We start from the raw sequence: 92,701 nt of genomic DNA on the forward strand, positions 1-92,701 counted from the left end.
CCCAATAAAAAAACAGGTAGGCTTGACCCCGAAGGTGGTCAGATGTTTATAGAAGAATTAATTCTAGCCCTTTTCCCGACCCCGAAGGTGGTCGTATGTGAAAATTTCTGACACATGCGACCACCTTCGGGGTCGACTTATCGGAAATATCCATTACTATAAACATGCGACCGCCTTCGGGGTCGAAAAGAAAAATCTTTTTACCGGACACTAGTGATTTTCTCATTCACTAATTAAAGTTTAATTTCTTCGTCTTTTGAGTTAAGGAAGTGAAACTCTGTAAGGTAATAAGAAGGAGATGGTTTAACAGTTATCCATTTATTGTACTTGAAGAACCATTTCCACTGATTTGAAAACAAGCCCTTTTTAATATAAGCCTCAATATAAGGGTGTACGCACAACGTAACGTTTTTCTCGTTCTGTTCGTTAAGTATGTAGTTCAGATTGTTCTCTATATCATCCATTAAAATGATACTTGCTTTGATTTCACCAGTTCCATCACAGGCTGGGCATTTCTCATTTGTAACGATATTCATTTCAGGCCTTACACGCTGGCGGGTGAGTTGAACCAGACCGAACTTACTTGGAGGAAGAATTGTATGCTTGGCGCGATCGCGAAGCATCTGTTCCTTAAGATAATCAAAAAGCTCTTTCCTGTTTTGAGGCTTGTGCATATCGATGAAGTCGATAACCACAATTCCTCCCATATCCCGAAGACGCAGCTGACGTGCAATCTCCTTGGCGGCCTCCATATTGATCATCAGGGCATTTTGATCCTGATTTTCCGTGTTGGCTGTACGGTTGCCGCTATTTACATCTATAACATGAAGTGCTTCTGTGTGCTCAATTACCAGGTATGCTCCTCCTGGAAGGTTAACTGTACGTCCGAAAGCAGCCTTAATCTGTTTCTCTATACCGAAATGTTCAAATATTGGCTCCTTTCCGCGATAATGCTTCACGATCTTGTCCATCTCCGGTGAAATCTCGTGAACGTACGATCTTATCTCTTCATAAAGAGACGGATCCTGAATATGGATGTTTGTAAAATCAGCATTCAGAATATCTCTCAGAATAGTAGACGTACGACCCATCTCGCCCAAAATTTTCTTTGACGGCTCCGTAAGTGGCAAGCGCTTTGAGAATTTTTCCCACTTTTCGATCAAATCGAGAAGATCCTTTTGAAGTTCTGCAACTCCTTTTCCTTCAGATACGGTCCGGATAATTACACCAAAGTTCTTAGGTTTAATACTTTCAACGATCTTCTTAAGGCGATTGCGCTCTGTATTGCTCTTGATCTTTTTCGAAATTGAAATAACATCCGAAAATGGCACAAGGACAGAAAACCGCCCGGCAATTGAAATATCTGAACTAAGACGCGGACCTTTGGTTGAAATCGGCTCTTTAGCAATTTGTACCGGAAGCAACATGTTCCGGCTTAATAATTCTGAAATTTTACCTGACTTATTGATGTCAGCTTCCAGTCTGAAACTATTTAGCAGTTTATCTCTATAACTGCCGTTCTTTACAATCTTGGTTAGCTTTAAAAGCGACTGGACCTGTGGCCCGAGGTCAAGATAATGCAGAAAAGCATCCTTTTCATAGCCTACATCTACAAAAGCAGCATTCAATCCGGGCATGATCTTTTTGATCTTCCCCATATATATATCGCCAACAGCATAATTGTTGTTGACCTGCTCCGTATTAAGTTCTACAAGTTGCTTGTCCTGCAGTAAAGCAATAGTAACCCCACCTGGGGATGAATTGATAATTAATTCCTTTACCAATAGCTACTGTTTAAGATGCCGTTGAACAACGGCATACGTTTATACAAGGACTAAATTAAAAACAAACCGAAAACAGACAACCTCCAGCGCTTGATGCGGGGGAGGTTAGCTGTTACCTTAAGTCGTGAATAATTACTTGAGTCAAAAACTCAACAATTACACCAGACTATTTTTTCTTATGTCTGTTTTTTCTTAAACGCTTTTTACGTTTGTGGGTAGCCATTTTATGTCTTTTTCTTTTCTTACCGCTTGGCATAATGTTGTTTTTTAAAATGTTTTATAATTTAATTACTTAATTCGTTCACTTTTCGATCAACAAATTGACTCATATTAGGGTCAGCAGCGATCTCTTTAGTTTTTAAATAGGCTCCGATGGCTTCAGATTTCATACCCATATTTTCATAGCTTGATGCAAGATAAAACCATGCCTCTGCGCTAGGAGCTTGAGCGATCACCGTTTTAAAGCGGTCGACTGCTTTCTCATACTGTCCTGACTTCATCGAAAATAATCCCAGATTAAGGTTAGCCTTTAAATTCTTAGGATCGTTTTTCACGACCTCTAATAATAACTGGATACCCTGCATGGGATTAGACGTACCTGACACGTATGCAATACCCAAACCGGTTTTAACTTCAGAAGTATTAGGCTGAAGCTTATCTGCCTGCTGATAGGCAAAAATAGCTTTTTGTACAAGCGCAGGCTGCATCAAGGTATCAGTTGTTTGCTGGTACGCATCTGTAAATTTATCCCCAGCTTTTAACCAGGGCGTAAACCCAGGTTCTTTTTGAGCTATTAATTCATAATAAAAAGCTGCTGGCGTAGCCTGATTGAGATCATCCCATTGCTGAGCTAATTTCTTATGCAGATCAACTTTTTCATTCTCAGAAGCGCTTTTTAGGGCTGCTTCAAGATCGGTAACCTGTTTTCTAAGGTTTGCAGTCAAATCCTGCTTTGAAAGCACTGATACCTCTTCCACATTGAAGACTTTAGCCGGGGGCGCGGCCTGAATTGATGTCGGGCCAGCAGCAGATTCTTCTTTAGGTTTAACGAGTCCCTGGATATCCATAGACAGCATAAGCCCCATCAGGACAATTGCTGAACCCACTACCATAACTTGTTTCCTGTTTAACATCCTTAAAAATTGAAGATTATTTATTGCCGCTTTTTACTTTCTCAACAAAAACTTTAGCTGGCTTGAAGCTTGGAACAAAATGTTCCGGGATAATAATTGCAGTATTTTTTGATATATTTCGGGCAGTTTTTTTTGCTCTTTTCTTAACGACGAAGCTTCCAAACCCTCTCACATACACATTCTCTCCACTCACCATGGAATTTTTTACCACTTTGAAAAACGCCTCTACCGCTTCTTGTACATCTACTTTTTCAATTCCTGTTTTATTAGCGATTTCTGTAATAATTTCTGCCTTGGTCATATCTGTATTCTTTATAAATTTATCGTAAAAACTTAACTGTTTTGGGGTTGCAAAAGTATTGGTTTAAATTGAAACTGGGAAATATATCTGCTTTTTTTTAAAACCAAGTAGCTATAAAACAAATAGTAAGATACTTTTGCAGACTTAAATAGACCCATATATGGATTTTGCCCGTGTAATTATTGATTGGTATAGTCACCATAAAAGAGATCTTCCCTGGCGGCATACATCAGATCCGTATGTTATATGGCTTTCAGAAATAATTATGCAGCAAACCCGGGTTGATCAGGGCACTCCCTATTTCAATCGCTTTGCGGAAAAGTATCCGACTGTTGCCGATTTTGCCTCTGCAGAAGAAGATGACATCCTGAAGATGTGGCAGGGCTTAGGGTATTATTCGCGTGGCCGGAATATGCATTATACCGCTCGAATGGTCATGGAAGAATATGGTGGATATTTTCCAAGCGATTACAATTCACTGTTAAAACTCAAAGGGATCGGCGAATACACTGCCGCCGCTATCTCATCCTTTTCCACCAATGAGGCAAGAGCCGTAGTGGATGGGAATGTTTTCAGACTTCTCGCCCGATATTTCGGGATCGACATTCCTATTAACACCGGTAAAGGAAAAAAGGTTTTTACCGACATCGCCAACCAATTAATCGATAAGAAACAGGCTGGTATTTATAATCAGGCAGCTATGGAATTCGGATCGCAGGTATGCAAACCTAAGAACCCCCATTGCCCCTTGTGCCCGCTTCGACCAGGCTGCACAGCCTGCCTTTCAAGCCGCATCAATGTGCTACCTGTTAAAATCAAAACTCAAAAGGTTCGCGAACGGTATTTCAATTATATAATCGCTATTAAAAACGACTGTATTTTGATGAATAAAAGAGGGCCGAACGACATTTGGGAAAACTTATATGAGCTTCCCCTTTTTGAAACTGACAACTCGATAGAAGTCGGGAGTTTAACTGCACAAGAAAACTTTGTTGATGCATTTGGTCCCCGGGTGCACATTAAATCAGTTGTAGGTCCGGTTAAACATATTCTAAGCCACCAAAGGCTTTACGCTACTTTTATTGAACTAGAAGAGTACCAGGAGCAATTAACACTACCAAATTACTGGAAATATGTGAGAATTCAAGATCTTGAAAGGTTAGCACAACCAAAACTAATTTTCCACTTTTTCAAAAATTTCGTTAAATTAATAAAATGATTAAAACCTAATAAGAATATGTCGGGTATTAACAAAGTAATTTTAGTCGGACATCTGGGCAAAGATCCTGAGGTCCGTCACCTGGAAGGGAATGTAACTGTTGCCAGCTTCCCTTTAGCGACTTCCGAAACCTACAACAAGGATGGACGAAAAATTGAGCAAACCGAATGGCATAACATCGTTATGTGGAGAGGGTTAGCTGATGTTGCATCTAAATACCTTCAAAAAGGGAAACTTGTTTATATTGAGGGGAAATTAAGGACCCGCTCTTTCGAAGATAAGGAGGGTCATAAAAAATATACAACTGAAATTGTTGCTGAGAACTTTACTATGCTTGGCAGAAAAAGTGATTTTGACAATGGGAATGGCGATCACGCTCAGACTGAAACTACTACACAATCTAAATCAGCAGACAGTCAGCCTATGGATTACACAAGCCAGACTGAAGTTGAAGGAGACCTGCCATTCTAATCAATCTAAATTGCAAATACCGAAGGATAATTCGCTCTTCGGTATTTGAATTCGCCAGAGCAGGGGTGAAAGGTGTGGCTTTTTTTCATTAATTTTCGCACTAATTTCAAGAAGCCTCAATATCATGAAGAAAAATTTTATGTTGTCGTGTCTGGCCTGTTTTTTTGTCCTAATGACTTACGGCCAGGATGATTTGTTGCTTCGTCATCCGTCCGTTAATAATGACGGAACGATCATAGCTTTCTCTTATCAGGGTGATATATGGACTGTTCCGGCGATGGGAGGACGACCGTCGAGACTTACTATACATGAAGCGTACGAAAGCAATCCTCTTTTTAGTCAAGATGGTAAGTTGATAGCATTTTCGGGTAATCGGTATGATAACAATGATATTTTTATCGTACCTGTTGAAGGAGGATCGTCAAAGCGTCTCACTTATCATTCCGCAGCAGATAATATTGCGAGTTGGACAAATGATGGTTCGGTCATTTTTACAACAAGTAGAGAATTTCGGCAGATTGAACGAGACCCGGAAATGTATTCTATTTCCTTAACCGGCGGTACTGAACAAAGAATTACTGATATCCTCGGATTTGAGCCGGTAACTTCGCCAGACGGAAGGTTCATTGCATTTTCCCGCGGGGGAAGTAACCCAGTTGCAAGAGAAGATTACACAGGTTCTTCAGACAGGGAAATCTGGACAATGGATACCAAAACGAAAGTTTACAATAAGCTTCCGCTCTTTTCTACGAATGACATACAGCCTCAATGGAGCAGTAACAATACATTGTATTTCCTCAGCTCTAATTCCGGGACTTATAATTTATACAAAATTGGTATCGACGGTAATGGAAGAGCATCGGGAAAACCGGAACAGTTAACAAGCTATAAAGATGAAGCCATCCGGCATTACGGAATTTCCAAAGATGCGTCAACAATAGTTTTTGAAAAGGATATAAATCTCTATCTCTTAAAGACAAACAATGGAACTGCGGCGAAGATTGATATTCGACTGAATGCAGATGACCGTTTCGATGCTTTTGAAAGTAAAACTTTGAGTACAGGTGCAACCGAGTATGCACTTAGCCCGAACGCGAAGCTGCAGGCATACACTATCAGGGGTGAAATATTTATCAAAGAAACGGATAAAGAAAAAATGACTAGTGTCAATGTATCTAATCACGCGTATAGAGATATGAATCCTGTGTGGCTGAACGATTCTGCGCTGGTATTTGCTTCAGATCGCACCGGCAGCAACTTCAACCTTTTCATGGCCCGTTCAATCGATACCAGTGAAGTAAATCTGTTCAGAACAATGAAACCAGGCATCGTTGAGTTAACAAATACGTCCGAAGATGAAACATCCCCTGTTGTATCTAATGATGGAAAAAAAATCGCTTATATAAGGGGGCGGGGTAAATTGATCGTAGCTGATATTTCTGGAAACGGGCAATTGACAAATGCAAAAGTTTTGAGTGATAGCTGGGCACCTCCCTCAAGAATAGCGTGGAGCCCCGACAACAAATGGCTGGCCTACGCCCAGAATGATTTATATGCAAACAATGAAATATTTGTGCAGCCTGTTGATAATTCGGCAAAGCCTGTAAATGTAACCATGCATCCCAGAACGGAAACCAGACCGATTTGGAGCCCTGATGGTTCAAAGCTAGGCTTCCTCTCTTCAAGAAATAATTTAAGCAACGACGTTTGGTTTGTTTGGCTAAAGAAAGAAGACTGGGAAAAGGTAAATGAAGACTGGCAGGATGCGACTTCGGCAGAGACCACTACCGCACCAAAATCTTCGAAGACTCCAATTAAACCGATACAAATTGACTTTGAAGGCATTAGCGAAAGAACCGTTCAGGTAACCAGTTTTCCCGGCGATGAGGGTGATTTGGCTATTTCCAAGGATGGTCAGACATTTTTTTATACCGCGACGACAAGCACGGCGAAAGGCCGGGACCTGTATAGCATTAAATGGGACGGAAAAGAATTAAAGGAACTTACTAAAGGCGGATCTAACCCGTCATCTCTCGAATTTGATAGGGAAGGAAAATCCATTTATTTTTTCAGACAGGGTGGTTCGCTGGCTAGAATAGATGCAAAAACTTCTGCGCTGGAATCATTACCCTATTCTGCCAGATTAAAAATTGATTACCCCAAAGAGAAAGAACAAGTTTTTGAAGAAGCATGGAGAACAATTAGGGATCAATATTATGATCCTAAAATGCACGGCTATAATTGGGACGCGCTTCATAATAAGTATAAAGCGAGAGCGCTAGCCGCATCGACCAGTTCTGACTTCAGGGATATGTTTAACCTGATGCTGGGCGAACTTAATAGCAGTCACATGGGTTTTACCGTCGCTGATCGTACAGAAACACAAAGAGAAATAACTGGTCTGCTAGGCGCTGAATTAGTTTCCACTGTAGGCGGAATGAGAGTTGCGCGTGTTATTCCGGGTGCACCTGGAAGCAGAACAGGAAGCCGTTTGATCGCTGGTGATATTATTCTTGCGGTGAATGGGGAGCAGATTACAAAGGATGCAAACTTCTATAGCTACTTGACGGGCACAGTAAATCAAAGAGTATTGCTGTCAGTAAAAGGTACTAACAATATTACCAGGGAAGTAATCATAAGACCTGCCGCAAGTGAATCAGATGCTCTATACGAAGAATGGGTGGCCGAACGCCGAAAACTAGTTGATAAGTATTCGAACGGAAGATTGGGATATATCCACATTCAAGCAATGAATATTGAGAGTTTTGAAGAAACTGAAAGAGCATTCACCGCTGCAGGTTATGGCAAAGATGGTTTGATTGTTGACGTTCGTTACAATGGCGGTGGAAACACTACTGACTATCTTATGTCAGTTCTAAATTATAAGCAGCATGCCTATGCTATCCCAAGAGGTGCCAGTGAAGATCTTGAAAGAGATAAATTGAAGTTCAGGGAATACTATCCTGTTGGCGAACGCCTGGTGTATGCTGCATGGATGAAACCATCAATTGCATTATGTAATGAGAGCAGCTATTCGAACGCTGAAATTTTTGCGCATGCATACAAACATTTAGGCATTGGGAAACTTGTTGGAACACCAACTAACGGCTCTGTGATCTCTACAGGTGCAAAGTCATTGCTAGATGGCTCTTCAGTACGTTTACCGCTCAGAGGATGGTTTGTAAAAGCCACAGATAAAAACCAGGAGCTTGGCGCCGCTGTGCCAGATATACTCATAGAAAATTCTATAGATTATCGTACTAAGGGCGTAGATGAGCAGTTGAAAGCTGCAGCAGATGAGTTGATGAAACAATTACCTAATAAGTAAGGTTTCACTAACCGTAAAACATCTGATTAAAGATCTCTGGTTTATGTGAAACTATTTATGTGATCAAAAATAAAATTTACTTCTTCCCAAATTCCATGTAATCGATAGTTAGCCCCGCCAAAGCTTTAACACCGAGTTTAAAAGCACTTTCGTCAATGTAAAAATCCGGGGTATGGTGCGAGGCCGCGGTTTTAGGATCCTGACCATTCGGCATCCCCCCAAGGAAAAAAAATAAACCCGGAACTTTCTCCTGGAAGAATGAAAAATCTTCAGCTCCTGTTACTGGAGGGATAACCTTTACATTGCCCGCTCCAGCTATTCGATGGAGAGAGGGAATCATTTTTTCCGTTAAGGAGAGGTCGTTAAACGTGACGGGATAGCGTGAGCTATATGGCAATTTTATTTCTGCTACAGCTCCATTCGCTTCAGCCGTATTTGTTACGATCTGTCTGATCCTTTCCTCGATCAATTTACCATCCGAAGCACTTAAGTATCTCATCGTACCAAGCATTTCAGCCTGTTCCGGGATAATATTTGATCGAACACCTGCGTGTATAGATCCGATAGTGACTACCCCCGCGTTTTCTGTAACATTCAGGTTTCGGCTTACAATCGTCTGAAGGTTATTTACAATCTGCGCTGATGCAACTATGGGATCAATAGACGCCCAGGGAGATGCACCATGTGCCTGGCGACCCTTTATGATAATTTTCATATCATTCACCCCGGCCATCATGCCGCCGGGTCTATAAGTAATCTGGCCAGCTTCTGTTTGAGCCCAAATATGTAACCCAAAAACTACATCTACTTTGGGGTTTTCCAAAACTCCCTCTTTAATCATCAGCTCAGCCCCGCCTTCTTCACCAACCGGTGCCCCTTCTTCGGCAGGCTGGAAAAAAAACTTCACCGTACCTTTAAGGTCAGCCTTCATTCCTGCCAGTACCTCGGCTACACCCATAAGTATGGCGGTGTGCGAATCGTGACCGCATGCGTGCATTACTCCCACTTCCTGACCATTATATTGTGCTTTTACTGTCGACTTAAACGGCAGATCGCCACGTTCAGTTACGGGAAGAGCATCCATATCTGCGCGAAGCGCTACAACCGGTCCTGGCTTGCCGCCTTTTAAAATTCCTACTACACCAGTTTTGGCTACTCCGGTTTTTACTTCAATGCCAAGGCTTTCCAAATGTTTTGCAACAATGCCGGCCGTCCTTTTCTCACTATTGCCAAGTTCAGGGTGCTCATGAAAATCTCGTCGCCATGCGATTACTTTAGATTCGACCTTATCTGCAGCAAGACTAACCCTGTCTTTGGAATTAACTGTTTGTGAAAAAACTGGAAGTGAGCTTATAATTAATGCGACGAGAATGATGTTTTTCATTTGAATAGATTTGGTTTGGAATACGCACAAGTGAAATGAACACTTTTTTTTAAGATTCATGCTCTAGCGGATTTCATTGTAAGATTGGAACTAAAAGTACGAAAAATCTAAAATGAATCGAGTTATAGAAGAATTCATTATCCGCCATAATTAACTGAACTCGAACCGGAGTAGAGTTTATATCCGCCCCGGAGAGAAAATATCCGCTCGGACCTGCTTACAACTGATTGCTCACAGCTTTTCATTATCTTTCCGGCTTCAATTGAAATTCATTACATGAAATCTTGTAAAATAATTATAGCGCTTCTCTTCATAAGTCAGATAACATTTGCGCAAAGCATAATTAGCCTGATTAATCGCGCTGATTCCTTTTTTGATACAATGGACAAAGGGAAATTCGAAGAGGCACATACCTTTTTTGATGAAAGTGTAAAGGGCAAAATCAGCCCCGATGAACTTAAGCTGTTCTGGTTAAGACTTGGAAATAGCCTCGGGACATATGAATCTGTTGAAGGTGCACAAAACAAAACTCAGGGTGAGTTTTATCAGGTCACACTTAATTGCGTCTTTACAAAAGGATCTCAGGGTTTCACATTCATTTTCAATAAATCAGAGAAGCTGGTAGGATTCTTTGTAGCCCAGACAGCTGCGGAGGCTGCTTATGTCGCACCAGCTTATGCGGATACAATTCTTTACACCGAAAAAGAAATCCAGATTAAGTTTGCAGGCGGACAGATGGCTGGTTTGCTGACTACTCCAACAGCCGGGACAAATTTTCCGATTGTCGTACTCGTACATGGTTCAGGTCCTTCCGATATGGATGAAACTGTCGGGCCGAACAGACCATTTAAAGACCTTGCCGCAGGGTTGGCTGCTAAGGGTATCGCCAGCATCCGATATGTTAAACGTTCGATGATATATCCTAATTCTTTCACCAAAACGTTTACAGTTAAAGAAGAGGTTTTAGACGATGCGCTTGCTGCAATAGAAATTGCGAAAAATACACCGGGAATAAACAAATCTCAGATATTTTTAATGGGGCATAGTCTTGGTGGGATGCTTGCGCCTCGAATAGCTGCCCTTGCGCCTGACTTAGCCGGCCTGATACTTGCAGCCGCTCCTGCCCGTAAATTGTCGGATCTGATAGCGGAACAAAATAAATACCTTTATGTCATTTCTGGCGATACCACGGCAGCAATGAGAAAACAATTTGAGGATGCGGCTAATGAGATCGACCGGTCGCGACTGCTAAAATTAGGCGATATTAAGCCGGACTCTGTAATTCTTTCGGCACCAGCATCCTATTGGATAGATATTAATAATTATGATCAACTGGCTTCAGCGAGGAAATTTAGCAAGAAGATCCTGGTACTTCAAGGGGAAAATGACTTTCAAGTTTCCGTACAAGATTTTAATATCTGGAGAGCTGCTTTAGCTACAAATAGGAATTCTTCATTTAAACTTTATCCCGATCTAAATCATCTTTTGTCCTCCCAAAAACAAAAGGGAAATGGGATGCAATACCGGATTCCAGCCAATGTTTCTCCAAAGCTTATTGATGATATTGCGCTTTGGATTAAAGGGAAATAAGAGCAGGGTTATTGTCTGAATTAGGATTCATGGGATGATATGATTCATAGGATGCTGGGTGGAGAGGGAAATTTGATTTAGTGCTTTTTACTTTCCTTTTCTACCAATATCCGGCAGAAATCCCGTAATCAAACCAATCAGGGGAAGAAAGGCGCAAATACTATATACATATTCAATACTTGTCCGGTCAGCTAAGGCTCCAAGTAGAGCAGATCCCACCCCGCCCATTCCAAAAGCAAAGCCGAAGAAAAGCCCGGAAATCATGCCCACTTTACCGGGAATAAGTTCCTGTGCGTAAACCAGGATAGCTGAGAAAGCTGATGCAAGTATTACTCCTATTGGTACAGTTAGAACTGCCGTCCAGAATAAATTAGCATGTGGTAATAAAAGTGTAAAAGGTGCCACACCGAGAATAGAACCCCAAATTACATATTTCCGACCTATCTTATCGCCAAGGGGACCGCCGATGAGGGTGCCAGCTGCTACGGAAAAAAGGAATATGAATAAATAAATCTGCGAGCTTTGAACAGACACACCAAACTTGTGAATCACATAAAAAGTGTAATAGCTGCTCATACTCGTGAGATAGAAATACTTTGAGAAAATGAGGATTAATAATATCATCACCGACAGGATAATCTTATTCCTTGGAAGCGTCTGGACAGTATACGCAGTGACTACCTTATCCGCTCTGGACTTAATTTTAAGTTTGTACCAGCTTCCAACATTCAACAATATTATAATAGCCAATAAAGCGAGGACGGAGAACCATATAATATTTGATTGCCCGTATGGCACAATTATGAGCGCTGCCAAAAGGGGCCCTATGGAGCTTCCAGCATTCCCCCCCACCTGGAAAACTGACTGGGCCATACCCCTTCTCCCGCCGGATGCCATACTTGCCATTCGGGACGCTTCGGGATGAAAAATTGAAGACCCGATCCCTACAAGCGCAACAGAAAAGATCAGCATCCCAAAATTTGAGGCTTGGGATAGCAATACCAGGCCCGCCAGGCTAAATCCCATTCCGATCGCCAGTGAATAGGGCTGTGGTTTTCTGTCGGTATATAGACCCACAAAAGGCTGTAGCAAAGAAGCAGCCATTTGAAAGGTCAATGTGATCAGTCCGATCTGAGTGAAGGTTAAACTGAACGAATCTTTAACTATTGGGTAAATTGCAGGGATCAACGACTGTATGGTGTCATTTAAAAGGTGCGAAAAACTTATCGCAAATAAAATAGGAAATACAGTTTGTCCGGTAACATTCTTGATCCTGTTCACTGGTATTTCCCCGGAATTGTTTAACTGCTCATTCATCAGACACAAATATCTTAGGTAGGGTTTACAAAAGTAAATAAGATTTAGAAAACGTATGAAGTACGATTACTAACGGCAAGAGACATCCCGACCATTAGATCTGCGATTGAAAGGCCTCCCGCAGGTGCCAGACTGCTTTATTTTTATCAGATGAATCACCGATGCGGATGATGTCGCAAAGGGCGAGAAGTTTATAAAGCAGACGGTCTTTTTTTACAGCCTTTATAACCGTAGGGTATAATGGTAGAATTGTCTGCCCTCTTTCTTTACCCAGGTCATCCGCCCAAACTAATTTTTCCTCTGATGAAAAACTGAGGTACAAAGATGATTCAGAATGAGCAGTGTAAATCCCCTTCATAACAGGACCGAGTTGGGCTGGAAAAACATATTGAAGACCGTTTTCAAGGAATTTCAAAAGTGAATCCTTGTTTACCGTCCTGCTATCAGATAAAATTAGCCCGGCTATTGAAGAACGGTTAAGAGATTCACTGATTTCCGAAGCGCTTATAAATAATTTTGAAGCGAGATCCTTTATTCTGTTTCTCACTTCGCCATCAAGGGCTAATTTCAAAAGTACTACGACGTCTTGAGGGCGCATTCCTTTGTGTTCTTTCATAATGAAAGATACAATATTTTGCTAATTCGTATATCGCGAACTGCTATTATTGTGGAAAACTTCTCGAAACAAAATCAAGGTTGAACTCTCAAGCCGAAATTGGGGAGTCGAATCTAATATTTAGGGCTATGTTAAGGGTGCTCCAACCTGAACATCGCACCTATGTCCTGGCAAACCGTGTGCCGGATTAATTTTAACACCGGCTGCAGAGGGAGTTGGACCAGCTGCTGGCAATGTAGGAGCCGACTGAACTGGCATAGGATTCATATTGATAGTTGGAGGATTTTGTACGGGTGCTGCAGCTCCGGATGCTGAGCTAAGAGGAGCTCCCACCGGCAAGTCGCAGCGATGTCCCGCCAATCCATGTGCCGGATTGGTAGCGGGTGTTGCAGATCGAGAAGAAAGAGGTTCAGCAGAACCAACTTGTGAAGGTACTGCCTGTTGAATTTCAGGTGCAGCCTCCCCTTTTTTATCGTTTTGAACTACTGCAATTACAGTCGCTCCTGCCAGGACTATGCCTGCGATTACTAAGATCGTTCTCATATATTCTTAATCCAGATCTGCATTGGTACAGACCTTCCGAAGTTACTGAATTTTTAAATAAAGGCTTTGTAACAAGGTCGTCCGTTCATACGCTGGACTATCTGTAACTAGGTTACGAACTAACTGTTCAAGCTAAAGAACCATTGAATCCTTTACTATATTTTGATAGCTTAGCGGAAATACACTTCCCGTTGAGATATTTTGTCCACATATCCTACAAAGGCACACGTTATTATGGCTGGCAAAACCAGCCCAACAAACTAAGTGTGCAGGAGGTTCTTGAAACAACTTTAAGTAAAATCCTCAAAAAACCCGTCACCATATATGGCTGTGGACGAACTGATGCAGGCGTTCATGCAAGTCAATTCTTTTTTCACATCGATATCGAACAGGATTGGGATTTTGATCTGTTCTTTAGATGGAACCGAATCCTCCCAGCCGATATTGCTATATTTGACATCATACCTGTTGAGGGCCTTCCGCATGCACGATATGATGCTGTCCTTCGCACCTATGATTATTTCCTTCATACGCATAAAGACCCATTCCTAGGCGAAAGCAGTTCATTATATCTTCTACCGGAATTGAACCTGCAGGAAATGAAAAAAGCGGTTATGTTACTGCCAAAATACAATGATTACCGTCCGTATTGTAAGTCACCGGACAAGAATGAACACAACATCTGTAATGTTTCCTCGGCCGTTCTTTATATTAACGACCGCGGCAATCGTCTTCGCTTTCAAATCTCGTCCAATCGCTTTCTGGGACGCATGGTCCGCATACTTACAAGAAAACTGATTGATATTGGCAGCGGTACATTCAGTGTCGATCAATTTGAAAGTCACCTGATTACAAAACAGACCCCGGCTTTGATACTACCAGCACATCCTCAGGGACTTTATTTATCGAAAGTAACTTACCCGTTTCTGGACCTGCCCGTAAAAAATGATTTCAAATGTGAAACTGAGTTAGGAACTTTCTGGATAGAAGTCTAGTAAAAACCGCCCCACTTTATTTGTTTGATAATTATTCATTACTTTTAGTATCTAAAATTCTCAATATGAAAAAGCCACTTGTTTTACTCGCTTTAAGTATTTATTGCCTATTCAATAACCCCGTTCAGGCGCAAATGAAAATGCCGCAGATCAGCAGTTCACAAACTGTTATACAGGAATTTGGACTTGGCAGTGTTACAGTCAAATATTCACGACCAAATATGAAAGGAAGAAATGTATTTGCAGATTTGGCGCCTATAGGTGAAATATGGCGAACTGGTGCAAATACGGTTACCACGATAAGCTTTTCTGACGATATCAGTCTGGAGGGTAAGGCGGTTAAAGCGGGCGAATATGCATTATTAACTATCCCGGGGAAAGATTCGTGGACGATCATCCTGAACAAAGATACCAAACAATGGGGCGCATATTCTTATAAAGAAAGTGACGACGTTTTGCGATTTATGGTAAATCCGTCAAAGATGAAGGATAAGACAGAGACCTTTACCATTTCATTTAGCGACGTTACACCAACATCAGCCAAGCTAAACTTACTATGGGACGATACAAAAGTCGGTATATTAATGATAACCGATGTGGACAGCAAAGTAATGGCGAGCATCGATGAAGCTATGAAAAGCGAAAAAAAACCTTATATGCAAGCTGCAATTTACTATTACGATAATGGAAAAGATCTTTCGAAAGCCTTGGGCTGGATGAATGCGATTGCCCCGGCTGATCAAAAAACTCCCTGGTATAACTACTGGAAAGCCAAAATCCAGTTAAAGTCAGGCGACAAGTCGGGTGCGCTGACTAGTGCAAAGACCGGACTGGAAATTGCAAAAGCTATGAACAATGCAGAGTATGTAAGATTAAACACCGCGGTGATGGCTCAGGCAGGCAAATAATTGTATCGCTTATGGAAATAGGGGCTTCAGAAGGTACAATATTTCGATTAAGTCATCCCCATGAATTTGTTTTTGCTATTCATTGTAAAATCCATGATTCTGGTCATCACTGACAAACGGGTATATTCGTTAGAAAAAATATAGGCTCAATTAATATTTGACGATATAACCTGCTTCTTCAATGGCTCTAATTATATCTGCTTTAAGCAGGGAGTTATGAAAGGTTACTATTGCCCTTCCGCATTCCGTAGTAATGTTCACAACGTTCAACTTCTTAATTGAGTTGCAAACTTCAAGCTGTTTGTGAAGCCTGGTCATAGTAGGAATTTCAAAATGTATTGTTCTCATAAATTCAAACTTTATATAACTAATACGTCTACTCACACGATAATGCTATAGCTAATCAAATTTTTATTTCAAGGTTATCTCAACTTGTTCATCTGATGCTTCACCCCATACAAAGGGAGCAACTGGGACAGTGGCGTACTTCGCTCTTATAAAGCCTAGCTCCTCGGGTGCCTCTTCCTGAGAATCGCCAAAAACAAATGGAGCAAGAGAGACCATCAAAAGTTGTTCAGGCGCTCCCGACGGATCTCCCCAAGTAAAATCTGCAAATGGTACATAAGCATTTTTTGCCTTTAAAAACTTCAAAGACTCCGGGACTTCGATTTGCGAATTTTCCCAAACATTCGGAGCTACGGGGACTTTCGATCTTTTTTCATTACCGTCTGACAGTGCATAACTTGCTGTACTTAGTGCTAATAGTGAAAGGGTTAAAAGTGTAGTTAGAGTCTTCATATCGATTTAGCTTTGATTTTTTGTATTTGTTTGATCAAAAGTATATCGAAGAACAGGGAATAGAAACAGGAATTAGGCCGGTGAGGTAAAGTACTCGGTGAATGAGGGGAAATAAGCGGTGAGCGAATTATTTAGCAATGAACAATTTTTGGTGACACTGGATTTTCAAAAAAAATCCCCCAATTCTGTTGAACGGGGGATATTAAGAATATGAACTTTCCTTATACTTGTGCGTCACGCAATGCCTTAATTTTATCGTGAGAAATTCTTAACGTTGCTTTTTGCTCAGATATTAATGAACGGATATGACCCGGAAGATCATCCTCGCCCAATGCCATTTCATATGCTTTTTGAGCAGCATCTTCTCCAAATTCGCAGTTTTCAAGTACAGCTTTTCTATCATTACCACTGAATGCTACCTTCACATCCATCCATACGCGATAAATTTTTCCGCTGTTAGTTGTTCCCTGTTCTATTTCTTCGCCTGTAGAGGCAACTTCAGTTGCCAAAGCCAATTTCAAAGAATGACTTTCTCCAATCATCTCGGTAAACAAAGCCTTAAGGTCCTCATTTCCTTCTTTTAACTCATCTTTAGCCTTTTGATAACCTTCAATTCTGTCATTGTTTATCAAAATAAGGTCGTTTATAACGCCAGTGCTTTCTTTAGTTTCCATAATTGTCGATATTATTTTCATTTTACAACACCTCGATTTTAGGTTTGGTTTGTAAAAAGTGTAATTAACTCAAACGAGAAAAAAATTGCTGGGCATATATGACTTTTCGACCTGCGTTTGAAGTGATGTTGGCGCAAACAAGGAGTTTGATAAGAAAGGTAAAATGCGTGTAAAAAGGCTTAACATCACGAACTTGATGTCGCAAAATTAGTCTGAGAAACCCCGGAAAATGAATTAGTGTTTACTAGGATAACAACTTTTGCCTAAGCAAAAACTCGAGCTGATCATTGGAAACCGCCAGCTTACTATTCATTTCCTTTATCTCCTTGTTACTCTGGTAAACTTCGAAAGCCTTTTTAATAGTTTCTTCGAGTTCTTGTTCACTCCAGGGTTTGCTTAGATAATGATATATTTTACCCTTGTTAACTGCATCGATAACTGCATTCATATCTGCATAACCAGTTAACAATATACGTATGGGGTCAGGATACTTTTCGATCACTTTCTCGAGAAATTCTATCCCCGTCATATTAGGCATCCTCTGGTCGGTGATTATAATTTCAACTGGTTTTGTGTCCAGAATTCTCATTGCTTCATCAGCACTGATAGCGACTGAGATGTTATATTTAAGTCTGAATGTAGCCTTGAAAGATACCAGGTTATTTTCTTCGTCATCGACATATAGAATATCAATCTTTTTATCAGACATTTGTTGTTGGCATTAATATTTCGTCAAAAATACGGATTATTAACAAAAAGACACTAATTATGAGTTAAATTACTCCTTGAAACTTCGTAGCCAATTCGTAACTGATTTAACGAAAAACGAAATATATTCGCAAGATGATGCCGGGTATAATTTAATAAATGGAAATTCAATTTAATAACGGTAATCCTGTTGTAAGGCTTAGAGCTTTCAGAGCAATTGATGATCCTCGCTCGTGTGAATTATTTGTAGAGGGCCATAAACGCGTACTAACAAGTATCGGAGTTGAAAAAGTGACATCATCCAATAATGAGTGGACTCATAATCCTGCCGCATTTGTGATGATCGTTGAATCACTTGATAAGGAGCATATTTATGGCGGCGCGCGCATACATGTGGCGGGAGGAACTGAACCGCTGCCGATAGAACAAGCCACTGGTGCACTGGATCCATCTATCTACGAAATGGTATTTGATTATGCACAAAAAGGTACTGGAGAGGGCTGCGGTTTATGGAACTCGCGTGAAATAGCTGGTTACGGAATAGGCAGTATTTTTTTAACACGCGTGGGTGTTGCAATTTCCTCACAAATTGGTTTAGATTCTCTTTTTGGCTTGTGTGCACCTTATACTGTAAAAATGGCCCAAAGTGTAGGCTACGAAATTGAGGAGGCCATCGGAAATAATGGTACATTCTACTATCCAAAACTGGACCTCGTTGCCACTGTTCTTATTTTGCGTGACCTCAAAAACTTAAGTGCAGCTGATGAAGAAAATAGGGAAGCTATAAGCGCACTTCGCGAGAATTTACATTCTGTCAGAATTGAAGAGCTTCGGAAAAAAAAGATCGAAATCCACTACGATATCGAAATACCCAATATGGGAAATTGGGATTTGCAGGCTGTTATTAATAATGCAAAAAAGGGGGCATCAGCTGGAATTGTTGATGAAAGCAGTATAAATTTACTGTAATGTGAACCGACAAATCTTAAATAACATTACGCTTTCAAACGACATCTAAATTTTTTAATCAGGTACTATGAAAGCCAGGTTCAGGATACTTATTGAAACATCAAAACAATTACATCAAACGTATCATCCGGTATTTTTCCGAACAAACGATTCCTCAGATATGTCTTCCTTGGAAGTACTATTAGAGTCAGGCGAGGTAATTTTTGTTCATGATGAACTTTTCGGTCAACTTCGCGAACTGATGAAAATGAAAAGTCCTTCTTTTAAAATTAAGGACGAAGAGTATGATGACCTAATCAGCAATCACCTGGCGGGAAAGGATATCGATACCTATGGGGTTTGGGTATATTATCCATGGAGTCGCCGTTTAGTTCATATGCTTGATGAGGAGGAGTTTATTCAGGTGCGAACCAATCGAAATCAATATAAAATAACGCGCGAAGAACAGGATATTCTTAGTACTAAAACAATTGGTATCATTGGACTCTCCGTTGGACAATCAATTGCACTCACACTCGCAATGGAGAGAGGTTTCGGCGAACTCCGTCTCACTGATTTTGATACCCTTGAATTAAGTAATTTGAATCGGATACGGGCTGGCGTGCATAATCTCGGGGCGCCCAAAGTAGTGATCACCGCCAGGGAAATAGCTGAGATCGACCCCTTTTTGAAGGTAACGTGTTTCTTAGAAGGACTTACAGAAGAGAATATGGAATTATTCTTTTCCGAAAATGGAAAGCTTGATCTCCTAGTTGATGAATGTGATGGATTAGATATCAAAATACTGTCGCGCTACAAGGCTAGAGAACTTCGCATTCCAGTGCTAATGGATACAAGTGATCGCGGTATGCTCGACGTCGAGCGTTTCGACCTTGAACCTGAACGGGCATTACTTCACGGAACCATTGACAAACTGGATCCTAAAACTATCAAAGACTTGAGTACTGAAGATAAGATTCCGGTAATGTTACAAATGCTCGGTATTGAGAATGTCTCTCTTAGAGCAAAGGCTTCAATGCTTGAAGTGGAGCAAACAATTAATACCTGGCCTCAACTTGCCAGTTCAGTAACATTGGGCGGTGCAGTCGGTACTGATGTCTGCCGAAGGATCCTGCTAGACCAATTTCATGACTCAGGAAGATATTATATTGATCTCGATGAATTGATAGCAAATAAAAAGTTGCCGAAAGATGAGGCTTATGTCAGGCAGAACCCTTTCGTACCGATTTCTGAAGATGTTATGCTCTCGCTAGTTTCAGACTTGCAGCTTGAAGATAATCCGGACTACGTTCATCCAGACAAAGAAATAATAAACAAATTGGTAATGGCGGCTTCCGCTGCTCCCTCTACCGGAAATGATCAGCCGTGGAAATGGTTATTTATGAAAGGAGTCCTTTACCTCTTCCACGACGAATTCCGCTCTTTTTCTTTCGGTGATTTTCAAAAAACAGCTTCATTTATTAGTTTAGGAGCTGCTTATGAAAATCTATACATACAGGCATTAAGTCTGGGGATTGAAGCATCTTATTCACTATTTCCAAATAAATCTACAGAGAAGCTGGTAGCGGCAATCCGTTTCAAAAAACATGTTAGAAATACGGAATTTGAAGCCTTAAAAACCTTGGATAATGCTATATTTAAACGACATACAAACAGGATTCTTGCACCCAAAAAAGCAATTACAGACGACATCCTGTCACGACTTAAAATTTTTTCGGAATCAATTCCAGGTGCGAATTTCAAATATTTTACTACCGATAATGACTTGCGGGGACTTGCGAGGATCATTGGAGCGTGCGATAAAATTCGCCTATTAAACCCGGAAGGGCATTATGATTTCGTCCACCGCGAAATGAGATGGACAAATGAAGAAGCCGAGCGTACTCGTGATGGAATTGATATTCATACCCTTGGCCTGGGACACTCATTGATGGCTGCTATGAGCGTGATCAGAAGTGAAAAGGTAATAAATGCTGTTAAAGGCTTTGGTGGGGGAAACGCGTTGGGGATGCTTGCTATGCGAACAGTTTCAACCGCCTCGGCACTCTGCATGATTAGTCTACCTGGTTATAGCCTTAATAGTTTCTTTGAGGGAGGGAGGTCAATGGAAAGATTCTGGCTTGAGGCTACTAACTTAAATCTTGCAATTCATCCCCTAATTTCGCCCCTTTATCTTTTTTCACGTATTTTACATGGGAATGGCGAAGGTCTCGAAGGAAAAAATATAGCAGAACTCCAATTTCTACGCGAACAGTTTAATAAAATAACGCAATCGACTAGTGACAATTCAGAGATTTTTCTTGCAAAGATTGCCATTGCTTCGGAGCCTTCTTTAAAGGCTCATCGTTTACCGCTGGAAGATATTTTAGTTATCAAAAGTGCTATTTCAGATTAAATTGAAGAAAATTGTAATATTTATTAAATGACCAAAAGCAATTCGTAATGAAAAGGTGTTGCTTTATACTCTTTTTGCTGTATTTATTTGTGTGTGTGTCTGCCAGCGCACAATCACCCATAATATTTAAGGGGGAAAATGTTGTTATTGGCGACCACGTTTCAATTCTGGAAGACCCTGCCAATACATTGGGGATAGATGATATAAGAAAATCTAAATCCTTCGTCCCATCCGGAGTTTCAATTCCAAACCTTCAACTTAGTAGTTCAGATTTCTGGCTGAAGTTTACCATCAGAAATGAAAGTGATCAGGAACACTTAATTCTTGCTCTTGAATATCCAATGCTTAGCACTTGCGAATTTTATGCAATGACGGATGGTAATGTGCAGAAAATGAGCTATAATAACCCCTTCTCTAATAGAAAATATCAGCATCAGAACTTTCTCTTTGATGTGCGTATCGTTCCGGGAACATCGGAAGATTATTTTCTCAGGGTAAAAAGTTCCGAACAAATGGTATTGCCTCTTATTTTGGGAACTCCAAAATCTATTGCGGAAAATCTGGCTACCAATGATCTGGCGTGGGGCATATTTATGGGCTTGATTCTCGTAATGATACTCTACAACTTTTTTATCTATTTATCTGTAAAGGATACAAGCTACTTGTATTTCGTGCTTTATAGTTTATTTATAGGATTAAGTTCAATAACATTAAGTGGCTATACCTACAGGCTCATTTTATTTGATCACCCGGAACTGAACCATCTTGGAATTGTTATTTTTCCCGGTCTAGCCGGGATTGTTGGAAATCTCTTTATGATGAACTTCCTTCAAACGAAAGACAATTCACCAAGGATGCACCGGTTTGTTTACCTTCCAATTCTGCTATATTCTATTGCTGTGATCTTAAGGGTGTTTGGGTATGATCAGGCAAGTTTCAGAGCTATAGACTTCGCTGCTATATCAACAGTCATCATAACATTTACCATAACTATTTCATTGTCTTTAGAAGGCTACCGTCCGGCAAAGTTGTTTCTTCTGGCCTTCACTCTTTTTATCACCGGACTACTTCTATTTGTATTGAGGAATTTGGGCGTCGTACCTTACAGTAATTTTACAAATTATACTAAAGAAACTGGAACTGCGCTTGATGTGATATTACTTGCTTTTGCTTTGGCTGATAAAATTAATACCTTCAAAAGAGATAAGGAACGTTCCCAGGAACAAACTTTACTGGCTTTAAAAGAAAATGAGCGAATAATTCGCGAGCAAAATGCAATTCTTGAAACTAAAGTCAACGAACGTACGTACGAATTGAGCGAAGCGAACACTGAATTAAATCAGACTCTAATTGATCTTAAAGAAGCGGAAGGACAATTGGTAGAAGCCGAAAAAATGGCTTCTTTGGGTCAGCTAACGGCGGGGATTGCACACGAGATTAATAATCCCATTAATTTTGTAACTTCTAACATAACACCGCTAAACAGAGATGTTGATATTCTTATTGATTTTATCCAGGAGATGGAAAAAATAGGTCTTTCAGATCTGCCGGTTGCTGAAAAACAAAGGCTAATTGATAATCATAAAGAAGAAATGGAATTTGATTATCTCAAAATGGAAATAAATCAGCTGCTCAAAGGAATTCAGGAAGGAGCCTCGCGTACTTCGGAGATTGTGAAGGGTCTGCGCGTTTTCTCCCGTCTGGATGAAGATGATCTTAAGAAAGCGGATATGAACGATGGCCTTGACTCAACTTTAATTATCATCAACAATTTATTGAGTAACAAAATCAAGCTGGAAAAAAATTACGGAGAGATACCGTTTATTGAATGTTATCCCGGGAAACTTAATCAGGTTTTCTTAAATATTCTTTCTAATGCAATATATGCTATAAATAAAAAGTTTGAAGATAAGGAGGGCGGTATACTTAAGATAACAACGACAAATGACGAATCGAGAGTTACTATAAAAATTAAGGATAACGGCACTGGGATGGACGAGGTAACTAAGAAAAAAATCTTTGAACCATTCTTTACAACAAAAGATGTCGGTGAAGGTACCGGACTGGGTATGTCGATCGCTTATAATACCATCCGCAGACATCAGGGAGAAATTCAGATTATTAGTATACCAGGAGAAGGTTCAGAGTTTATTCTTGAATTACCCATAGTATTCGAATACATTGAGGAAGATATATAAGTGGAAAAGCAAGAAAAAATAAAGATCTTGTATGTTGATGATGAGATCAATAACCTAACGGGATTTAAAGCATCTTTCAGAATAGGTTACAACGTTATGATCGCGGTAAACGCAACTGACGCCATGCAACACCTCAATTCACATCCGGATATTCGGGTGATATTCTGTGATCAGAGAATGCCCGGTAAAACGGGTGTACAGTTCTTCGAAGAAATTCGCAGTCGCTACCCTAAACCTATACGCATCTTATTAACTGGTTACTCCGACATTGATTCAGTAATTGATTCCATTAATCTTGGAAATGTTTTTAGGTATGTAAAAAAACCCTGGAAGGATGCTGATATTCTGGCTGCAATTAATGAAGCAAATAAATTTTACGTTTCAAATTCCCTTCTGGCAGTAAAGAATGATGAGCTTCAGAGGGCTTATAACGAACTTGACAAATTCTCTTATAGTGTAACACACGATATGCGGGGACCACTTCTAAGCATCTTGGGTGCTGTAGAAGCTGCCCAGGATATGGACGAAATTACCGAGATAAGGAAGATGCTTCTCATGATGAAAGAATCTGTAAGAAATCTGGACGACTTTATACAAAGTATTCATGACTATTACAATCTGAACCGGGGGGAACTCGAAATTAAGGAAATTAACTTTAACGAGATTGTTGGAGAGCAAACGAAAATTTTTAATTTTACCTACCCTGTCAGTAACATTAATTTTAACACAAGCATAGAACAAAAAGAGACATTCAGAGGTGATGAAGTTTCGATTAAACTTATTTTAAACAATCTTTTATCTAATGCTTTCAAATACCAAAAAAGGGAGAGTAAAGAGAAATTAGTTGATCTGAAAATATTGGTTGAAAATGGAAAGGCTATTTTAGAGGTTCATGATAATGGGGTAGGTATCGATCCGAATCATATCGGAGACATATTTAATATGTTTTTCAGGGCAAGTTCCCAGGAAGTTGGATCAGGATTCGGGTTATATAATGTTAAGGCTGCTGTAACAAAACTGAACGGAACAATAACTGTTGATTCTAAAATTAACAATGGTACCTGTTTCAAGGTAACAATTCATAATAAGTGAGATGTCGACTCCATTCCCACACTTTATCATAATTGATGACAGCCAGTTGGATTGTTTCATTGGAGAAAAGATTATTCAAAATATCGGAACCTTCTCCAGCGTTAAATCATACATCAAGGCGAAAGATGCCTATGAGTTTATAAAGAATTCTGATCTCAAACCTGCCGATGCATTAACCATAATTATCCTTGATATCCAAATGCCTGTCATGAACGGATTTCAATTTGTTGAAGCATTTGAACGCCTTCCTGAAAACATTCAGTCAAACTTCGCAATATTCATGTTCAGTTCTTCAATCAATGAAAATGATTTGAACAGGCTGCAAAATCACCCATGCATCCACAAATTTTATGGCAAACCCATATCGAAAGAAATAGTTGTAAACATAGTGGGGTCACTGTAGTTATTCAAATCACACACTTCTATTCCGTTTTCGAAAATAACCCCAACGTTCGGAAAGCAAAAAATTACTACCCATACTTTGGGTTAGATTTATGTCAGATATGTCTATAAAAAGTTGCCATATGAAGTTTTTAAATCCCTTGAAATATCCTCATCAAAAAGACGTTTTACAAAATTCCACTAAAGGTAAGTACAACTTTGACAAGGTAAATTAATTCGAGTCTGAATGATCGTTCAAACGAGCTAAATTTACAAAAAATCCGTATATCTAACTTAGGTCCTAAATACCGTTCCCTTTGAAATATATTTTTCTGATTTTCCTGTTAATTTTTACGCACCCCGAACACAGCAACGCCCAGGATAACTTTACTATAAACGGTATTGTAACAGATTCTCTTTCCGGAGAAAGTCTTATTGGTGTAACAGTGAAGTTCAGCAGTACAACCGAAATCGGTACCAGCACCAATGCATATGGCTTCTATTCATATAAACTCGTTTCAGGTCAATATACTATGACGGTAAGCTATATCGGATACAGTACTGTTGTTAATACAATAAGAATTGATTCTGACACACGTTTGGATATTACTTTGGTACCGGAAAATAGACTTGGCGAAATAGTGGTGACTGCTGAAAAAAGGAATGACAACGTGGTTAGTGCACAGATGGGAGTTGCAAAAGTTAACTTGAGTGAAATACGTAATGTACCTGTAATATTTGGGGAGCGTGATGTGCTAAAAACTCTCCAATTACTTCCCGGAATTAAGTCAGCCGGTGAGGGAAATAGTGGATTTTACGTGCGAGGCGGCTCAGCTGACCAAAATTTAATTCTTTTAGATGAGGCCCCGGTATATAACGCTTCACACCTGCTTGGGTTTTTTTCAACCTTTAATTCAGATGCCATTAAGGATGTTAGCGTATTTAAAGGCGGTATGCCTGCTCAGTATGGCGGAAGGTTATCGTCGGTATTAGATATCCGTATGAATGACGGAAACAAAAAGGAGTTTACAGCTGAAGGCGGTATCGGCCTTATTTCTTCCAGATTGAAATTGGAAGGCCCGATTGTCAGAGATAAAAGCTCTTTCATGATTAGTGGAAGAAGAACCTATGCTGATGCATTTTTAGCCTTGGCAAAGGATACTTCTATCAGAAAAAATACATTATACTTTTACGACCTCAATGCAAAAGCTAACTATCAGCTAAATGAAAAAAACACCGTTTACCTTTCAGGATATTTCGGTAGAGATGAATTAGGATTAAATCAGACCTTTGGATTTGATTGGGGTAATGCCACAGCAACCCTTCGTTGGAATCACCTTTATAGTAATCGTCTCTTCTCTAACACATCCCTGATCTACAGCAACTATGATTATGTAATTGAGAACTTTATCGAAGAAAACAATTTCCAGGTAAATTCTTCGATCATAGACTTGAATCTAAAGCAAGATTTCCAGCTTGCATTAAACAATAGCCACAACCTGCGTTTTGGTTTAGACCTGGTGAATCATCGCATAGCCCCGGGGAGCATTACTTCAGACTCACGATCCAGTGTGAACGAGGAAACAATCGAACAAAGAAAAGGCAACGAAGTGTCTGCTTACGTTTCTGATGAATGGGAAGTTAATGATAAGTTCAATATCGTATATGGATTAAGGGTCAGCTCCTTTTATTTACGTGGACCCGGTTTATTTAACCTTTACGATACGGAAGGGCAAATTTCTAGCACAAAAGACTATGGGAAGGGAGAACTAGTAAAAACCTATTTTAGGCTTGAACCAAGACTTTCAGCTAGTTATTTACTAACGGAAACATCATCTTTTAAGGTTTCATATACCAGAAATAGCCAGAACCTGCATTTAATGTCTAATTCCACAGCGAGTTCACCAACAGACTTATACATTATGAGCAGCAATAATGTAAAGCCCGAAATAGCTGATCAGATTGCAGGGGGATTTTTCAGGAATTTTAATGAAGATAAATACGAATTTTCGGCAGAAGTTTATTACAAGACTATGTTAAACCAAATCGAATACCGTAGTGGTACAGATCTTCGTGGGAATAGAAACGTTGAAGCTGATTTGCTTTATGGAAAGGGAAGGGCATACGGCATAGAACTTTTCGTTAAGAAAAGATTTGGCAAATTAAATGGCTGGCTAGGCTATACGATTTCTAAAACGGAACGCCGTTTCGATGATATTGACATGGGCTCGTGGTTCAATGCTAAACAAGACCGCACACACGACTTTTCTTTTGTAGGTATTTACAAGGCAGCACCTCGATGGACATTTTCGTCAACCTTTATTTATAACACTGGAAATGCGGTAACCTTTCCTGCAGGAAAATATCAGATTAATAATCAAACATATTTTTATTATCCAGCCCGGAATGCAGACCGTATGCCTGATTACCACAGGCTTGATCTTGGGGCAACTCTGGAAGGTAAACCCGGAAAAAGATTTATATCAAGTTGGTCAATGGGTGTTTACAATGTTTATAGTAGAAAAAATGCGTTTGCCATTAATTTTCAGGATGATCCTGATGACAAAACAAAAACTCAGGCTGTAAAAACAAGTTTATTTGGGATTATTCCTTCAATAACATGGAATTTTAAGTTTTAATTATGGACATAGCACCCATGTCAAACAAAATTTTAGGAATCATTTTTGGTTTTACAGTTCTGCTGTCAACTTCGCTATTTTCATCTTGTGAAGAAGTTATAGAGGTCGATCTCTCAAAAGCCGCGCCTCGGATTGTTATAGAAGGAAGCATTTCCGATCAATCGGAAATCCATACAGTAAAAGTTTCAAATACTACCACTTTTGACCAGCCCAATGCTTTCAATGGAATTAAAGGAGCGAAGGTTACTGTAAATATAAGCAATGGCCAAACTTTTTCGTTTACAGCTACCGGCGATGGGATTTACAGGAGTCAGAGATTTCGGGGTATGCCAGGATTAAATTACACTTTAGAGGTTGTTGTTGGTGGCAAAACATTTAAAGCAAGTTCGGTTATGCCGCGCGCTGTAAAGCCGGATTCGATCACCTTCAAAAGCCTTACGATCTTTGGAAATTCCAGGATCTATCCTTCCATTTACTACAAAGATCCTGCGCGGATCCAAAATCAATATCGTTATATCGTGAAGGTTAATGGTGCTTTAATCGCCGAACAGGTAAATGAGGATAGGTTCAGCGATGGCAACGCAACATCAGATCTGATTACATTTGACGGCGATGGAATACAAATTGGCGATAAGGCGGAAATCGAAATACAATGCATTGACAGGAACGTCTTTAAGTATTACTTCGCAATTAGTCAGATAGGCGGTAACGGGGGTCCGCCTGTAGCCCCTTCAAATCCTGATAGCAATTTCGATAATGGTGCTCTCGGTATTTTTAGTGCCCATACTCGCTCCGTTTACACCGCAACATTAAAATAGTGAATGCTTTTCGGGTGCAAATTTTATTAACTTATCTTGTCAACTTAAAACTGTGGCTTATAATTGGTTTCAATTATAATTGGTAATTTAACTTTTTGAATCTGGCCGTATATTTGCAGTTTAAGACAAATACATGAAGAAGAAAATTGTTGTAATAGAAGATAATCATGATATTCTAGAGCTACTAGGATTTATCCTTGAAAATGAAGATTATGAGGTACTTGCGTCTCTTGATGCAGAACCATTAAAAAGCCTTGAAGAAATCAACCCTCATTTAATCTTGCTGGATGAGAATCTCGGCAAACATAAAGGTCATCAGCTGTGCCTTGAAATAAAAGCTAACCGGGGAACGTCACATCTTCCGGTTATTTTAATTTCTGCGGTGAACAACCTGGCTGAAATCGCAGGTAAGTGCAAAGCTGATAACTATATCGCCAAGCCGTTTCTAATTGAGGATTTGCTGAATTTAGTAAAGCAATATCATCGCCGAAGTCCTTAATATGTAATCTCATACTCCTTAATTTATTACTGCAGATTGAATAATATGATACCCAAAACATTTTTAGTTATAATGACATCTGCGGTTGCGGTGATGGCTTCCTGTTCATCATCACCTTATGCGCCTACAAATAAGATTTACAAAAAACAAGCAAAGGATTTGACCAACATCGTCCGAGAAAGACCGGTAAATCCCGCGGGACAAGATTTTGCAGGAACAGTTAATTTTGGCCTCCGAAAGCCCAATTATGTTATCATTCATCATACAGCTCAAAACTCAACACAGCAAACCCTGAAAACATTTACTACACCTTCCACGCAGGTTAGTGCACATTATGTAATTGGCAGGGATGGTCTGGTTTATCATATGCTAAATGATTATTTACGAGCTTGGCATGGAGGTGCTGCCAAATGGGGTAATGCTACTGATATCAATTCATCGTCCATTGGAATTGAATTAGATAATAATGGTTTTGAGCCCTTCTCCCCATCACAGATAAATAGCCTGCTAACTGTTCTGGATACGCTAAAAAGAAAACATGGTGTTCCATCTGCTAATTTTATTGGCCACTCTGACATCGCGCCCGGAAGAAAAGTGGATCCTAATATTACATTCCCGTGGAAAAGTTTAGCCGAAAAGGGATTTGGCCTCTGGCCAGATGCTGTTCTGACAGATACCGTTCCGACGACATTTAATCCAATTGATGCATTGAGAATTATTGGATACGACGTTAAAAATTCCGTAAATGCAGTTAAATCATTTCAACTTCACTTTGTGCAGAAAGAAATTACGGGCATACTAAATGAGGATGAAAAGAAAACGCTCTTTAATCTTTACAGGAAATATCTCTAATCATCCCTTTTTCACCTCTTTTGCCCATGTATCCTTTAGCGTAACCGTGCGGTTAAAAATTAACTTATCTGGGGCAGAGTCTTTGTCGAGTGAGAAATACCCTTTACGAATGAATTGATACCCTAATTCCGCTTTAGCATTTATCAGATCAGGCTCAATGAATGCGTTTTTTAATATTGCCAAACTATCCGGATTGATATACTCTTTAAAATCTCCATCTTCATTCGAGGGGTCTTCAACCTTGAATAATCGATCGTACAAACGAATCTCCGCCTTACGGGCGTGTTTAACGCTTACCCAGTGTATCGTTCCTTTAACATGGATACCGCTTGTATCTGAACCACTTTTGGATTCCGGGATATACGTGCAGTGGATCTCGGAAACACGTCCCTGACTATCCTTTAAAAAGCCATCGCATTTTACGATGTAAGCATTTTTTAAACGAACCATTAACCCAGGACCTAAACGAAAAAATTTCTTTGGTGCTTCTTCCATGAAATCTTCCCGCTCTACCCATATCTCAGAGCTAAAAGGTACCTCTCTTGTACCACCTCCATCTTCAGCTTCCGGATTATTTTCTCCATGCATCACTTCAGATTGGTCTTTTGGATAGTTAGTAATTACAAGTTTGACCGGGTCCATCACAACCATCCTTCGCAGAGCTGTTTTATTAAGATCTTCTCTGATACAGAACTCCAGTAAACTCAAATCGATCAGGTTTTCGCGCTTAGCTACACCAATACGCTCACAGAAATTTCGAATTGATAGTGGGGTATATCCGCGACGTCGAAGTCCGCTAATGGTAGGCATCCGCGGATCATCCCATCCTGTAACATAGTTTTCATTCACCAGCTGAAGCAGCTTACGCTTACTCATCACTGTAAAATTCAAATTTAAACGCGCAAACTCGTATTGCTTTGACGGAAAAATTTTTAATTTATCAATAAACCATTCGTACAGCGGGCGGTGAGGAATAAACTCGAGAGTGCAAATGGAGTGAGTGATTTCTTCAATTGCATCTGACTGTCCATGGGCAAAATCATACATCGGATAAATACACCATTTATTACCTGTACGATGGTGATTAGCATGCTTAATTCGATACATCAAAGGATCCCGTAAGTGCATGTTAGGAGATTCCAAGTCTATTTTCGCTCTTAACACTCTGGCTTCGTCCGGAAACTTCCCAGCTTTCATTTCTTCAAAAAGTTGTAAATTCTCTTCTACACTTCTGTTGCGGTAAGTTGTGGGTGTTCCAGGTTCAGTAGGTGTTCCTTTCGCAGCCGCTATCTCTTCAGCAGTACTGTCGTCGACGTAGGCAAACCCCTCACGTATTAAAGTTACAGCGAATTGATAAAGTTGATCAAAATAATCTGAGGAATAAAGCTCTTGATCCCATTCGAACCCAAGCCAATGGATATCTTCGCGAATACTGTCAACATACTCAGTTTCTTCCGTACTCGGGTTAGTATCGTCAAACCGGAGATTAGTTTTACCATTATACTTTTTAGCAATCCCAAAGTTCAGGCAGATCGATTTAGCATGTCCGATATGGAGATACCCATTGGGCTCGGGAGGAAAACGAGTGAGCACACGCTTATTATTTTTACCGTGGCTGAGGTCTTCTTCAATGATTTCTTCTAAAAAATTTAACGACCGTTCTTCAATCATATTCTGGTTTGAGGGTATAAAAATAGCAAAATTAACCGTTGAAATCTGCTTTTTTTGCTGCTGACCGCCATATTAACACTTAGGTACCATAAAACACAATCCGAATTTCTTCTTACTTTTACATATGGATAAAACCTTTAATCGCCCCGTGCGTATCCTCGTCGCCAAAGTTGGTCTTGATGGGCATGACCGGGGAGCGAAAATTATTGCCACCTCGCTAAGGGATGCTGGCATGGAGGTGATCTACACCGGACTTCGTCAAACTCCTGAAATGGTCGTCAGTGCAGCTCTCCAGGAGGATGTTGATGCGATCGGGGTTTCCATACTTTCAGGAGCCCATATGACCGTTTTTCCCAAGATTGCCAAACTAATGAAAGAGAGTGGACTTGATGACGTACTGCTTACCGGCGGTGGCATAATTCCTGACGACGACATGACAGCACTTCAAAATATGGGTGTTGGCCAACTATTTCCTCCGGGAACCACTACAAAGACCATCGTTAGCTATATCAATGAGTGGGTAAGTGTGAACCGACAGTTCTAAATCGGTAATTTCAATTGTTATTTTAACCAATTTGCCACAATGAACAACCTGCTACTTGATATCCGAGACCGCATATTAACAATTACTATTAATCGCGAAAGCAGACTAAACGCTTTAAATAAAGAGACGCTTTCTGAACTTAATGTGGCAATTTCGAACGCTCTTCTAGATGATTCAATTGGAGGAATGATCATCACCGGCTCAGGATCTAAAGCATTTATTGCTGGAGCTGATATTACAGAGTTCGCAGCCTACAACGTGGAAGAGGGCAGGCAACTCGCTAAAAAAGGACAAGAGGATGTATTTAATATAATTGAGAATGGGAATAAACCGGTTGTTGCCGCAATAAACGGTTTTGCCCTGGGGGGCGGACTGGAACTTGCAATGGCATGTCATATCCGTGTTGCTTCTTCTAATGCAAAAATGGGGCTTCCTGAAGTTAGCCTGGGCCTAATACCAGGATACGGGGGCACTCAACGGTTAGCGCAGTTCGTAGGAAAAGGGCGTGCCCTTGAAATGATAATGACGGCAGACATGATCACAGCTGAGGATGCTTACCGGTTCGGTTTAGTTAATCATGTTGTTGAAAGGGAACAGCTTTTAGTAAAAGCATCGGAGATTTTAGGAAAAATAATTGAACGGTCGCCATTTGCAATATCAAGCGCTATAAGAGCTGTAAATGCTGGATTTGAAACCGGAAAAAACGGATATACTGTGGAAATTGATGAGTTTTCCCGATGCTTCGGTTCCTGGGATTTTAAAGAAGGAGTAAACGCATTTCTAAGTAAAAGAAAACCCGAGTTCAGGGGCAAATAGTCCGGTCAAAAGTGTAGAAAATATTTCCCAATTGAATTTAGTTTTCCTATATTGCACTGTTCACTGACTCTTAACAGCGGTTTATGGAATTTATGAATTTATGAATAAAATCCTAATTATCGATGATGAAATAAACATCGGCATTATACTATCAAAATTTTTAACCCGAAACGGTTTCGAAGTTGCAACAAGTACCAATGGCACCAATGCTTTGGAACTGATGTCGAAAGAGACTTTTAATTTGGTTCTGTGCGATTTTCGTTTGGAAGATACTGATGGCAGAGAAATGTTGCGTAAAATAAAGAGCTCATACCCGGATACAGGAGTAATTATTATTACTGGCTACTCAGATATAAAACTTGCAGTCGAGCTGATTAAAATGGGTGCTTATGACTATATAACGAAGCCGCTGTACCCTGATGAGATACTGAATACAGTTAATAAAGCTATAGAAGCTCAAAAAATTATTAATCAGCACGTTAATAGTTCAGGCGACTCTGATCAAAAACGTGATCGCAAAACTGATTTAAATCCGGAAGATTTTGTTGTTGGAAAGAGTTCTGCCTCTCTGGAGCTTATCAGACAAATTAAACTAGTTTCTCCTACAAATTACAGCGTCATTTTAAGCGGCGAAAGTGGCACCGGTAAAGAGTCTGTAGCAAAAAGCATTCATTTAAATAGTCCCAGGAAAGACAAGCCGTTCATAGCTATGGATTGCGGATCCTTAACCAAAGACCTGGCTGGAAGTGAATTTTTTGGACATGAAAAAGGGTCTTTCACAGGTGCATTATATACCAAGATTGGCCATTTTGAGATGGCAAACGGGGGTACACTATTTCTTGATGAAGTGGGCAATCTGTCTTACGACATTCAAGCTGCCCTTTTGCGCGTGGTTCAGGAACGCAAGGTAAAGCGTATTGGAAGTACTAAGGAGATTGATCTTGATGTGCGAATCATCGTAGCAACCAACGAGAACTTAATGGATGCCATTCAAAAAAGCAGGTTCAGAGAAGATCTTTTCCACCGATTTAATGAGTTCAGCATCACCATACCTCCATTACGAGACCGGGGCAAAGATATTGTGACATTTGCCGAACACTTTTTGAAGGTAGCAAACAGTGAGTTAAACCGGAATATAACTCATTTATCTCTGGAAGTTATCGATTGTTTTATGACCTACAATTGGCCGGGAAATGTGAGGGAATTAAAGAATGTGATCCGAAGAGCAACATTACTTACAGAAGGCACTGAAATTTTATTAAAGGCCCTTCCACTTGAAATCTCAACATTTGCTAAAGTGACAGCTATCGAAAGCACCTTTGAGGCAAATGTAAGTGTATCTCATAATAGCAACAGGCATGACCTTAAAAATGCTGCTATGGAGGCCGAGTACGAAACAATCCTGAATGTACTTAAAGAGGTAAATTTTAATAAAACGAAAGCAGCTAAAATCCTGAATATTGACAGGAAGACCTTGTATAATAAAATGAAAGCTATAAATCTTGAATAATTGTTATTCAAGCGAAAATAAATTCTTTAAACCCTGTTATGATAACAGGGTTTTTTGATCTTCAAACTTAATATGTCTATCTACAGCTATAAACAACGAAATACAATCGTATTAGCAATCCTGATTATTTTAGGATGTTTTGTTCTTTATTCCTTAAGGACTATAGCAGGTACATTATTAAGTACACTCGTTTTATACACCATCCTACTTCCCGTTTTTACTTTTTTTATTAAAAAATGGAATATGAAAAGGTGGATTGCTGCGATACTGATTATTCTTCTTTCACTGATAATCATTGTCCTTCCTTTCCTCACCCTAAGTGTCATGGTGATTGATAAAATCTCGGAATTCCAGGACGACCCGATCCGCATTAAGAATATGATGCAGAAAATCGAAGATTTTGTTGGTTCTAAGATCGATCAGCCGGACCTTTTCGACAAAGCTATGGGAAAGATGAATCAGCTTGCAGAAGAGTTATTTCCATCCGTCCTTGGCGGAGCAGCAAATATTGTTCTTGGCTTGATTATCATGTATTTTCTATTGTATTTTATGTTTGTTCAGAAGGAAGAGTTTGAAGCCGGTTTGCTTAAATATGCTCCATTCAGGGAGCAAAACGCTTTAAAATTCGCCACCGAGTTGAAAATGACGACTTATTCTAACGTGTTGGGGCAAGGATTTATAGCCATTGTCCAGGGCGCCCTGGTAAGCATCGGATTTTTTATGTTCGATATACGCGATCCCATATTTTGGGGAGTAATTTCAACTTTTTTGTCATTTTTGCCGGTAGTTGGCGCTCCTGTTGTCTTTGTTCCCGCTGCGCTGATTGCCATAGCTAGTGGCAACACAACAGGAGGCTGGGGGCTTTTACTCTGGGGCCTGATCGTAATCATCAATATCGATAATGTGATCAGACTTATTATTGCGAAAAATGTTTCAGATACTCATCCCATTATTACAGTGGTGGGTGTCATTATCGGTATCCCAATATTTGGAATTCTTGGACTAGTATTCGGTCCTTTGCTTTTGTCTTACTTCATTTTGACCATAAGAATTTATGAAACTAGCAAGCTGGCTAGTGAGAGACTTGAAAAACTGAAATCAGGTGAAGATGAATAATTGAAAACAGTTTATACCCTTGAATTGTATATATCAAGACAACTAGATATTAACCTTAAATATTACTGAAATGAATGACAATTCGAAAATTTTGGCCGCAATGCTTGCAGGTTTAGCCGCAGGAGCTGCTATAGGAATTTTGTTTGCTCCTGAAAGAGGATCAGAAACCCGAGATAAATTGAACGACTCGTTGAAAAATTTGGGCGACAGTATAAAAGATCGCGCAGCAGATGAAATTGGCAACCTTAGCGAATTCAAAGACAAAGTGGTAGATTCCATTAAAACAAAACTAAGAGGCGCTGAGGAAGAGTATGTAGCAGCGAAAGCAAGTGTTTCCAATACTGTTTCTGATGCTGTTGATTATGCTGTTGATAATGCTGGTAAGACCGCTTCGAGAGCAACTAATTCTTAACACATTCTATCAAACATGGAAGAAAAAGAACTTGATGCCCGTGAAATTATAGCGAAAATTAAGGAGTATGTTGACGTCCGTAAAGAAATTGCAATTCTTTCGGCTGTCGATAAAGGCTCTCAACTATTTGCCAATTTAGTCACCGATGGTCTTGTTCTGCTATTTGGCGTGCTAGGAGTGCTGTTCGGAAGCCTTGCCGCCGGATTTTATTTATCTGAAGTTTTGGGGAATACCTATGCTGGGTTTCTAATCGTTACTGGTTTTTACTTTTTATTAGCTATATTATTTTATGTTGTGAAGGATAAGTATATTGAGAAGCACATTATAAATGCAGCGATTAAAAGGTTCTTTAGAGTTAAACATGAGAGCTAAAATAGATAATACACACGATTTGCGTGCAGAGCTAAACCGTTTGCGCATACTGCGTATGGAACAGGAAATAGAGCTTACGAAAGTGACTGCCCGAATTAAAGCACGCTTGCATTTCCCGGTAATGGTGTACAAAAAGATCAGCGATTTCTTCATTGAACTATTTGGGGATGACCCAGAAGATCTGACGAAAAAAAATGAACGCAAAGACTGGGTAACCAATATCTTAAGACTAGGGCTTCCATTAGCACTAAATAGATTTCTTTTTCCGCGCTCTGGATTTCTTATGAAATCTGTCGTAGCTATGGTGTCACAGACAGCTGCTAAAAATGTTAACAAGGATAGTATAACCGGCCTGATTGATAAAGTTGCCGACTGGATCAAAGTTCGGAAACCGAAGACTCAAAGAGATCCAATAATAGCGGATTATGGCATTCCTCCTGACAGTGAGACTTATTAATTATCCAAACCCATCTCCCGACAAAAGGGGATGGGTTTTTTTTGTAAACTAGCTTAATTGATTTTAATGAATACGTTCTTTGTAAAATCTTCGTAAGCTAACTTTATCCCCTCCTTAAGGTCGATCTGATGTCTCCAGCCCAGTGCCTGAAGTTTAGAAACATCCAGTAACTTTTTGGGTGTTCCGTCCGGCTTCGAAGAATCGAAAATTATATCCCCTTGATATCCCGTGATTGTTTTAATTAGGCAGGCAAGATCGCTTACTGATAGATCATTTCCAGTGCCGATGTTTATTAGACCTGGCTCATCGTAGTTTTGCATCAGAAAATAACATGCATCAGCAAGATCATCTGAAAATAAAAACTCGCGAAGTGGGGTTCCGGTGCCAAGCACAGTAACCTGCTGCGACGAATTTATTTTAGCTTCATGAAATTTGCGGATCAAGGCGGGAAGAACGTGGGAGTTTTGTGGATGATAATTATCATTATAACCATATAAATTGGTTGGCATTACGGAAATAAAGTTGCAGTTATACTGAGAGCGGTAAGCCTCGCACATCTTGATTCCGGCAATTTTTGCAATTGCATACGGCTCATTACTGTATTCCAGAGGGCCAGTCAACATATATTCTTCTTTAATTGGCTGAGGGGCCATTTTAGGATAAATACAACTAGAACCCAGGAACATCAGCTTCCTTACCTTATTTAAATAAGAATGATGTATCACATTATTCTGAATAGCAAGATTCTGATAAATAAAATCAGCCCTATACGTACTATTAGCTATAATTCCACCCACCCTGGCAGCGGCTAAAAAAACATAGTCTGGTTGTTCTTTTGAGAAAAAATCAGAAACCTGCTCCTGAACTGTAAGATCCAGATCCTTCGAGCCGCGTGTAATTAAATTGCTAAAGCCTTCGCGCTCGAGCTTCCTTAGAATCGCTGAGCCTACCATTCCCTTGTGACCAGCGATATATATTTTAGCTCTCTTTTCCACCTGTTATAGTAATGATGCGAAGATAAAACTATTTTTGCAAGCTTTAATAGTAGAAATGGGTAAGGACAAATTGCGCCGGTTTGCTGAAATCACTGCATTCAAAAATGTGATTGAGCTTGAAGACGGGAAAGAATTAAAAGGCCAGTGGGCTCGACAGCATTTCAGCAACTCAAATCCGGTAGTGTTGGAGTTAGGCTGCGGAAAAGGGGAATATACGGTCAATTTAGGTAAACTTTTTCCTGACATAAATTTCATTGGTCTTGATTATAAGGGAAACCGAATATGGCGCGGGGCAAAAACTGCTCTCGAAGACGGTATTGAAAATGTTGCATTTCTACGTATCCAAATCGAAAATCTCCTTGATTATTTTAATGAAAATGAAATTTCTAACATATGGATAACTTTTCCGGATCCGCAACCACAAATAAGCCGTGAAAAAAAACGGCTGACATCACCTCGCTTTCTTCAAATGTATGAAGCCATCCTTAAAAAAAATGGTGCAGTGCATCTTAAAACAGACAGCGACTCATTATATCTTTATACACTTCAAAAAGTTACCGAACCGGGCTTCGAATTGTATATAAACACGCCCGATCTCTATAATTCCGAGTTTGCAGATGAAGTGCTTTCCATCAAAACCTATTATGAGAAGAAGTATCTTGCAACTAACAAAACCATAAATTACCTAAAATTCAGTTTTGTATAATGGAAGATATGAGCTTTTACGATCAGGTTTACCAGGTTGTCAGGCTCATTCCTGCGGGGAGAGTCAGTTCATATGGTGCAATAGCCTCATACCTCGGCACAAAAGGTTCGGCACGAATGGTGGGATATGCTATGAATGCGGCACACACAGCAGTTCCAGCAGTTCCTGCCCAGCGGGTAGTGAACAGAAATGGTCTTCTTACAGGCAAGTTTCACTTTCTAACTCCCGATAGTATGCAGCAATTGCTGGAAGGAGAAGGCGTTGAAGTTGAAAACGATGGGGTTAAAAACTTTGAAGCTTTATTCTGGGATCCGGCAAACGAACTAAAACTTTAAATCACAACATAACAAATGGGAAAATTAGTAGACGAGTTCAATAATTACCGCAATAAAATGAATGATCGCATCATGGATAGTGCAAACACTAACATGAAGCGCTTCCTTGCTTTAGACACTACCACGTATGCCGAAGGATCATTGGATGTTAAAACCAAGGAAATGCTTGGCCTTGTAGCTTCAATGGTTCTACGATGTGATGACTGTATAAAATACCATTTGGGGAAATGTCATGAAGCAGGCGTGAATTCAACCGAAATGAATGAAATTTTTATGATTGCAAACCTGGTAGGTGGTTCTATTGTAATTCCGCATTACAGGAGAGCTGTTGAGTATTGGGATGAGCTTTGTGTTGAACCATGAAAGAAGAGAGCCTGATTCTGCGTTGTGGCTGGTGTGGAACCGACCCCTTATATGTTAAGTATCATGATGAAGAGTGGGGAAAACCCGTGTATGAAGATAAATTATTATTTGAATTTCTAGTTTTAGAGAGTGCACAGGCGGGCTTAAGCTGGATCACTGTACTTCGAAAACGTGAAAATTATCGAAATGCTTTCGCTGAATTTGATGCGAAAAAAGTAGCGCAATTTACCGCGGCTGATATTGAAAGATTAATGCAGGATAGTGGAATTATAAGAAACCGGCAGAAAATAGAGGCCGCAATTAATAATGCTAAATTATTCCTGGATGTTCAAAAAGAGTTCGGTACTTTCTCAAATTATATATGGGGCTTTCTCTCCGATAAAAAGCCTATCATTAATTCCATTAAAGATCATAAAAATGCTCCTGCCCGAACTGAACTTTCAGACCGCATCAGCACCGAAATGAAAAAAAAAGGCTTTAAATTTTTTGGTACTACTATTTGTTATGCTCACATGCAGGCCACGGGCATGATCAACGATCATATCGATGGATGCCTGGCAAAATAACGTTAGCAATAATGGGTGACTAATTAGATTATTAACTTTGGATTAAGGCCACGAATTTTTCGGCCTTCATATTTAAACTCTTCAATTCAATGAAAAAGCTCTTCCTACTTGACGCATTCGCCCTTATATACAGAGCTCATTTTGCTTTGAGTAAAAGCCCAAGATTTACATCCGGGGGATTGAACACATCCGCAATTATGGGTTTCACTAACACATTGCTAGAGGTCCTTAAGAAAGAGCAGCCTACTCATATGGCTGTAGTTTTTGATACAGATGCGCCCACTGAACGTCATACCGATTTCAGTGAATATAAAGCACATCGTCAGGCTATGCCTGAAGACCTTTCAGTAGCGCTACCCTACATTGTTAGGGTAATTGAAGGTTTCAACATACCATGTATCTTCTCTGACGGATACGAAGCGGATGACATAATCGGAACTCTGGCTAAAAAGGCGGAGAAAGAAGGTTTTACAGTATTTTGCATGACGCCCGATAAGGACTTTGGACAGCTGGTATCAGAAAACATTTTTATTTATAAGCCGGCCCGAATGGGCAATGGCATGGAAATCTTAGGCGTTAAAGAGATCCTTGAAAAATGGGAAATCGAAAATGTTGAACAGGTTATTGATATTTTGGGACTATGGGGTGATGCAGTCGACAATATTCCAGGCATTCCGGGTGTGGGTGAAAAGACAGCTAAGCAACTTATCAAACAGTACGGCTCTGTAGAAAATATTATTGCGAACAGCCATGAACTAAAAGGGAAACTTCGCGAAAACGTTGAAAACTTCGCTGAACAGGGTCTTGTGTCAAAAAAATTGGCCACAATCATGCTGAATGCTCCAGTTGATCTGGACGTGGAGGCCTTGCATGTCGACGAACCCAATCGCGAAGTTCTTGAACCTCTTTTTGCAGAACTGGAATTCCGCACTCTTGGACGTCGTGTTTTCGGAGAAGAATTTAATATTATCGATGGTAAGGGTGCAAAAAGCAGCAGTGGTCAGATGGATATGTTTGCCACCACGACAACAAGTAATAATTCCGTTTCAGCAAAACTCACAGATCCTTACTCCGAAAAAGTTCCAGCTTCCAGGAACATCGGAAATACAGTGCACAATTATATTCTGATTGATACACCTGAAAAAAGAAAGGAATTGGCAGATCTTCTTTCTAGTGAAAAAAGTTTTTGTTTTGATACTGAAACGACTTGTCTGGATGCAAACGACTGCGAACTGGTGGGTCTATCTTTTTGTATTAAACCGGGTGAAGCGTGGTACGTGCCTTTAGATGCTAATCAAACTAAATGTCAAACATGTGTAGACGATTTTAAATCAGTTTTTGAGAATCCGATTATCGCTAAGATAGGCCAGAATCTAAAATATGACATACTCGTCCTCAATTGGTATGGAATAACTGTCAAAGGAGAACTGTTCGATACCATGCTAGCTCATTATCTCATCGATCCAGATTCAAGACATAATATGGATCTTCTTGCAGAAAATTATTTGAATTATACGCCTGTCAGTATAACCTCATTAATTGGCCCTAAAGGCAAGGGTCAGGGAAATATGCGTGATGCTGAGATCGAGAAGATCAAAGAATATGCAGGAGAAGATGCTGATATAACTCTTCAGCTGCGTGATGTTTTTGAGCCCATTCTTGAAGATGTGAATGCCGCGAAATTAGCTCGGGAAGTAGAAAACCCTTTGATCTATGTGCTTGCAGATATTGAAAGAGAAGGGGTAAAAATAGATCAGCAGGCGCTGGAAGAATTTTCTGAGATCTTAAAGACTGATCTTAAACTTCTTGAAACCACTATATACGAAAAGGCTGGTGTTAAATTTAATATTGCATCCCCAAAACAATTGGGGGAGGTGCTTTTTGATAAATTACAATTGGACCCGCAGGCGAAAAAGACCAAGACCGGCCAGTATCAAACAGGCGAGGAAGTGTTAAGCCGGCTTGCCAACAAAAGTGATATAGTAGCTGACATCCTCGATTTCCGTCAGTTGCAAAAGCTAAAATCCACTTATGTGGATGCTCTCCCTCAAATGATTAATCGTAAAACCAGTCGGATTCACACCTCTTACAACCAAGCCGTGGCTGCAACTGGCAGGCTAAGTTCCAACAATCCAAACCTCCAAAATATTCCTATAAGAACTGAAAGAGGGAGGGAGGTCCGGAGAGCGTTTATTCCCCGGGATGAAAATCATGTCCTTCTCTCTGCCGATTATTCCCAGATAGAGCTTAGGCTGATAGCTGAAATTAGCAGAGATGAGAACATGATGGAGGCTTTTGATCAGGGGCTCGACATTCACACCGCAACCGCTGCAAAAGTATACGGAATTGCGATAGATGAGGTAACTTCCACACAGCGCCGTAATGCAAAAGCCGTCAACTTCGGGATTATTTACGGCCAGTCAGCTTTCGGTCTTTCTCAAAGTCTTGGGATCCCAAGAAAGGAGGCAGCAGAGATCATCGAAAATTATTTTAATACCTATCCAAATATCAAAAAGTATATGAACGATACCATAAACTTTGCCCGGGAGCATGGATACGTTGAAACCATTATGGGTCGCCGCCGCTACCTTCGCGATATCAACTCGGCCAATCAAACCGTTCGTGGTTTCGCAGAACGAAACGCGATAAACGCACCAATCCAGGGATCAGCAGCAGACATGATCAAAATTGCTATGATTCGCATACATCAGGATATAAAAGAGCAAAACTTAGCTTCCAAAATGACTATGCAGGTTCATGATGAACTTGTTTTTGATGTGCCAAAAGCAGAAGCGGAAGTCATGAAAAAGATCATTGAGGAACGGATGAAAAATGCTATAAAGACAACTGTTCCGATATTAGTTGAGGTAGGAGAAGGTTCTAATTGGCTGGAAGCACATTAAAACTCCGTCTCTAGACTTAAACTTCCTTTCTTACAAATGAATGATGTTTTTTATTCATTGTATCTGAATAATGTTTACTAAATTGTTTTTCTATGTTTTTTAAGTCTATTGTATGGATGTGATACATCTTAGTGCAGAATGCTACCCTGTTGCCAAAGTTGGCGGACTGGGTGATGTTGTTGGTGCGCTTCCTAAATATCTTACCCAGGCTGGGATTAATGCATCAGTTATTCTCCCTTATTATGATCGAAAGTTTGTTCAGGAAAATAAATTTGATGAAGTCTTCAATTCATCGGCAGCAGCTGCAGGTAAAACATTTAATTACAGTGTGCTAAAAGAAAAAACTGGTAAACTGGGGTTTGATTTATACCTTATCTACATTAAAGGCTTACTCGACCGGAAAGAAATTTATTGTTATCCGGACGAAATAAAGCAATTTATTAGTTATCAAGTCTCCGTGGTAGACTGGATAAGTAAGTCTGAAAAGAAACCCGATATCATTCATTGTCATGATCATCACTCGGGCCTTGTTCCATTTCTTATTTCTCATTCAACTTTATACAAAGAACTGGCGAAGATTCCAACCATTTGTACGATACATAATGGGCAGTATCAGGGATGGCTGGGCTGGGATAAGGTTGGTTATCTCCCGTCCATTGATTTGAATAAAGCGGGGCTGCTCGACTGGAATAATTGTATTAATTCACTTGCTGCGTCGGTAAAATGCTGTTGGAAGTTTACCACAGTTTCACCTAACTATTTAAAAGAATTATCAGTTAATTCAAATGGGCTGGAAAAATTATTTCAACTGGAAGAAAAAAAAGGAATTGGAATAATAAATGGAATTGACACACAGGTTTGGAATCCGGAAAGTGACCCAATGATTTCCCCGAATTATAATGTTGAAACAGTAGATAAAGGGAAAAAATCGAACAAGAAAATCCTTTGTAAGGAATTTGAACTTTCGGATACTAAGCCGTTGGTAGTTTTCATTGGGAGACTTGTTGGTGAAAAAGGCGCTGAACTTTTACCTGCAGCTATTGATTCCTGTCTCAAATTCTATAAGGGAAAAGTTAACTTTATTGTACTTGGTTCGGGCGAACCAGAAATAGAAAAGGAACTTGAAAACCTGAAAATTAAACATAGAAAACAATGCGGAATCTATATTGGTTATGATGAGGAGCTTTCACATCGTATATATGCAGGTGCAGATTTCCTGCTAATGCCCTCAAGGGTGGAGCCCTGTGGATTAAACCAACTATACGCTGTAAGATATGGCACAATGCCTATAGTACACAACACCGGAGGGCTGAGCGATACTGTTATTGATGTGGACGATGTAGCAGGTTATGGAATTACCTTTGACAAGCTTGAAGTGAAGGAAATAGTAGATGCTGTGGGCAGGGCCTTAGATCTCTATCAGAACAGCAGCAGGATGTGTAATCTGAGAAAAAAAATGATGTCATTGGATTTCTCTTGGGACAAGTCGGCAAAAGAATATATCGATTTATATAAAAGTTTAATCAAACCCTATGCAGTCTAAAGTAATCTCTGTTATACTTGGAGGTGGACAAGGTTCACGTCTTTATCCTTTAACTGATACACGATCAAAACCAGCCGTACCTATCGCAGGAAAATACCGGCTTGTTGACATCCCAATTTCCAATTGCCTCAATTCTGGAATTGAACGAATATTCGTATTGACACAGTTCAACTCAGCCTCGCTAAACAAGCACATTAAAAATACGTATCATTTCAGTTTCTTTAGTGAAGCTTTTGTCGACATACTTGCAGCGGAACAAACGCCCAATAATGCAACATGGTACCAGGGCACAGCTGACGCAGTAAGGCAATGCTTATATCATCTTGTTCAGCATGATTGTGAATATGTTCTAATACTTTCCGGCGACCAGCTTTACCAGATGGATTTTGAATTGATGATAAAAAATCACGAAGAAAGCGGTGCAGAGATTTCTATAGCTACAATTCCGGTTACCGCAAAAGATGCAACCGATTTTGGAATTCTTAAAGCTGATGAGAATAACCTTATAACCTCATTTATAGAAAAACCTAAAAAAGAACTTCTGGTAGATTGGAAATCGGAAGTGGGGGACGACATGAAAGCTAGCGGAAAAAACTATTTAGCTTCCATGGGAATCTACCTGTTCAATAAAAAATTGCTTTTTGATCTTCTTGAGAATAACACTCGTACTGATTTTGGTAAGGAAATCATCCCGCAGTCGCTTGAGAGTCACCGGGTAGCTAGTTACCAATATAAAGGTTACTGGACTGATATTGGTAATATACACTCCTTTTTTGACGCCAATCTTGGATTGACAGATGATATCCCGGAATTCAATCTCTTTGACAAGCGGCCTATTTATTCGAGAGCACGGATGCTTCCGCCTTCAAAAATTTCAGGGACAACGCTCGAAAAGACGGTTATAGCTGACGGTTGTATCATTAACGCAAGCAGGATTGAACGATCGGTTATAGGGATCCGAACGCGAATAGGGACGGGAACGACAATTGTAAATACATACGTAATGGGAGGAGACCGCTACCAAACCCTTCATGAATTAACCGATGCAGCCAATACAGGACATCCTATTATGGGAATAGGAGATCGTTGCTATATCAAAAACGCGATTATCGACAAAAACTGCTTCATTGGAAATGACGTTCGAATAAATGGCGGGCCAAACCTTAAGGATGGTGATTTTACAACACACACCATTAAAGATGGCATTGTTGTTATCAAAAAATTAGCTGTAATCCCGAACGGTACAGTTATTTGACCAAACTACTTATTCCCGAATAGATTTCCCAAGCCGCCCATCATATCGCGTGTGGCGGCTTGCATTTCAGTTTGGCTGACACTTTCTGCCTGTTCAAGGGCCTTATTGATAACCGTAGTCAATAATTCTTCTAGTTCTTCCGTATCGGCATTAGCCATAAAGTCGGGATCAATCGAAATGCCGGTAATCCGTTTATTAGCTGTGGAGCTAACCCTTATTTTACCCCCTTCCACCTCGGCCGAAACAGAGATTGTATCTAATCGCTTTTTAATTTCCTCAGCCTTCTGCTGAGCCTCAAATAACTTGTCAAACATATCTCTCAGAAGAAATTTATTCTATTGTGCTTCTAATAACATCCGGTGATAATGGTTTTGAGATAAATCCCTTTACAAACGAGAAAGTTTGTGATCTCAGTCTGTCCTTTTCATCAACCGAAGATGTAACAATAAATATCTTGATATTCTTAATAAGTTCGGATTGGAATTTATCGAAAGCTTCCAGAAAATCCCATCCATCAACTACCGGCATATTCAAATCAAGTAGTATTACATCTGGTAAACCTTCAGCATTTTTAGTATTCTCTTTCAGGTATTCAAGGGCCAACTCAGCTTCGGTATAACTGTTATATTCTGCAAATAATTCATGTTTTCCAATCATTATCTGTGCTATACGCTGATGGATAGGGTCATCGTCAATAATAAATACTCTGCTCATTTTTCTCCAATTAGGCGCTCGGTTAATTTCAGCAATTTAAGTCTTTATCCATAAAATCAGCATTTTATTGATAATGTTTTAAAAAATTCTTTTAAAGAAGAAAAATTAACTTCGAAGGTCTTAATCTTCATCATCCGAATTATTTTTTCCATTCCCAGAATAGGCGCTCTTCCTTACAACAGGCATACCAGCTAAATCGTACAATTCGTCGAGGCGTAACAAACTTCCATTAGTCAGATTGCTCAATAATATGACTGTTATATCATTATCGAGCTGGCGTAAATAAATGTGTCGAAAGCCGTGCCACCATCCCGTGTGATATACGACTTTCTTTTCTTGATCCTCAAAAGTGCGCCATCCAAAGCCATAATTAAAGTGCCCTTTTTGCATTTCATTTTGAGGCTTATACATCGAATCAAGGGATGTTTTCTTTAATAGCCGTCCGCTTCTTAAAGCACGGTCAAAAAGAAAAAGGTCATGAATGGTACTGTAGACGCCCTTGTCGCCCACCGGACCATCAAGGAAATTTTGAGCTACCGATCTTCGCCAGGTACGATCATGCCCTATAACATCAGCAGGTATTTTTTCATATTCTGCTTTTGAATAAACAGCAGTATTTTTCAAACCAGCCGGCTTAAAAACATTTTCTGCCATATATTGTGAATATTTCTGCCCGCTGACTTTCTCTATAATGGCTGCGAGTACCATATAGTTAGAATTATTGTAGTGAAACTTTTTACCCGGTTTCATATATGGGTTAGGTTTATGTTCAGCAATTAATTTCATCACATCCTGGTTTGTTATCCCCGGGCGCTCATCTCTTTTTGCTTTTTTCCAAAGACCATCTACAAAATATACATAGTTCATCATCCCCGAGCGATGCGTAAGGAGCATTTTTACAGTTATACTGTCATATGGAAATTCCGGAAAAAATTCCTTTACATTTTGGTTTAGTCGCAGTTTCCCATCCTCAACAAGCATCATTATACCGACTGATGTAAATGGCTTGGAAACAGAAGCAAGTTCAAAAACAGAATTTATTTTCAAGCTGTCACGATGCAGATAGTCTGCCCACCCAATTGCCTTTTGATAAATGATTTTTCCCTTTTTGGCAACTAACACATTTCCATTGAAGCTTGACCTTTTATGGAGCCTCATGACAAAGTCTTCATATCTCGGATCAGCTTTCTTCGGATCATAAATGAGTGCAATACTGTCTAATTCATCATCCGTAACTGTTCTTTCCTGTTTCCTTTTTTCAGAAGGAGCTGTTGAGCAGGAATAAAGGAAAATTGTCACAAGAATTAAGCTAAGGAACTGACGTAAGTAAGAAATCATTTAGGACGTTATCAATATCAATTAATGGGGAAAATTATAAATTATTACAATCATCGCTGTTAAAGAGTTTTACACATCAGTAATTTTCAAAGGTAATTTTTTAGGGCATCAGCCTTAAATTCTGAATAAATGGGGCCATAACTACCAAAAAAATCTAAATTTACAGCAAAACAAAATTACTATTTCAATGACTTACAGAGTAGAACATGATACCATGGGTGAAGTCCAGGTACCTGCCGATAATTATTGGGGAGCCCAGACCGAACGGTCGAGAAATAATTTTAAAATTGGGCCCGAAGCATCGATGCCCAAAGAGATTATAGAAGCTTTTGCCTTTCTTAAAAAGGCCGCTGCCTATACAAATACAGACAGTAATATTTTGCCCATCGATAAACGCGATCTTATTTCAAAAGTTTGTGAGGAGATACTCGAAGGTAAACTAGCCTCAGAGTTTCCTCTGGTTATTTGGCAAACAGGGTCAGGTACTCAATCAAACATGAATGTAAACGAAGTGATTGCTAATCGTGCTCACGTCCTGCAAGGAAATAAACTTGGAGAAGGCAAAACCTTTGTTCATCCAAACGATGATGTAAATAAATCCCAGTCATCAAATGATACCTTTCCAACAGCAATGCATATCGCGGCTTATCAGCTTGTTTCAGAGGTAACCATTCCGGGTGTGGAAAAATTAAGAGATGCGCTTGACAAAAAGGTTTCCGAATTTAAGGATGTTGTCAAAATTGGGCGTACACATTTAATGGACGCTACTCCGTTGACTCTTGGACAAGAATTCTCCGGGTATGTTTCACAACTTAATCATGGCCTTAAGGCCCTAAAAAACACTTTGGATCACTTATCGGAGCTGGCTCTGGGCGGTACCGCAGTTGGTACAGGTATTAATACTCCTAAAGGATATGATGTTGCCGTTGCAAGCTATATTGCTGAATTCACCGGCTTGCCGTTCCGCACTGCAGAGAATAAGTTCGAAGCACTCGCTGCTCATGATGCTATAGTTGAAACTCATGGTGCATTAAAACAGATAGCCGTTTCCTTAATGAAAATTGGAAATGATATTCGCATGCTTGCTTCCGGGCCACGTTCAGGTATCGGCGAAATACACATTCCCGATAACGAACCCGGCTCTTCAATAATGCCAGGGAAAGTAAATCCCACTCAGAATGAAGCAATAACAATGGTTGCTGCACAGGTGATGGGTAATGATGTAACTATTAGCATAGGGGGGTCAAACGGGCATTATGAATTGAATGTTTTCAAGCCTTTAATAGCGGCAAATTTCTTGCAGTCGGCAAGACTAATTGGTGATGCATGTGTATCATTCACAGATAATTGTGTTGTTGGAATAACTCCAAATTTTGAAGGTATTAAAAAACACCTTGAAAACTCGCTAATGCTTGTTACAGCATTAAACCCCCATATCGGTTATGAGAATGCAGCAAAAATCGCTAAAACTGCACTAAAAGAAAATAAATCTCTGCGTGAAGCCGCACTCAGTTTGGGCCTTTTAACGAATGAACAGTTCGATCAATGGGTTCGTCCTGAAGAAATGATCGGGGGATTAAAATAATCGGGTTGTCACTTACACAGACCGCAGGAATTGAAATGAAATGAAAACCAGGTTTCTCCTTATTAGCACCTTTGCTCCTGGCTTTCTAATCCTATTCACATGTGCGTTGTATTCCTGCAAGTTTAACGCTAACATGCAGGCGAAGGGAAGTGAAGACCTGCAAGGGATTTGGGAAGAAGGGTTAGTTGCATATCAGGATGAAAGGCTACAATATTCGAAACATCAGTTTCAGTTTATCTGCGACTCCGTGTATATAACTGTTAAGACATTCGCTAAAGTGAACACTTATCCCGACAGCTGTTTTAATAATGGAAGTTGGATAGAGTATGCAAAAGGTGTTTATGAAACTCGAGAGGATACTCTGTTGATAACCGCCACATTTACTAAGGCGAATTTCAAGCAAAAAATTTCTGGATGTTATCGTATCGGGCAGTACTTGCCTGCGTTTGTAATCAAAAAAAGTGGTGGCGATTCCCTAAATTTGGAGGGCTTACAAGACCATTTGCCTTTAAGTCTTACTTTAAAAAAGAGAACCCTTTGTGTTCAAAAACCATTAAACTAAATCTTATGGGTATCAATGTAATTAAGAAAGCCTTGTTTATAACTTTGATTTGCTACCTTCCTATGAATACGATGGCCTGGGGCTTGTTAGGCCATCGGGTTGTGGGCGAAATTGCTCAAAGCTACCTTAGTAAGCGCGCCAGCCGTGAAGTAAAAAAGATTCTCGGACATGAATCACTAGCCATGGCGAGCAATTGGGCTGATTTTATTAAATCCGAAACTTCCTACAACTACATCAGCAACTGGCATTATATAAATTTGCCAACAGGCCTCACCTCTGACCAGATACAAGGTAATTTACTTAGAGATACGGCAACAAATGCTTATACCAAAATTCGCTTTCTCAGTTCTGAGCTTGAGAATAAGGCGTTGGATCTGGATAAAAAAGTAATGTACCTGCGTTTACTAATTCATATTGTCGGGGACCTTCATCAGCCTATGCACACGGGCAGATTTGAAGACCTTGGTGGGAATAGAGTCCAATTAACCTGGTTCGGTCAGTCGTCTAATTTGCATCGGGTTTGGGATACTGATTTGATAGAATCACAAGAATTGAGCTACACCGAATATGCACAGTCTGTTAATTTCATAGATAAATCCAGGCTGTTTCAATTGCAGAATGAAGATGTAAACCTTTGGGTAGCCGATTCGTACCGGATTAGTGAAAAGATTTATACAAATGTTAAATCCGGTGATAAGCTAAGCTATCGATACATTTACGATTATCTCGCTATCGCTGACGAGCAGCTTTTGAAAGGCGGTGTACATCTTGCTGCGCTTCTTAATAAAATTTTTTAATAGGAATAAATGAAAATTTTGATGGTTTGCCTGGGAAACATTTGCCGCTCCCCACTTGCTCATGGCATTTTGGAAAGACTTTCAGAAGATGAAGGACTTCAATGGGAAATTGACTCAGCTGGCACGGGAGGATGGCATGTTGGAGCACCGCCGGACCATCGTTCCGTCGCAATAGCTAAAAACTACGGAGTAGATATTTCTGGTCAGTGCTGCCGCAAATTCGAGGTCGATGATTTTGACACTTACGATTACATTTTTGTGATGGATTACAGCAACCTGAATGATGTAAAGGCATTAGCAAGAAGCGATGAAGATCATAAAAAGGTAAGTCTTTTTTTGAAAAATGATATTGTGCCCGATCCATATTATGATGATTCCCAATTCGATCCAGTTTATAAAATGGTCGAAAAAAGGTGCAGGGAAATCATTGTGGAATTCAACTCTCCAGGATAATCTTTTACCTTTATCACATGGCAATTATCAAACCTTCCATCCCGAAAGGAACCCGTGATTTTTCACCTGCAGAAATGGTACGGAGGAATTACATTTTCGAAACTATTAGTTCTGTTTTTAGAAAATTTGGCTACCAGGAAATCCAAACTCCCACCTTGGAAAGTCTGGAAACTCTTACCGGGAAATATGGTGATGAGGGAGACAAGCTTATTTTTAAGATCTTAAATTCGGGTGACTTTTTATCAAAGATTCCAACTGATAAGCTGGGCTCGCAAACATCAACTACAATAACATCTTCCATAAGCGAAAAAGCGCTTCGGTACGATCTGACAGTTCCATTCGCTCGTTATGTGGTAATGCATCAAAATGACATTTCCTTCCCGTTCAAACGCTTCCAGATACAGCCAGTATGGCGTGCAGATCGGCCGCAAAAGGGCAGATATCGTGAATTCTATCAATGCGATGCCGACGTAGTGGGTTCTGAAAGCTTGTTGAATGAAGCTGAATTTATTTTGATATACCATGAAGCACTAAACAAACTTGGTCTAAAAGATTTCACCATCAAACTCAATAACCGCAAAATATTATCAGGAATAGCCGAGATAATTGGTAAGCCGGAACTGATGGTCGATATGACCGTTGCCATCGATAAGCTTGATAAGATCGGCTTCGATGGAGTAAGCAAAGAACTAATTGAGCGGGGTTTCACCATGGCCGACATTGAAGTGCTGAAACCCGTTATAATGCTTAAGGGTACCAACGAATCTAAAATTGAAAACCTTCAATTTGTTCTAAAAAATTCTTCCATTGGTCTGAAAGGCATCGAAGAGATCGAGACTATTTTCAGTTACCTCGCCTCCCTCCGACCTCCGACCTCCGACCTCAAACCTCTACCTCTCGAACTGGATATAACCCTTGCCCGTGGTTTAAACTATTACACAGGAGCCATTTTCGAAGTTAAGACCAACGAGGTTGCTATGGGTAGTATTGGTGGCGGCGGACGCTATGATGACCTAACCGGCATGTTTGGACTAAAGGATCTTACTGGGGTAGGAATTTCATTTGGTGCAGACCGCATCTACGATGTGATGGAGGAGTTAAAGTTGTTTCCAGAAACTTCTTCTGAGAGTACACGGGTAATGATCAGCAATTTTGATGCGGTTGCTGAAAAATATGCATTGCCACTTTTGGGCGAGTTAAGGGATGCGGGAATTAACTCAGAGATCTATCCGACACATGCTAAGCTTAAAAAACAACTTAATTATGCAGACGACAAAAAGATTCCATTCGTAATCCTGATAGGAAGTGAGGAAATGGATAGGGGAACATTAAGTCTGAAGAATATGAAAAGCGGTGATCAACAAAAACTGACGATCGATCAGATCATTAGCGCTCTTAGCGTTTAATGTTCACCGTTAACACTTATATAAGGTTAAAACTCCAGCAAATCTGTTCACCAATCGAAGGTTACAATGTCTTATTTAAAAGGGAGATATAACCCAACAGATACATTCCTCCCCTGGTTGTAATAACCTACAGTTGGCGCTGATTCATCAAGTCTACCGGGTTTAAATCTGCTCAAATGGTCATAATAAGCTTTATCGAACACGTTATTTACAGACAAGTTTAACCTTAAAGGCTGCTTACCCAGTATAAATGTAGTTCCTGTTGCTAAATTTACGAGGCTATAACCGGGAGTTGTTGTTTCGAACAGATCAATCCGGTTCTGTTTAAAAACATTGTCGAGGCCTATGGAAAAGTAACTTGATTTTAGCCCTTTGAAATCAGGCTCCAACCTTAATTCATTTCTTAGCACTGCGGCCGGAATGAATGGTAATGGATTATCCGTAGCACGGTTAATTCCACGAGTGTATGAAAAGCTGTTTTCAAAATGGATTAGATTGGCAGGGTGCAATGTCAGGGTAGCCTCCAGACCAGACAAGTTAGCATTAGCCTGTATAAACCGATAAAGAGGCAATGTCTCACTATTGACAACAGTTGTTTCATTATTGAGCTGACTGCTGAAAATAAAGTTATCAATATAGTTATTGAAGGCTCCAATACTGGCGCTGACGGTATTATTGTTGAATTCGAATGCAAGGTCACCATAGTAACTGTTTTCAGGCTTCAAATTGTTGTTCCCAATCTCATATCTAAACGTGCCTTCATGGACACCATTCGAACTTAATTCAGCAATGTTCGGTGAACGAAACGCGGATCCCAAATTCGCTTTAAAGTTAAAATGCTCGTCAATTTCCTGTGTAAACCCCAGAGCACCGCTAAGGTTTGAAAAGCTGTTGCTGAAATTGTTGAACTTTTGAGCACCATCTTCATCCATTTCAAGGCCGTTAATGTCCCTGTAATCGAACCTTGCGCCAAGGTTAAAAGTGGTAGCCTCCCATGATTTTTTTGCATAAGCAAATAGTCCGAGCTCACGAGAATCATAATCAGGGATCAACAGCTCGTCAGCTTTATTTAAATTGTTTTGCAATGATCCCGACAAACCAATTACTGGTTCCCATCCACTTCTTTCATTAAAAAAATATTTAAAATCAGAACTAAAAGTCTTAAGGTCAAAAAAGAGTGCAGGGTCAGTGCGATTGTCCTCTAACTCCCGCCTTTGGTTATTCTGGTAGGCAATTGTTGTACGTAACCTTCCTGAGTTAAATAATACGTGGCTATTGAACGCGACCTTATAGTGGCGAATATCCTGAAATGGAAGAAAAAGTGTTCGGTTTTGTAGATCACTGTCCGTAAAAGTATTTCCGTTTCCATCTTCGAACTTTCCATCATTGTTTCGGCTGAAATCCGGCAAGCCTATATTATTCCTGAAACTGGAAACGTTCAAATGCGCATATCCCCATTTCTTATTAAATCCAAGCTGACTGCTTAAACTCGTTTCATTGTATCCGGTATTAGCAATGCGGCCTCCAGGGGCCGTGTAACTAAAAGCATTTTTATATGATCCGCGGGCCCGCCATACGAAGCCATTCGCGTTGCCTTGAACCATTGCGGAGCTGCCACTAAGTCCATTGTTAGATTGGTAACTACTTAGCAGCTCTCCCTGTATTTTACCCTCTGGTGATGGAAGAGGCTCAAGTATATTAATTACGCCCCCCAGAGCATCCGATCCATACAACAGACTCGCTGCCCCACGCAGAACCTCAACGCGGCCGGCACTGTATTGGTCCACTTCAAGTCCGTGCTCGTCGCCCCACTGCTGCCCTTCCTGCTTAGCTCCATCAACCAAGGTGACTACTCTATTATAACTCAGGCCGCGAATGACGGGCTTGGAAATTCCTCCACCCGTACTAACCTGAGATACTCCCGGAACTTTTGATATCGCATCGACTAAATTACCTGAGGGCCGATTTACCAGCTGATCTTTGGTAACCGATGAAACTGCAGTGCTGTTCTTCCGATTATCCGTACTAAAAGCTGTTCCGGTGATAACTACTTCTTTTGCTTCAATTGTGCTGGGATATAACGCAAATTCAATTCCGGAACCCGAGGCAAGATCTATCGTCTGAATTAGTGTACTATATCCGATATATCTCACCTCAACAAGGAATCGCCCCCTTAAAGGGATATTAGTAAATGTAAATTGTCCGGCACTGTTAGATACAACAGAGATTTTAAGGTCTGGTATAGTTATAAGCGCACCAGGTAAGGTTTCTTTAGTATTAGCATCTATAACTTTTCCATCAAGCGAAAGGGTTTCGGCAGAAAGATTTGAGCAGATAAGGAATAACAATATATATTGAATAATAAATTTCATTTCTGTGAGATAAAAAGTGAGATAAAAAATAAACGGAACGTCAATACCGAAAAAGGTAAACACGAAAGAAAAAGAAAGAAAGATTATTCTGTTGGGGGACCCCGTAGGCCTGTAAAAAGGCACTCAATAAAATATCCTGCTGTGTCATTATTAATGAACAGGGAGATTCCAGGAGCAAGTTTAAGCTTCTCTATGAAGCTTATTTTTGTGAATGACTTATCGAAATGAACAGCACAAGCCCAGCAGAAATCCGCTTTTTTAGTAATGTGCAGCTTGTGTGTACAGCTTGATTGTGCTTTACCTTTTACGCAGGGAACACTGGTTTCTGAGGTCTGATGATTATGAAAGAAATCTAGCGGGATAAGCGTGACAGAGAAGCTCAGTAGCAATACTACTGACAATGCCACGCCTAAAGATCTCTTAATTCTTTTCATTCCAGATTCAAAAATATATAAAAGGCATATAAAAACCTAAAACTTTTATTCTAATGTTGTAAAATTTTACTATTTGATTTGTGGTAAAATTTCATTGTTCAATCAATTTAATATAAGCCAGCCCAGTCGGTTAGTTTTCCATTACATAATGATTTTCAGAAGAATCCACCTGCATTATTTCTTCAACGAGAGTTTTTGGAATTGAACAAACCACCGTGATTTTCTCCCTAAAAATTGTTACTCTGCTTTACTTTCGAGTATTTCTAGTTGGATAAGAACTTCTTCCTCCTTAACAGGAAATGGATTATTGTTTCTAATATTCTGGTATACAGATTCAAAAAGTTCGATATATTTCCCTCTTATTGAAGGAATCGATTCTGTTATTTTCTCTCCTATTGAACTAACGGTAGTTAATCTGCCCTCTTTCCCAGCCGCTTCTTTTCCAAATTCTGCATCTCCAGGCTTCATACCCGCAATTAGCTGGTCTTCCTGAGAATCACAGAAAGACTTTATAAATGAGCCTTTCGAACCATGGATAACTATCCCAGGCAATGGATCAGCAACCAGGAGGCTTGTAGTAATAAACACGTTCTTTTTGCCCGGGTATACCAAGTGAATATGTCCATAATCGTCCACTTTTGACTTTTCACGGTAAATTCCCGTGATCTTTCGATAGCTTTCCGGTCTACCCATCAGGCAAATCACCTGATCGAGCAAATGTGCCGCCAGATCATACATGATTCCACTAGCTGGGAATGGGTTTTCCTTAAATGCTTTTGGGCCTATTTCTGACCGATATCTATCATATCGAAGATGCATTTCGATAATATGGCCTAATTTCCCGCTATTGATAACATCCCGCGTAACTGCGAAATCACTTGAAAACCGCCTGTTTTGATATATCATTATCTTACGGTCAAGCTTCAGGGCAAGTGCAAATAATTCCTTCGCTTCCTTTACAGATGGTGCAAACGGCTTCTCGACCAAAACGTGCTTGCCAGCAAGCAATGCTTGTTTGGTGTGTTCGACGTGCAAATTGCTGGGAGTATTTACAATTACCAATTCAATCTCCTTGTCATCCAGGATCTGAGGCAGGGACTCATAACTTTTAACGCCGGGATAATCTGCCTGAACACGTTTATTATTGTGTTCGAAAACCCCTTTGAAATCAAATCCCTGGTGGAAATTTATAAATGGAGCATGAAATAACTTCCCGGACATCCCATAGGCAAGTAAGGCGGTAACGATTGGTCTTTGCATACACAAATATACTAATGTGTATTAAGGAACAAACTAGCAATAATCGTTAAAACCAGAAAACAAGGCAAATGAACCCAGGATGTTCACGAAATACATTTCTCCCGGACTATAGCTGCATATATCTAATTTTTGTAGACTTTTACGCTTATGAAACCGTCGGAGATAAACGAAAAATGGGTGCTTCTACAAAAAAGAATAGCCAGGGATTTTGACACCGATATCCCCGATATGAAAATTATGCTTTTTTTAATCGGCGTTCAGGAATTAGGAAAAGGGCCGCAAAAATTCAGCAAGAGACAGAAAGAAGAATTGATGCATATCGCAAATTGCAGGTTGTTTAGCGAGATGGGTTTTTATGAGCTGGAGGGAATTGATCAGGATGGGTGGCCACACTGGACATTAGTAAAACCTATACCCGCATATACTCTGCTAGAGCAGGAAATGATCATGAGATCACTGATTATTACTTATTTTGAAACCTTATTAGAATAGCATGAAATACTCTCTTCTATTTCTTACCCTACTGTTTGGGCTTTCATCTGGTGCAAAACCCAAGCATAGCTATGTCATAATAAAAACCTCTAAGGGCGAATGTATCGTGATGTTGTATAACCAAACGCCAAAACACCGTGACAATTTTATAAAGTTAGCTAAACAAGGATTTTATAATGGCACTCTTTTCCATCGGGTAATAAATGAATTTATGATCCAGGGCGGAGACCCCGACTCGAAAAAAGCTGCACAAGCGCAGGCCCTGGGTTCTGGCGACCTGGGTTATCGGGTAGACGCCGAATTTCGGGATAGCCTGTTTCATAAGAAGGGCGTATTAGCTGCCGCCCGTGACAACAATCCCGAAAAAGCTTCCAGTGCCAGCCAGTTTTATCTGGTTCAAGGTAAAAAATTTACCGACGAGGAACTGGACAAAACCCGGATGAGCCGCATGAACGGGAGGTTCATACCTGATTCCCAACGTGCTGTCTATAAAACCTTGGGCGGAACACCTCACCTTGACGGGAATTATACGGTTTACGGAGAAATTGTTCAAGGCTTGGCTATGGTAGATTCAATTGTATCTGTGGCTACTTCAACAGGAAACCGGCCAGTTGAGGACATCCGAATGGAAGTTAGTGTCCTCAAAAATGGCGAAGCAAGAAAAATTGAAAAACGAAAACTCGGACTGAAAAGAAGCCCTCTTTAAATTTCATGAAAATAATTTCATACAATGTTAACGGCATTCGTTCTGCATTGAGCAAGAATTGGCTTGCCTGGCTTGAGGCTGCTAATCCCGATATCGTATGCCTTCAAGAAATTAAGGCTACGCCGGATCAGTTGGTTGACCTGCTGCTCCTGGAACAATTAGGGTACGAACACTATTGGAATCCGGCTGAGAAAAAAGGGTATAGTGGAACCGCAATATTCACAAAACATTCTCCCAGGCATGTCGAATATGGGTGCGGAATTGAAGAGTACGACAGGGAAGGCCGTATTATTCGTGCAGACTTCGAAAATTTTTCCGTAATGAGCTGCTACTTCCCCTCGGGTTCGAGTGGTAGTGAGCGTCAGCTATTTAAGTACCGGTTTTTGGAGGATTTTCAGGAATACGCTGACAAAATGAAAATAGAGCATCCAAAACTGGTAATCTCCGGCGACTACAACATTTGCCACCGCGCCATTGATATTCATAATCCTAAATCCAATGCTAATTCATCAGGCTTTCTCCCGGCCGAACGGGAATGGATGGAAAACTTTATAAATACTGGGTTTGTCGACAGTTTCAGACACTTGAACTCCGAGCCGCATAACTATACCTGGTGGAGCTACAGGGCGAATGCCAGAATGAAAAATTTGGGCTGGCGTATCGATTATAATATGGTAACAGAGGGTTTGCGGAATCACATCAGGCGCTCTGCAATCTTACCTGAAGCGCGGCACTCAGATCACTGCCCGGTTTTGTTGGAGTTGAAATTTTAGTTTACTGAATTTGCCGTATATTAAAGTTCCATGTCTTCCCTGGGGTGATACACCAATCGAGAGGGATATCAAACTCATTAATATCACTAATTACCTCCACAGGGTCGAATAAGGATAATCCGATTTTTAAAACATCCGACCGGCATTCGGATAAAAAACGATCATAAAACCCTTTGCCGTAACCTACCCGATTTCCACGGATATCAAAAGCCAACAAGGGAATAAATACAACGTCTATCTCCTTTGTCGGGATGGTTTTCCCGTGTATAGGCTCCGGAATATCATATTTGTTTCTCCCTAAAATGGTGAATTCATGATCATAGAGAATATTTATGATCGACAGATTCTCAAAATCAGTTCGCGGAACAACGATTTTCAATTGTGGGTTGTGGAGTTTAAAATAGTTGAGAATTGAAAAGGTATCAACCTCATTGTTCTTTCTGATCGGCAGAAAAATGTGTACAGTGGCTCCTTCCTGCCAGTCGATACGTTTAACCTCTTCCATTATTTCATCCGTCAGCATCCAATACCGGGAATGGGGAAGTTTGAGTCGCTGGTCTAAATATTTTTGGCGTATTGAATCTTTATCCACGACACTAATGTAAAAAACTCTACAAGAAAATGCCCAATAAAAAACGGCCTCTCCACCTCTGGAAAGACCGCGTAATCAACCTAAACTAAAACTAAACTAAAATACTATTTAACTCTTTCAATATAATCTCCGGTACGGGTATCAACTCTGACTTTGTCACCCTGATTCACAAATAGTGGAACTTTTATCTCAATACCAGTCTCCACTGTTGCGCTTTTTAATGCGTTTGTAGAGGTATCGCCCTTTACAGCCGGTTCAGTGTAAGTAATCTCCAGTTCGACAGTAGTAGGAGCCTGAGCCATTATTGGTTCTTCGCTTTCGAATGAAACAATAACATTCATTCCTTCTTTAAGAAATCTCGCAGCCGAACCGAATAAGGTTTTTTCTATGCTGAACTGCTCAAATGAGGTATTATCCATCACTACGAAATAATCGCCTTCTTCATACAGGTATTGGTAATCACTGGTTTCTACACGGCAAATCTCCACTTGCTCGTCAGTTCCTAATCGTGCCTCAACTGTTTTAGCGCTCTTAATGTTCCGGAACTTTCCAATATAAAAAGCACCACCCTTTCCTGGAGTACGATGAACTATCTCATCTACAGTTACCAGCTCGCCGTTATAACGTAAAATGTTACCTGTCTTAATTTCTGACGCTTTTGCCATAATACATTAGTGATTTCGAGGCGCAAAGATACGGTGAAAAAGTTAATTTTCAAAAAAGCTGATCAATAGAGCAAATGGCATCTTAAACAGGAAGATTTTTTAACAATAAAATATAAAAAACGGATCAAATGGAAATAAAACAAGAATGAAAAAGAAATAAAAGATAGTAATTGTTTATGTTTTATCCCTCTTTTATCCCTGTTTGATTCGTCTTTGATTCCTGTTTTATATTGCGTCTTTTTAGATCCTAACAAATAGAAGCCTCTTCGGATTAGGGCGCGAAAAAAGCAAACATCTACACCTTCATTCGAAGAAGTTTTGCAAATCACAACTTAAAATCAAATAAGAGTGTAGAATGTCTACTTGTAGTCTTCAACATTTATTCTTTCTGCACAAAAAGAATATTCATGTTCCTGGTTAGAACATATTATGACGAGCCGGTCTGTCGAGAATATGGTTATGAGAGAACGATACCATTCTATGCCCTGCTGATCCAGATTGGAGGTTGGTTCATCGAGCAAAAGCACTTTAGTGTCCGAACAAAAGGCCAGGGCAAGTTTGACACGCTGTTTCATTCCGGAAGAAAAATTTTTTAACACCTTATGTTCTGAATGCAATAAATTAAGCAGAGCTACAAGTGACGATTTATCATAGCCTTCTCGGTATTTCTTAAATTGGAAATGGAAATCGATATGCTCACTAAGAGAAAACTCTTCAATAAGCTCGAGATAGGGAGCAGCAAGGCTTAATTCAGGAAAGACATTTTCGATATCCACCTGGACGTTATTGCTGGAATAAATTACTTTGCCTTCTGAACTGGTGAGGCTGCCGGATATTACTTGCAGGAGTGTTGACTTTCCACTTCCATTGGCACCGAGGATAGCATAAGAATTCCCGGTCTCGAAAGTATAATTTACATTTTTAAAAATCCAATCCCGGTTAAAACGCCTTCCGATCTGTTCGAGGATGATCTTCATAAATCAGTTGAGTGCCGATAGTCATCGGAATAAAAATTACGAATTACAATTTGCAATGAGGATGCCATATCGGAAAGTTTATATCGTCAGACTCCGCTGCCGAACCCCTTCATTACTCCCCGATTTGAGTTACGAATAAAATCGAGGATTTCGTCCCGAATTTCTGTAGGCTCTCGTTCAGTTTCAATAATATCCAGAGCACGGCTGATGTTGAGTTTCTTCAGGAAAATCGTTCTGTAGATATCCTGGATTTCATAAATCTGCTCGGAGGAGAACCCTCTTCTCCTCAACCCTACCGAGTTAATACCAACATAGGAAAGTGGCTCACGTCCAGCTTTAGTATATGGCGGTACATCTTTACGAACAAGCGATCCGCCGGATATAATTGAATGTGCACCTATAGAAACGAACTGATGCACTGCCGAAGCACCTCCAATAAATGCGAAATCCTGTACTTCAATATGTCCTGCCAGTTGAACCGAATTGGCTATTATCACATTATTTCCTATTACACAATCATGGGCTACGTGAACATAGGCCATCAGGAGGCAATTTGCTCCAATGGTTGTTGTATTCTTATCAAGCGCTGTTCCGCGATTAAGTGTTACGCATTCTCTAATGATCGTATTATCGCCGATGGTAACCGTTGAGGCCTCTCCCATGTATTTGAGATCCTGAGGCTCTGCAGAAATAACTGCCCCTGGGAAGATGCGGCAATTTTTTCCAATTCGCGCACCATCCATAATAGTTACGTTCGACCCTATCCAGGTACCTTCACCGATCGTCACATCTTTGTAAATAGTTACGAACGGCTCTACAACTACATTAACAGCAATCTTCGCCTGAGGATGGATATACGCTAATGGCTGGATCATACGTTTGCTTCGCTTTCTTTTACTCTGACTATTTGTGCCATCATTTCCGCTTCCACAACAATTTTTTCTCCAACCATTCCCACACCTTTCATCTGGCAAATACCTCGTCTGATAGGTTCCATCAAATCGCATCTAAAGATAATGGTATCTCCCGGTAATACTTGTGCACGAAATCTCACTTTGTCTATTTTAAGAAAATAGGTCAGGTAATTCTTCGGATCAGGGACTGTACTGAGTAACAAAATTCCACCTGTTTGAGCCATAGCCTCTATCTGGATTACCCCCGGCATTACAGGTGCACCCGGAAAATGCCCTTTGAAGAACTCTTCATTCATCGTGACATTTTTCACACCGACAACGTGGGTTTTAGATAGTTCTAATATCTTGTCGATAAACAAAAAAGGCTGCCGATGGGGAAGCATGTTCATAATCTGAACTACGTCGTATAAAGGCGTTGCATTAGGATTATAGATTTGAACGTGTTTCTTGCTTTTTTCTTTTTTGATCTGGGCTTTGATCTTTTTTGCAAAAGCAATATTAGCTGCATGTCCGGGGCGGGCAGCCATAATATGGCCCTTTAACGGTACCCCTACCAGTGCCAGATCTCCAATCATGTCTAATAATTTATGGCGCGCTGGTTCGTTCTGATGGCGTAGCTCTATATTGTTTAGGATACCTTCTTTGGCTACATCAATATCATCACGGTTAAAAAGCTTAGCAAGGTTCTTTAGCTCCTCTTTACTAACTTGTTTATCTACCACAACAATTGCGTTATTGAGATCTCCTCCCTTGATAAGATTGTGCTTGAGAAGCATTTCTAATTCATGAAGGAAACAAAAAGTTCTGCATGATGCTATTTCTTTTTTAAACTCAGAAATGGTGGTAATAGCGGCGTGCTGGCTACCCAACACCGGCGAATTATAGTCGATCATACAGGTAAACCTGTAATCGTCAAGCGGCATTGCAACCATTTCAACTTTACGATCAGGTTCTGAATAGTGAATATTGTGCGGGATAGTATAATACTCACGATAAGCTTCTTGCTCTATAATGCCTGCTTTTTCTAAAGCTTCCATGAACATGATCGAACTGCCGTCCATGATTGGCGTTTCAGGTCCGTCAAGTTCGATAATAACGTTATCTACCTCCGCACCAACTAAACTCGCCAGCACATGTTCAACCGTATTTACACTTGCACCGTTTTGGGAAATCGTCGTTCCTCGTGAAGTATCAGTAACATTGTCAACATCTGCGTCAATAACTGGCGATCCTGGCAGATCAATGCGTTTAAACTTATAACCATGATTTTCAGGGGCGGGCTTGAACGTCATGGTAGCCAATTGGCCTGTATGTAACCCAACTCCTGTAACAGAAATCTCAGATTTTATTGTTCTTTGTTTTACATTCATATCATTTTCGTCAACCAGCCAATTGCAGCTGATTACTTTACACTATCCTTAATGATTTTTTCAAGTTCCTGAATCCTTTTTTCAAGTTCCGGCAGCCTTTTCATGACTACCTGAACTTTAAGAGATTCCCTGTATGTTCCCAGGGGTACCCCATTCCAGCTCATGTTTTCTTCTTTTATCGAATTATTAACCCCCGACTTAGCTCCAATATTCGATCCGTTCGCAATAGTAATATGACCTACGATACCTACCTGACCTCCAATAACGCAATTTTCGCCAATTTTCGTGCTTCCGGAAATTCCGGTTTGAGCGGCTATAACAGTATTAGCACCAATTTCAACATTATGGGCGATTTGAATAAGATTATCTAGTTTTACACCTTTTCGTATAATTGTTGAGCCCATTGTCGCCCGGTCGACCGTTGTATTAGAACCAATCTCAACATTTTCTTCAACAATAACGTTCCCTATCTGGCTAACTTTGCGGTAGCTTCCTTCGCCGTCTGGTACAAAGCCAAAGCCGTCAGCCCCGATAATAGCACCCGAATGGACAATGCTTTTATCTCCTATTTCACAATTGAAATAAACCTTCACACCTGCGTATAGTGTCACATTTTTTCCAATTGTTACATTATCTGCCACGTAAGTATTAGGGTAGATCTTACTGCCATCGCCAATCCTCACATCGGAGCCTATGTATGCGAAGGAGCCTATGTACACATCCTTCCCAAGTTTCGCTGTGGGATGAATGAAGCTAAACTGCTCAATTCCGATTTTATTAGACTTTATCATCTCATCGTACTTTTCGAGAAGTATCGAAAAAGCGCTATAGGAATTTTTAACCCGTATCAGCGTAGCGTGTACTGATTGTGTTGGAATAAAATCATCATTTACGATAATTACTGAGGCCTGGGAGGTATAGACGTACTGTTCATACTTTGTATTAGCTAAAAATGAAAGTGAGCCAAGACGTGCTTCTTCGATTTTTGACAGCTGATTTACCGCGACCTCGGGATTACCTTCAACAGTACCTTCCAGTAATACTCCAATCTGATGTGCAGTTAATTGCATGCGGCAAATTTAGATGTTATTAGTTAACCTACAAATTTTGTACTTATAAGTGTATTCTGCATAAGACGTGTTAACCATTAAATAGTTTCACCTCTTTAATATAACAAAGGATATATTTCTGTACAGTTCTAACCAATGCTTCAAGATTTGAATTATCAGATGCTGTAGTAATATCCTGTATTGAACCATCTTTCATCAGTATCTTAATGCTACCACTGCCAACACTGTATGCGTTGTTCCTTATAGTGTCTGTAAATACGAAGTAAGAGGTGTCATCTTCCTCAATTTCGAACTCATCTATTGCGTTTTCTGCAAGATTATTGATTTTTTCAATAGAAGGAGGTTCATTGGTGATCTCAACCTGATAAAGGTTCCGGCTTATCAGGTGCTTACACAAAGTTGATAGGATCAAATCCTCGTCGTCGCACCAAACCTTTATAGATGTAAATATATCGTGGTCATCCAGTTTTGTAAACCGCTCTAAGATCCGGAGATCATTCCTGAAATCATCCCTACTGATTGAATTGGTTAAGAAATAGGCAAAACAGGGACTTGCGAACAAGCGTCTACCCTGACCTGAAATCTCCTTTGCCCGTTCAAGAATCTTTACCAGCATTTGCTCCGCAGCAATTACGGTTTTATGCAAATAAACCTGCCAGTACATCAACCTTCGTGCTATCAGGAATTTCTCAATAGAATAAATACCTTTTTCTTCAACGACAAGCTGATCATCAACTATATCAAGCATTTTAATTATCCTGTCAAAACTTATAACCCCCTCAGAAACTCCAGTAAAAAAACTGTCTCTGTTAAGATAATCCATCCGGTCGATGTCAAGCTGTCCTGATACCAGTTGATGGAGAAATCTTTTATGATACCTGTCATTGAAAATCTCAAGTGCAAGAAAAAGCCTTCCATCAAACTCCTGATTAAGTTTATCCATCAAAAGTTTAGAAACATGTTCGTGTGAAATTCCCTCTACGATGGTATGCTCCAGTGCATGGGAAAAAGGGCCATGCCCAATATCATGCAGGAGTATGGCTATAGTAACAGCCTCTTCTTCCTCATGAGAAACAGCTTGACCCTTGCTTTTGATAGTATCAATTGCCAGGCTCATCAGGTGCATTGCTCCGATCGCATGGTGAAATCTGGTATGCAATGCTCCCGGGTAAACCAGGTGGGTCATTCCGAGCTGCTTAATATAACGCAAGCGCTGTACATACGGATGCTGAATAAGATCAAATACCAATTCTGAAGGAATGGTAATAAATCCATAAACCGGATCATTAATTATTTTCTTCTTATTCAAGATTTAGAACCCTAAGGCACAAAAATTGTTAATTTTAATGACAATTGAGCTGTTTAAAAAGCTCAATGCTTTTAATATTGCTAAATTTACGTTCAAATGCAGGAAACTAACATTTTATGGGCCGATGATGAAATCGATTTGCTGAAACCCCATATACTATTTCTAAACGAAAAGGGATACAAAATAAAAACCGTTACTAATGGGAATGATGCATTAGACTGTTTTAAAAAAGAAAACTTTGACCTGGTTTTTTTGGATGAAAACATGCCCGGACTCACGGGCCTGGAGACTCTTGCTAAAATAAAGACTATAGATCCCGACGTGCCTATTGTGCTCATCACCAAGAATGAGGAGGAGTATATGATGGAGGATGCTATTGGATTTAAAATTGACGATTACCTAATCAAGCCGGTTAATCCAAAACAAATACTTCTTACTATTAAAAAGCTTATCGACAATAAAAGGCTTATTAGTGAGAAAACCTCAATGGCTTATCAACAGGATTTCAGGACATTGGGGATGACACTTAACGACAACTTAAGCCATGCGGAATGGGTAGAGGTTTATAAAAAGTTAGTTTATTGGGAGCTTTCACTTGAAACTTTGGAAGATGAGGGAATGCATGAAATTTTGACAGTCCAGAAGGCAGAAGCAAATGTACAGTTTTCGAAATTCGTGGAGCGGAATTACCTAAGCTGGCTTAAGAACCCTGACGAGGGGCCAATCACCTCGAATCAATTATTTTCAAAAAAAGTGTTCCCTTCACTTGAAGCGAAAAAGCCCACTTTTTTCATCCTAATAGACAACCTTCGATATGATCAATGGAAAATGATTAACTCTATTCTTATGGATTATTACCGGATAGACGAGGAAGACAGTTATTATAGTATTCTGCCGACTGCAACACAGTATGCGAGGAACGCAATCTTTTCAGGAATGATGCCCCTTGAAATGGAAAAGCGTTTTCCCGACATGTGGCAGAATGATGAAGATGAGGGCGGCAAAAACCTATTTGAAGAAAAATTCCTTGCCGATCAAATACAACGTGTTATGCGGAAGGAGTGCAAATATTCTTATAATAAGATCCTTACCTATGAACAAGGAAAAGCTATAAATGAGAATATAAATAACTTAATGGGTAACGACCTGAATGTAATTGTATACAACTTTGTCGACATGCTTTCTCATGCACGCACAGATATGGCAATGATCCGCGAACTTGCTAATGATGAAGCAGCATACCGGTCGCTTACTCTTTCCTGGTTTGTTCATTCACCTTTACTCGACGCCTTGAAAAAGCTTTCGCAAAAAGACATTAAACTAATTATCACTACCGATCATGGAACTATTCGTGTAAAGCACCCAAGTAAGGTTATCGGCGATAGAAATACCAATTCAAATTTGCGTTATAAACAAGGGAAAAATCTGAATTTTAACGCAAAAGAGGTGTTTCACGTTAAGAATCCTCATGAGGCGATGCTTCCTAAATTACATATGAGCTCCGGATTTATTTTTGCTAAAGAAGACAGTTATTTTGTTTACCCTAATAATTACAACCAGTTTGTAAACTACTTTAATGAAACTTTCCAGCATGGCGGAATTTCGTTAGAAGAAATGATCGTACCTTACGTAACGTATAGTCCGAAATAGGCATTGAGAGATTTATATTGCGATGTGGAATTTTTGATCCGTGACATAGACGAACTTCCTGGCGCTGGGAAGCGGCTTTTGGAATTTTTCCCTGATGAAAAGATATTTTTCTTTGAGGGCATCATGGGTGCTGGAAAAACTACTTTAATCAAAGCCTTATGCGCAGAACTTAAAGTTAAGGATACCGCATCTAGTCCAACCTATTCAATCGTAAATGAGTATAATTACCCTGATGGGAAGATATTTCACTTTGATTTCTTCAGGATAAAAAGTGAGATTGAGGCATACGACCTTGGTTTTGAGGAATATCTTTATTCCGGAAATTATTGTTTTATAGAATGGCCTGAGAAAATTCATGGTTTATGGCCTGAAAGCTACATTAAAGTAGTTATTGCAAATGCTGACGATCAGTTAAGGTCGATCACCGTGACGAAAATTTGAAAAGCAATAAAGTGAATTAACCCTTCATCTTTTTTTAAAAATTTTGTACCTTCCAATCCCTATTAAGAACCTATGATGAGTGAATTATCTGACATTGCAAAACAGGCCATGATGCAGCCGCAGGAAGCAATGTTGGAAGTTAAGATCAAGAAAAACAATCTTTATATTGGTATTCCAAAAGAAACCTCGTTTCAGGAAAACAGGATTGCATTAACCCCCTTATCCGTTGGCTTATTAATTCAAAATGGTCATGAAGTAGTCATCGAAGCAGGAGCGGGCATAGCTGCCAATTTCAACGATGATCATTATAGTGAACAAGGTGCCCAAATAGTATATGATAAAAAGGAGGTTTATAAAGCCGATATTATCATTAAGATTGCTCCCCCGACGACAGAAGAGCTTGAAATGATGAAGATGGGACAAGTTTTATTCTCTGCTCTTCAAATGGCGACTATGAAAGCAGAGTTTCTGCAGTCGTTGATGAAGAAAAAGGTCACTGCTTTTTCGTTTGAATATCTTCGCGACGAAGGTAATGTGCTGAGCGTCGTAAGGGCAATGAGCGAGATCGTGGGTGCGACTTCGGTACTCATCGCTGCAGAGTATTTAAGCAATGTTTTTGAAGGAAAGGGTTTAATGCTTGGCGGAATTACCGGCGTGCCGCCTACAGAAATAGTTATTCTGGGCGCGGGTACTGTAGGTGAGTATGCGGCACGAACTGCTATTGCCCTGGGTGCCGAAGTAAAGGTTTTTGACAGTTCTATTTACAGGTTGCGTCGGCTTCAAAACAATATTGGTACCCGTGTATTTACTTCGGTTATCCAACCTGTAGTACTACAGAAAGCCATTCGGAGTTGCGATGTCGCCATCGGTGCGATCCGTGCAAGCCATGGCCGAAGCCCGTGTATCGTGGCCGAAGAGACGGTGAGCAAAATGAAGCCTAATTCGGTAATTATTGATGTAAGTATCGACCAGGGAGGCTGTTTTGAGACCTCAAAGGTTACAAATCATACCGTCCCAACCTTTAGAAAGCATGATGTCATTCACTATTGTGTGCCAAATATCGCCTCACGTGTATCGCGTACTGCAACTTACGCTTTGACAAATATTTTTACCCCGATATTATTGGATATTGGCGAAATGGGCGGTGTTATGAATCTAATCTGGGAACGGCCGGGAATACGCAATGCCACCTATTTATATCAGGGCAAATTAACCAATAAAGATCTTTCCGAGCGTTTTAACATCCCGGTTAAAGATCTTGATCTGCTTATAGTCTCCAACCGATGATAAAAAGGTTTCTTTTTTTCTTTTGTATTCTAGCTTCATCTCATATTTATGCCCAAACAGCAAATCCTCATGGATTGGCTGTTATCGATAATATAATAGACTACAGAAATTCAGTTGCCGGAAATCCTGAAAAAGAACTTCTCGACCTTAAGAAATATATACCAGGGATTAAGCTGGATATCAGATACGCAACCAAAAACAACTTTGCAAAACAGGCAGTATATAAAGAAGCACGGGCATATGCGAGGCTGCCTGTGGCAAAAGCTCTTAAAAACGTTCAGGCTGAACTTAACAAATCCGGCCTGGGTCTTAAAATATTCGACGGATACAGGCCTTACAGCGTTACTGTCAAATTTTTCGAAATTGCATCAGATAAAAGTTTTGTAGCTAGCCCTAAAGATGGATCAAGGCACAATCGTGGCTGTGCTATCGACCTGACAATAATTAACCTTAAAAGCGGTAAGGATTTGAACATGCCTACTCCTTACGATAGTTTTGCCGATGCCGCCAGTCCCGACTACAAAGACTTGCCGGCAAGCGTAATTAAAAATCGCGACCTGTTAATTAACGTCATGGAACGCAACGGTTTCCGGGTTTTGGATAATGAATGGTGGCACTTTGATTTTAAAGACTGGAAGAACTTTGAATTGATGGATATTGCGTTTGAAGAACTGTGAGGGGAACAAAGAATAAAGAGCAAAGAGTAAATACTCTTCCCTGGTTCAATAAAAATTGAAACTTAAAAAATTATTTATCGGTACGCTTGCGGTCTTTGTTCTTTGCTCCTTGTTCCTTACTCCCTAATATCGCTTCCGCCAACCCCTTCAACTCCACTTTATTATGCCCACTATTCAAAACCACTCGATTCAACACTTTGCCTGTGGGGTCGGGATAAGCAAAAGAGGAAATTTGTATTCCTTTAGAAGCGAAATCAGTAACGGCATGAGCATCATCAATTAAGAAAACAGGAAAATTTGTAATATACAATACCTCCGGCCTGTGCTTTATAAGGCTGGTGAAGAACTTTATATTATCCCGAAGTTTTTTCAGTTCTTCCTGGTAAATAGAAAGAGCGTTAACATAGGCGTACAAGACTCCGGGTACTGGTGGAGATGCTCCCGCATAAACGGGGGACGTTCTAAACTTTTTAATACTCTTGTTAGTTCCTAAAATTACTCCTGCGTCTACACCTAAAGCTTTTGCCATTGAAGCGATAACTATAATTTCGGTATGTGGAATCTTAGGGATCCATGAATACACTCCTTCCCCTTTCTCACCGGTTATGCCGATCCCGTGAGAATCATCTACAAGTAGAGTAACCTTTTTACCCGGAATAATTTTTTTCAGCCAGTTAAAATCATAGATCTCGGGAATAAGATTGTTAAGCGAGTTACTTATCAGCAATACAGCCTCGTCTGAGCCGTTAATTTCCTCCACAGCTTGAACGGCCCATTCCCCAAAACTCATTCTTGGAGGATTGGGCTTACCAATCCATAAGGCTGGGTGAGTATCAGGAGCATATATAAATTTACACTTTTGAAAGTGATGCTGGATAACCAGTTGAGCCGCTAAATATCCGCTGGAAAGAATTATAGACGCTTCTGCTCCGCATCTTTTTGCTGCCTCAGCTTCCGCCGTGCAAAATACATCAGGACTTACATTATTATTTCTGGAGGCTCCATAGTTTATTCCATAGCGATCAATTCCTTCAAATACAAGTTGTTTGTATTTTTCATTAAAAGGGATACCAAGGTAAGCGGTGCCCCCGAAAAAAGACTTCTCTTTCAATTTATGAGACAATTTTTATGATTGACATGGAATGAAGATCACAGTGGGGCGGCTTCAAAAATGAAATTCCTAAAAAACTAAGAATTATATTTATTTTCTTCATTTGTTTTATATTGATTTTCGGTTTTAAAGGGCTGCCTTGAGGCCATATATCACGATCTATATTGATTACATCGCGCAGGGCTGACCTCGTGTGATATGATACAGTTAAATGGTCCGTAAATTGTTTGTTATGCTGAAAATGATAAAATGAGTTTTTAAATTTATCAAAACTGTTTCAATCTCAATGATATTCTAGCAATAAACCCTGATGGAAAAAAAAGAAAAATTCAAGTTAAAGAATTCCGGCACCTTGTTATATAAGGCGTCAAATGCTTTTTTAGACGATAACGCATTGAAGATGAGTGCTTCGCTGGCATACTATACCATTTTCGCTATCGCACCACTTTTGTTGATCATCGTGTCACTTGCAGGAATTTTTTACGGGCAAGAAGCCGCTCAGGGCAAAATTTTTGCGGAGCTGAACAAATTTGTAGGGTCTGATGCGGCCGTTCAAATTCAAGAGACCATCAAGAATATTTCCGATAATAACGAATCGACCTTTGCAATAATAATTGGTTCCATCACACTTTTTATTGGTACTACCGGCGTTTTTATTGAGATTCAGGACTCGATTAATTCGATTTGGCGGGTTCGAGCAAAACCTAAGAAGGGCTGGTTGAAAATGATCACAAACAGGGTTCTTTCCTTTTCGATGGTCATTGGATTAGGTTTTTTACTTATTGTTTCGCTTGTAATTAATGGAATTGTATTAGCCTTGAGTTCCAAACTTCAAATTTATTTTCCCGACATTACTATACTGGTTATTAATGGGGTTAATCTCGTTCTGACTTTTATTATAATTTCTGCCCTTTTTGGGATCATATTCAAATTTCTACCTGATGTATTGATAGAATGGAAGGATGTCAAAATGGGTGCATACTTCACTGCTTTACTATTTATGCTTGGCAAATTTCTGATCGGTCTATATATCGAGCAGGTCGGCCCGGGATCTGCTTACGGAGCAGCAGGCTCCTTAATTGTAATTCTTATATGGGTGTATTATACCTCCGCAATATTGTTTTTCGGAGCAGAATTTACGCAAGTGTATTCAGATTGCTATGGGGGCAAGATCAGGCCGGCAGAATATGCGGTGCATGTAGTACAGATTGAAGAAGAAAAAAAAGTCGCGGTTTTACCAGCTCAGGATCATGATAAAACCTATGAAGGCACAACTAAGATTAAAAAGTGATCTTACAGTGTTACTTCCGCTGGTCCTGAAATTTTATTAATATGGCATGCACACTTGCCACCGCTGACTACAAAATCCGCGGATATCTTTTCATTTGTTCTGGGGTGAGAAGCGGTAACTATGATAATGTCACCAGTTTCGGAAAGCTTTTTTAAATCGGCATCACTGGCTACAGTATAAATCCCCTGATTAATTACAGTTACCGGTTCATTATTCTGAACTGTGCTTTCACCCGTTCTTTTGTTAATAGCTGAAAAATCTTTGACAGTGAGCGGCTTTCCTGAGGAATCTTTAAACTTGACCTGTACCATCCTAAACTCCTGGGTACACATCATTGGTTCGCATGGTGATGTATTTAATTTAGGTGCAGTACAAGAAAATATCAGAATTGTCACTGCTAGAAAAATAAAAAATTGGCTTTTCATGGCTAATAATTGTTATGATATAAGTATTAATCCGCTCTATTTCATTTCTCACATCTGCTGTTGGCCTTACAAATTTATTATTCCTAAAGCATTAGTAAGCTTTTTTCCATTTTTTGTATTAGAAACAGCTCTAAACTAAATCTCATTTTTAAAAGTAAAACTAATGACAAAGATTACAAAGATTTGAATTGGATTATGATTTTATGCAGTAACTTGTTTAGCATCATGTATAATTTCGTGGAGAAGCGGGTCAGTTCATGGGTTATGATAAAAATATTTATCGTGGCGCTATGCTTTTGCTTGACCCGGAACGACACATTCGCTCAAAGGTTCGAGTTTTCGGGGAAGCGAAAAAAAGAAGTTGTTCCATTTAAAATGGTCAAGAATTTAATGATCATCAAGCTAATGGTGAACGGTAAAGGGCCATTTAATTTCGTGTTGGATACGGGTGTAGGTCTTCTCCTGATTTCAGATCCGAAACTCATTGATTCCGTTTCAATTAAGAACCTTCGAAGTATTAATATCACAGGTTTTGGTGACGGCGATCCGCTTAGTGCTTTTGTTACGCCTTCGATAGACGTGGGGTTTGGAAGTACCATTGCTAAAGGTTTGTCTGCGGCAATTCTCAAGAAAGATATTTTTGAACTTTCCAACTACGTGGGATTGCCTGTTCACGGCCTCATTGGATATGAGTTTTTTAACAGTTTTATTGTTAAGATAAATTTTACATTAAATAGTCTTACTATTTACAAGCCTGAAACTGCATACATACCACGAAAGGGTTACCGCATTCCGTTGATGATTGAAGATAGAAAGCCCTATCTTATTTCTAACGTAGAATTAGCTTCCGGCGAAAAGATAGCGGCCAAACTGATACTGGACACCGGGGCAGGCCACCCGATATCACTGGAAACAAACGGCGGCGTACCCTTTGAGGTGCCGAAATTAAATATTGCAGGAAATTTAGGGATTGGGCTTACAGGCCCAATAAGCGGATTTATTAGCCGGGTCAAATCATTAAGTTTAGGGAAATACACATTAACCAATGTTATTGCAGCTTTTCCGGATTACGACGACGTGGGTTCAAAGGTTTATTCGGTAAGCAGAAACGGAAATATGGGGATTACTGTGCTAAAGCGGTTTAATGTGATTTTGGACTATAGCGAATCTGCCTTATACTTAAAGCCGGGTGCATTACTGAACGAACCATTCGAGCACGATATGAGTGGGATGGAATTGACATCCGCAGGTGAAAAGTTTGACAGAATATTGGTTAGCCGCGTTGAACCGGGCTCTTCGGCAGACGAAGCTGGATTACGAAAAGATGATGAAATTATAGCTATAAATTTTAAACCTGTTGCTGAAATGAGTTCTTCTGAAGTAGATAACCTTTTCCGTTCGAAAGCTGACCGCAGCTTTATACTAGATGTCCTTCCAAATGGCAGCAAGAGCATGAGAGAAAGAGAACGCGTCATTCTGACGTTAAAAAGAAGGATCTAGCTGCGGAAAATATATTTCAATAAATCATCCATTATAGCCTTCAAATAATACATTTGTAGATTCGATGTTAGCTAAACCATTATAATTCAAGATGAAAATTAATTTTACGCACTTAGGGTGTGCAGCTCTAGCTTTGCTTTTATTTAATCTAAACCCAAATTTGTACGCGCAGAACAGAAGATCGGCACCTCCGGTGACAGCTCCTGCAACCAGCACTACTCCAGCTCCCGCATCGGCCGCACCTAAAACGGGAATCAGGCCTTACAAGGAGATTATTACGGATAAAGCAAAGACTGATAATGGCCTATTCAAAGTCCACCGCCTTGATGGGAAGTATTTCTACGAAATTCCTGATTCACTCTTCGATCGCGAAATGCTCGTGGTGACCCGATATGCAAAAACTCCAACCGTCGACGGAACATATGGTGGTGAAGAACTAAATGAGCAGGTATGGAAATGGCAAAGGCGAGACAAGCAGGTATTCATTCGTATTCCGTCATACAGGAATATTGCAGCAAAAGAAACAGAAATGTTTGAGGCAGTAAAAAACTCAAACCTTGACGCCGTTTTATCATCATTTGAAATAAAAGCGATAAATAACGATTCCAGTTCAGTTGTAATTGACGTTACCGACCTCTATTCAAAGGATGTGCAATCGCTGGGGCTCCCACAAAGCTTGCGCACTCTTTATAAGATTACAACGATGGATGAAACACGCACCTACGTTGATACAATTAAATCCTTTCCAATAAACATCGAAGCTCGATCTTTAAAGACCTACCGCGCCACAGACCCTCCAGGCGACAAATCTATCGGTTCAATGACGGTGGAAATTCATAACTCCATGCTACTGTTACCGAAGGTTCCCTATAAAGCTCGCTTTTCTGATGACAGGGTAGGATTTTTTGGACAAAGTCAGACTGATTATGGATTAGATGCTCAAAAAGCGCAGGTTACACGCTATATACACCGTTGGAAACTTGAACCCAAAGATCCTGCAGCTTATCAACGTGGAGAGCTTGTTGAGCCTAAGAAGCAGATTATTTATTATATTGATCCAGCAACCCCGGCGAAATGGAGACCTTACCTGATAGCAGGTGTAAAGGATTGGAACGTCGCATTCGAAGCTGCTGGATTTAAAAATGCAATAACTGCATTAGAGGCACCATTAAATGATCCCGATTGGTCCCCGGAAGATGCCAGGTATTCAGTTATTCGATACTTTGCATCAAACATAGCTAATGCTTATGGTCCTCATATCTCGGATCCGCGTTCTGGTGAAATTATGGAATCTGATATTGGCTGGTATCATAATGTAATGAACCTGGTTAGAAACTGGTTCTTTGTACAAACGGCGGCAATAAATCCAGATGCACGTAGTGCTAAATTTAAGGACGAGGTAATGGGCCAGCTTGTACGGTTCGTGTCATCACATGAAGTGGGACATACACTTGGCTTGCCGCATAATTTTGGATCCAGTGTTGCGTATCCAGTTGATTCGCTTCGTTCCAGGACCTTTACAAAGAGAATGGCTGGAACCGCGCCATCTATTATGGATTATGCGCGCTTTAACTATATCGCCCAACCTGGTGATGAAGGCGTAGTTCTATATCCAGGAATTGGCGAATACGACAAATGGGCTATTAAATGGGGATATACCTGGTTTGATAACCAAAGCCCTGTAGAGGAAGCTAAAACCCTAAATAAATGGACCATCGAAAAAGCAGGTAATCCGGCTTATTTTTACGGACAACAGACGGGCAACCCTATAGATCCGAGGTCACAGTCAGAAGATTTGGGAGATGATGCGGTAAAAGCATCGACATACGGTATCGCAAATCTGAAAAGGATAATACCCAATATCGAAAAGTGGACATATGAAGAAGGTCAGCCTTATAATAACCTACAAGAACTATTTGGTGAAGTGTTGAGTCAATGGAGCCGCTATATGGGTCATGTTCGTTCCAATATTGGAGGAATATATGAAAACGATAAAACCTACGAGCAGAAAGGTCCCGTTTATACTCATGTTCCTGAAGCAAAGCAAAAAGAGGCGCTTGAGTTTATTAATCAACAGGCATTTGCAACTCCCATTTGGATGCTTGACCAGTCGATGTTAAACAAATTTGATAATGCAGGGATTGTAGAAAGGTTGAGAAGAGCTCAGGTAGGCGTATTGAATGGAATACTTGATTTTTCACGACTTAACAGAGTTATTGATAATTCAGTCAAAAATGGTGCTGCAGCTTATAGTATGGATGAGCTATTTGCTGATCTAAGAAATAGCATTTGGTCTGAATTAAAGTCAGGTGGAAATGTAGATACCTATCGAAGAAACCTGCAAAGAGCTTATATAGAAAGGATGTCGTTTTTGCTAAATGAAAATGAACCTGCACCTCCTTCTGGTCCTGGGCAGTTTACAGCTCAGGGAGCCCCTCAAATGGATGCTTCCCAATCAGATATCCGCCCTATGGCCAGATTTGAGTTGAAGGCTCTAGCGGCTCAGATCAGAACGGCTCAGCCAAAATTTAGTAATTCCGTCATTAAATCACATTTGGATGATGCCCTTGTGCGAATCAACGATGCGCTAGATCCTAAGAAATAATAAAGTGTGGTACGATAAGGCCCTGTCTGTTTTCCAGGCAGGGCTTTATTATTTATTGATAAACCTTAACTTAGCACCAATAAGCTTTATTCAATGAAATTACTCGCGACCCTGTTACTGATTGCTTGCTTCGGCCAAGCTTTTTCACAAACCGACTCTACTAACGTTGTTGAAGCCGAATGGAAAAAGAAAAAGATCACCTCCGGTGTTATGCTAAAAACCCATTGGTTCAATAACAATCTATTTGGTACAAACCAGAACGTCAGCATCCTTGAAATAAAACCGAAAAAAAAACTGATGCTGGATCTGGGTTACGATGCTAAAAAGCTTATAACCACCAGCGAATTTGGTAAGTCCGCAAATTCACTTGCTGCTTTGAATGGTACTTTTTTCGACATTGCAAATGGCGGATCTGTTGATTTCATTAAATCGGACGGGAAGGTAATAAACGAAAACCGTTTAGGAAAAAACGGAGCTCGCACCGGTCATCAATCCTCTGCACTCGTCTTCAACAAGGGAAAATTAAGTATTGCAAAGTTTAATGGCGATTCATACTGGGAAAATTCACTTGTCGGGGAAGACATTATGGTTACCGGCCCCCTGCTTATTATGAATCAATTTGACGAAAAACTCGATTCCAACGCATTTAACATAACCCGGCATCCGCGTACCGCTATTGCTATTACTAAAAATAACAGGGTGCTTCTAATAACTGTTGATGGGAGAGATGCTAATTCGGCAGGGATGAGCTTGTTTGAACTGACCAAACTAATGCGGTGGCTGAAATCTGACGATGCAATTAATCTTGATGGCGGAGGATCTACTAGCTTGTGGATTAAGGGGCACGAAGGTAATGGGGTTGTCAATTACCCGTCTGACAATAAGAAGTGGGATCATGAAGGGGAGCGAAAAGTGGCAAATGTTATTCTTCTGAAGAAAAAACAGTGAAATTTCCCGTGTTATACTGATAACATCCAACTGTATTATATTTTTAGATACATCGTAAACGTAATTTTCGTAATTTTAATGTTAATAGACGTGAATACTACCCATGAGCAGGTCTGCAGATAATTACGCGCATTTAATTCAGAAAATTGACGGATTCATCCGTAAATATTACCTGAACAGAGTTATTAAGGGTTCCATTTTCATGGCTGCCTCACTTTTCGCGGCTTACATCCTGGTAGCAGTTGCCGAGTATTACGGGCGCTTTGATCCACTCATAAGGACATTTCTGTTCTATACTTTTATTCTCGGTAACGTCGCTATCCTAACAACCTATATCATTATTCCGTTGTTGTCATATTTCCGGCTTGGGAAAACAATAAGTTATGAACAGGCTTCAGATATTATCGGAGATCATTTCCAACCTGTTAAAGACAAGTTATTAAATACATTGCAATTGAAAAAGCTCTCGGACATTAATCCGGAACAGAGAGCTTTGATCGAAGCCAGTATCGATCAGAAAATTGCTGAGCTGCGTCCTGTACCGTTCAGCTCGGCAGTGCATATCGAAGACAACAGGAAATATATTAAGTATGCGTTAGTACCTTTATCGGCTATCATAATTGTCTTTTTCGCAGCCCCATCAATACTAAGTGAAAGTACAGAACGACTTTTAAATCATAACAAGCGCTTTGTCAAAAAAGCTCCCTTTAGTTTCGAACTAATAAATCAAAATCTATCAGCAATACAAGGCGATGATTATACACTAAAAGTCAAGCTTACCGGGAACGAAATTCCTGCCGAACTCTATTTGGAAGATGGGGCAAATACTTTTAAGCTGGATAAAGAAAATATTATTCGCTTCAATTATACTTTTAAGAATCTCCAGAAAACTAAAACGATTAGACTTAGAGGTGGAGAGTTTAATTCGGAAGATTATGTTTTGAAAGTTATAGAGCGACCAACCCTGCTGGATTTTGATGTTTTTCTTGAGTACCCGGCTTACCTAAGTAAAACCAATGAAAGGCTGGAAAATTCAGGTGATCTGAACGTTCCTGAAGGGACCAGGATAAACTGGAGATTTAGAGCGCGAAGCAGCGATCATTTGGACGTTAAAATGGATAAACAGAATTTCCGGATTCGCCAAGCCGATGCAGGCCACTTTAATTTTTCATATCGGGCTTTAAGGAATATAACTTACAATATCCGCCCTGTAAGCAACGATGTTTCAACTTCGGATTCTGTATCTTATCAGTTACGGGTTATACCGGATTTGATGCCTATGATAGATGTGACAGAACGTCCAGATTCTGTTAATGCGAAAATTCTTTACTTTGTAGGCCAGGTAAATGATGATCATGGCTTCTCCAAACTGAACTTTAATTACAGGGTTTTGCCGGCAGGCGGGACAGCAACTATTGTAAAACCCGAGATAAAAACGGTGAGTTTTGACAGAAATAGTCTTCAAAGCAATTTCTTCCATATTTGGAATGTTAATGATGCTAAAACACAACCAGGCGACCAGATCGAATATTATTTCGAAATATTTGATAACGATGGAGTTAATGGTTCAAAGGCCAGTCGCTCCGCTATCCGGACATTTAAGATTGCTTCAGACCGTGAAGTAGAAAAAAAGCTTGAAGCGAATTCAGAACAGATCAAAGAAAAAATGGCGCAGGCTATCCGTCAATCTTCCCTGGTTGAAAAAGAAGCAAAGCGTCTAAATCAAGACCTATTAAATAAAAAGAACCTCACTTACGAAGAAAAGAAACAAGTTGAAGCACTTCTCCAAAAACAGAAGGAGCTTGAAGAGCTAGTGAAAGAAATTCAGAAAGAGAACAAACAAAATCTTTTTGAGCAGAATGAAAATAGGGAACAGAATGAGAAAATTCTTGAAAAGCAAAAACAAATCGAAAATTTGTTTAATAATGTTTTAGATGAAAAGACCCGTGAAATTCTAAAAAATATCGAAAAACTACTGGAAAAGAACAACAAGGCTTTGACCCAGGAAGAGCTTTCTAAGATGCAGCTCGATAATAAATCTTTACAAAAAGAACTCGACAGGATACTTGAATTATACAAGCAACTTGAATTTGATCAGAAACTTACCGAGTCGATCGACAAACTCAAGGAACTTTCAAAAAAACAGGAAGTTCTTAGCGAGAAGACTTTAGATAAAAAGTCAGAAAATGAAAAGCTTAAAGAAGAGCAGAAAGAGCTTAAAGAAGACTTTAAGGATTTAAAAGAAGACTTAACAGAACTTGAAAAGAAAAACGAAGCTCTTAATCAAAAAAATGAATTTGTAAGTCAAGAAAAAGAGCAGCAAAAAATAGAGCAGGAGCAACAGAAGAGTTCTGAAAACCTGGAAAAGAAGGATGAGAAAAAAGCTTCTGAAAATCAGAAAGAAGCAGCCGACCAAATGGAGCAACTTTCAAAAAAGCTGGAAGCTATGCAGCAAGAAAGTGAAGAAGAAGAGAGTGAAGTTAATACCAAAGCACTTCGTGAAATTCTGGATAACCTTGTTAGCAGTTCTTTTGACCAGGAAAAAACAATGCAATCTGTGCGCGGTATGAACACCACCGATCCTTTATACGTATTGCAAACTCAAAAACAGAGAGATATTAAAGACAATCTAAAAATGATCGAGGATAGTTTATATTCTCTTAGCAAAAAAGTGCCTCAGATCCAATCCGTTGTGAATAAGGAAATACAGGTAATAAACTTTAATGTTGGAAAAGCAATAGAAAGTTTGGGTGAACGCCGTACAGCTGAAGCTAATCGTAACCAGCAATTTGCAATGACCTCAATTAACAATTTGGCTCTAATGCTTAATGAGGCTTTAGATCAGATGCAACAAGCTCAGCAAAACGGCAAGCCTGGAAGCAAAGGAAAAAAGAAACAAAGCCTTTCACAGTTAAGCAAAATGCAGGAGCAATTGAATAAAAACATGCAAAAGGCGCGGGAAGAAATGCAGAAACAGGCTGCTCAGAAAAAGCAGGGACAACAGCCAGGACAACAGCCAGGACAGCAGCCAGGACAGCAGCCCGGTCAAGGGCAGCAAGGGCAAGGGCAGGGCATGAGTGAACAACTTGCAAGAATGGCACGGGAGCAGCAGATGATCCGTCAGGCTATGCAGGAAATTAACAGACTGGAGAATAAAGATGGTAAGAGCGGTTTGGGGAACCTTGATCAATTAATGAAAGAGATGGAACAAACTGAAACCGATCTCGTAAACAAGAAAATTCAGCAGGAGACGTTGAACAGGCAGCAGGAAATACTAAGCAAACTCTTGCAGGCAGATAAAGCTGAACGAGAACGGGAACAAGAGGACAAAAGAGAGAGTAAAGAGGGTGTAGCAATTGCACCGGATCATAAGATCATCCTACAGGAATACCAAAAAATCAAACAAAAAGAGACGGATTTGCTTAAAACAGTACCGCCCTCCTTAAATTCTTTTTACAAAATAAAGGTCGGTGATTATTTTAAATACTTAAATTCGGGTTATAAATGATTAATCAGACAGAATTTTCGGATAACACAGCATTGTATACTCTGCAATTACCATCGAAAATTGATAGTATTACAACGGTTGAAAACTTCATTGATACTCTGAGTGAGAAATATAACTTGAGCGATGAAATTTATGCGAATGTACTAACATGCCTTAGCGAAGCCACGGTAAATGCCATTATCCATGGTAATAGGGAGGACCCAAGTAAAATAGTATATATTAATCTGGAGGTTATAGAAGATAAGCGATTAATTTTCACTGTATCAGACCAGGGTGATGGATTTGATTTTAATAGCCTTCCAGACCCGACAGCACCAGAAAATCTTGAAAATCTTACGGGCAGAGGTGTTTTCATTATCAAACGTTTGGCTGATCAATGCATCTTCAATTCCAGAGGGAATGAACTCGAGCTGCACTTTAAAATTTAATGTCCCTGTTCCAAATTAAGTTTTTTTCTGAAGACGTCCCATTCAAATTAAAGCATAAAATATCCCTGCGAAAGTGGATAAAAGAAACTATCGAGGCCGAAGGTTTTCACCTAAAGGAATTAAATTTTGTGTTTTGTAGTGACAACTATTTGCTTGCGATAAACCAAGAATATCTTAAACACGATACTTTCACCGATATCATCACTTTTGATAATAGCGATAATGATCATCGCATAGTTGGCGATATTTTCATTAGCATAGATCGGGTTAGCGAAAATGCACAAACCTTTAAAGTCCCGGATCATGATGAATTACATCGTGTTATGGTGCACGGAACATTGCATCTTCTTGGTTATACTGACAAAGGAAAAACTGCAAAAACTCTAATGACTGCCAAAGAGAATTATTACCTGGGAAAATTAACCCTTTAACTCTTATTCCATTGGTACTTCAATAATAAGTATTTTAGAGTTCTCTCTGATATTAATATCAATACTATCTGTATGATATACCCCAAGCGCATCTCTTTTTTCCAAAATAATTCCATCAATCTCTATTTCACCTTCGATGAGGAATATATAAGCTCCGTTTCCGGAATGTTTAATTGTATAGTTTGCTTTACTAACCGTGTCAAATGTCCCAAGACTAAAAACCGAATCCTGGTTAATCCACATAACGCCGGGCTTCTTTTCAGATGAAACTAAGGTAACAAATGAGTTGTTATTATCCTCCAGGTTATACTTCTGCTGATCATACCTTGGATTAATATTTCGCTCTTTCGGTAAGACCCAAATTTGAAGAAGGTTAACTTCCTCTATCGATGAACCATTGAACTCAGAATGTTGAATTCCACTTCCAGCCGACATCATTTGTACTTCTCCAGAGCTTATATTACCAATCGATCCTAAACTGTCTTTATGTGCCAATGATCCCTTTAGAGGTATAGTAACGATTTCCATATTATCGTGCCCATGTGTGCCAAAGCCCATTCCCGGAGACACAATATCATCATTTAAAACTCTTAAAAGTCCAAAATGCATCTTTGAGGGATTGTGATACTGAGCAAAACTAAATGAATGTGCTGCTTTTAGCCAACCATGATCCTGGATACCCCGGTCATTGGCTCTGTGAACTATTTTTTTCATGATTACATTAAATTACATGTTACAACACACAATATTTATTCCAAAAATCAAATATGTACCTTTGCAGATGAATGATTAAGATTTCCCTGCTAAATAAGAACTTTTATTTCTCGTAGCTGTCTTATTGTCATAAAGGTGGGAATGATTTAAGTAATATAAAAATTAGTGTGAGCATTTTATCAACAGAACAATTAGGGCATTCATTTAATGATAACTGGTTATTCACCGACCTTTATTTTGGTATAAATAAGGGCGAACGAGTTGCCCTGGTTGGGATTAATGGTACCGGAAAGTCTACTTTATTAAAGATACTATCTGGTATTCTTGCTCCAGGGCTTGGGAAAGTTGTAACAGAGCGGGAACTTAGAATAGGGTATCTTGAACAAGATCCACAATTCGACGATCAGGCCAGCATTAGCGACTTCATTTATTCGATAGGAAATTCGCGTCAACAACTTATTAGACAGTACGAAGAAGCTGTTAATCAGGGTGTTACGAATGAGAAACTTCTCAACAGGTTAATGGATGAACTTAGCTCGGAAAATGCCTGGGAGTATGAATATGAAATCAAGACCATACTTGGCAGGCTCGGTATTCAAAAATTGGAGCAAAACATTGCTACTTTGTCTGGTGGACAAAGAAAGCGTTTAGCGCTGGCAAAATTACTTATTGACGATCCCGATGTTTACTTGCTGGACGAACCAACAAATCATTTGGATATCGAGACTATCGAATGGTTGGAAAATTTTATGACAACCGGACAAAAGACAGTGATTCTGGTTACCCATGATCGATATTTCCTTGACAATGTATCAACGCGGATAATTGAATTAGACCGAGGGAAACTGCAGAATTTCAATGGTAATTACAGCTATTATCTCGAAAGAAAAGCCGAACAAGATGCTGCAGATGATGCGTCGTTCAACAAGAATGTAAATCTTTTGAGAAAAGAACTTGAATGGATGCGTCGTCAACCTAAAGCCCGGACTACGAAATCAAAATCACGCATTGACTCGTTCTATGATCTGGAGGAAAAAACAAAAGGAAGGCAAATTAAATCCAACCTTGAATTGAGTGTCAACGTATCACGCCAAGGGAATAAGATTCTTGAACTCGATCACGTTAGCAAATCCTTTAACGAATATCCAGTTATACAGAATTTCTCTTATACTTTCAAGAAGGGAGATAGAATTGGTGTAGCGGGAAAAAACGGTACAGGAAAATCGACCCTGCTTAACTTAATTACAGGTTTACTAAAACCCGACAATGGCAGTGTAAAGGTTGGTGAAACTACCGTATTTGGATACTACAAACAGGGGGGGCTAGAATTTAAGGGTGACGAGCGCGTTATTGATGTAGTTAAAAATGTTGCGGAATACATCACTATGGCTGATGGCAAAAACCTAACAGCTAGTCAGGTTCTCACTCATTTTCTTTTTCCGCCTGCTAAACAATACGGCTTTGTAAATAAATTAAGCGGGGGTGAAAAGAAAAGGCTTCAACTAATGCGCGTTTTAATGAAGAATCCAAACTATATGATTTTGGATGAACCGACTAACGACCTTGACATAGATACTCTAAATGTTCTTGAGGAATTCCTAATGAATTTTCCAGGAGTTTTGATGCTAGTATCCCATGACCGATATTTGATAGACCGTTTAACTGATCAGTTATTTATTTTTGAAGGAGGGGGTAAGGTGAGAATATATTCCGGCAACTACACTGATTATCGGTTAGAACAAGATGAACTAAAAAAACCTTCCAAGCCCGAATGGCAAACATCTAAATCTTTAAAGGCAGACGTACCTTCTAAAAAGCTGTCCTATAAAGAGGAAAAAGAATTACAGGAAATAGAGGATAAAATAAAAATTCTCGAAAAAGAGGTATTAAGTTTAACAAGGAGTTTAAACTCGGGTATTATCGATCATGAAGAGCTCTCAGAGATATCAGTGCAGATCGAACTAAAGACCCAGCAAATCGATGATAAAACACTTCGTTGGCTCGAATTAACCGATTAATAATGAGCCAATCAGATATATTAGGATCCATAGGCGTAAGTTTATTATTAATAGGCTTTCTGCTCAATTTGCGAGGGGTATTAACTTCTAATAGCAAAATATATGTCACGCTTAATATCATTGGCGCAATACTGTGTGGATACTCCGCTTACTTGATAAAATTCTACCCGTTTGTTATACTTGAAGGAGTATGGGCAATAGCGGCATTTAGTTCATTGTTCAAACGTGTTCCACGTGGAACGTTGCATAGTGAAATCATCAACGAATAAATTGTTCCACGTGGAACGCAAAAAAAATGTTTAATAAATACGATATAATAGTAGTTGGGGCTGGTCATGCCGGATGTGAAGCCGCTGCCGCAGCAGCGAACCTTGGCTCAAAAGTTCTTCTTATCACAATGAACATGGGGACAATAGCTCAAATGAGCTGTAATCCAGCAATGGGCGGAGTCGCTAAAGGTCAAATTGTAAGGGAGATCGATGCGCTAGGAGGATACTCAGGGATCATTTCTGACAAGACGACATTACAATTTAGAATGCTAAACAGTTCCAAGGGTCCTGCAATGTGGAGTCCAAGAGCTCAAATAGACAGAGCGAGGTTCGCGGAAGCATGGCGTTTAATGTTGGAACAAACGCCCAATGTTGATTTCTGGCAAGATACTGTTACAGCATTACTTATCGAAGGAGACGAAGTTAGGGGAGTTAAAACCACCTTAGGAATAGAAATCCAAGCAAAAGCAGTCGTACTAACTAATGGAACATTTCTAAACGGAGAAATTCATATTGGCGAAAAAAAATACGGAGGGGGAAGAACAGGCGAAAAAGCTGCTACCGGGATTACAGAGCAGTTGGTAAACTTGGGATTTGAAGCTGGAAGAATGAAAACAGGAACCCCGCCCAGAGTCGACGGAAGATCATTGAATTATTCAAAAATGGAAGAGCAATGGGGTGACGATGTGCGTGGTCGCTTTTCGTATACGGATGTTCCACTACCAAAAGAGCAAAGATGTTGCTGGATCACATACACCAATACCGAAGTCCACGAAACGCTCAAAGAAGGTTTTGAACAATCTCCCATGTTTACAGGCCGCATAAAAGGGCTTGGACCGAGATACTGTCCATCCATCGAAGATAAAATTAATCGCTTTGCGGAACGTGACCGGCATCAAATCTTTGTAGAGCCAGAAGGCTGGAACACGGTCGAAATATATGTTAATGGATTTTCCACCTCTCTTCCTGAAGATGTTCAATACAGGGCCCTAACAAAAATACAAGGTTTTGAGAACGTAAAAATGTTCAGACCTGGGTATGCGATTGAATACGACTTTTTTCCACCAACCCAACTTAATCTCACACTTGAAACCAAATTAAAAAGAAACCTATACCTGGCCGGACAAATAAATGGAACGACCGGATATGAGGAGGCTGCAAGTCAAGGTTTCGTGGCGGGTATTAATGCTCATCAAAAAATAACAAACGCACCCGAACTCATACTAAAAAGATCAGAATCATATATCGGCGTATTAATCGATGACCTTGTTACAAAGGGCACCGACGAACCCTATAGAATGTTCACCTCCAGGGCAGAACATCGTTTACTTCTACGACAAGACAACGCAGATATTCGTTTATCACCGATAGGTTACGAACTTGGTCTTATATCAGAAACTCGTTTAAAACAGGTTCACAACAAAATAAAAAACACAGAAATAATTGTTGACTACCTTAGAAATACATCAATAACTCCTGAAAACGTAAATAACACTCTTGAATCTGCTGGAACACCGACAATTACACAAAATGTAAAAATGTTTCAACTCGTCACACGACCACAAATAACTTTTAAAAACATACGTCAAGCCGACCCAGCATTGGACACACTTCTAAACAATTACGATTTAGAAACAATCGAACAGGCAGAAATAAAAATCAAATACGAAAGCTATTTTGCTAAGGAACTAGAAATAGTAGATAAAATGAAACGGATGGAAGACCACGTCATTAATACAGAATTCAATTACTTTGAACTTGTATCACTATCAAAAGAAGCCCGAGAAAAACTTATGAAGATAAAACCACGAACCCTTGGACAGGCCTCGAGGATTTCCGGAGTATCCCCGTCCGACATTTCCGTTTTAATGGTTCATATGAATAAATAGTTACTAACTAATTGATTATAAGATATTTGCAACACATATTACATAATTTAAAAATATGCCTCAGGCAACACAATTTTATATTAGACATACATAATTGTCCAAAACCAACCACGTTTCTACCATGGGCTTCTAAATGGCAAATTTTACGATTGAAAGGTTTCTTAAAAAAAAAATATCCGCAGGCATAATCCTTTTGATATTTTCGTCCTGTGCCAGCATGCAATCCCCGACAGGCGGACCCAGGGACACTATTTCTCCCAAAATTACAAACGAAGAACCAAAAAATCTAACACGAAACTTCGCATTTGAAAAAATCGAAATAGAATTTGATGAATTCATAAAACTAACAAATGAATTCAGCGAGATAAGTATTTCACCTGCTTTGGATGTCCTTCCGGAATTTAAAGCCAGAAAAAAAGTCCTTGAAATTAAATTTCCTAAACCACTCGAAGAAAAGACTACCTATACCATAAACTTCGGGAAAGCAATCACCGATGTAAATGAAAGCAATATACTAAAGAATTACACCTATGTTTTCGCTACAGGAGACCAAATCGACTCACTTTCACTAAGCGGAACAGTCACAAATGCGCTGACAAAAGAGAAGCTTAAAGATGTCACAGTGTTTATTCTGCCCACGAGATTAGATTCATTATTCGGCAAAAAACGAGCGAGCTTTTTCACTACTACAGATTCAGCTGGGGCATTTAGTTTAAAAAATCTGCGCGAAGACACTTATCGCATCTATGCATTAGCTGAACAGGGAGGAGGCGACAGGATTTATAATGGGCAAAATGAAGAAATAGGATTTTTGAAAGATTCTATAGTTTTGAATAAAAACACTGAGAACATACGAATTGAAGTTTTCAAAGCTGTCCCGGCAATCTTTTCTGTCGCGGAAAGAAAAATTGAGAGTGATGGACGCATCATTCTCACATTTAACAAACCACTACTCGCACCCACCGTTAATATCATTGACCCTCTTGATCTGAACGGAGCTAAAACGGCCGAAATTAGCAACACACGAGACACTGCACTAATCTGGCTGCCGGCACTTACGTTTGACTCAATTAAGGTGGCCGTAGCAAGTGGAGGAATACCGTTAGACACTATAACACTTCGACGTTCTAAAAGAGATGTTTACAATCGTGTCATTCTGGTGACCGACAATATCTCTGGGACTAAAATCAAACCAAAAGCAGACTTACTACTTCGATTGACCACGCCAATTAAGTCAGTTCAGGAATCACAAATAAAACTAATGGAAGATTCGGTTGAAGTTAAATTCAATATACAAAAACAAACTGGAAATGACAGAATATTTAGTCTTAAATATCCCTGGAAAATTGATAAAGAATACAATCTAAGGGTAGATGAAAACGCATTTACAGATCTTTACGGGAATAAATCCAAACTTTATGTCAAGCGTTTTAGTTTGGATACAGAAGATAATTATGGAAATATTTCAATAAAAATAACTGTGCCCGATACTTTAAGCAGCTACATTGTACAATGGATGAGTGACAAAGAGACAATCTACAGGCAGGATATTCTTAGTAAAAATACGACTTTAAATTATTTGACTTACCCAACAGCCAAATATAAAGTCAGAATAATTTACGACGAAAACAAAAATGGAATATGGGATTCCGGGAATGTAAATACGCGACAGCAACCCGAAAAAACCTGGACATTTGAAACAGTGATATCTTTAAGACCTAACTGGGATCTTGAAGAAGCAATTATCATCCCAAAACTCAATCCTGAGTAAACCAACCAGAATACATGATATAATTTTGAGGAAGTTTTTCAAGCATTTCTCTTTGATCTAATGTCAGGGGCTTTATCTTCCTGGCAGGCACGCCAGCATATAGAAAACCCGATTCGCAAATCGAGTTTTCAAGAACTACAGCCCCGGCTGCAATTATGCAAAACTCCTCAACAACTGCATAATCCATAACAATTGCTCCCATTCCTACAAGAACGTGATCCAAAATTATGCAACCATGTACCAGTGCGTTATGTCCGATAGAAACATTACTGCCAATATCAGTCCCGGCTTTCAAATATGTGCAATGAATTACTGCCCCATCCTGAATATTAGTATTACAGCCAATTCTTATATAATTTACATCTGCCCGAACTACGGCGTTGAACCATACAGAGCAATTGTCGCCCATTAATACGTCGCCTACAATTGTGGCATTATCGGCAATAAATGAATTTAAACCCAGTTTAGGATAAATACCTTTTACAGGAAGAATCGTAGGCATAGATATATTTTATAAAACAGTGTCGTGGGGAGACTGGGCATGAGATTTATAATCAGTTGTATAATGGAGACCCCTGCTTTCCTTTCTTAACATAGCAGATTTGATAACCAGATAAGCATTCTGAATGACGTTCCTTAACTCGCACAATGTAACAGATAAAGTTGTCTTCTTATAAAAACTTTCTGTTTCCTCATGCAAAAGGCCAAGTCTTCTTAGAGCTCTATCTAACCTGAAATCAGACCTAACTATTCCGACATAATCACTCATAACTTTTTGCGTCTCCCTGAGATTATGCGTTACAAGTATATCTTCATTTGACAATCTTGTATCAGTTTCGTCCCATTCTGGAACGTTTTCCGGATTATCATAATTAGTGAAATTCTTTACAGCATCTTCGAATATTCTGTGGGCGAAAACTGGTGCTTCCAAAAGGGAATTGGAGGCCAGCCTGTTAGCTCCGTGCAGTCCTGTGGAGGAACATTCGCCACAAGCATAAAGCCTGTGTATTGATGACCTTCCATACTCATCGACAAGTATTCCTCCACACATATAGTGTGCTGCTGGTGTAACAGGAATAAAATCCTTAGTCATATCCAAACCTATACTTAAGCATTTCGCATAAATATTTGGGAAATGAGATAAAATATCAGCTTTGTCTCGGTGCCTGATATCCAAAAAAACAAAATCGTCGCCCGACTTTTTCATCTCGGCATCTATTGCTCGTGCTACAATATCGCGAGGTGCCAACGAGCCCCTCTCGTCATAATCTTGCATAAATTCCTCACCATTTCTTGTTTTTAAAACACCGCCAAAACCCCGAACTGCTTCAGATATTAAGAATGACGGGTACTCTCCGGGGTTATATAAGGCAGTGGGATGAAACTGAATAAATTCCATATTTCTAACCTTACCTTTGGCTCTGTAGACCATGGCTATTCCATCACCAGTTGCTATAACCGGGTTGGTTGTGGTAGAATAAATATGACCTGCACCTCCTGATGCCATTAATGTAACTTTCGATAGAAACTTGTCAACTTTACCGGTAGCGGTATTTAATGCGTAAATACCGTAACACTGTATATCTTCCGACCGCTTGTCTACAAACTCACCTGTATGATGCTGTGTTATTAATTCGACCGCAAAATAATGAGTGAGTATCTCTATATTAGTATCATTGTGAATTTTTTCCAATAAGGCACGCTCAATCTCAAATCCGGTAATATCTTTATAGTGTAAAACCCTGCTTTCTGAGTGACCGCCTTCTTTAGCGAGATCAAAAATACCATGCTGTGTTTTATCGAAACTGGTTCCGTATTTGATAATTTCATCAATTCGAGCAGGGCCTTCCGTAACAACAATTTCAACAATCCGTTTATCACATAATCCATCGCCTGCAATTAGAGTATCTTCTATGTGTTTAGCAAACGAATCTTCTTCTTTATCAACAACCACGGCAACACCACCCTGAGCATACTTAGTGTTAGATTCATCTTCATTGGCCTTCGTAACGATCAATACCTTACCATATTTAGCAGCCTTTAGGGCAAAACTAAGTCCCGCTATACCGGAACCTACAACAAGGAAATCAACATTTTTCATTTATATACTGTAAAAAATATGCTTAATACTACATCTTGTTAACAACAGCATCAAAGATGTTAATTTAGTGGTAATAGTGGTTGAATAATTTATAAACAGACTAATAAGTAAACCGTTTGAAATGATTTTAACTTATTTTTGAAATAGTTTTAAGACATAATTTAAAAGTAATCCACTATTTACTATATAGAAAGACTACACATTTTAAAATTTTATGAAAAAATTAAGATTAATAAACTATTTGTAAATCAATGACATATCAAGTAATTAGTGTTAACATATTGTTAGTAATTAATTAAAAACAATTATTACTTAAAAATGTAAACCTATTTTCTAACATAACTAACACCCTAATAAACAATATATTTTATTTAAAATATTAAATTGTATTTATTGAATAGTTGATAAATGAATACCTTCGAAGAACTAAATATTAAAGGTTTTATTGATGAACCGATTGATCCGGCGCTGGATCTCTTTCAAGAAATAGACCGTCTAAAAAAAGAAAAAAATGCTGTAATACTAGCCCATTATTATCAGGAGCCTGATATACAGGATATAGCAGATTACATTGGAGATAGTTTAGGCTTATCACAAGAAGCAGCAAAAACCGATGCAGACATTATTGTTTTTGCAGGAGTTCATTTTATGGCTGAAACAGCCAAGATTTTATCACCGGAGAAAAAAGTTTTACTGCCTGACTTAAAGGCAGGTTGTTCTTTATCAGATAGTTGTCCTCCGAAGCTTTTTGCTAAGTTTAAAGAGAAATATCCGGAACATCTTGTAATTACTTATGTCAACTGTACTGCTGAATTAAAGGCATTGAGCGACATTGTTTGCACTTCATCAAACGCCGTCCAGATAGTGGAAAGCTTGCCCAAAGAACAAAAAATAATTTTCGGACCGGACAGAAATTTAGGTGCCTGGGTTGCCAAAAAAACAGGGAGAGAAATGGTTTTGTGGAATGGCGCATGTATGGTGCATGAAATATTCTCGCAACAGCGGATATTGAAGCTAAAAGCGCGTCATCCTGAAGCCAAATTTATAGCTCATCCAGAATGTGAAGAGGTAGTATTAAAAATGGCCGATTACATTGGCTCCACAACGGGTTTATTGAAATTTACCATAAACGATCCTGCAAATGAATTTATTGTTGCTACAGAAAGCGGAATTATTCATCAAATGGAAAAGGCTAATCCGGGAAAGGTATTTATTCCTGCTCCCCCAAATAATGCATGCGCATGCAATGACTGTCCGCACATGAAAAGGAATACACTAGAGAAGCTTTATCTATGTATTAAAAATGGACTGCCAGAAGTTACAATACCAATGGATGTAATAATAAAAGCCCGAAAACCTATCGAACGTATGCTTGAAATTTCTGCTAAACTGGGCTTATAATGGTTTATCACAAATCGGATTTTTTCAATAATTACAGGAGTATAATATTACTGCTCATAGGGATTATTTCCGGTACCATATTAGGCTTGTTGTTAGGCAAGCAGGTTGAATTATTAAAACCAATAGGAGATATTTTTTTAAATCTCCTTTTTACGGCAGTTATTCCACTTATTTTTTTCGCCATTTCTTCGTCCATTGCTAATATTGACCGTACCAAGAAAATGGGCAAAGTTATGGTGGTGATGTTTTCTGTTTTCGTCGGAACCGTATTAGTATCAGCAATTTTAACGGTGCTTGCCGTATGGATGTTTCCACTACCTCAAAATATAGAAACCGTTGCACAAGTCACTGAAGAATTAAAACCTCAAAGTTTTGGTGAGCAGGCGGCAAGCTTATTAACGGTGAATGAATTTTATGAGCTTTTATCCCGTAAAAGTATGCTGGCTTTTATCATATTTTCATTCCTGGTTGGTTTTTCCACATCCCGTTCCGGTCAAGCGGGTGACTCATTCAAGAAGTTTCTTACCAGCGGAGACGAGGTGATGAAGCAATTACTAATATTAATAATGAAGCTAGCACCTATTGGTCTAGGTGCATATTTTGCCTATCAAATAGGTGTGTTTGGACCCCAATTGTTTGGCACTTATGCACACTCGATGGCCATCTATTATGGATTAAGTTTGTTTTATTTTATTGTGTTTTTCAGCTTCTATGCATTTATCGCGGGAGGTGCCCAGGGTGTCAGTATTTACTGGAAAAACAATATTATTCCATCTTTCACTGCATTAAGTACCTGTAGCAGTGTTGCCACCATACCGGCCAATCTGGTTGCTGTTAAGGCGATGAAAGTGCCGGACCATATTGCAAATTTAGCCATCCCTATAGGGGCACCCATTCATAAAGATGGATCCAGCATATCCTCAATAATAAAAATTGCTGCTGTATTTGCGATCATGGGAAAGGATTTCATTGATCCCTACACTATCATTATGGCGCTTGGAATTACTATAATTGTAAGCACGGTTGAAGGTGGGATACCGAACGGTGGGTATATAGGTGAAATACTTGTGATGACGGTCTACAATTTCCCGATAGAAATGCTTCCAGTGGTAATGATTATAGGAACTCTCGTCGACCCCATGGCTACGCTTTTAAACGCCTGCGGCGATACAGTTTGTGCAATGATGGTAACTCGCATTACTGAAGGAAAGAACTGGCTTAAAAGGGCTGTGACTACTGCATAATGGCTCTGTTATTTCTCATATTATTAA

84 protein-coding genes and 1 pseudogene are annotated in these 92,701 nt (G+C 39.7%); 54 read left to right on the forward strand and 31 right to left on the reverse strand.

From position 1 onward, the window contains the following. Positions 1 to 233: 233 nt before the first annotated feature. The 3 genes from ACLL8Z_RS04325 to ACLL8Z_RS04335 all read right to left on the reverse strand — a co-directional run bounded on the left by ACLL8Z_RS04325 (position 234) and on the right by ACLL8Z_RS04335 (position 3,218). On the reverse strand, positions 234 to 1,784 hold the full coding sequence (locus ACLL8Z_RS04325; RefSeq protein ID WP_411273533.1) for an Rne/Rng family ribonuclease: 1,551 nt from the start codon (positions 1,782 to 1,784) through the stop codon (positions 234 to 236). Positions 1,785 to 2,068: 284 nt separating this feature from the next. Then, positions 2,069 to 2,917: a tetratricopeptide repeat protein gene (locus ACLL8Z_RS04330; protein WP_411273534.1), complete on the reverse strand. Its 849-nt coding sequence runs from the start codon at positions 2,915 to 2,917 to the stop codon at positions 2,069 to 2,071. A 16-nt stretch (positions 2,918 to 2,933) separates the two neighbouring features. After that, positions 2,934 to 3,218, reverse strand: coding sequence for an HU family DNA-binding protein (locus ACLL8Z_RS04335; protein WP_079702858.1), 285 nt, complete (start codon positions 3,216 to 3,218; stop codon positions 2,934 to 2,936). A 160-nt stretch (positions 3,219 to 3,378) separates the two neighbouring features. Between ACLL8Z_RS04335 and mutY the strand changes: the two genes are divergently transcribed. From mutY to ACLL8Z_RS04350, 3 genes are all read left to right on the forward strand, one after another. After that, positions 3,379 to 4,437: an A/G-specific adenine glycosylase gene (gene mutY, locus ACLL8Z_RS04340; RefSeq protein ID WP_411273535.1), complete on the forward strand. Its 1,059-nt coding sequence runs from the start codon at positions 3,379 to 3,381 to the stop codon at positions 4,435 to 4,437. An 18-nt stretch (positions 4,438 to 4,455) separates the two neighbouring features. After that, positions 4,456 to 4,908: a single-stranded DNA-binding protein gene (locus tag ACLL8Z_RS04345; RefSeq protein ID WP_411273536.1), complete on the forward strand. Its 453-nt coding sequence runs from the start codon at positions 4,456 to 4,458 to the stop codon at positions 4,906 to 4,908. A gap of 124 nt (positions 4,909 to 5,032) precedes the next feature. Next, the gene (locus ACLL8Z_RS04350; protein ID WP_411273537.1) at positions 5,033 to 8,236 is read left to right on the forward strand and encodes a S41 family peptidase; all 3,204 of its coding nucleotides are present in this window, start codon (positions 5,033 to 5,035) and stop codon (positions 8,234 to 8,236) included. Between the two features lie 76 nt (positions 8,237 to 8,312). Here the strand turns inward: ACLL8Z_RS04350 and ACLL8Z_RS04355 are convergent, their stop codons facing one another. Beyond that, on the reverse strand, positions 8,313 to 9,620 hold the full coding sequence (locus tag ACLL8Z_RS04355; protein WP_411273538.1) for an amidohydrolase: 1,308 nt from the start codon (positions 9,618 to 9,620) through the stop codon (positions 8,313 to 8,315). Between the two features lie 276 nt (positions 9,621 to 9,896). Between ACLL8Z_RS04355 and ACLL8Z_RS04360 the strand changes: the two genes are divergently transcribed. Beyond that, positions 9,897 to 11,210, forward strand: coding sequence for an alpha/beta fold hydrolase (locus ACLL8Z_RS04360; RefSeq protein ID WP_411273539.1), 1,314 nt, complete (start codon positions 9,897 to 9,899; stop codon positions 11,208 to 11,210). A gap of 87 nt (positions 11,211 to 11,297) precedes the next feature. Here the strand turns inward: ACLL8Z_RS04360 and ACLL8Z_RS04365 are convergent, their stop codons facing one another. From ACLL8Z_RS04365 to ACLL8Z_RS04375, 3 genes are all read right to left on the reverse strand, one after another. Then, positions 11,298 to 12,527: an MFS transporter gene (locus ACLL8Z_RS04365; protein ID WP_411273540.1), complete on the reverse strand. Its 1,230-nt coding sequence runs from the start codon at positions 12,525 to 12,527 to the stop codon at positions 11,298 to 11,300. Positions 12,528 to 12,621: 94 nt separating this feature from the next. Then, the gene (locus ACLL8Z_RS04370) at positions 12,622 to 13,143 is read right to left on the reverse strand and encodes a hypothetical protein (protein WP_411273541.1); all 522 of its coding nucleotides are present in this window, start codon (positions 13,141 to 13,143) and stop codon (positions 12,622 to 12,624) included. A 126-nt stretch (positions 13,144 to 13,269) separates the two neighbouring features. Continuing rightward, positions 13,270 to 13,686, reverse strand: a complete 417-nt coding sequence (locus ACLL8Z_RS04375; protein WP_411273542.1) for a hypothetical protein — start codon at positions 13,684 to 13,686, stop codon at positions 13,270 to 13,272. A 191-nt stretch (positions 13,687 to 13,877) separates the two neighbouring features. On the opposite strand from ACLL8Z_RS04375, the gene ACLL8Z_RS04380 reads away from it, so the two are divergent. Together ACLL8Z_RS04380 and ACLL8Z_RS04385 are read left to right on the forward strand one after the other, a co-directional pair. Beyond that, positions 13,878 to 14,681 (forward strand): tRNA pseudouridine synthase A, encoded by an 804-nt coding sequence (locus ACLL8Z_RS04380; protein WP_411273543.1) that lies wholly within the window; start codon positions 13,878 to 13,880, stop codon positions 14,679 to 14,681. 65 nt (positions 14,682 to 14,746) lie between these two features. Then, positions 14,747 to 15,589 carry a DUF2911 domain-containing protein gene (locus tag ACLL8Z_RS04385; protein ID WP_411273544.1) on the forward strand — a complete coding sequence of 281 codons (843 nt, stop codon included), beginning with the start codon at positions 14,747 to 14,749 and terminating at the stop codon, positions 15,587 to 15,589. A gap of 150 nt (positions 15,590 to 15,739) precedes the next feature. Here ACLL8Z_RS04385 and ACLL8Z_RS04390 read toward each other — a convergent pair whose 3' ends face one another. The 4 genes from ACLL8Z_RS04390 to ACLL8Z_RS04405 form a co-directional block, all read right to left on the reverse strand. Then, positions 15,740 to 15,937: a hypothetical protein gene (locus ACLL8Z_RS04390; protein ID WP_411273545.1), complete on the reverse strand. Its 198-nt coding sequence runs from the start codon at positions 15,935 to 15,937 to the stop codon at positions 15,740 to 15,742. Positions 15,938 to 16,000: 63 nt separating this feature from the next. Continuing rightward, positions 16,001 to 16,387: a hypothetical protein gene (locus ACLL8Z_RS04395; protein ID WP_411273546.1), complete on the reverse strand. Its 387-nt coding sequence runs from the start codon at positions 16,385 to 16,387 to the stop codon at positions 16,001 to 16,003. Between the two features lie 221 nt (positions 16,388 to 16,608). Beyond that, a complete protein-coding gene (locus tag ACLL8Z_RS04400; RefSeq protein ID WP_411273547.1) occupies positions 16,609 to 17,082 on the reverse strand; it encodes a PA2169 family four-helix-bundle protein in 474 nt (157 codons plus the stop codon). 223 nt (positions 17,083 to 17,305) lie between these two features. Beyond that, positions 17,306 to 17,770 carry a response regulator gene (locus ACLL8Z_RS04405; RefSeq protein WP_411273548.1) on the reverse strand — a complete coding sequence of 155 codons (465 nt, stop codon included), beginning with the start codon at positions 17,768 to 17,770 and terminating at the stop codon, positions 17,306 to 17,308. A gap of 158 nt (positions 17,771 to 17,928) precedes the next feature. Between ACLL8Z_RS04405 and ACLL8Z_RS04410 the strand changes: the two genes are divergently transcribed. The 9 genes from ACLL8Z_RS04410 to ACLL8Z_RS04450 all read left to right on the forward strand — a co-directional run bounded on the left by ACLL8Z_RS04410 (position 17,929) and on the right by ACLL8Z_RS04450 (position 29,612). Continuing rightward, complete coding sequence (locus ACLL8Z_RS04410; protein WP_411273549.1) at positions 17,929 to 18,738, forward strand: hypothetical protein; 810 nt, start codon at positions 17,929 to 17,931, stop codon at positions 18,736 to 18,738. A 67-nt stretch (positions 18,739 to 18,805) separates the two neighbouring features. Next, positions 18,806 to 21,133: an Rv1355c family protein gene (locus ACLL8Z_RS04415; RefSeq protein ID WP_411273550.1), complete on the forward strand. Its 2,328-nt coding sequence runs from the start codon at positions 18,806 to 18,808 to the stop codon at positions 21,131 to 21,133. A gap of 47 nt (positions 21,134 to 21,180) precedes the next feature. Continuing rightward, on the forward strand, positions 21,181 to 23,331 hold the full coding sequence (locus ACLL8Z_RS04420) for a 7TM diverse intracellular signaling domain-containing protein (RefSeq protein WP_411273551.1): 2,151 nt from the start codon (positions 21,181 to 21,183) through the stop codon (positions 23,329 to 23,331). Continuing rightward, complete coding sequence (locus ACLL8Z_RS04425; protein ID WP_411273552.1) at positions 23,332 to 24,423, forward strand: hybrid sensor histidine kinase/response regulator; 1,092 nt, start codon at positions 23,332 to 23,334, stop codon at positions 24,421 to 24,423. 1 nt (position 24,424) lies between these two features. Further along, positions 24,425 to 24,826, forward strand: a complete 402-nt coding sequence (locus tag ACLL8Z_RS04430; protein WP_411273553.1) for a response regulator — start codon at positions 24,425 to 24,427, stop codon at positions 24,824 to 24,826. Between the two features lie 295 nt (positions 24,827 to 25,121). Beyond that, complete coding sequence (locus ACLL8Z_RS04435; RefSeq protein ID WP_411273554.1) at positions 25,122 to 27,443, forward strand: TonB-dependent receptor; 2,322 nt, start codon at positions 25,122 to 25,124, stop codon at positions 27,441 to 27,443. 2 nt (positions 27,444 to 27,445) lie between these two features. Beyond that, a complete protein-coding gene (locus ACLL8Z_RS04440; protein WP_411273555.1) occupies positions 27,446 to 28,261 on the forward strand; it encodes a DUF4249 domain-containing protein in 816 nt (271 codons plus the stop codon). A 133-nt stretch (positions 28,262 to 28,394) separates the two neighbouring features. Next, positions 28,395 to 28,760: a response regulator transcription factor gene (locus ACLL8Z_RS04445; RefSeq protein WP_411273556.1), complete on the forward strand. Its 366-nt coding sequence runs from the start codon at positions 28,395 to 28,397 to the stop codon at positions 28,758 to 28,760. Between the two features lie 72 nt (positions 28,761 to 28,832). Beyond that, complete coding sequence (locus tag ACLL8Z_RS04450) at positions 28,833 to 29,612, forward strand: N-acetylmuramoyl-L-alanine amidase (protein WP_411273557.1); 780 nt, start codon at positions 28,833 to 28,835, stop codon at positions 29,610 to 29,612. Here ACLL8Z_RS04450 and ACLL8Z_RS04455 read toward each other — a convergent pair whose 3' ends face one another. After that, positions 29,613 to 31,283, reverse strand: coding sequence for a glutamine--tRNA ligase/YqeY domain fusion protein (locus ACLL8Z_RS04455; protein WP_411273558.1), 1,671 nt, complete (start codon positions 31,281 to 31,283; stop codon positions 29,613 to 29,615). Between the two features lie 148 nt (positions 31,284 to 31,431). Between ACLL8Z_RS04455 and ACLL8Z_RS04460 the strand changes: the two genes are divergently transcribed. The 7 genes and pseudogenes from ACLL8Z_RS04460 to ACLL8Z_RS04490 all read left to right on the forward strand — a co-directional run bounded on the left by ACLL8Z_RS04460 (position 31,432) and on the right by ACLL8Z_RS04490 (position 36,510). After that, a complete protein-coding gene (locus ACLL8Z_RS04460) occupies positions 31,432 to 31,827 on the forward strand; it encodes a cobalamin B12-binding domain-containing protein (RefSeq protein ID WP_411273559.1) in 396 nt (131 codons plus the stop codon). Between the two features lie 39 nt (positions 31,828 to 31,866). Further along, positions 31,867 to 32,643, forward strand: coding sequence for an enoyl-CoA hydratase/isomerase family protein (locus ACLL8Z_RS04465; RefSeq protein WP_411273560.1), 777 nt, complete (start codon positions 31,867 to 31,869; stop codon positions 32,641 to 32,643). 100 nt (positions 32,644 to 32,743) lie between these two features. Continuing rightward, positions 32,744 to 34,153 (forward strand): sigma-54-dependent transcriptional regulator, encoded by a 1,410-nt coding sequence (locus ACLL8Z_RS04470; protein WP_411273561.1) that lies wholly within the window; start codon positions 32,744 to 32,746, stop codon positions 34,151 to 34,153. A 72-nt stretch (positions 34,154 to 34,225) separates the two neighbouring features. Continuing rightward, a complete protein-coding gene (locus ACLL8Z_RS04475; RefSeq protein WP_411273562.1) occupies positions 34,226 to 35,269 on the forward strand; it encodes an AI-2E family transporter in 1,044 nt (347 codons plus the stop codon). 70 nt (positions 35,270 to 35,339) lie between these two features. Then, positions 35,340 to 35,582, forward strand: a pseudogene (locus tag ACLL8Z_RS04480) (YtxH domain-containing protein); the annotation flags it as partial. Between the two features lie 114 nt (positions 35,583 to 35,696). After that, positions 35,697 to 36,053 carry a phage holin family protein gene (locus ACLL8Z_RS04485; RefSeq protein WP_411273563.1) on the forward strand — a complete coding sequence of 119 codons (357 nt, stop codon included), beginning with the start codon at positions 35,697 to 35,699 and terminating at the stop codon, positions 36,051 to 36,053. Then, a complete protein-coding gene (locus ACLL8Z_RS04490) occupies positions 36,043 to 36,510 on the forward strand; it encodes a hypothetical protein (protein ID WP_411273564.1) in 468 nt (155 codons plus the stop codon). Before ACLL8Z_RS04485 ends, ACLL8Z_RS04490 begins: the two co-directional genes overlap by 11 nt. A gap of 53 nt (positions 36,511 to 36,563) precedes the next feature. Here ACLL8Z_RS04490 and ACLL8Z_RS04495 read toward each other — a convergent pair whose 3' ends face one another. Further along, positions 36,564 to 37,505 carry a GDP-L-fucose synthase family protein gene (locus ACLL8Z_RS04495; protein WP_411273565.1) on the reverse strand — a complete coding sequence of 314 codons (942 nt, stop codon included), beginning with the start codon at positions 37,503 to 37,505 and terminating at the stop codon, positions 36,564 to 36,566. A 55-nt stretch (positions 37,506 to 37,560) separates the two neighbouring features. Between ACLL8Z_RS04495 and trmB the strand changes: the two genes are divergently transcribed. The 7 genes from trmB to ACLL8Z_RS04530 all read left to right on the forward strand — a co-directional run bounded on the left by trmB (position 37,561) and on the right by ACLL8Z_RS04530 (position 45,176). Then, the gene (trmB, locus tag ACLL8Z_RS04500) at positions 37,561 to 38,211 is read left to right on the forward strand and encodes a tRNA (guanosine(46)-N7)-methyltransferase TrmB (protein WP_411273566.1); all 651 of its coding nucleotides are present in this window, start codon (positions 37,561 to 37,563) and stop codon (positions 38,209 to 38,211) included. Next, positions 38,211 to 38,546, forward strand: a complete 336-nt coding sequence (locus ACLL8Z_RS04505) for an MGMT family protein (protein ID WP_411273567.1) — start codon at positions 38,211 to 38,213, stop codon at positions 38,544 to 38,546. The genes trmB and ACLL8Z_RS04505 overlap by 1 nt, the downstream gene beginning before the upstream one ends. Before the next feature lie 15 nt (positions 38,547 to 38,561). Beyond that, on the forward strand, positions 38,562 to 38,909 hold the full coding sequence (locus tag ACLL8Z_RS04510) for a carboxymuconolactone decarboxylase family protein (protein ID WP_411273568.1): 348 nt from the start codon (positions 38,562 to 38,564) through the stop codon (positions 38,907 to 38,909). After that, the gene (locus ACLL8Z_RS04515) at positions 38,906 to 39,475 is read left to right on the forward strand and encodes a DNA-3-methyladenine glycosylase I (protein WP_411273569.1); all 570 of its coding nucleotides are present in this window, start codon (positions 38,906 to 38,908) and stop codon (positions 39,473 to 39,475) included. The genes ACLL8Z_RS04510 and ACLL8Z_RS04515 overlap by 4 nt, the downstream gene beginning before the upstream one ends. An 89-nt stretch (positions 39,476 to 39,564) precedes the next feature. Further along, complete coding sequence (gene polA / locus ACLL8Z_RS04520; protein ID WP_411273570.1) at positions 39,565 to 42,378, forward strand: DNA polymerase I; 2,814 nt, start codon at positions 39,565 to 39,567, stop codon at positions 42,376 to 42,378. Positions 42,379 to 42,490: 112 nt separating this feature from the next. Then, positions 42,491 to 43,921, forward strand: coding sequence for a glycogen synthase (locus ACLL8Z_RS04525; RefSeq protein WP_411273571.1), 1,431 nt, complete (start codon positions 42,491 to 42,493; stop codon positions 43,919 to 43,921). After that, positions 43,911 to 45,176 (forward strand): glucose-1-phosphate adenylyltransferase, encoded by a 1,266-nt coding sequence (locus ACLL8Z_RS04530; protein ID WP_411273572.1) that lies wholly within the window; start codon positions 43,911 to 43,913, stop codon positions 45,174 to 45,176. The genes ACLL8Z_RS04525 and ACLL8Z_RS04530 overlap by 11 nt, the downstream gene beginning before the upstream one ends. Before the next feature lie 5 nt (positions 45,177 to 45,181). Here the strand turns inward: ACLL8Z_RS04530 and ACLL8Z_RS04535 are convergent, their stop codons facing one another. The 3 genes from ACLL8Z_RS04535 to ACLL8Z_RS04545 all read right to left on the reverse strand — a co-directional run bounded on the left by ACLL8Z_RS04535 (position 45,182) and on the right by ACLL8Z_RS04545 (position 47,228). Next, entirely contained in the window at positions 45,182 to 45,490 is a 309-nt protein-coding gene (locus ACLL8Z_RS04535) for a YbaB/EbfC family nucleoid-associated protein (RefSeq protein ID WP_411273573.1), read from the reverse strand. A 16-nt stretch (positions 45,491 to 45,506) separates the two neighbouring features. Further along, positions 45,507 to 45,890, reverse strand: coding sequence for a response regulator (locus ACLL8Z_RS04540; RefSeq protein WP_411273574.1), 384 nt, complete (start codon positions 45,888 to 45,890; stop codon positions 45,507 to 45,509). Positions 45,891 to 46,010: 120 nt separating this feature from the next. Then, positions 46,011 to 47,228, reverse strand: a complete 1,218-nt coding sequence (locus tag ACLL8Z_RS04545; RefSeq protein ID WP_411273575.1) for a serine hydrolase domain-containing protein — start codon at positions 47,226 to 47,228, stop codon at positions 46,011 to 46,013. A 187-nt stretch (positions 47,229 to 47,415) separates the two neighbouring features. On the opposite strand from ACLL8Z_RS04545, the gene fumC reads away from it, so the two are divergent. Genes fumC through hisS form a run of 5 tightly spaced genes read left to right on the forward strand, consistent with a single transcriptional unit; the run spans position 47,416 to position 52,031 of the window. Further along, the gene (fumC, locus tag ACLL8Z_RS04550) at positions 47,416 to 48,813 is read left to right on the forward strand and encodes a class II fumarate hydratase (protein WP_411273576.1); all 1,398 of its coding nucleotides are present in this window, start codon (positions 47,416 to 47,418) and stop codon (positions 48,811 to 48,813) included. A gap of 40 nt (positions 48,814 to 48,853) precedes the next feature. Then, a complete protein-coding gene (locus ACLL8Z_RS04555) occupies positions 48,854 to 49,375 on the forward strand; it encodes a fumarate hydratase (protein ID WP_411273577.1) in 522 nt (173 codons plus the stop codon). Positions 49,376 to 49,380: 5 nt separating this feature from the next. Then, the gene (locus tag ACLL8Z_RS04560) at positions 49,381 to 50,172 is read left to right on the forward strand and encodes a S1/P1 nuclease (RefSeq protein WP_411273578.1); all 792 of its coding nucleotides are present in this window, start codon (positions 49,381 to 49,383) and stop codon (positions 50,170 to 50,172) included. Positions 50,173 to 50,181: 9 nt separating this feature from the next. Next, the gene (locus ACLL8Z_RS04565; RefSeq protein ID WP_411273579.1) at positions 50,182 to 50,625 is read left to right on the forward strand and encodes a low molecular weight protein-tyrosine-phosphatase; all 444 of its coding nucleotides are present in this window, start codon (positions 50,182 to 50,184) and stop codon (positions 50,623 to 50,625) included. A 17-nt stretch (positions 50,626 to 50,642) separates the two neighbouring features. Further along, positions 50,643 to 52,031: a histidine--tRNA ligase gene (hisS, locus tag ACLL8Z_RS04570; RefSeq protein WP_411273580.1), complete on the forward strand. Its 1,389-nt coding sequence runs from the start codon at positions 50,643 to 50,645 to the stop codon at positions 52,029 to 52,031. Between the two features lie 71 nt (positions 52,032 to 52,102). Here hisS and ACLL8Z_RS04575 read toward each other — a convergent pair whose 3' ends face one another. From ACLL8Z_RS04575 to ACLL8Z_RS04585, 3 genes are all read right to left on the reverse strand, one after another. After that, complete coding sequence (locus ACLL8Z_RS04575) at positions 52,103 to 54,403, reverse strand: TonB-dependent receptor (RefSeq protein ID WP_411273581.1); 2,301 nt, start codon at positions 54,401 to 54,403, stop codon at positions 52,103 to 52,105. An 83-nt stretch (positions 54,404 to 54,486) separates the two neighbouring features. Further along, positions 54,487 to 54,837, reverse strand: a complete 351-nt coding sequence (locus ACLL8Z_RS04580) for a hypothetical protein (protein WP_411273582.1) — start codon at positions 54,835 to 54,837, stop codon at positions 54,487 to 54,489. A gap of 237 nt (positions 54,838 to 55,074) precedes the next feature. Beyond that, positions 55,075 to 56,097 carry a Gfo/Idh/MocA family oxidoreductase gene (locus ACLL8Z_RS04585; RefSeq protein WP_411273583.1) on the reverse strand — a complete coding sequence of 341 codons (1,023 nt, stop codon included), beginning with the start codon at positions 56,095 to 56,097 and terminating at the stop codon, positions 55,075 to 55,077. 147 nt (positions 56,098 to 56,244) lie between these two features. Here ACLL8Z_RS04585 and ACLL8Z_RS04590 point away from each other — a divergent pair, with 147 nt between their 5' ends. From ACLL8Z_RS04590 to ACLL8Z_RS04600, 3 genes are read left to right on the forward strand one after another with little or no spacing between them, the layout of a single operon-like run. Continuing rightward, positions 56,245 to 56,589: a hypothetical protein gene (locus ACLL8Z_RS04590; protein ID WP_411273584.1), complete on the forward strand. Its 345-nt coding sequence runs from the start codon at positions 56,245 to 56,247 to the stop codon at positions 56,587 to 56,589. A gap of 1 nt (position 56,590) precedes the next feature. Beyond that, positions 56,591 to 57,295 carry a peptidylprolyl isomerase gene (locus ACLL8Z_RS04595; protein ID WP_411273585.1) on the forward strand — a complete coding sequence of 235 codons (705 nt, stop codon included), beginning with the start codon at positions 56,591 to 56,593 and terminating at the stop codon, positions 57,293 to 57,295. A 5-nt stretch (positions 57,296 to 57,300) separates the two neighbouring features. Beyond that, on the forward strand, positions 57,301 to 58,068 hold the full coding sequence (locus ACLL8Z_RS04600; RefSeq protein WP_411273586.1) for an exodeoxyribonuclease III: 768 nt from the start codon (positions 57,301 to 57,303) through the stop codon (positions 58,066 to 58,068). 1 nt (position 58,069) lies between these two features. Here ACLL8Z_RS04600 and ACLL8Z_RS04605 read toward each other — a convergent pair whose 3' ends face one another. The 7 genes from ACLL8Z_RS04605 to ACLL8Z_RS04635 form a co-directional block, all read right to left on the reverse strand. Further along, positions 58,070 to 58,660, reverse strand: a complete 591-nt coding sequence (locus tag ACLL8Z_RS04605) for a 5-formyltetrahydrofolate cyclo-ligase (protein WP_411273587.1) — start codon at positions 58,658 to 58,660, stop codon at positions 58,070 to 58,072. 104 nt (positions 58,661 to 58,764) lie between these two features. Further along, a complete protein-coding gene (gene efp / locus ACLL8Z_RS04610; protein WP_411273588.1) occupies positions 58,765 to 59,325 on the reverse strand; it encodes an elongation factor P in 561 nt (186 codons plus the stop codon). A 359-nt stretch (positions 59,326 to 59,684) separates the two neighbouring features. Further along, positions 59,685 to 60,302: an ATP-binding cassette domain-containing protein gene (locus ACLL8Z_RS04615; protein ID WP_411273589.1), complete on the reverse strand. Its 618-nt coding sequence runs from the start codon at positions 60,300 to 60,302 to the stop codon at positions 59,685 to 59,687. Positions 60,303 to 60,388: 86 nt separating this feature from the next. Then, entirely contained in the window at positions 60,389 to 61,177 is a 789-nt protein-coding gene (lpxA, locus tag ACLL8Z_RS04620) for an acyl-ACP--UDP-N-acetylglucosamine O-acyltransferase (protein ID WP_411273590.1), read from the reverse strand. After that, on the reverse strand, positions 61,174 to 62,586 hold the full coding sequence (locus tag ACLL8Z_RS04625) for a bifunctional UDP-3-O-[3-hydroxymyristoyl] N-acetylglucosamine deacetylase/3-hydroxyacyl-ACP dehydratase (protein WP_411273591.1): 1,413 nt from the start codon (positions 62,584 to 62,586) through the stop codon (positions 61,174 to 61,176). The genes lpxA and ACLL8Z_RS04625 overlap by 4 nt, the downstream gene beginning before the upstream one ends. A gap of 32 nt (positions 62,587 to 62,618) precedes the next feature. Continuing rightward, complete coding sequence (lpxD, locus tag ACLL8Z_RS04630; RefSeq protein WP_411273592.1) at positions 62,619 to 63,656, reverse strand: UDP-3-O-(3-hydroxymyristoyl)glucosamine N-acyltransferase; 1,038 nt, start codon at positions 63,654 to 63,656, stop codon at positions 62,619 to 62,621. Positions 63,657 to 63,726: 70 nt separating this feature from the next. Next, the gene (locus ACLL8Z_RS04635; protein WP_411273593.1) at positions 63,727 to 64,965 is read right to left on the reverse strand and encodes an HD domain-containing protein; all 1,239 of its coding nucleotides are present in this window, start codon (positions 64,963 to 64,965) and stop codon (positions 63,727 to 63,729) included. Between the two features lie 96 nt (positions 64,966 to 65,061). On the opposite strand from ACLL8Z_RS04635, the gene ACLL8Z_RS04640 reads away from it, so the two are divergent. From ACLL8Z_RS04640 to ACLL8Z_RS04655, 4 genes are all read left to right on the forward strand, one after another. Further along, positions 65,062 to 66,615, forward strand: coding sequence for a PglZ domain-containing protein (locus ACLL8Z_RS04640; RefSeq protein WP_411273594.1), 1,554 nt, complete (start codon positions 65,062 to 65,064; stop codon positions 66,613 to 66,615). Positions 66,616 to 66,618: 3 nt separating this feature from the next. Further along, the gene (gene tsaE, locus ACLL8Z_RS04645) at positions 66,619 to 67,056 is read left to right on the forward strand and encodes a tRNA (adenosine(37)-N6)-threonylcarbamoyltransferase complex ATPase subunit type 1 TsaE (protein ID WP_411273595.1); all 438 of its coding nucleotides are present in this window, start codon (positions 66,619 to 66,621) and stop codon (positions 67,054 to 67,056) included. 75 nt (positions 67,057 to 67,131) lie between these two features. Continuing rightward, the gene (locus tag ACLL8Z_RS04650) at positions 67,132 to 68,343 is read left to right on the forward strand and encodes an alanine dehydrogenase (protein ID WP_411273615.1); all 1,212 of its coding nucleotides are present in this window, start codon (positions 67,132 to 67,134) and stop codon (positions 68,341 to 68,343) included. After that, positions 68,340 to 69,020 (forward strand): M15 family metallopeptidase, encoded by a 681-nt coding sequence (locus ACLL8Z_RS04655; RefSeq protein ID WP_411273596.1) that lies wholly within the window; start codon positions 68,340 to 68,342, stop codon positions 69,018 to 69,020. The genes ACLL8Z_RS04650 and ACLL8Z_RS04655 overlap by 4 nt, the downstream gene beginning before the upstream one ends. 70 nt (positions 69,021 to 69,090) lie before the next feature. Here ACLL8Z_RS04655 and ACLL8Z_RS04660 read toward each other — a convergent pair whose 3' ends face one another. Beyond that, entirely contained in the window at positions 69,091 to 70,131 is a 1,041-nt protein-coding gene (locus ACLL8Z_RS04660; RefSeq protein ID WP_411273597.1) for an aminotransferase class I/II-fold pyridoxal phosphate-dependent enzyme, read from the reverse strand. Positions 70,132 to 70,441: 310 nt separating this feature from the next. Here ACLL8Z_RS04660 and ACLL8Z_RS04665 point away from each other — a divergent pair, with 310 nt between their 5' ends. Further along, a complete protein-coding gene (locus ACLL8Z_RS04665; RefSeq protein ID WP_411273598.1) occupies positions 70,442 to 71,422 on the forward strand; it encodes a YihY/virulence factor BrkB family protein in 981 nt (326 codons plus the stop codon). A 2-nt stretch (positions 71,423 to 71,424) separates the two neighbouring features. On the opposite strand, the gene ACLL8Z_RS04670 is transcribed toward ACLL8Z_RS04665, so the two are convergent. Continuing rightward, positions 71,425 to 71,847 (reverse strand): hypothetical protein, encoded by a 423-nt coding sequence (locus ACLL8Z_RS04670; RefSeq protein WP_411273599.1) that lies wholly within the window; start codon positions 71,845 to 71,847, stop codon positions 71,425 to 71,427. A 375-nt stretch (positions 71,848 to 72,222) separates the two neighbouring features. Here ACLL8Z_RS04670 and ACLL8Z_RS04675 point away from each other — a divergent pair, with 375 nt between their 5' ends. From ACLL8Z_RS04675 to ybeY, 6 genes are all read left to right on the forward strand, one after another. Beyond that, on the forward strand, positions 72,223 to 73,347 hold the full coding sequence (locus ACLL8Z_RS04675) for a PDZ domain-containing protein (RefSeq protein WP_411273600.1): 1,125 nt from the start codon (positions 72,223 to 72,225) through the stop codon (positions 73,345 to 73,347). A gap of 91 nt (positions 73,348 to 73,438) precedes the next feature. Then, complete coding sequence (locus ACLL8Z_RS04680; RefSeq protein ID WP_411273601.1) at positions 73,439 to 75,952, forward strand: zinc-dependent metalloprotease; 2,514 nt, start codon at positions 73,439 to 73,441, stop codon at positions 75,950 to 75,952. Positions 75,953 to 76,045: 93 nt separating this feature from the next. Next, positions 76,046 to 76,900: a phosphodiester glycosidase family protein gene (locus tag ACLL8Z_RS04685; protein ID WP_411273602.1), complete on the forward strand. Its 855-nt coding sequence runs from the start codon at positions 76,046 to 76,048 to the stop codon at positions 76,898 to 76,900. Positions 76,901 to 77,003: 103 nt separating this feature from the next. Next, a complete protein-coding gene (locus tag ACLL8Z_RS04690; protein ID WP_411273603.1) occupies positions 77,004 to 80,408 on the forward strand; it encodes a DUF4175 family protein in 3,405 nt (1,134 codons plus the stop codon). Continuing rightward, positions 80,405 to 80,836, forward strand: a complete 432-nt coding sequence (locus tag ACLL8Z_RS04695) for an ATP-binding protein (RefSeq protein ID WP_411273604.1) — start codon at positions 80,405 to 80,407, stop codon at positions 80,834 to 80,836. The genes ACLL8Z_RS04690 and ACLL8Z_RS04695 overlap by 4 nt, the downstream gene beginning before the upstream one ends. Continuing rightward, positions 80,836 to 81,267 carry an rRNA maturation RNase YbeY gene (gene ybeY, locus ACLL8Z_RS04700; RefSeq protein ID WP_411273605.1) on the forward strand — a complete coding sequence of 144 codons (432 nt, stop codon included), beginning with the start codon at positions 80,836 to 80,838 and terminating at the stop codon, positions 81,265 to 81,267. The genes ACLL8Z_RS04695 and ybeY overlap by 1 nt, the downstream gene beginning before the upstream one ends. Before the next feature lie 3 nt (positions 81,268 to 81,270). Here the strand turns inward: ybeY and ACLL8Z_RS04705 are convergent, their stop codons facing one another. Then, the gene (locus tag ACLL8Z_RS04705; protein ID WP_411273606.1) at positions 81,271 to 81,981 is read right to left on the reverse strand and encodes a pirin family protein; all 711 of its coding nucleotides are present in this window, start codon (positions 81,979 to 81,981) and stop codon (positions 81,271 to 81,273) included. Positions 81,982 to 82,148: 167 nt separating this feature from the next. On the opposite strand from ACLL8Z_RS04705, the gene ACLL8Z_RS04710 reads away from it, so the two are divergent. From ACLL8Z_RS04710 to ACLL8Z_RS04725, 4 genes are all read left to right on the forward strand, one after another. Next, on the forward strand, positions 82,149 to 83,999 hold the full coding sequence (locus ACLL8Z_RS04710; protein WP_411273607.1) for an ABC-F family ATP-binding cassette domain-containing protein: 1,851 nt from the start codon (positions 82,149 to 82,151) through the stop codon (positions 83,997 to 83,999). 2 nt (positions 84,000 to 84,001) lie between these two features. Continuing rightward, positions 84,002 to 84,268: a CBU_0592 family membrane protein gene (locus ACLL8Z_RS04715; RefSeq protein ID WP_411273608.1), complete on the forward strand. Its 267-nt coding sequence runs from the start codon at positions 84,002 to 84,004 to the stop codon at positions 84,266 to 84,268. Positions 84,269 to 84,294: 26 nt separating this feature from the next. Beyond that, positions 84,295 to 86,157, forward strand: coding sequence for a tRNA uridine-5-carboxymethylaminomethyl(34) synthesis enzyme MnmG (gene mnmG, locus ACLL8Z_RS04720; protein ID WP_411273609.1), 1,863 nt, complete (start codon positions 84,295 to 84,297; stop codon positions 86,155 to 86,157). A gap of 133 nt (positions 86,158 to 86,290) precedes the next feature. Then, positions 86,291 to 87,928: an Ig-like domain-containing domain gene (locus ACLL8Z_RS04725; protein ID WP_411273610.1), complete on the forward strand. Its 1,638-nt coding sequence runs from the start codon at positions 86,291 to 86,293 to the stop codon at positions 87,926 to 87,928. On the opposite strand, the gene ACLL8Z_RS04730 is transcribed toward ACLL8Z_RS04725, so the two are convergent. Together ACLL8Z_RS04730 and nadB are read right to left on the reverse strand one after the other, a co-directional pair. Then, entirely contained in the window at positions 87,915 to 88,430 is a 516-nt protein-coding gene (locus ACLL8Z_RS04730) for a gamma carbonic anhydrase family protein (RefSeq protein WP_411273611.1), read from the reverse strand. The two genes, ACLL8Z_RS04725 and ACLL8Z_RS04730, sit on opposite strands and share 14 nt — an antisense overlap. Positions 88,431 to 88,439: 9 nt before the next feature. Beyond that, positions 88,440 to 90,029: an L-aspartate oxidase gene (gene nadB, locus ACLL8Z_RS04735; protein WP_411273612.1), complete on the reverse strand. Its 1,590-nt coding sequence runs from the start codon at positions 90,027 to 90,029 to the stop codon at positions 88,440 to 88,442. 408 nt (positions 90,030 to 90,437) lie between these two features. On the opposite strand from nadB, the gene nadA reads away from it, so the two are divergent. Both nadA and ACLL8Z_RS04745 read left to right on the forward strand, forming a co-directional pair. Further along, positions 90,438 to 91,430, forward strand: coding sequence for a quinolinate synthase NadA (nadA, locus tag ACLL8Z_RS04740; protein ID WP_411273613.1), 993 nt, complete (start codon positions 90,438 to 90,440; stop codon positions 91,428 to 91,430). After that, positions 91,430 to 92,674 (forward strand): dicarboxylate/amino acid:cation symporter, encoded by a 1,245-nt coding sequence (locus ACLL8Z_RS04745; RefSeq protein ID WP_411273614.1) that lies wholly within the window; start codon positions 91,430 to 91,432, stop codon positions 92,672 to 92,674. The genes nadA and ACLL8Z_RS04745 overlap by 1 nt, the downstream gene beginning before the upstream one ends. Positions 92,675 to 92,701 lie beyond the last annotated feature (27 nt).

The sequence above is a fragment of the Daejeonella sp. genome, assembly GCF_046590655.1.
GTDB lineage: Bacteria > Bacteroidota > Bacteroidia > Sphingobacteriales > Sphingobacteriaceae > Daejeonella.

Excerpts from the sequence above, each read along its gene's own strand:
- ACLL8Z_RS04330 (WP_411273534.1), bottom strand. The coding sequence starts at position 2,917 with ATGTTAAACAGGAAACAAGTTATGGTAGTGGGTTCAGCAATTGTCCTG.
- ACLL8Z_RS04335 (WP_079702858.1), bottom strand. The coding sequence starts at position 3,218 with ATGACCAAGGCAGAAATTATTACAGAAATCGCTAATAAAACAGGAATT.
- mutY (WP_411273535.1), top strand. The coding sequence starts at position 3,379 with ATGGATTTTGCCCGTGTAATTATTGATTGGTATAGTCACCATAAAAGA.
- ACLL8Z_RS04345 (WP_411273536.1), top strand. The coding sequence starts at position 4,456 with ATGTCGGGTATTAACAAAGTAATTTTAGTCGGACATCTGGGCAAAGAT.
- ACLL8Z_RS04350 (WP_411273537.1), top strand. The coding sequence starts at position 5,033 with ATGAAGAAAAATTTTATGTTGTCGTGTCTGGCCTGTTTTTTTGTCCTA.
- ACLL8Z_RS04355 (WP_411273538.1), bottom strand. The coding sequence starts at position 9,620 with ATGAAAAACATCATTCTCGTCGCATTAATTATAAGCTCACTTCCAGTT.
- ACLL8Z_RS04360 (WP_411273539.1), top strand. The coding sequence starts at position 9,897 with ATGAAATCTTGTAAAATAATTATAGCGCTTCTCTTCATAAGTCAGATA.
- ACLL8Z_RS04365 (WP_411273540.1), bottom strand. The coding sequence starts at position 12,527 with ATGAATGAGCAGTTAAACAATTCCGGGGAAATACCAGTGAACAGGATC.
- ACLL8Z_RS04370 (WP_411273541.1), bottom strand. The coding sequence starts at position 13,143 with ATGAAAGAACACAAAGGAATGCGCCCTCAAGACGTCGTAGTACTTTTG.
- ACLL8Z_RS04375 (WP_411273542.1), bottom strand. The coding sequence starts at position 13,686 with ATGAGAACGATCTTAGTAATCGCAGGCATAGTCCTGGCAGGAGCGACT.
- ACLL8Z_RS04385 (WP_411273544.1), top strand. The coding sequence starts at position 14,747 with ATGAAAAAGCCACTTGTTTTACTCGCTTTAAGTATTTATTGCCTATTC.
- ACLL8Z_RS04390 (WP_411273545.1), bottom strand. The coding sequence starts at position 15,937 with ATGAGAACAATACATTTTGAAATTCCTACTATGACCAGGCTTCACAAA.
- ACLL8Z_RS04395 (WP_411273546.1), bottom strand. The coding sequence starts at position 16,387 with ATGAAGACTCTAACTACACTTTTAACCCTTTCACTATTAGCACTAAGT.
- ACLL8Z_RS04400 (WP_411273547.1), bottom strand. The coding sequence starts at position 17,082 with ATGAAAATAATATCGACAATTATGGAAACTAAAGAAAGCACTGGCGTT.
- ACLL8Z_RS04405 (WP_411273548.1), bottom strand. The coding sequence starts at position 17,770 with ATGTCTGATAAAAAGATTGATATTCTATATGTCGATGACGAAGAAAAT.
- ACLL8Z_RS04410 (WP_411273549.1), top strand. The coding sequence starts at position 17,929 with ATGGAAATTCAATTTAATAACGGTAATCCTGTTGTAAGGCTTAGAGCT.
- ACLL8Z_RS04415 (WP_411273550.1), top strand. The coding sequence starts at position 18,806 with ATGAAAGCCAGGTTCAGGATACTTATTGAAACATCAAAACAATTACAT.
- ACLL8Z_RS04420 (WP_411273551.1), top strand. The coding sequence starts at position 21,181 with ATGAAAAGGTGTTGCTTTATACTCTTTTTGCTGTATTTATTTGTGTGT.
- ACLL8Z_RS04430 (WP_411273553.1), top strand. The coding sequence starts at position 24,425 with ATGTCGACTCCATTCCCACACTTTATCATAATTGATGACAGCCAGTTG.
- ACLL8Z_RS04440 (WP_411273555.1), top strand. The coding sequence starts at position 27,446 with ATGGACATAGCACCCATGTCAAACAAAATTTTAGGAATCATTTTTGGT.
- ACLL8Z_RS04445 (WP_411273556.1), top strand. The coding sequence starts at position 28,395 with ATGAAGAAGAAAATTGTTGTAATAGAAGATAATCATGATATTCTAGAG.
- ACLL8Z_RS04450 (WP_411273557.1), top strand. The coding sequence starts at position 28,833 with ATGACATCTGCGGTTGCGGTGATGGCTTCCTGTTCATCATCACCTTAT.
- ACLL8Z_RS04455 (WP_411273558.1), bottom strand. The coding sequence starts at position 31,283 with ATGATTGAAGAACGGTCGTTAAATTTTTTAGAAGAAATCATTGAAGAA.
- ACLL8Z_RS04465 (WP_411273560.1), top strand. The coding sequence starts at position 31,867 with ATGAACAACCTGCTACTTGATATCCGAGACCGCATATTAACAATTACT.
- ACLL8Z_RS04470 (WP_411273561.1), top strand. The coding sequence starts at position 32,744 with ATGAATAAAATCCTAATTATCGATGATGAAATAAACATCGGCATTATA.
- ACLL8Z_RS04475 (WP_411273562.1), top strand. The coding sequence starts at position 34,226 with ATGTCTATCTACAGCTATAAACAACGAAATACAATCGTATTAGCAATC.
- ACLL8Z_RS04485 (WP_411273563.1), top strand. The coding sequence starts at position 35,697 with ATGGAAGAAAAAGAACTTGATGCCCGTGAAATTATAGCGAAAATTAAG.
- ACLL8Z_RS04490 (WP_411273564.1), top strand. The coding sequence starts at position 36,043 with ATGAGAGCTAAAATAGATAATACACACGATTTGCGTGCAGAGCTAAAC.
- trmB (WP_411273566.1), top strand. The coding sequence starts at position 37,561 with ATGGGTAAGGACAAATTGCGCCGGTTTGCTGAAATCACTGCATTCAAA.
- ACLL8Z_RS04505 (WP_411273567.1), top strand. The coding sequence starts at position 38,211 with ATGGAAGATATGAGCTTTTACGATCAGGTTTACCAGGTTGTCAGGCTC.
- ACLL8Z_RS04510 (WP_411273568.1), top strand. The coding sequence starts at position 38,562 with ATGGGAAAATTAGTAGACGAGTTCAATAATTACCGCAATAAAATGAAT.
- ACLL8Z_RS04515 (WP_411273569.1), top strand. The coding sequence starts at position 38,906 with ATGAAAGAAGAGAGCCTGATTCTGCGTTGTGGCTGGTGTGGAACCGAC.
- polA (WP_411273570.1), top strand. The coding sequence starts at position 39,565 with ATGAAAAAGCTCTTCCTACTTGACGCATTCGCCCTTATATACAGAGCT.
- ACLL8Z_RS04525 (WP_411273571.1), top strand. The coding sequence starts at position 42,491 with ATGGATGTGATACATCTTAGTGCAGAATGCTACCCTGTTGCCAAAGTT.
- ACLL8Z_RS04530 (WP_411273572.1), top strand. The coding sequence starts at position 43,911 with ATGCAGTCTAAAGTAATCTCTGTTATACTTGGAGGTGGACAAGGTTCA.
- ACLL8Z_RS04535 (WP_411273573.1), bottom strand. The coding sequence starts at position 45,490 with ATGTTTGACAAGTTATTTGAGGCTCAGCAGAAGGCTGAGGAAATTAAA.
- ACLL8Z_RS04540 (WP_411273574.1), bottom strand. The coding sequence starts at position 45,890 with ATGAGCAGAGTATTTATTATTGACGATGACCCTATCCATCAGCGTATA.
- ACLL8Z_RS04545 (WP_411273575.1), bottom strand. The coding sequence starts at position 47,228 with ATGATTTCTTACTTACGTCAGTTCCTTAGCTTAATTCTTGTGACAATT.
- fumC (WP_411273576.1), top strand. The coding sequence starts at position 47,416 with ATGACTTACAGAGTAGAACATGATACCATGGGTGAAGTCCAGGTACCT.
- ACLL8Z_RS04555 (WP_411273577.1), top strand. The coding sequence starts at position 48,854 with ATGAAAACCAGGTTTCTCCTTATTAGCACCTTTGCTCCTGGCTTTCTA.
- ACLL8Z_RS04560 (WP_411273578.1), top strand. The coding sequence starts at position 49,381 with ATGGGTATCAATGTAATTAAGAAAGCCTTGTTTATAACTTTGATTTGC.
- ACLL8Z_RS04565 (WP_411273579.1), top strand. The coding sequence starts at position 50,182 with ATGAAAATTTTGATGGTTTGCCTGGGAAACATTTGCCGCTCCCCACTT.
- hisS (WP_411273580.1), top strand. The coding sequence starts at position 50,643 with ATGGCAATTATCAAACCTTCCATCCCGAAAGGAACCCGTGATTTTTCA.
- ACLL8Z_RS04575 (WP_411273581.1), bottom strand. The coding sequence starts at position 54,403 with ATGAAATTTATTATTCAATATATATTGTTATTCCTTATCTGCTCAAAT.
- ACLL8Z_RS04580 (WP_411273582.1), bottom strand. The coding sequence starts at position 54,837 with ATGAAAAGAATTAAGAGATCTTTAGGCGTGGCATTGTCAGTAGTATTG.
- ACLL8Z_RS04585 (WP_411273583.1), bottom strand. The coding sequence starts at position 56,097 with ATGCAAAGACCAATCGTTACCGCCTTACTTGCCTATGGGATGTCCGGG.
- ACLL8Z_RS04590 (WP_411273584.1), top strand. The coding sequence starts at position 56,245 with ATGAAACCGTCGGAGATAAACGAAAAATGGGTGCTTCTACAAAAAAGA.
- ACLL8Z_RS04595 (WP_411273585.1), top strand. The coding sequence starts at position 56,591 with ATGAAATACTCTCTTCTATTTCTTACCCTACTGTTTGGGCTTTCATCT.
- ACLL8Z_RS04600 (WP_411273586.1), top strand. The coding sequence starts at position 57,301 with ATGAAAATAATTTCATACAATGTTAACGGCATTCGTTCTGCATTGAGC.
- efp (WP_411273588.1), bottom strand. The coding sequence starts at position 59,325 with ATGGCAAAAGCGTCAGAAATTAAGACAGGTAACATTTTACGTTATAAC.
- ACLL8Z_RS04615 (WP_411273589.1), bottom strand. The coding sequence starts at position 60,302 with ATGAAGATCATCCTCGAACAGATCGGAAGGCGTTTTAACCGGGATTGG.
- lpxA (WP_411273590.1), bottom strand. The coding sequence starts at position 61,177 with ATGATCCAGCCATTAGCGTATATCCATCCTCAGGCGAAGATTGCTGTT.
- ACLL8Z_RS04625 (WP_411273591.1), bottom strand. The coding sequence starts at position 62,586 with ATGAATGTAAAACAAAGAACAATAAAATCTGAGATTTCTGTTACAGGA.
- lpxD (WP_411273592.1), bottom strand. The coding sequence starts at position 63,656 with ATGCAATTAACTGCACATCAGATTGGAGTATTACTGGAAGGTACTGTT.
- ACLL8Z_RS04640 (WP_411273594.1), top strand. The coding sequence starts at position 65,062 with ATGCAGGAAACTAACATTTTATGGGCCGATGATGAAATCGATTTGCTG.
- ACLL8Z_RS04650 (WP_411273615.1), top strand. The coding sequence starts at position 67,132 with ATGAGTGAATTATCTGACATTGCAAAACAGGCCATGATGCAGCCGCAG.
- ACLL8Z_RS04655 (WP_411273596.1), top strand. The coding sequence starts at position 68,340 with ATGATAAAAAGGTTTCTTTTTTTCTTTTGTATTCTAGCTTCATCTCAT.
- ACLL8Z_RS04665 (WP_411273598.1), top strand. The coding sequence starts at position 70,442 with ATGGAAAAAAAAGAAAAATTCAAGTTAAAGAATTCCGGCACCTTGTTA.
- ACLL8Z_RS04670 (WP_411273599.1), bottom strand. The coding sequence starts at position 71,847 with ATGAAAAGCCAATTTTTTATTTTTCTAGCAGTGACAATTCTGATATTT.
- ACLL8Z_RS04675 (WP_411273600.1), top strand. The coding sequence starts at position 72,223 with ATGGTCAAGAATTTAATGATCATCAAGCTAATGGTGAACGGTAAAGGG.
- ACLL8Z_RS04680 (WP_411273601.1), top strand. The coding sequence starts at position 73,439 with ATGAAAATTAATTTTACGCACTTAGGGTGTGCAGCTCTAGCTTTGCTT.
- ACLL8Z_RS04685 (WP_411273602.1), top strand. The coding sequence starts at position 76,046 with ATGAAATTACTCGCGACCCTGTTACTGATTGCTTGCTTCGGCCAAGCT.
- ACLL8Z_RS04690 (WP_411273603.1), top strand. The coding sequence starts at position 77,004 with ATGAGCAGGTCTGCAGATAATTACGCGCATTTAATTCAGAAAATTGAC.
- ACLL8Z_RS04695 (WP_411273604.1), top strand. The coding sequence starts at position 80,405 with ATGATTAATCAGACAGAATTTTCGGATAACACAGCATTGTATACTCTG.
- ybeY (WP_411273605.1), top strand. The coding sequence starts at position 80,836 with ATGTCCCTGTTCCAAATTAAGTTTTTTTCTGAAGACGTCCCATTCAAA.
- ACLL8Z_RS04705 (WP_411273606.1), bottom strand. The coding sequence starts at position 81,981 with ATGAAAAAAATAGTTCACAGAGCCAATGACCGGGGTATCCAGGATCAT.
- ACLL8Z_RS04715 (WP_411273608.1), top strand. The coding sequence starts at position 84,002 with ATGAGCCAATCAGATATATTAGGATCCATAGGCGTAAGTTTATTATTA.
- mnmG (WP_411273609.1), top strand. The coding sequence starts at position 84,295 with ATGTTTAATAAATACGATATAATAGTAGTTGGGGCTGGTCATGCCGGA.
- ACLL8Z_RS04725 (WP_411273610.1), top strand. The coding sequence starts at position 86,291 with ATGGCAAATTTTACGATTGAAAGGTTTCTTAAAAAAAAAATATCCGCA.
- ACLL8Z_RS04730 (WP_411273611.1), bottom strand. The coding sequence starts at position 88,430 with ATGCCTACGATTCTTCCTGTAAAAGGTATTTATCCTAAACTGGGTTTA.
- nadB (WP_411273612.1), bottom strand. The coding sequence starts at position 90,029 with ATGAAAAATGTTGATTTCCTTGTTGTAGGTTCCGGTATAGCGGGACTT.
- nadA (WP_411273613.1), top strand. The coding sequence starts at position 90,438 with ATGAATACCTTCGAAGAACTAAATATTAAAGGTTTTATTGATGAACCG.
- ACLL8Z_RS04745 (WP_411273614.1), top strand. The coding sequence starts at position 91,430 with ATGGTTTATCACAAATCGGATTTTTTCAATAATTACAGGAGTATAATA.